The organism is Ruegeria halocynthiae (assembly GCF_900106805.1).
Taxonomy (GTDB): domain Bacteria; phylum Pseudomonadota; class Alphaproteobacteria; order Rhodobacterales; family Rhodobacteraceae; genus Ruegeria; species Ruegeria halocynthiae.
The window spans coordinates 1-111290 of sequence record NZ_FNNP01000010.1 but is presented as its reverse complement, the minus strand read 5'-3'; the positions used below and the strand labels follow the sequence as shown (position 1 = coordinate 111290).

At 54.5% G+C, this 111290-nt stretch carries 96 protein-coding genes and 2 pseudogenes; 49 read left to right on the top strand and 49 right to left on the bottom strand.

The window, feature by feature from the left end; all coding sequences use genetic code 11:
* Window positions 1-59: 59 nt before the first annotated feature.
* Both BLU89_RS18275 and BLU89_RS18270 read left to right on the top strand, forming a co-directional pair.
* Window positions 60-594, top strand: a pseudogene (locus BLU89_RS18275) (transposase); the annotation flags it as partial.
* Between the two features lie 91 nt (window positions 595-685).
* Window positions 686-1369 (top strand): annotated as a pseudogene (locus BLU89_RS18270) (IS6 family transposase).
* Between the two features lie 728 nt (window positions 1370-2097).
* On the opposite strand, the gene BLU89_RS18265 reads toward BLU89_RS18270, so the two are convergent.
* Both BLU89_RS18265 and BLU89_RS18260 read right to left on the bottom strand, forming a co-directional pair.
* Window positions 2098-3186: a ParB/RepB/Spo0J family partition protein gene (locus BLU89_RS18265; protein WP_342722327.1), complete on the bottom strand. Its 1089-nt coding sequence runs from the start codon at window positions 3184-3186 to the stop codon at window positions 2098-2100.
* A gap of 14 nt (window positions 3187-3200) precedes the next feature.
* On the bottom strand, window positions 3201-4508 hold the full coding sequence (locus BLU89_RS18260; protein ID WP_074738711.1) for an AAA family ATPase: 1308 nt from the start codon (window positions 4506-4508) through the stop codon (window positions 3201-3203).
* A gap of 469 nt (window positions 4509-4977) precedes the next feature.
* Here BLU89_RS18260 and BLU89_RS18250 point away from each other — a divergent pair, with 469 nt between their 5' ends.
* The 3 genes from BLU89_RS18250 to BLU89_RS18240 all read left to right on the top strand — a co-directional run bounded on the left by BLU89_RS18250 (window position 4978) and on the right by BLU89_RS18240 (window position 8476).
* The gene (locus BLU89_RS18250) at window positions 4978-5661 is read left to right on the top strand and encodes a DnaA N-terminal domain-containing protein (protein ID WP_074738707.1); all 684 of its coding nucleotides are present in this window, start codon (window positions 4978-4980) and stop codon (window positions 5659-5661) included.
* 114 nt (window positions 5662-5775) lie between these two features.
* Window positions 5776-7557, top strand: coding sequence for an ABC transporter ATP-binding protein (locus BLU89_RS18245; RefSeq protein ID WP_083347795.1), 1782 nt, complete (start codon window positions 5776-5778; stop codon window positions 7555-7557).
* Window positions 7520-8476, top strand: a complete 957-nt coding sequence (locus BLU89_RS18240) for a glycosyltransferase family 2 protein (RefSeq protein WP_245709788.1) — start codon at window positions 7520-7522, stop codon at window positions 8474-8476. Before BLU89_RS18245 ends, BLU89_RS18240 begins: the two co-directional genes overlap by 38 nt.
* 110 nt (window positions 8477-8586) lie before the next feature.
* On the opposite strand, the gene BLU89_RS18235 is transcribed toward BLU89_RS18240, so the two are convergent.
* From BLU89_RS18235 to BLU89_RS18225, 3 genes are read right to left on the bottom strand one after another with little or no spacing between them, the layout of a single operon-like run.
* Window positions 8587-9366, bottom strand: a complete 780-nt coding sequence (locus tag BLU89_RS18235) for a carnitinyl-CoA dehydratase (RefSeq protein ID WP_074738703.1) — start codon at window positions 9364-9366, stop codon at window positions 8587-8589.
* 3 nt (window positions 9367-9369) lie between these two features.
* Window positions 9370-11385 (bottom strand): acetate--CoA ligase family protein, encoded by a 2016-nt coding sequence (locus tag BLU89_RS18230; RefSeq protein WP_074738701.1) that lies wholly within the window; start codon window positions 11383-11385, stop codon window positions 9370-9372.
* Window positions 11386-11392: 7 nt separating this feature from the next.
* Complete coding sequence (locus BLU89_RS18225; RefSeq protein ID WP_074738699.1) at window positions 11393-12553, bottom strand: acyl-CoA dehydrogenase family protein; 1161 nt, start codon at window positions 12551-12553, stop codon at window positions 11393-11395.
* A gap of 97 nt (window positions 12554-12650) precedes the next feature.
* On the opposite strand from BLU89_RS18225, the gene BLU89_RS18220 reads away from it, so the two are divergent.
* A complete protein-coding gene (locus BLU89_RS18220; protein ID WP_074738697.1) occupies window positions 12651-13568 on the top strand; it encodes a GlxA family transcriptional regulator in 918 nt (305 codons plus the stop codon).
* Here BLU89_RS18220 and BLU89_RS18215 read toward each other — a convergent pair.
* Window positions 13565-16000: a GcvT family protein gene (locus BLU89_RS18215; protein WP_074738695.1), complete on the bottom strand. Its 2436-nt coding sequence runs from the start codon at window positions 15998-16000 to the stop codon at window positions 13565-13567. The genes BLU89_RS18220 and BLU89_RS18215 overlap by 4 nt on opposite strands.
* 187 nt (window positions 16001-16187) lie before the next feature.
* On the opposite strand from BLU89_RS18215, the gene BLU89_RS18210 reads away from it, so the two are divergent.
* Window positions 16188-17705, top strand: a complete 1518-nt coding sequence (locus tag BLU89_RS18210; protein WP_074738693.1) for a trimethylamine methyltransferase family protein — start codon at window positions 16188-16190, stop codon at window positions 17703-17705.
* A gap of 16 nt (window positions 17706-17721) precedes the next feature.
* On the opposite strand, the gene BLU89_RS18205 is transcribed toward BLU89_RS18210, so the two are convergent.
* Both BLU89_RS18205 and BLU89_RS18200 read right to left on the bottom strand, forming a co-directional pair.
* On the bottom strand, window positions 17722-18696 hold the full coding sequence (locus tag BLU89_RS18205; RefSeq protein ID WP_074738691.1) for a LysR family transcriptional regulator: 975 nt from the start codon (window positions 18694-18696) through the stop codon (window positions 17722-17724).
* A 101-nt stretch (window positions 18697-18797) separates the two neighbouring features.
* Complete coding sequence (locus BLU89_RS18200) at window positions 18798-19484, bottom strand: GntR family transcriptional regulator (protein ID WP_074738730.1); 687 nt, start codon at window positions 19482-19484, stop codon at window positions 18798-18800.
* A 102-nt stretch (window positions 19485-19586) separates the two neighbouring features.
* Between BLU89_RS18200 and BLU89_RS18195 the strand changes: the two genes are divergently transcribed.
* Genes BLU89_RS18195 through BLU89_RS18175 form a run of 5 tightly spaced genes read left to right on the top strand, consistent with a single transcriptional unit; the run spans window position 19587 to window position 24405 of the window.
* The gene (locus tag BLU89_RS18195; protein WP_074738728.1) at window positions 19587-20189 is read left to right on the top strand and encodes an amino acid synthesis family protein; all 603 of its coding nucleotides are present in this window, start codon (window positions 19587-19589) and stop codon (window positions 20187-20189) included.
* Window positions 20161-20973, top strand: a complete 813-nt coding sequence (locus BLU89_RS18190; RefSeq protein ID WP_074738689.1) for an alpha/beta fold hydrolase — start codon at window positions 20161-20163, stop codon at window positions 20971-20973. The genes BLU89_RS18195 and BLU89_RS18190 overlap by 29 nt, the downstream gene beginning before the upstream one ends.
* A complete protein-coding gene (locus BLU89_RS18185; RefSeq protein WP_074738687.1) occupies window positions 20970-21890 on the top strand; it encodes a flavin reductase in 921 nt (306 codons plus the stop codon). Before BLU89_RS18190 ends, BLU89_RS18185 begins: the two co-directional genes overlap by 4 nt.
* A 1-nt stretch (window position 21891) precedes the next feature.
* On the top strand, window positions 21892-22929 hold the full coding sequence (locus BLU89_RS18180) for an LLM class flavin-dependent oxidoreductase (protein ID WP_074738685.1): 1038 nt from the start codon (window positions 21892-21894) through the stop codon (window positions 22927-22929).
* Between the two features lie 9 nt (window positions 22930-22938).
* Entirely contained in the window at window positions 22939-24405 is a 1467-nt protein-coding gene (locus tag BLU89_RS18175; RefSeq protein WP_074738683.1) for an aldehyde dehydrogenase, read from the top strand.
* An 82-nt stretch (window positions 24406-24487) separates the two neighbouring features.
* Here BLU89_RS18175 and hisD read toward each other — a convergent pair whose 3' ends face one another.
* The 4 genes from hisD to BLU89_RS18155 form a co-directional block, all read right to left on the bottom strand.
* Complete coding sequence (gene hisD / locus BLU89_RS18170) at window positions 24488-25759, bottom strand: histidinol dehydrogenase (RefSeq protein WP_074738681.1); 1272 nt, start codon at window positions 25757-25759, stop codon at window positions 24488-24490.
* 8 nt (window positions 25760-25767) lie between these two features.
* Window positions 25768-26463, bottom strand: a complete 696-nt coding sequence (cuyB, locus tag BLU89_RS18165; RefSeq protein ID WP_074738726.1) for a cysteate racemase — start codon at window positions 26461-26463, stop codon at window positions 25768-25770.
* A 36-nt stretch (window positions 26464-26499) separates the two neighbouring features.
* Window positions 26500-27513, bottom strand: a complete 1014-nt coding sequence (cuyA, locus tag BLU89_RS18160) for a D-cysteate sulfo-lyase (RefSeq protein ID WP_074738679.1) — start codon at window positions 27511-27513, stop codon at window positions 26500-26502.
* A 228-nt stretch (window positions 27514-27741) separates the two neighbouring features.
* Window positions 27742-28716 (bottom strand): LysR family transcriptional regulator, encoded by a 975-nt coding sequence (locus BLU89_RS18155; RefSeq protein WP_074738724.1) that lies wholly within the window; start codon window positions 28714-28716, stop codon window positions 27742-27744.
* Window positions 28717-28899: 183 nt separating this feature from the next.
* Here BLU89_RS18155 and BLU89_RS18150 point away from each other — a divergent pair, with 183 nt between their 5' ends.
* The 3 genes from BLU89_RS18150 to BLU89_RS18140 all read left to right on the top strand — a co-directional run bounded on the left by BLU89_RS18150 (window position 28900) and on the right by BLU89_RS18140 (window position 32038).
* Complete coding sequence (locus BLU89_RS18150; protein ID WP_074738677.1) at window positions 28900-29895, top strand: taurine ABC transporter substrate-binding protein; 996 nt, start codon at window positions 28900-28902, stop codon at window positions 29893-29895.
* Between the two features lie 74 nt (window positions 29896-29969).
* Window positions 29970-30776: a taurine ABC transporter ATP-binding protein gene (locus tag BLU89_RS18145; protein ID WP_074738675.1), complete on the top strand. Its 807-nt coding sequence runs from the start codon at window positions 29970-29972 to the stop codon at window positions 30774-30776.
* The gene (locus BLU89_RS18140) at window positions 30773-32038 is read left to right on the top strand and encodes an ABC transporter permease (RefSeq protein ID WP_074738673.1); all 1266 of its coding nucleotides are present in this window, start codon (window positions 30773-30775) and stop codon (window positions 32036-32038) included. Before BLU89_RS18145 ends, BLU89_RS18140 begins: the two co-directional genes overlap by 4 nt.
* Before the next feature lie 186 nt (window positions 32039-32224).
* On the opposite strand, the gene BLU89_RS18135 is transcribed toward BLU89_RS18140, so the two are convergent.
* From BLU89_RS18135 to BLU89_RS18080, 12 genes are all read right to left on the bottom strand, one after another.
* Window positions 32225-33151: a carbohydrate kinase family protein gene (locus tag BLU89_RS18135; protein WP_074738672.1), complete on the bottom strand. Its 927-nt coding sequence runs from the start codon at window positions 33149-33151 to the stop codon at window positions 32225-32227.
* A gap of 40 nt (window positions 33152-33191) precedes the next feature.
* Window positions 33192-35057, bottom strand: coding sequence for a family 1 glycosylhydrolase (locus BLU89_RS18130; RefSeq protein ID WP_074738670.1), 1866 nt, complete (start codon window positions 35055-35057; stop codon window positions 33192-33194).
* Between the two features lie 73 nt (window positions 35058-35130).
* The gene (locus BLU89_RS18125) at window positions 35131-37038 is read right to left on the bottom strand and encodes a beta-galactosidase (protein WP_074738668.1); all 1908 of its coding nucleotides are present in this window, start codon (window positions 37036-37038) and stop codon (window positions 35131-35133) included.
* Window positions 37035-37895 carry an SMP-30/gluconolactonase/LRE family protein gene (locus BLU89_RS18120; protein ID WP_074738666.1) on the bottom strand — a complete coding sequence of 287 codons (861 nt, stop codon included), beginning with the start codon at window positions 37893-37895 and terminating at the stop codon, window positions 37035-37037. Before BLU89_RS18120 ends, BLU89_RS18125 begins: the two co-directional genes overlap by 4 nt.
* The gene (locus BLU89_RS18115) at window positions 37892-38497 is read right to left on the bottom strand and encodes a 2-dehydro-3-deoxy-6-phosphogalactonate aldolase (protein ID WP_074738665.1); all 606 of its coding nucleotides are present in this window, start codon (window positions 38495-38497) and stop codon (window positions 37892-37894) included. Before BLU89_RS18115 ends, BLU89_RS18120 begins: the two co-directional genes overlap by 4 nt.
* Complete coding sequence (locus BLU89_RS18110) at window positions 38494-39387, bottom strand: 2-dehydro-3-deoxygalactonokinase (RefSeq protein WP_074738663.1); 894 nt, start codon at window positions 39385-39387, stop codon at window positions 38494-38496. Before BLU89_RS18110 ends, BLU89_RS18115 begins: the two co-directional genes overlap by 4 nt.
* A gap of 4 nt (window positions 39388-39391) precedes the next feature.
* Window positions 39392-40159 (bottom strand): SDR family NAD(P)-dependent oxidoreductase, encoded by a 768-nt coding sequence (locus BLU89_RS18105; RefSeq protein WP_074738661.1) that lies wholly within the window; start codon window positions 40157-40159, stop codon window positions 39392-39394.
* Window positions 40159-41868: an IlvD/Edd family dehydratase gene (locus BLU89_RS18100; protein WP_074738659.1), complete on the bottom strand. Its 1710-nt coding sequence runs from the start codon at window positions 41866-41868 to the stop codon at window positions 40159-40161. Before BLU89_RS18100 ends, BLU89_RS18105 begins: the two co-directional genes overlap by 1 nt.
* Window positions 41869-41919: 51 nt before the next feature.
* On the bottom strand, window positions 41920-43260 hold the full coding sequence (melA, locus tag BLU89_RS18095; protein ID WP_074738657.1) for an alpha-glucosidase/alpha-galactosidase: 1341 nt from the start codon (window positions 43258-43260) through the stop codon (window positions 41920-41922).
* Window positions 43261-43282: 22 nt separating this feature from the next.
* Window positions 43283-44131: a carbohydrate ABC transporter permease gene (locus BLU89_RS18090; RefSeq protein WP_074738655.1), complete on the bottom strand. Its 849-nt coding sequence runs from the start codon at window positions 44129-44131 to the stop codon at window positions 43283-43285.
* A 1-nt stretch (window position 44132) separates the two neighbouring features.
* A complete protein-coding gene (locus tag BLU89_RS18085) occupies window positions 44133-45059 on the bottom strand; it encodes a carbohydrate ABC transporter permease (protein WP_074738653.1) in 927 nt (308 codons plus the stop codon).
* 94 nt (window positions 45060-45153) lie between these two features.
* Window positions 45154-46413, bottom strand: a complete 1260-nt coding sequence (locus BLU89_RS18080; RefSeq protein WP_074738651.1) for an ABC transporter substrate-binding protein — start codon at window positions 46411-46413, stop codon at window positions 45154-45156.
* Window positions 46414-46553: 140 nt separating this feature from the next.
* On the opposite strand from BLU89_RS18080, the gene BLU89_RS18075 reads away from it, so the two are divergent.
* From BLU89_RS18075 to BLU89_RS18065, 3 genes are all read left to right on the top strand, one after another.
* Window positions 46554-47348, top strand: a complete 795-nt coding sequence (locus BLU89_RS18075; protein WP_074738649.1) for an IclR family transcriptional regulator — start codon at window positions 46554-46556, stop codon at window positions 47346-47348.
* Window positions 47345-48403, top strand: a complete 1059-nt coding sequence (locus tag BLU89_RS18070; protein WP_074738647.1) for an ABC transporter ATP-binding protein — start codon at window positions 47345-47347, stop codon at window positions 48401-48403. Before BLU89_RS18075 ends, BLU89_RS18070 begins: the two co-directional genes overlap by 4 nt.
* Before the next feature lie 64 nt (window positions 48404-48467).
* The gene (locus tag BLU89_RS18065) at window positions 48468-49490 is read left to right on the top strand and encodes a trans-3-hydroxy-L-proline dehydratase (protein WP_074738645.1); all 1023 of its coding nucleotides are present in this window, start codon (window positions 48468-48470) and stop codon (window positions 49488-49490) included.
* A gap of 38 nt (window positions 49491-49528) precedes the next feature.
* On the opposite strand, the gene BLU89_RS18060 is transcribed toward BLU89_RS18065, so the two are convergent.
* Entirely contained in the window at window positions 49529-50110 is a 582-nt protein-coding gene (locus tag BLU89_RS18060; protein ID WP_074738643.1) for a YceI family protein, read from the bottom strand.
* A gap of 98 nt (window positions 50111-50208) precedes the next feature.
* On the opposite strand from BLU89_RS18060, the gene BLU89_RS18055 reads away from it, so the two are divergent.
* The 5 genes from BLU89_RS18055 to fcl all read left to right on the top strand — a co-directional run bounded on the left by BLU89_RS18055 (window position 50209) and on the right by fcl (window position 54824).
* Window positions 50209-50733: an RNA polymerase sigma factor gene (locus tag BLU89_RS18055; protein ID WP_083347798.1), complete on the top strand. Its 525-nt coding sequence runs from the start codon at window positions 50209-50211 to the stop codon at window positions 50731-50733.
* On the top strand, window positions 50730-51467 hold the full coding sequence (locus BLU89_RS18050) for a hypothetical protein (protein WP_074738639.1): 738 nt from the start codon (window positions 50730-50732) through the stop codon (window positions 51465-51467). Before BLU89_RS18055 ends, BLU89_RS18050 begins: the two co-directional genes overlap by 4 nt.
* A gap of 59 nt (window positions 51468-51526) precedes the next feature.
* Complete coding sequence (locus BLU89_RS18045) at window positions 51527-52606, top strand: helix-turn-helix domain-containing protein (protein ID WP_083347794.1); 1080 nt, start codon at window positions 51527-51529, stop codon at window positions 52604-52606.
* Between the two features lie 105 nt (window positions 52607-52711).
* On the top strand, window positions 52712-53836 hold the full coding sequence (gene gmd / locus BLU89_RS18040; RefSeq protein WP_074738637.1) for a GDP-mannose 4,6-dehydratase: 1125 nt from the start codon (window positions 52712-52714) through the stop codon (window positions 53834-53836).
* A gap of 1 nt (window position 53837) precedes the next feature.
* Window positions 53838-54824 carry a GDP-L-fucose synthase gene (gene fcl, locus BLU89_RS18035; RefSeq protein WP_074738635.1) on the top strand — a complete coding sequence of 329 codons (987 nt, stop codon included), beginning with the start codon at window positions 53838-53840 and terminating at the stop codon, window positions 54822-54824.
* A gap of 33 nt (window positions 54825-54857) precedes the next feature.
* Here fcl and BLU89_RS18030 read toward each other — a convergent pair whose 3' ends face one another.
* The 8 genes from BLU89_RS18030 to BLU89_RS17995 all read right to left on the bottom strand — a co-directional run bounded on the left by BLU89_RS18030 (window position 54858) and on the right by BLU89_RS17995 (window position 65734).
* Window positions 54858-55940, bottom strand: a complete 1083-nt coding sequence (locus tag BLU89_RS18030; RefSeq protein WP_245709787.1) for a DUF2793 domain-containing protein — start codon at window positions 55938-55940, stop codon at window positions 54858-54860.
* A 178-nt stretch (window positions 55941-56118) separates the two neighbouring features.
* Window positions 56119-57555 (bottom strand): mannose-1-phosphate guanylyltransferase/mannose-6-phosphate isomerase, encoded by a 1437-nt coding sequence (locus BLU89_RS18025; RefSeq protein WP_074738719.1) that lies wholly within the window; start codon window positions 57553-57555, stop codon window positions 56119-56121.
* Between the two features lie 71 nt (window positions 57556-57626).
* Window positions 57627-58520: a UTP--glucose-1-phosphate uridylyltransferase GalU gene (gene galU / locus BLU89_RS18020; RefSeq protein WP_074738633.1), complete on the bottom strand. Its 894-nt coding sequence runs from the start codon at window positions 58518-58520 to the stop codon at window positions 57627-57629.
* Between the two features lie 219 nt (window positions 58521-58739).
* Entirely contained in the window at window positions 58740-60545 is a 1806-nt protein-coding gene (locus tag BLU89_RS18015) for an ABC transporter ATP-binding protein (RefSeq protein WP_074738631.1), read from the bottom strand.
* 1 nt (window position 60546) lies between these two features.
* Complete coding sequence (locus tag BLU89_RS18010) at window positions 60547-61476, bottom strand: ABC transporter permease subunit (RefSeq protein ID WP_074738629.1); 930 nt, start codon at window positions 61474-61476, stop codon at window positions 60547-60549.
* 10 nt (window positions 61477-61486) lie between these two features.
* Entirely contained in the window at window positions 61487-62410 is a 924-nt protein-coding gene (oppB, locus tag BLU89_RS18005) for an oligopeptide ABC transporter permease OppB (protein WP_074738627.1), read from the bottom strand.
* Between the two features lie 66 nt (window positions 62411-62476).
* Complete coding sequence (locus tag BLU89_RS18000) at window positions 62477-64105, bottom strand: peptide ABC transporter substrate-binding protein (RefSeq protein WP_074738625.1); 1629 nt, start codon at window positions 64103-64105, stop codon at window positions 62477-62479.
* A gap of 393 nt (window positions 64106-64498) precedes the next feature.
* Complete coding sequence (locus tag BLU89_RS17995) at window positions 64499-65734, bottom strand: lytic murein transglycosylase (protein ID WP_074738623.1); 1236 nt, start codon at window positions 65732-65734, stop codon at window positions 64499-64501.
* Window positions 65735-65866: 132 nt separating this feature from the next.
* Between BLU89_RS17995 and BLU89_RS17990 the strand changes: the two genes are divergently transcribed.
* From BLU89_RS17990 to BLU89_RS17965, 6 genes are read left to right on the top strand one after another with little or no spacing between them, the layout of a single operon-like run.
* Window positions 65867-66829: a cytochrome ubiquinol oxidase subunit II family protein gene (locus tag BLU89_RS17990; RefSeq protein ID WP_074738621.1), complete on the top strand. Its 963-nt coding sequence runs from the start codon at window positions 65867-65869 to the stop codon at window positions 66827-66829.
* Complete coding sequence (locus BLU89_RS17985; protein ID WP_074738619.1) at window positions 66826-68916, top strand: cbb3-type cytochrome c oxidase subunit I; 2091 nt, start codon at window positions 66826-66828, stop codon at window positions 68914-68916. The genes BLU89_RS17990 and BLU89_RS17985 overlap by 4 nt, the downstream gene beginning before the upstream one ends.
* Entirely contained in the window at window positions 68913-69545 is a 633-nt protein-coding gene (locus BLU89_RS17980) for a cytochrome c oxidase subunit 3 (RefSeq protein WP_074738617.1), read from the top strand. The genes BLU89_RS17985 and BLU89_RS17980 overlap by 4 nt, the downstream gene beginning before the upstream one ends.
* A complete protein-coding gene (locus BLU89_RS17975) occupies window positions 69538-69864 on the top strand; it encodes a cytochrome o ubiquinol oxidase subunit IV (RefSeq protein ID WP_074738615.1) in 327 nt (108 codons plus the stop codon). Before BLU89_RS17980 ends, BLU89_RS17975 begins: the two co-directional genes overlap by 8 nt.
* 34 nt (window positions 69865-69898) lie before the next feature.
* The gene (locus BLU89_RS17970) at window positions 69899-70876 is read left to right on the top strand and encodes an HlyD family secretion protein (RefSeq protein ID WP_074738613.1); all 978 of its coding nucleotides are present in this window, start codon (window positions 69899-69901) and stop codon (window positions 70874-70876) included.
* Entirely contained in the window at window positions 70873-72390 is a 1518-nt protein-coding gene (locus BLU89_RS17965) for a DHA2 family efflux MFS transporter permease subunit (RefSeq protein ID WP_074738611.1), read from the top strand. The genes BLU89_RS17970 and BLU89_RS17965 overlap by 4 nt, the downstream gene beginning before the upstream one ends.
* Here the strand turns inward: BLU89_RS17965 and crcB are convergent.
* Together crcB and BLU89_RS17955 are read right to left on the bottom strand one after the other, a co-directional pair.
* On the bottom strand, window positions 72387-72749 hold the full coding sequence (crcB, locus tag BLU89_RS17960; protein WP_074738609.1) for a fluoride efflux transporter CrcB: 363 nt from the start codon (window positions 72747-72749) through the stop codon (window positions 72387-72389). The two genes, BLU89_RS17965 and crcB, sit on opposite strands and share 4 nt — an antisense overlap.
* Entirely contained in the window at window positions 72746-73189 is a 444-nt protein-coding gene (locus BLU89_RS17955) for a fluoride efflux transporter FluC (RefSeq protein ID WP_245709786.1), read from the bottom strand. Before BLU89_RS17955 ends, crcB begins: the two co-directional genes overlap by 4 nt.
* Window positions 73190-73366: 177 nt before the next feature.
* On the opposite strand from BLU89_RS17955, the gene BLU89_RS17950 reads away from it, so the two are divergent.
* Window positions 73367-74947 carry an FMN-binding glutamate synthase family protein gene (locus BLU89_RS17950; protein ID WP_074738605.1) on the top strand — a complete coding sequence of 527 codons (1581 nt, stop codon included), beginning with the start codon at window positions 73367-73369 and terminating at the stop codon, window positions 74945-74947.
* Between the two features lie 7 nt (window positions 74948-74954).
* Here BLU89_RS17950 and BLU89_RS17945 read toward each other — a convergent pair whose 3' ends face one another.
* Genes BLU89_RS17945 through BLU89_RS17930 form a run of 4 tightly spaced genes read right to left on the bottom strand, consistent with a single transcriptional unit; the run spans window position 74955 to window position 78871 of the window.
* Window positions 74955-75611: an ABC-type transport auxiliary lipoprotein family protein gene (locus BLU89_RS17945; protein WP_074738603.1), complete on the bottom strand. Its 657-nt coding sequence runs from the start codon at window positions 75609-75611 to the stop codon at window positions 74955-74957.
* On the bottom strand, window positions 75608-76924 hold the full coding sequence (locus BLU89_RS17940) for an MlaD family protein (protein ID WP_074738601.1): 1317 nt from the start codon (window positions 76922-76924) through the stop codon (window positions 75608-75610). The genes BLU89_RS17945 and BLU89_RS17940 overlap by 4 nt, the downstream gene beginning before the upstream one ends.
* A 14-nt stretch (window positions 76925-76938) precedes the next feature.
* Window positions 76939-77745 carry an ABC transporter ATP-binding protein gene (locus tag BLU89_RS17935; protein WP_074738599.1) on the bottom strand — a complete coding sequence of 269 codons (807 nt, stop codon included), beginning with the start codon at window positions 77743-77745 and terminating at the stop codon, window positions 76939-76941.
* Between the two features lies 1 nt (window position 77746).
* Window positions 77747-78871, bottom strand: coding sequence for an ABC transporter permease (locus BLU89_RS17930; protein ID WP_074738598.1), 1125 nt, complete (start codon window positions 78869-78871; stop codon window positions 77747-77749).
* Between the two features lie 411 nt (window positions 78872-79282).
* Here BLU89_RS17930 and aspT point away from each other — a divergent pair, with 411 nt between their 5' ends.
* From aspT to BLU89_RS17910, 4 genes are read left to right on the top strand one after another with little or no spacing between them, the layout of a single operon-like run.
* Window positions 79283-80968, top strand: coding sequence for an aspartate-alanine antiporter (aspT, locus tag BLU89_RS17925; RefSeq protein WP_074738596.1), 1686 nt, complete (start codon window positions 79283-79285; stop codon window positions 80966-80968).
* An 18-nt stretch (window positions 80969-80986) separates the two neighbouring features.
* Window positions 80987-82603 carry a bifunctional aspartate transaminase/aspartate 4-decarboxylase gene (locus BLU89_RS17920; protein WP_074738594.1) on the top strand — a complete coding sequence of 539 codons (1617 nt, stop codon included), beginning with the start codon at window positions 80987-80989 and terminating at the stop codon, window positions 82601-82603.
* 55 nt (window positions 82604-82658) lie between these two features.
* Window positions 82659-84560: a PAS-domain containing protein gene (locus BLU89_RS17915; protein WP_074738592.1), complete on the top strand. Its 1902-nt coding sequence runs from the start codon at window positions 82659-82661 to the stop codon at window positions 84558-84560.
* Complete coding sequence (locus BLU89_RS17910) at window positions 84561-85262, top strand: response regulator transcription factor (protein ID WP_074738590.1); 702 nt, start codon at window positions 84561-84563, stop codon at window positions 85260-85262.
* A 215-nt stretch (window positions 85263-85477) separates the two neighbouring features.
* Here BLU89_RS17910 and BLU89_RS17905 read toward each other — a convergent pair whose 3' ends face one another.
* Window positions 85478-86383, bottom strand: a complete 906-nt coding sequence (locus tag BLU89_RS17905) for a LysR family transcriptional regulator (protein WP_074738589.1) — start codon at window positions 86381-86383, stop codon at window positions 85478-85480.
* 115 nt (window positions 86384-86498) lie between these two features.
* Here BLU89_RS17905 and acdA point away from each other — a divergent pair, with 115 nt between their 5' ends.
* Window positions 86499-87719 carry a 3-sulfinopropanoyl-CoA desulfinase gene (gene acdA, locus BLU89_RS17900; RefSeq protein WP_074738587.1) on the top strand — a complete coding sequence of 407 codons (1221 nt, stop codon included), beginning with the start codon at window positions 86499-86501 and terminating at the stop codon, window positions 87717-87719.
* 58 nt (window positions 87720-87777) lie between these two features.
* Here acdA and BLU89_RS17895 read toward each other — a convergent pair whose 3' ends face one another.
* The 9 genes from BLU89_RS17895 to BLU89_RS17855 all read right to left on the bottom strand — a co-directional run bounded on the left by BLU89_RS17895 (window position 87778) and on the right by BLU89_RS17855 (window position 94097).
* The gene (locus BLU89_RS17895; protein ID WP_083347793.1) at window positions 87778-88788 is read right to left on the bottom strand and encodes a D-cysteine desulfhydrase family protein; all 1011 of its coding nucleotides are present in this window, start codon (window positions 88786-88788) and stop codon (window positions 87778-87780) included.
* Window positions 88789-88804: 16 nt separating this feature from the next.
* On the bottom strand, window positions 88805-89533 hold the full coding sequence (locus tag BLU89_RS17890) for a TSUP family transporter (RefSeq protein WP_074738585.1): 729 nt from the start codon (window positions 89531-89533) through the stop codon (window positions 88805-88807).
* Window positions 89534-89645: 112 nt separating this feature from the next.
* A complete protein-coding gene (locus tag BLU89_RS17885; RefSeq protein ID WP_074738583.1) occupies window positions 89646-89867 on the bottom strand; it encodes an aspartate/glutamate racemase family protein in 222 nt (73 codons plus the stop codon).
* Window positions 89868-89881: 14 nt separating this feature from the next.
* Window positions 89882-90496: an NAD(P)/FAD-dependent oxidoreductase gene (locus tag BLU89_RS17880; protein ID WP_074738581.1), complete on the bottom strand. Its 615-nt coding sequence runs from the start codon at window positions 90494-90496 to the stop codon at window positions 89882-89884.
* A 22-nt stretch (window positions 90497-90518) separates the two neighbouring features.
* Window positions 90519-91583: a ferredoxin--NADP reductase gene (locus tag BLU89_RS17875; protein ID WP_074738579.1), complete on the bottom strand. Its 1065-nt coding sequence runs from the start codon at window positions 91581-91583 to the stop codon at window positions 90519-90521.
* A gap of 11 nt (window positions 91584-91594) precedes the next feature.
* A complete protein-coding gene (locus tag BLU89_RS17870; protein ID WP_074738577.1) occupies window positions 91595-92068 on the bottom strand; it encodes a hypothetical protein in 474 nt (157 codons plus the stop codon).
* A complete protein-coding gene (locus tag BLU89_RS17865) occupies window positions 92068-93237 on the bottom strand; it encodes an aromatic ring-hydroxylating oxygenase subunit alpha (RefSeq protein ID WP_218129431.1) in 1170 nt (389 codons plus the stop codon). The genes BLU89_RS17870 and BLU89_RS17865 overlap by 1 nt, the downstream gene beginning before the upstream one ends.
* Before the next feature lie 9 nt (window positions 93238-93246).
* Entirely contained in the window at window positions 93247-93510 is a 264-nt protein-coding gene (locus BLU89_RS17860; RefSeq protein ID WP_074738575.1) for a hypothetical protein, read from the bottom strand.
* The gene (locus tag BLU89_RS17855) at window positions 93507-94097 is read right to left on the bottom strand and encodes a TetR/AcrR family transcriptional regulator (protein WP_074738573.1); all 591 of its coding nucleotides are present in this window, start codon (window positions 94095-94097) and stop codon (window positions 93507-93509) included. The genes BLU89_RS17860 and BLU89_RS17855 overlap by 4 nt, the downstream gene beginning before the upstream one ends.
* Window positions 94098-94425: 328 nt before the next feature.
* Here BLU89_RS17855 and BLU89_RS17850 point away from each other — a divergent pair, with 328 nt between their 5' ends.
* The 14 genes from BLU89_RS17850 (at window position 94426) to BLU89_RS17785 (ending at window position 110988) form a co-directional block, all read left to right on the top strand.
* Window positions 94426-95628: a glycosyltransferase family 4 protein gene (locus BLU89_RS17850; protein ID WP_074738571.1), complete on the top strand. Its 1203-nt coding sequence runs from the start codon at window positions 94426-94428 to the stop codon at window positions 95626-95628.
* 195 nt (window positions 95629-95823) lie between these two features.
* Window positions 95824-96846: a glycosyltransferase family 2 protein gene (locus BLU89_RS17845; RefSeq protein ID WP_074738569.1), complete on the top strand. Its 1023-nt coding sequence runs from the start codon at window positions 95824-95826 to the stop codon at window positions 96844-96846.
* Entirely contained in the window at window positions 96846-97205 is a 360-nt protein-coding gene (locus tag BLU89_RS17840; protein WP_074738567.1) for a DMT family transporter, read from the top strand. The genes BLU89_RS17845 and BLU89_RS17840 overlap by 1 nt, the downstream gene beginning before the upstream one ends.
* Before the next feature lie 3 nt (window positions 97206-97208).
* Window positions 97209-99185: a DUF6077 domain-containing protein gene (locus BLU89_RS17835; protein ID WP_143030608.1), complete on the top strand. Its 1977-nt coding sequence runs from the start codon at window positions 97209-97211 to the stop codon at window positions 99183-99185.
* Window positions 99186-99793: 608 nt separating this feature from the next.
* Window positions 99794-100438 carry a VPLPA-CTERM sorting domain-containing protein gene (locus BLU89_RS17830; RefSeq protein WP_074738563.1) on the top strand — a complete coding sequence of 215 codons (645 nt, stop codon included), beginning with the start codon at window positions 99794-99796 and terminating at the stop codon, window positions 100436-100438.
* 215 nt (window positions 100439-100653) lie between these two features.
* The gene (locus tag BLU89_RS17825; protein ID WP_074738562.1) at window positions 100654-101292 is read left to right on the top strand and encodes a VPLPA-CTERM sorting domain-containing protein; all 639 of its coding nucleotides are present in this window, start codon (window positions 100654-100656) and stop codon (window positions 101290-101292) included.
* Between the two features lie 329 nt (window positions 101293-101621).
* Window positions 101622-102851 carry an SGNH/GDSL hydrolase family protein gene (locus BLU89_RS17820; RefSeq protein WP_143030607.1) on the top strand — a complete coding sequence of 410 codons (1230 nt, stop codon included), beginning with the start codon at window positions 101622-101624 and terminating at the stop codon, window positions 102849-102851.
* Between the two features lie 97 nt (window positions 102852-102948).
* Window positions 102949-103989, top strand: a complete 1041-nt coding sequence (locus BLU89_RS17815; RefSeq protein WP_074738559.1) for a glycosyltransferase family 61 protein — start codon at window positions 102949-102951, stop codon at window positions 103987-103989.
* A gap of 141 nt (window positions 103990-104130) precedes the next feature.
* Window positions 104131-104685 (top strand): serine O-acetyltransferase, encoded by a 555-nt coding sequence (locus BLU89_RS17810; RefSeq protein ID WP_074738557.1) that lies wholly within the window; start codon window positions 104131-104133, stop codon window positions 104683-104685.
* Between the two features lie 2 nt (window positions 104686-104687).
* Entirely contained in the window at window positions 104688-106244 is a 1557-nt protein-coding gene (locus tag BLU89_RS17805) for an AMP-binding protein (protein ID WP_245709785.1), read from the top strand.
* A gap of 83 nt (window positions 106245-106327) precedes the next feature.
* Window positions 106328-106531 (top strand): acyl carrier protein, encoded by a 204-nt coding sequence (locus tag BLU89_RS17800; RefSeq protein ID WP_245709784.1) that lies wholly within the window; start codon window positions 106328-106330, stop codon window positions 106529-106531.
* Between the two features lies 1 nt (window position 106532).
* Window positions 106533-107762 carry a type III PLP-dependent enzyme domain-containing protein gene (locus tag BLU89_RS17795; protein WP_074738551.1) on the top strand — a complete coding sequence of 410 codons (1230 nt, stop codon included), beginning with the start codon at window positions 106533-106535 and terminating at the stop codon, window positions 107760-107762.
* A 161-nt stretch (window positions 107763-107923) separates the two neighbouring features.
* Complete coding sequence (locus tag BLU89_RS17790; protein ID WP_074738549.1) at window positions 107924-109066, top strand: hypothetical protein; 1143 nt, start codon at window positions 107924-107926, stop codon at window positions 109064-109066.
* A 140-nt stretch (window positions 109067-109206) separates the two neighbouring features.
* Window positions 109207-110988: an adenylate/guanylate cyclase domain-containing protein gene (locus BLU89_RS17785; RefSeq protein WP_083347789.1), complete on the top strand. Its 1782-nt coding sequence runs from the start codon at window positions 109207-109209 to the stop codon at window positions 110986-110988.
* Window positions 110989-111290: the final 302 nt, after the last annotated feature.

Below are 111290 nucleotides of genomic sequence, written 5' to 3'. Positions count from 1 at the left end.
CCTAGCAGTGATACACAACTGCAGTATGGCGCATTGCGACGCCGGTTGGAGCAGGAGCTATCCACCCCATCGGGTTCGACGGGCCGCAGTGCAGCGACTGTAGAGTGGTGCGAAAGGCAGGAAAGGGCCGTCCACACCTGAGCGAGGGGGGCAGTCAAAAAGATGCGGCGATCGCCGAGGCCGCGCTTCGGCCCAACCTACAGGCTGTTTCCGAGAAGAGCCAAGACCAACTCGATCTGCAAGCGCTGCACAGAGTTGAGATCACGTTTGGTGTCTCGCCGGACGGCGAAGATCAATTAGATCCGCGCCTTCCTGATTGAGCAGGGCATCACGGTTCGGAAAGAGCTGCGTGCTTTGAAGAACTCGTTCGAGACGATTTTTGAGGCGCGCAAAGACGAGATATCGCCGAGGATGCGTTCGATCCTGATCAGTCTCTATGGCGACTGGATGTGGTCGGACGATCGGATTGAGAAAGTGTCAGCAGAAATCGAAGAGATCAGCCGAACCAAAGAGAACTGCATTAACGTTATGACGGTGTCTGGCATTGGCCCGATGATCTCGACAGCGATGGACGCAGCCATCGGTGAAGGCGAGGCCGGATGTGTCGCAAACTTTTTGTCTGAATTGACGGGCACGTAGGTTCTGACGATTGTACTCAGCGAATAGTTCTCTAACAGGTTTTTGCATGATCTCTTTGAAAGGCTGCCATTTCCCCAAGGATGCGGTTCTGTACGCTGTGTACTTCTATTTACGGTACACAGCGTCGTATCGGGACTTGGAAGAGATCATGGCTGAACGCGGCGTGTGGGTGGACCACGCCACTCACAACAGGTGGGTTGTGAAATATTCACCGTTGATTGCAGTGAGAGCGCAATCGAAGAAACGCCCAACGCTGAACTCCCGGCGCATGGACGAGACATATGTACGTGTGCGCGGCAGATGGATGTATCTCTATCGGGCTGTCGACAAAGCTGGAGTTACCCTTGATTTCATGCTGTCCGAGCGCAGAAACCGTCCAGCTGCAGCCAAGTTCTTTGCCAAGGCGCTATCGTCAAATGGGTTCCCACGTAAGATTGTTATCAACAAGAGCGGTGCCAACGCGGCGGGCATCCGAGAAATTAACAAAATCCTTAATCGGTTTGGCTACCCAGCCATAATCTAAACAGTCAAGTTCAAATATTTGAACAACATGATCGAACAGGATCATCGGTTCATCAAGCGTCGCATCCGGCACATGTGCGGGATCAAGTCGTTCAGATCCGCTTCGGCTACTCTGGACGGCATTGAAGCCGCCAACATGATCCGGAAACAGCAATTCTCCAGCGGAGCCACTTCTGGCTTTCGGGTGTTTGCTGAGATCGTAGGATAAGTGTGCCCAGTAAGACACTGACTCTGGCCGTTCCAAAAGTTTGCGACACAATTCACGTGTAGTTCTGTATTACAATCTTTGAAGTTTCTTTATACGCAATATTTTACCTTTTTGACCACTACAACAACACCTTGTTAAGAGACCATTCACCTCCCTTCAGTTCGACTTTTATAAGCAGGAGTTTTTTGATAAATCCAAACCCAAACCGCCCCACTTTTTGTCGCACTCGACTTCGCATTAGCATCCACCCCCCTGCCCTCTTACCAATAGATCAAGCATCGCTAACCGCTTACTGCGCGCACAGATTGCCAGCCGAAATACTGCGGCTTACAATTACAAATCGCATTTTTGATCTGGTACTCACTTTGGCTTGGTGCACCGCTGGAGTCCTCGACACCCAGAGTGACGGCAAAGGTCCTATTCTTTGATCTTATTTATGAGTCAAGCGACACCCTGAATTAAGAATGTATGGGAGGTTGGCAAAGCATTGTGACATGCGCTTAAACATTGGAACGAAACGAACAATTCCGCGCCCTATCGCTGAGCACGCTGAAGGGCATGTTGAGCCTGGCCTACGCAGATCTGTCTTTGCACCTATGAACCGCATAGGCGCAAAAGTATCAGGACAACATCACAGAAGTACCCTGCGGCCATTCCTTTGGAAAGTATGAATACGCGGCGCTGTGATCTTTCAGCGCACGCATGGAAAATAGCTTTCCCAAACAGTCTTACCCGTGGGTAAGGTCTTCCTCTTCCCACAAATCTTCAATCAATGCAGCGACCGCTCGCTCGAGCCTGCCACGATCAACTCGCGTGAAATCAAGATCGTAGCGAAGTTCGATACGGCCGCTGGAAGCTGAACATTTTGCGATCCCTGCCCTGCCCGTCACTTGGAATGTTATTTTCGCGCGACGCGGCTTTCCTACGGTTTCGACCTTCGGTTTCGATACAGCCGTGTTTTCCGACACAAGGAACGCGCGAAGAATCGAAACTTCACGCGCGCTGTCACGGTCGGGTTCAACTAGTAAGGCTTTGTTGATCTGGCCAATCAAACCTGGATCAGCATCCAGCTTGCGCTTGAGCTCAACACCCACATTCCGTGGTATCTCATTCGGGTGTAAAAGTACTTTCTCCATCATCGCCAACAAACTTGCAAAGGCCCGAATATAGCTGCGCTTCGTATAGCTTGCAGATTTAAACAAGACCGACACCGCCTTATCGACATCGGGGCAATCGTTGGCCGCATCCTCTGCAAAGGCGCGGGCAAGCGCACCCATTTCTGCAAAGGAGATATCCTTTCGGATCAAATTCTCATCGACCATACGACGGTAGCTGTCATCCAGTGCCGCAGCATCGGAGATCCCGGCGGGAATAGTCGCGAAACGATCATCACCTGTCTCCAGATGTAATGCGCGAAATGCCGACAATCTGCGCATCCCTTGGATCAAATCATACTTACCATCGGCTCGCCGCTCGACCCGAATCGGATTCGATAACCCCACATCCCGAATTGAATCTTTCAGTTCATCCAACTCAGGATCGGGGCCAGGCTTACGGTCGCGCGTCAATCGTTCTGTAACAACATCGCTCAAAGCGATCTGTTCAGTCACAAAGCCTTCGGAACGCAAGCGCACAAGCTCATGAGCCAACCGATCATTTTCGATCCGGATCGCGTCCTCCGTAGACTGCTGATCGCGGAGCGCCTCAGCATTCTCAGAAATAGCAGCGGCCATTGGGCCCCGTCGTTTCTCCTGAGCTTTATCCGTGTCTTCGCCAACCGGGATATTTTCCATCGCTGGCAGGTCGATATCGAACATTCTGCGTTTGCGGCTCATGCGTCATCCTCCAGCTTGTCCCAGGCCGACAGCATGACGTCCCGGAATTCATCATATACATTGTCAAAGGTTGAACGCGCGCGACGCCAGGTTTCCCGTGTCATCTCACGATAATCCATCTCGTAGACCGAACTCAGGAACCTACCAGATTGCTCGACCGCGCGTGTCATTTCAACCGGATGCGTGGCAAGATGATCCCCAAATACTTTGCGAAACGCATCATACATCGCTGTGTGAAGCGCATTGCCGGGCTCGTATCGCGTAAGCAGAAACCGAATCTCACAGAATGTCTTGGGCAAACCGATCTTACCCGTGGGTAAGGTCTTGTCGAAGCCATATGCCAGATCTTCCAGCGCCTCTGCCAACTGGCCGATAAAAGACGTGGTCGAGTCATACTCCCAATAGCCCGGGCCGGAAGGGATATACAGCATATCTGCCGCGAATACGGCGTTCATTGATTGATAGCCGATCGCTGGTGGGCAATCGAATAAAATCAGATCGTAGGCATCATCTGGTATCTGATCCAGATAACGGGACACAGCTGCAAAAAATGACCATTCGGGATTAAGGTGCCGATACTGCGCCGAGGCGAATTCAACGAAGGCCGCATTTGCACACGAGGGTACTGCATCAATGGTCGACCAGGAGGTCTGTTTGATAAAGTCCGAAATGCGCAGATCGCCAAGCCCCATGTCAGTGATCGACGGCGGCAACTCTCGGCGGGGCAGGGCGGTACCAGATTCGGCTGCCGCAGGACGGCTGTTCATCCTCGTTGTCTCGCGGATCAGGTCACGCGCCATGATGCCCCAGACTGTGTAGTCTTCAGCAACGTCGGTCAGTCCCATCGAATGGCTAAGAGTAGCCTGTGGGTCGAAATCCACCACCAGTACGCGATATCCGTCCAGAGCTGCCGCGTGCGCAAGATGCAAGGCAACCGTTGATTTGCCTGCGCCCCCTTTGAAATTGGCAACCGCGGCACGAATCGCTCGCCTACCTGCCGGACGGGGCGGTGTAAGTGCTTTGCGATTGATCTTGAGCCGTCGCCGCAGTTCGTTGACCTCTTCAAGACTGAACCAGCGCTGGCGCCCATCCGGCTCGACTTCGCCGCCCGGCAACGAGGGATCGGCGGCCAGCTTCCCCCGGAACGTTGATTGATTCACCTTAAAGATCAGCTCGGACACTTCCCAACTTGAAAACCGCCGCAGGGTCTTTTCCATCTCGGGACTGAAGGTCTGTTGCCGAATCCATCCCTGCAACTTCAGGGACTGATTGCGCAGTGTATTTAGTTCTTCGTGGGTGTACATGCCTCAATTCTCATTTGTTGGACGTTATTCTTGTGCTGTTTGTTATTTACGCCTGATTTGCACTTTTGGCAAAAGAAATTATTCTAGGAATACGATCTTACCCACGGGTAAGAAAACAAGGCCCTACAGGGATCTGAGCGATTCGGAGCGCGGCGATGATACAAAGGTACAATTGCATTGGTTCGCACGCAGCATTTGGGGGGACAGACCAGCGAATTATACGGTATATAGGGGGGCAAAATCGATATATAAGGGGACACATAGAATGTCCCCCCTCACCATAACTTCACCGATTTCTTTATTAATTTGATATTGGAATGAGGCGCTCAATTGCTGCAATTTCGACGAGCTCTTGACAGAATCGAAGTATTGGACGCTAATCAGGTCACGATCAGGAAAAGCGTTGGCTAACGACGTATTCAAAGCGGGACCAACCCGCATGAGGCTGAAAAGAGCGGCGAGGACACGAATGCAGGTTGCGAAACCAGTCGGGCGAAATGCGCCTGCGCTAAAGTATGACATTCTGTCGGCATTGGCCGTCCACGCTCTGTCGGGTGACAAGCATCGGCAGCGCAGTGTTCTTCGCATCACGGCGCTCATCACTACCCGATATAACTGGCGCTCGAACGAGCTGTCGATCGGACGAGAAGAGATTGCGCGCCTGTGGTCGGTGAACGAGCGTACGGTAAAACGAGAGATGGCTAAGCTGCGTAGCGCGGGCTGGATCGCGGTTAAGCGGCCAGCAGCGCGTGGGCGGGTTGCAGTATATGAGATTGATCTCAAGCAGATCTTGCTGGACACAGTTGATGTCTGGCGGGTAATTGGAACCGATTTTCAGGAAAGAATGCAGCAGGAGCCGGCAGAAGATAACAATGTTGTTCCGTTCCAACCAAAGCCTGCGATTCCTCCGCCTCAGGGCGAGGATGTCTGGGCGCAGGTTCAGGAAATTCTCCATAACCGCGATCCCGAGCTTTGGTCCAGCTGGTTCCGGCATCTGAACGAAGCTGAAAGGGCAGGGGGACAGGTCACGCTGATTGCGCCCTCCCGATTCATGGCCGATTACATTGCTCAGAAGTGGCCCGCGAGGGTTCTGGCGGCCTATGCTCGTATCGACCCTTCGATTCGTGCGCTGCGCATCGAAGCTGCAGATTAAGACTGGAACCAAGGCGGGCTTGCTCAATAGGGACCGGGCGACTATCTAGCGGGAACGGTTTATGAGCATGTCAGGGCTGACATGTTTCAATCCTGATCACAGTGGACATGTGCATTGCAAAAGATCAAATCAAAAATTTCTGCAGTTTTGGATGATTCCATCCTGTGGCGGCTGCTGGCCGAGAATATGCGTGAACAGATGGTGCCTTATATCATTGCGATAATCGCAATGGTGTTTGTTGCAACAACCACTGCCAGTATCGCCTTTATCATGCGCGATGTGGTGGATTCTCTTTTCGACAGCGAAAATTCAGCCAAGATACTGGGCGTGTCAGTGGCTGTATTCTCGATTTTCTTTGTCAAAGGCGTGGCGACATATATCCAGATTGTGGCTTTGACACGTGCCGGGAATCGGATTGTCTCGAAACAGCAGATCAAGCTGTATGACAAGTTGCTGCGGCAGGGCGTCTCGTTCTTCAACCTGACAGAAAGTTCGGATTTGCTGTTGAAGGTCACGCAAACGGCTCAGGCCGCGCGCACGGTGATCGAGATCATGGTTACCACCGCGGTTCGTGACATGCTTACGCTGATCGGACTGCTGGCTGTGATGTTTTATCAACAGCCGATCCTGTCCTTGTTTACCCTGATTGTTGGTCCATTGGCCGTTTTGGGAGTTCGGCTACTGCTTCGTAAGGTTCGTGAGATCGCGGATATGGAATTGCAGTCGATGGGCGCGATCATGAAGGTCATCCAGGAGACCTCGGCCGGTATTCGCGTGGTCAAGGCCTTTGGGTTGGAAGAACGCATGGCCGGACAGATGAACTCAGCGGTGAAAAGTGTTGAGAAGCGCCGTAACAAACTTGCGCGTCTGCAGGCCGCAACCAGCCCTCTGACGGATATTCTGGCGGGGTTTGCGATTGCCTCGGTTATCGGGTTGAGCGCGGGCAAATTGTTTGGAGCCGCCGCTTCAACACCGGGTGAACTGATGTCGTTCGTTACTGCCGTGATGATGGCTTATGAGCCTGCCAAGCGCTTGACCAAAGTGCGGGTCAAGATGGAGCTTGGGCTGCGGCGGGTGCAAATGTTGTTCAACATGCTGGACGAGCCGGAAACCTTGCCAGAAGAGGCCAATCCAAAAACCCTGCCGGACGGACCGCGCGAGGTTGTGTTCAATGACGTCTCATTTGGCTATCGCCGCCGAGATCCGATCCTGAAAGGTCTTTCGCTGACCTTTGAAGCTGGTCAGACCACCGCTCTGGTCGGCCTGTCCGGTGGTGGTAAATCAACCATACTGAATCTGGCCTTGCGTTTGTACGACCCGCTCGGTGGTTCGGTTTCAATCGATGGGCAGGACATCAAGTTCGCATCTTTCAAATCGCTGCGAAAAAACATGTCTTTTGTAGGCCAGGAGACCTTCCTTTTCTCTGCCTCGATTGCCGATAACATCCGGTTTGGTCGAGAAGACGCGTCACAGGAAGAAGTGATCGAGGCTGCCAAAGCCGCCAACGCCTATGATTTCATCATGACGCTCGAGGACGGCTTTGACACCATGGTCGGCGAAAACGGCGCCTTCCTATCTGGGGGTCAAAAGCAACGCCTTGCGATTGCGCGCGCGCTATTGCGCGACAGCCCGATCCTGTTGCTTGACGAGCCTACCAGCGCGCTGGATTCAAAGTCCGAGCATCTGGTTCAGGAAGCGCTGAGTCGGCTGACCGAAGGGCGCACAACGATCATTGTGGCGCACAGGCTTTCGACGATCATGCACGCCGACAAGATCGTGGTAATCGAAAGTGGTGAGGTCTTGGAACAGGGCAATGCCGCGCAATTGCTGCAAAAACCGGGCCCGTTCAAGACGCTCTATGACCATCAGTATTCCAACGCCGTCCATGCAGAGTGACTCCGGCGCGATCCAGCAACCCAAATCTGCAACGGTGCCTACCTCCTTGCGGGCGTCGGTTATTGTTCCGACCTATCAAAGCTGGGACCAATTGCAGGTTTGTCTGGACGGGCTCGCATCGCAGACGCTGAATGCGGATCAATTCGAGATATTTGCCGTCAATAACGACCCGTCTGATCCCGTGCCTGAAGGGTTCCGCCTGCCAGTGAATGCGCGCATTCTGAGCGAGGCGAAGCCAGGTTCGTACGCGGCCCGGAATTGCGGCATCCAAGAGGCAAGTGCGGAGCTGCTGTTTTTCACCGATTCCGATTGCCAACCCGATCCGCATTATCTGGAAGCCGGATTGAAGATGGCACAAGTTCACCCTGAGGTTGGCCGGTTTGGCGGAAACGTTGTGCTGATACCGAATGGGCGGGACTGGACGGTGACCGAGCTCTATGACGTACACTTAGGGTTGGAGCAGAAGAAATGGGTTGAACGTGGGCGCGCAGTCACGGCCAACCTGATTGTTCGGCGTTGCATTATGGATCGCATCGGCCGGTTTAATGATAAGGTACTGTCCGGTGGTGACATGGAATGGAACGATCGCGCCAAAGCGGCTGGAGAGCCGATCCTTTTTGCTGCAGATGCCATTGTGCGGCATCCGGCACGTGGTAGCTTGGGCGATCACCTCAGCAAAGCCCGCCGCATCGAAGGCGCCAGGATCCGCCGCAATGAAAGCCGCGGGTTCGTGAATTACATTCCACCTGTGCAAAAACTGATCCCGTCTTTTAAGACGTTGAAAAACCTACTGAAGAATCCGGGTCTAACATCTGCGCAGGCGATTGGTGTTTGGGGCGTTCACTATGCGATCCGCGTGGTGAAAATAACCGAGACCATACGCCTTCTCTGGCTGAGGCGGCCAGATCAGCGGAAGTGAAGTGGAACGCGGCCTAGTTGCAATCGCCAAACCATGGCGGAGAAGGCGCGGCGAGTTCGCCACCATACAATTGGCGATGAAGAACCTGAGGCAATACCCATCCCAAGGGCTCACTTACCCTTCCAGACCGGGTCCCGCTTTTCCGCGAAGGCCCGCGCGCCCTCAAGCTGGTCCTCGCTGGAGTAGAGTACATCGACAGTGCGCAGCTGGCGCTTGGTGATGAGGTTCATCGCGTCCTGAAACTTGCGATCTTCGGCTTCGCGCACAACTTCTTTGATCGCGGCATAAACCAGCGGTGGACCGGATGCGAGCAGGCGGGCGAGTTCCCAGGCGCGGTCCAATAGCTGATTGGCAGGGAGGATCTCGTTGATCAGACCCCAGCGGTGGCCTTCTTCGGCGTCGAACCATCGCCCGGTCAACAGCAACTCCATCGCGATGTGATAGGGAATGCGTTTGGGCAGTTTGACGCTGGCCGCATCTGCAACGGTGCCAGAGCGAATTTCGGGCAGCGCAAAGGTCGCGTGTTCGGCGGCCAGGATCATGTCGGCCGAGATCGCCAGCTCCAGCCCGCCGCCACAGGCGATGCCATTGACGGCGGCGATGACTGGCTTGTTCAGGTCGCGCAGTTCTTGCAGGCCACCAAACCCACCCACGCCATAATCCCCGTCCACAGCGTCGCCTTCTGCGGCGGCTTTCAGGTCCCAGCCGGGGCAAAAAAACTTCTCACCAGATCCGGTCAAAATCGCCACACGCAGTTCAGGATCATCGCGAAACTCGGCAAACACCTGACCCATGATGCGGCTGGTGGCCAGGTCAATTGCGTTGGCCTTGGGCCGGTCCAGAGTCACCTCAAGGATTGCGCCGTCGCGGCGAGTCTTGATCGGGTCCATATCTCAGGCCTTTCTGATTAGGGCATCCACTGCAATTGCGCGGGTTGGCGTGCAGAGAAGCGGGTTGATTTCGACCTCGCCGAGTGTATCGGCATGTTGTGTCACATAGCTTTGAACGGCCAGAACAGCAGCGATGATTTCATCCATATCAGCCGCGGGTTGACCGCGATAGCCAGCCAGAAGTGGAGCGATTTTCAACGTGCTGAGTGCCTCGCGAATGTCGTCGGGTGTCGTTGGGATCAGCAGAGAAGTTGTGTCACGCAGTATCTCGGTCAAGACGCCGCCCGCACCAAGTGTTAATACAAACCCATGGGCGGGGTCTCGCACGACGCCGACCAGCAATTCGGCCACGGTTCCCGAGATCATCTCTTCGATCAGGATCTCATCGGTGCCAATCTCTGTGGCAACCTTCACCAGGTCAGTGGCCTGAATTTCCAGTCGCACGGCGGCGTGTTCGGACTTATGCGCAAGACCAACGCCTTTGACAGCGAAAGGCGCCGTCATTTCCTGTGTAGCGCAGCTGATTTCCGCAGCTCCCCGTACCGTTCTGTTTTGTGGAACATGCAAGCCATGTTCAGCCAACGCACACTTGGCGGCTGCTTCAGTTAAAGTTCGTGTGGCTTCCTGATTGCCCGGCAGGCAGATTGGGTCGCGTGAAGGCGCGTTGATCTGACCTGCAGCCCTTGCAGCGGAGAGGGTTTCGCTCAGGCCCATCAAGGGAACCACACCACCCTCCATCAAGGTTTGTGCTACATCTTCTGGCAGCAATTCGGGCAAGGTGGCGGCCACTGCAAAGCGCGCATTGGTATCCTTTCGCACTTTAAGTGCCGCGCGCGTTGCGCAAGCCCAGTCATCCCGGTCGGTGGTGGGGTAGTCGACGATCGAAATGGTCAGATCAATATCGTCTCCAGTCATCCCGGCCCAGGCTTTCGCCATCGCGTTTTCATCGCGCCAGATATAGGTGTGATAGTCGAGCGGATTGTTCAGCGCGACTATCGGACCGAGCGCATCGCGCAATTGCGTTTCCTTGTCCTCACGCAACTTGGGAAAGTTGAGACCCGTGCCCATTGCCATATCTGCGATCAGGCTTGCCTCGCCTCCGGAACAACTGATCGATGCAATGTTGGTTCCTGGCAATGGCCCATAACAGTGTAGCAATTTCAGCGTTTCCAGAAATGCGGGCAGGGAGGCCAGACGCGGGATGCCCAGTCGGTTCAACAATGCTTGCGCGCCTGCATCGTTGCCTGCCAGTGACGCGGTATGTGATACCGTTGCTGCCTGCGCCTGTTCCGACGCACCGACCTTTAGCGCGATCAGGGGAACACCTTTCTCATATGCCTTGGTGGCAAGAGCTTCCCATTCGCGGATATCCTTGAAACCCTCGATATGCAGACCGACCGCTGTGACCCGTGGGTCATCAATCAGCGATGCGGCAATCTCGGCCTGACTGGTCTGTGCCATGTTTCCGCAGGTTACCATATAAGCAATTGGCAGGGCGCGCGCCTGCATGGTCAGGTTGATTGAGATGTTGGAGCTTTGGGTCAGAATGGCGACGCCCTGATCTACCGGCACTGCGCCGTGCTGGTCGGGCCACAACAACGCTCCGTCCAGCGCATTGATAAAGCCGTAACAGTTCGGTCCAAGTATGGGCATGGTATCTGCGGCCTTGATTAACTCAGACTGCAGGTCTCCACCCGTGTCATCCTCGGCCACAGCTTCCGAGAATCCGGATGCAAAGCAAACCGCACCTCCGCTGCCCATTTCGGACAAAACCTGTACCGCCTCAATCGTGGCGTGTCGGTTGATGCCAACAAAAGCCGCGTCTGGGGCGGTGGGCAGGTCTTCAAGTCGCGCATAAGCTCTGTGACCCGCGATTTCAGCCGCCTTAGGGTGAACTGGCCAGATATCTCCGGTATAACCCATACGTTCGGATTGCAGGATAACCTGTTGGCACCACGCGCCACCACCGATCACGGCGATTGAATTCGGATGCAGAAGGCGAGAGATATCCTTGTTCATCTACGCCTCAGGCACCTAGGGGCCGAAGCAAATCGCGGCTGATGATGTGACGTTGGATTTCACTGGTGCCATCCCAGATGCGCTCGACCCGCGCGTCGCGCCAGAACCGTTCGATTGGGAAATCGTCCATCAGGCCCATGCCGCCATAGATTTGCAGCGTGGTATCCGTCACCCGCGCCAGCATTTCTGAGGCGTACACCTTGGCAGATGCAATCTCGCGGTTTGACGGCAGGTTTTCATCCAAACGCCAGGCAGCTGAAAGGGTCAGCCAGTCAGCAGCGTCGATCTCGGTGATCATGTCGGCGATTTGAAAGCTGACGCCCTGAAATTTACCGATCGGTTGACCAAATTGCTTGCGTTCAGCAGCGTAGTTCAGCGCGTAGTCAAAACAGCGTCGCGCCCGTCCGACCGAGAAGGCGGCGACTGTCAGGCGAGTCGCGTAAAGCCATTCGTTCATCACAGCAAAACCGCCATCGACCTCGCCCAGCACCTGTGCGTCGGGCAGGCGGCAATTGTCGAAATACAGGATGTAATTCTTGTACCCTTTGTGGCTGACCGAGTTATACCCCTCGCGCACCTCAAAACCCGGCGTGCCACGATCCACAAGAAAGGTGGTGATGCGTTTTTTGGGACCTTTCGGTGTTTCATCCACTCCTGTTGCGATGAAGACGATGAAGAAATCTGCGTGCTCGGCCCCCGAGATGAAATGTTTAGAGCCATTGACGACCCAGTCGCCTCCATCGCGCGCGGCCTGACATTTCATGCCACGGACGTCGGAGCCTGCATCCGGTTCAGTCATCGCGAGCGCGTCCATCTTCTCGCCGCGCACGGCAGGCAACAGATAGCGTTCACGCTGTTCTTCATTGCATGCCATCAGGATGTTTTGCGGGCGGCCAAAGAAATGGGTCAGGGCCATTGATCCCCGTCCCAACTCGCGCTCGACCAAAGTGAAATCAAGGTGTGACAAACCTGCGCCGCCGACCTCTTCGGGGAAGTTGCAGGCATAAAAGCCCAGATCGATACATTTCTGCTTGATCTGTTCGCCCAACTCTATTGGCACCTGACCGGTCCGTTCGACCTCGGCCTCATACGGATAAATCTCGTTCTCGACAAAGCTGCGCACAGTCGAGACGATCATGTCCTGTTCTTCGGATAAGCCAAATTGCATAACGCGGGTTCCCTTAATGCCTGATTGGGAATGAAACGGCATTGTTTAGGTCTATGACATGCGATAATCGTAAGATATCGTGCAGGATTAGAATAATTTGACTCAGACCTACAACTTCTTGCTGTTCGACGGATTCTCGAACCTGTGCCTTGCCAACATGGTCGAGCCGCTGCGCGCAGCGAATACCTTGGCGGGGCAGCACCTGTATGCCTGGCAGTTCTATTCGCCTGACGGCGCGCCTGTAAAAAGTTCCAGCGGGCTGCAGGTGGCACCTCATGGCGCGATGGGGGCTGCAACGGGCGATGCTCTGATCGTCATGCCGTCTTACGGATTTCTGGAGCATTCCGTTTCCGAAACGCTGCGGGCTTTGCGCCGGGCCGCGAGCCGCCATTCCCGTCTTGCAGGTCTGGATACAGGAAGCTGGTTGCTTGCAGGCGCGGGATTGCTCGAGGGGCACTGCGCCACCATTCACTGGGATGAGATATCGCGGTTCGAAGAAGCCTTTCCGGATGTCGAAGTGGTACAAGAGCGCTTTGTGATCGATCGCAACCGGATCACCTGTTCCGGTGCGATGGCGGCTTATGATCTGGCCACGGCGCTGATCCTCGCGGATCATGGGCCTTTGCTGTCGATGGAAGTGGCTCATCTCTTGATGAACCGGGGCGAACCGAGTGCTGCCTCACCGCGGATGAAGTCCGAAGACAGGTTGGTGAACCGAGTGCTCGCCGTGATGCAGAACACTTTGGACGCTCCGCTATTCATCAAAGAAATCGCGCGTCAGCTTGGATGCTCTCAAAAAACCATTGAAACCCGCGTGCTGGCCGAGTTGGGCATAACTCCGCAGGCGCTCTATCGTCGATTGCGTCTGATTCTGGCGCGTAAACTGGCAATCGAGACCCAACAGTCCGTCGCCGAAATTGCCAGCCGCTGTGGCTACGAAAACCCCAGCGCCATGACGCGGGCGTTTCGGGCTCAGTTTGGGCAAACGCCGACGGCGTATCGCAGTAAAAACTAGCCGCGCACGTGTGACAGGTCCGGGTCATAAGGGGAAGGTGCGATCACTTCGGCTTCGACTATTTCGCCACACAGATCGAGCTGCATCTTGCTGCCGGGGATGGAAAGTTCAGGGTCCACAAAACCATAGGCGAGGTTCATCCCTGTCCGGTGGCCCCATTCCCCTGACGTGATCGTGCCAACGACTTTGCCCCCCAACATCAACGAAGCACCACCATGGGCAGGCGCTTTGATCGTATCTATTTTTAAGCTCACCAACTTTTTCTGCGGACCGCTTTCATGGCGTTTTATCAAAGCGTTCCGGCCAACGAAATCACCCTTGTCCAGTTTTACAAACCGGTTCAAACTTGTTTCGAATGGGTCAAACTCTGTGATCAGGTCGGCTTTCCAGTGCAAGAACCCTTTCTCCATCCGCATGGACTCGACGGCGCGGGCACCAAACATGGTCATATCATGATTTTCACCCGCCTTTCGCAGCGCCAGATAAGCAGCATACAGTGAGGCATTTGGGACATGAATCTCGTAAGCCAGTTCCCCTGAGAAGCTGATATTCAAAACAGTTGCTGGCGCAAAGCCGACAAAGCATTCACGAACCGAGAGCCATGGAAACGCTTCTCGCGACCAGTCACCACGGGCGCTGGCTGACAGTATGTCGCGCGATTTGGGTCCGGCCAGAACCAGTATGGTTTGATCATTGGTGAGTGAGCGGATGTGCACGTCCTCGTCGTCGCGCAGATGTGCCTGCAGCCAGTCCATATCGTGATATTCGCTGGCAGCGGCGGATCCATACCAGGCCCGTGCCGGGCCGCGATCACTGGCAGGCAGGTTGGCAATGGTGGCCTCAGCTTTGACCATGCCGTGATGGTTCAGCAGATAGCCAAGGCCGACACGCCCGTCACGTTTTGTCACCGTGCCGCACATCATCCGATCCAGAAAACTATGTCGATCGGGTCCCGTGATTTCCAGTCGGTTGAATCCGCTGACTTCGGCCAATCCGACGTTGTGTTGCAGGTTTTTGACCTCTGCCGCAACGACGTCAAAGGTTTCATCAAGACTGAATCTCAAAGAGGGGTGAAAGTCTGGTGTGGGTTTGATGTAATCGACCCTCTCCCAGCCGTTGACAACCATGAATTCGGCCCCTTCAGCAGCGAGAATTGGGGTCAGCGGTGTTGTTTTGGCCGGGCGACCTGCGGGTCGGTGTTCGTGTGGAAAGTGAAAGCGAAATTCATTCTGGTAGTCTTCTATGGATTTCAGCGCGGTCAGTTCTACATTGGCGTGGCCGGTAAATCGGCGCGGATCAAGGCACCAGGTATCGTAGCAGGCCTCGCCATGAACGATCTGTTGCGCCAGCAGCCAACCGTGGCCACCACCTTCGCCTAGTCCTGCGCGCAGACCAATGATGCAAAAGGCGTTGCGCCTGCCTGGGATCGGTCCGACCAATGGTGCGCCGTCAATTGTGTATGTAATCGGGCCATTTACAATGGTGTGGATCCCGACCTCCATCAGCGCAGGCATACGTGCAAAAGCACCCTCCAACACATTGGTCACACGGTCCAGATCGTCAGGACAGAGCGCGTTGACAAAGTTCGGATCAATCCCGTCCATTCCCCAGGTTTTACAATCCTGCTCATAGAACCCAACCAGCAAGCCGTTCTTTTCCTGCCGACAATAATAGTCGCTGATCGGGCAACGGAGCAGGGGCATCCTGTGGCTTGCTTCGCGGATTGCTGCGATTTCTTCGGTCAGAAAGTACTGATGCTCCATCGAGGCAACGGGGTGATGTACACCCATCATCCCGCCCACTTCGTTGACTCGATAGCCGCAAGCGTTGACCACGATATCGCAGTCAATGTCGCCATGTTCCGTGTGAACCGTCCAAGTGTCATCTTTGTGCTGAGTTAGCCCGGTTACCGGAGTATTCCGATAAACCTCCGCCCCGGCTTTGCGTGCGCGTCGGGCCAATGCCTGGCACAGCTGAGCCGGATCAATGTCGCCATCCAACGGATCCCAAAGCCCACCCAACAGATTATCGGTTGAAATCAATGGGTGTCGGCGGGCGCATTCTTCGGCATCGATGATCTCAAAATGTACGTCCATTCCACGCGCCATTGATGCGAAATGGTGATACCCCTGCATCTGCTCCGGCGTATTGGCAAGCCTGATACCGCCGTCACCGTGATGGTAGTTGATCGGATAGTCAGGATCTTCTGCCAGTTCCTTGTACAGGTTGATCGAATGGGTCTTCAGCCCGACCATAGTCTGGTTCATGCCGAAATTGGTCACCTGCGCCGCCGAATGCCAGGTTGTGCCGCTGGTCAGTTCATTCCGCTCGACCAGCACAACATCGGTCCAACCCTCACGCGTCAGATGATACAGTGTCGAACAACCGGCAATACCGCCGCCAATGACGACTACCTTGGTGCGTGATTTCATGTCGGAACCCCTCTGGCTCGTTTTGCGGGATTAGTCCGTTCTGTCAGGCGGTTCACAAGGGGCGGAGTGATGTTGCAGAGAAAATCGAAAATAAAAACTCAATAAATCTCAAAAAGCCGAATGCGATTGAAACGGGCAACTGGCGTTCTGTTGAATTGATGAACATGATGCTGTTGGAGGATCACGCATGGCTGCGCCAAAGGCGAAACGGTCCGGCCGAAAGGGACGAGTTGCGCAGCGGGCTGAGAAGCCCGCGCTAGATCCTTGTCCGCCGGGTCAGCCAGGAGGCGCTTATAAGCCCCTGACCAGGGTCGAGCTTGAACGGATTTATTACACGGCACTTGACCTTCTTGAAAAGCTTGGGATCGGTGAAGTTCCGGATCGTTTGCAGACCGATCTGTTGGCGGTTGGGGCAAAAGAAAACGGGAAGGGTCGGATACTTTTTCCGCCTCAGTTGGTTGAACAGGCGATTGATCAGGCTGCCAAGACCTTTGTTCTGCACGGGCGTGATCAGACCCGATCCATCGAAGTTGGCGGCAACCGCGTCTACTTTGGCACTGGCGGGGCAGCGGTTCAGACGCTTGATCTGCACAGCGGCCACTATCGGCCTTCGACCTTGCAGGACCTGCATGATTTTACGCGCCTTCAGGACGTTCTTCCAAACGTCAGCTGGTTTACCCGCTGTTGTGTCGCAACCGATGTGGTGGAAACCTTCGATTTGGATGTGAACACGGTTTATGCGCTGCTGAAGAACACCACGAAGCCCACCGCGACCTCATTCACATTGGCCGAACATGTTGCGCCGATTGTCGAGATGCTGGATATCGCAGCCGGCGGTCCCGGGGAATTTGCAAAACGCCCGTTCATGAAGGCGCATATCAGCCCCATGATCTCGCCGATGCGATACGGTGAGGATGCGGTGGACGTGGTCTATGCTTGCATTGAGCATAATATCCCGATTTCGTGCATCACCGCGGCGCAGGCCGGGGCGACCGCGCCAGCAACCTTGGCCGGTTTTCTGGCGCAATCATTGGCAGAAACACTGGCCAGTTTGGTGATGGTTCATTCGATCCAGCCCGGCTTCCCGATGGTTTTTTCGAATTGGCCTCTGGTCATTGACCTTCGGACCGGCGCTTTCTCAGGCGGCAGCGGAGAGACGGCAGTACTGAATGCAGCCTCGGCCCAGTTGTCCAATTGGCTTGGGCTGCCCTCGGGCGTGGCTTGTTCCATGACTGATGCCAAGGCGATTGACGCTCAATATGGGATGGAAAAGGGCCTGACCTCAATTGCAGCGGCGTTGGCAGGGGGCAATCTGATCTACGAAAGCTCGGGCATGACAGCCTCGTTGCTGGGTGTGAGCTTTGAGGCGTTTGTATTGGATGATGAGATGCACTCGCACACCTACCGCGCCTTAAGGGGCATTGAGGTAACAGATGAGAATCTGGGCTTTGAGGCCATTTGCGAAGCGGTGCTGGGCGAGGGACATTTTCTGGGCGGACAACATACGTTTGCCGCCATGGAACGAGACTATTTTTACCCTTCGCTTGCGGACCGGGACGAGCCCCGGACATGGGCAGATAACGGTGCGCAAGATGCGTGGGCCCGGGCGCGTCATCGCGCGCAAGAGATATTGCGGACCCACTCCCCAAGTTACTTGTCACCCGAGCAGGATGGGCAAATCCGGGACCGATTCAATATCCTTTGAAGGCTTTGGGCGATTTTCACTCGACCAGTTTGAAACTGTTTGCCAGCCAAGGAATGTCTGCGTGCAGCGGGGCGATGATACGGTCTCTGATCAGAGACCGTGTTTTGGCATCAACCAGTTCAATGACGGATCTTGAACAATCCGGCGTCGCAACCAGTGCCAAAGTGCGAGCAAAGCTTTTGCCCGGAAATGGGTGCATACGCAGCTTGGGTTGAAACCGTTTTGCCCGAGAATACAACAGCGGGGTCGTGATGGTCCAACCCGCCCCGGCTGATACCATCGACATCAGCGTCTGATTGTTGCTGCATTCGAATCTGTGCGACGCTGAAATTCCCATCCGCCGCAGTTGGGATTCGATCTGGCGCGCAATGATCAGGTTGCTGGAATAACGCAGAAACGGCAGTTTGGTGCGGCCTTCCACAATATCTCCCAGAGTGTCGTCATTCACCTTAGGCAGAACGATGACAAATGGATCGCGCAGAAGGGGGCGATCTTGAAGGTCACTCATGCGTTCGCTGGGGGTAGTGGAAATCCCCAGATCCAACTGCCGGTCGCGCAGCATGTCGATAATCGCGTGGCTGGAATCTGTGTGATACATGAAATCGCAGGCGGGCATGTTTGCGAACAGGTAAACGGCAAGCTCCGGAATGATGTCGCTGTCGAAATCTTCGATTGTGCCAAAGCGCAGATAGCTGGCCTCGGTAATGCTACCGGCAGACGCTTCGGCCTTTGCCTTTCGGATCAGCTGTAGCGCATCGTCGATATTGCGCAGGAAAGTTCGGCCTTTCGGGGTCAATACCATCGGTCTGCGGGTGTGATTGAACAGTTCAACGCCCAGATGGTCTTCGAGATTGCGCAGGTGATGGGACACAGTGCTGATCGTTAGACCGGTTTCCTTTGCGGCCACCTGCAGTGAACCTTTCTGCGCACAGATTTGAAACAGTTCCAGCCATTTGAGGCTGAAGTCCTTCGGAGCAGGCTGACGCGGCATTCCGGTTCTTTCGTAAGATCAGGGCGTTTACTGCCAATTTATGCAGATGCTGAAAGTTTTGATATCAGAATCTCGAAATCGCAGGCGCCACTATCAACCATTCAGATTTCAGAATTCTCCAGAAAGCCGCGCGCGGTTTGTGCGGCATCTGCGATATGGTTTTTCACCGCTTGCCGGGCTTTGACAGGATCACCGCTGAGGATGGCGTCATGGATCGCGGTCATATGACTCATCCCGGACCGCTCTCGATCACGAGCCGCAAGGGTCAGCGCCCGAAGGCGGCTGATCCGACCATTCAATCGTTGTACGATATCCCAGGCGATGCTGTGCCCGGCCTGCAAAAACATCAATTCATAGAAGCGGGTCGTGGCCTGCAGCAGGTTCGACCATTCGGTATCGTTCTGCGCCGCGCCAACCGCTTTCAGGGCCCGACCCAGATCTTTCTCGAACCCTTTCCTGTGCGCTTGTGCGCAGGCCGCAGCTGAAGCGCCTTCAAGTTGCACACGGATGTCATAGATCTGCCGTGCCTGATCCCAACTGAGGGTCGAGACGATTGGCCCACGGTTGGGGATAATCTCAACCAAACCTTCGGCTTCCAGAAATCGGATCGTCTCGCGGATGACGGTACGGCTGACACCCAACTGATCACAGAGCGGGCGTTCAACAAGGCGCTCACCGGGGGCGAAACGCCCGTCGATGATCGCTTCGCGCAGGCGGGCCTGCACGATATCCCGCAAGGTTTGCGGGGCTTTTTCTATCTTCTGAAGGGTGGGGTCAGTGTTCGTCATCAACGCTTTCATATCTGCGGCAGGGGTCAGGAACAAGTATGATTGACATATGGTATGATGGTATACCATATTCTCATCCAAAGGTCTGCCAAAGGAATCGCCATGCCCGCCGAAATTCGAAAAACGCTTTTGTATGTCGAAGACACGTTGATCGAGGGTGGCAAAGTGGCAGAAACTCCGCTGAAGCTGATTGCTGCCATGGCCGTCATTCGTAATCCGTGGGCCGATGAGGGTTTTGTCGAGGATCTCGGCCCTGCAATCCGCGATTGCGCCCCGGGTCTGGGGGAGCTGCTGACCAGAATGATTTTAGACGCAGCAGGTGGCGGCGATCGGGTTGAGGCCTATGGCAAGTCTGCGATTGTGGGCTTGAACGGAGAGATCGAGCATGGGTCAGCCCTGATCCACACGCTGCATTTTGGGAATCACTACCGCAAAGCGGTCGGGGCTAAATCCTACCTTTCCTTCTGCAATACGCGCGGCCCGGCCAATGCGCCGCTGCTGATCCCGTTGATGGACAAGCACGATGGCGGCCGTCGGTCTCACTATCTTACGATTCAGACCTCGGTAGCGGATGCACCTGCGGCGGATGAGATTTTGATTGCCTTGGGGGCTTCGATCGGCGGGCGCCCGCATCACCGGATCGGGGATCGCTATCAGGACATCAAGGAACTTGGCCATGACGTTGACAACCCTGCAGCTGTCTAACTCCGGCCAGTCTGTCGCGTTCAGGGAGGCGGGGAAGGGGCAACCCGTCCTTCTGATTCATGGCGTTGGTATGCAATCTGCGGCCTGGGGGCCTCAGTTCGACGCGCTGAGCACGCATTGCCGAGTGATCGCCGTTGATCTGCCTGGGCATGGAGGCAGTGACCGTCTGCCATCAAGCAGTCAATTGTCTGATTTTGTTGTTTGGTTGCACGATGTTGTCAGCGCGTTGAACTTGGGTTCAGTTGCAATCATTGGGCATTCAATGGGGGCGCTGATTGCCGCTGGTTTTGCGGTGGAATACCCCAATGAAACCAGTCGAGTTGCCCTGTTGAACGGCGTCTATTGTCGCGATGCGTCATCCCGTGCTGCAGTCATCAAACGGGCCGTTGATATCAGCGCAGGCAGAGTTGATTTGGAAACGCCGCTGTCACGCTGGTTTGGTGACGGTCCAGGTGATCAAACTGCCCGCGCACAGGTTGCAGTGTGGCTTGGGTCTGTTGATCAGGAAGGTTATGCCGTTGCCTACTCTGCATTTGCGCAGGGCGATGCCGCCTATGCCGATAAGATGAGCCGAATTTCGTGCCCGTTTCTTGCGCTCACCGGTGACGGAGATCCGAATTCCACCCCGGCGATGTCAGAAGCAATGGTCGCTGCAGTTCAGAACGGGCGGGCCGTTGTGATCCAGGGCCACCGACATATGGTGAACCTCACCGCACCTGATACCGTTACAGAGCATCTGGTCGAATGGCTTGGCCAGTCTGCCGAAGAAAGGATTGCGCAATGACCTCGCTTGATCCCCGCGCGTTGCGCAACGCGTTCGGAACCTTCATGACTGGCGTCACCGTGGTGACGTCGAATGATGCCAATGGTCACCCGCTCGGGTTTACCGCGAACTCGTTCACATCTGTATCGCTAGATCCTCCGCTTGTGCTGGTTTGCCTCGCCAACAGTTCAACAAACTATGAATCGTTGATTGCAGCTGACGGCTTTGCCGTGAGCATCCTTTCGGAAACGCAGACCGAGGTATCCAACACATTCGCCCGTCCCGTCGATGACCGGTTTGCCCATGTGGAATGGCGTCTCGGGCCCGTCGGATCGCCGCTGATCGAAGGTGCTTCGGCTTGGTTTGATTGCGCTATGCACAAGATCGTCGACGCAGGGGATCACGTGATCCTGATCGGAGAGGTCAAAGCCTTCGACAATACTCCGGCACCAGGTCTAGGGTATGTCCGGGGTGCCTATGTAACACCATCAACCACCGCCGGAGCTTTGACACAGGACACCGGCATTATCGTCTCGGCCCTGATCGAGCGCGCAGGCCAGGTGCTACTGGTCGATGCCGGTGACGGCGCGCTTGCACCGCCAGAGGCAGTTGTTGGATCAGAGGGTGTGTCGGCCGCGTTGGACAAGCTTATCGAAGCCACCGGACTGACCGCAAAGCCGGGCTTTGTCTATTCGGTTTACGAGGATGCAGATCGCAAACGGCAGCACATAGCATTTCTGTGTCAGGCGGCCGATGAAGGGCCGCAGAAGGGCACATTCGTCCCATTGGATGACGCATCCTTCGGTACGGTAACCGACGCGGCGACCCGAACAATGCTGGAACGATTGTCCGAAGAATCCCGATTAGGAGATTTCGGCATCTATTACGGCGATCAGATCAGCGGCGAGGTTCGCCCCATCACACGAGAAGGTCTCTGACATGCGCTTTTCGCTTTTCGTTCATATGGAACGCACCTCACCGGATCAGGACCAGCAGGAGCTTTATGAGAACTTTATCGCGCTTGCCAAAATCGCGGACGAGGGCGGTATGTATGCGGTCTGGACGGGCGAGCATCACGGGATGGATTTCACCATTTCACCAAACCCATTTCTGAATTTGATCGATCTGGCACGCCAGACCCGTAATGTGCGTTTGGGAACCGGTACGGTCATCGCGCCGTTCTGGCACCCGATCCGACTGGCCGGAGAGGCGGCCATGACCGACATGATCACGAATGGCCGACTGGATCTGGGCATTGCGCGCGGGGCTTATAGCTATGAATATGAGCGGATGGTGCCAGGGCTGGATGCTTGGGAGGCGGGCCAGCGTATGCGCGAAATCGTACCAGCCTTGCGCGGTCTGTGGGAAGGTGACTATGCGCTTGACGGAGAGTTCCATTCCTTTCCGGCTACCACGTCCTCGCCTAAACCTCTGCAACAAAACGGCCCACCGATCTGGGTCGCCGCGCGCGATCCCAACAGTCATGAGTTTGCAGTATCAAATGGCTGCCACGTTCAGGTCACGCCTCTGTGGCAGGGAGATGAAGAGATCACCAGACTGATGGATACGTTCAACGCCGCCTGCGCAAAGTTCCCTGATGTCCCACGCCCCGAAATCATGCTGTTGAATCATACCTATATTGCCTCGGACGAGGCGGATGCCCGCCGTGCGGCGGAAGAGATCAACCGCTTTTATTGCTACTTTGGTGCATGGTTCAAAAACGAACGCCCTGTTTCGCAGGGCTTGATCCAAACGCTGAGTGACGACGACATCGCCAACCATCCATTCTATTCGCCCGAGGCGATGATCCGGGATAACGTGATAGGTACACCCGACAGGGCGATTGAACGGATCAAGGGCTATCGCGATCTTGGATATGACGAGTATTCATTGTGGATCGACAGCGGGATGAGCTTTGAGCGCAAGAAAGCTTCGCTTGAGCGTTTCATCGCGGATGTCATGCCAGCCTTCGCCTGAGGAGAGACAATGCGGCAGTTTCAACATTATATCGGTGGTACGTTTTCAGATGGCGCCACGCAGTTCGACAGCCGTGATCCTGCGACAGGCGCCGTATGGGCGAAGATGCCCGAAGCCAGAGCAATCGATGTGAACGCCGCGGTTAAGGCAGCGCGCACCGCGCTGCTGGCACCCGATTGGGCAAACATGACGGCGACCATGCGCGGCAAACTGTTGTACCGGTTGGCTGATCTGGTTGCAGAAAATGCTCACTCCCTGGCCGAGCTTGAAACGCGCGATACCGGCAAGATCATCCGCGAAACATCGGCTCAGATTGCCTATGTCGCGGACTATTACCGATACTATGCCGGATTGGCGGACAAGATCGAAGGGGCACACCTGCCGATCGACAAGCCGGATATGGAAGTGTGGTTGCGCCGCGAGCCGGTTGGTGTGGTGGCTGCTGTGGTGCCTTGGAATTCGCAACTGTTTCTGTCGGCGGTCAAGATTGGCCCCGCGCTCGCCGCGGGCTGCACGGTTGTCCTGAAGGCATCCGAGGATGGTCCGGCCCCGATGCTGGAATTTGCAAGTATCTTCGACCAGGCGGGCTTTCCGCCCGGAGTTCTGAACATCGTCACCGGGTTCGGGCCGGAATGTGGCGCGGTTCTGACCAGCCACCCGGAAGTCGATCATGTCGCCTTCACGGGCGGCCCTGACACAGCGCGCCATATTGTGCGAAACTCGGCCGAGAACCTTGCATCAACCTCGCTGGAATTGGGCGGGAAATCCCCGTTCATCGTATTCGATGATGCCGACATCGAAAGCGCCGTGAATGCTCAGGTCTCGGGCATCTTTGCCGCGACCGGGCAAAGCTGCGTGGCGGGATCTCGGCTGGTGATCGCTGACAAGATCAAGGATGAATTCCTGACCCGTCTCATAGAAAAAGCGAATGAAATCGTTATTGGGGCACCTGACGATCCACAAACCGAGGTTGGCCCCCTTTGCACGCAGGCCCAGCTTGCGGCGGCCACCGAACTGGTTTCTGACTCTATTGTTGCCGGGGCGACCGTGCTTGCAGGTGGACAACCTCTGGATCGTGACGGAAACTATTTCCCACCTACGATTATCGATTGTTCCAAGGCACCGAACGCCCCGTGTCTGACGCGCGAAGCCTTTGGCCCGATCCTCTCGGTCGTCAGCTTCGAGACTGAGGCGCAGGCGGTTCAAATCGCGAATGACACGGCGTTTGGTTTGGCGTCGGGTGTATTCACCAAAGACCTGACCCGCGCACATCGGATGATCCGGAACCTGAAGGCGGGCATTGTCTGGGTAAACACCTATCGGGCCGTCAGTCCGATCGCCCCTTTCGGCGGCCATGGATTGTCAGGCCACGGGCGCGAAGGGGGCCTGCAGGCGGCGCTTGATTACACGCGGGTCAAGTCGGTTTGGTTGCGCACCAGTGACGACCCGATCCCCGACCCGTTTGTGATGCGTTAAAGAATTTCGCAACATCGGCGGCAAATTCTTCCTTTGGCCCTAATGCTGTAGGGCAACATTGAAGCCTTAGGGCCTAGTCCTGTCACACTGAGATCAACCGCATCTCTGCCGCCCTCGCGTGACCTTCCATACCTTCCATACGGCTGATCCTTGCTGTGCGTTGGGCCAGTTCATGCGAGGTCTGGGGCGTGCAGCGCTGCCAAGTCACTGTTTTGGTGAACTTGTGTACAGATAGCCCGCCGGTGTATCGCGCGGCACCGCTGGTGGGCAGAACGTGGTTGGGCCCGGATGTCTTGTCGCCGAAGGGCACCGTCGTCTCGGCGCCCAGAAACAGTGATCCATAGGCAGTCAGCCGGTTCAGCCACCAATCCAGATCCTCGGCGATCACCTGCAGATGCTCGGGTGCGTATTCGTCGGCCACCTTTGCAGCTTCTTCGCGGGTGTCACACAGAATGACTTCAGCCCGGTCGCGCCAAGCCGTGCGGGCTGCGGCGGCATTCGGCTCGGGGAGGGTATCGATTAGCGTGTCAGCCCGCGCAATGACACCTTGGGCAAGTGCTTTATCAGTGCAAACCAGCCAAACCGGGCTGTCGACTCCATGCTCCGCCTGGCTGACCAGATCCCAGGCGACGGTTTCGACCGAAGCGGTGTGATCTGCGATGACAAGAGAATCCGTGGGTCCGGCAAACATATCGATGCCAACTTTCCCGAACAACATGCGCTTGGCCTCAGCGACATAGGAGTTTCCGGGGCCAACGAGAATGTCGGCGGGCCGCGCGCCAAACAAACCATGCGCCATCGCTGCAATCCCCTGAACACCACCCAGATTCAGGATCAGGTCTGCACCGCTGAGATCCATCGCAAAGATGATGGCGTCGGGGATGCCCAGGCCCGGACGTGGCGGCGAGACAGCGGTTATATGAGGAACACCGGCCACTTTAGCCGTAGTAATAGTCATCAATGCACTTGCGATGTGGCTGTATCGTCCACCGGGAACGTAACACCCCGCACTAGAGATTGGGATCTGCCTCTGACCGGCAATCAGGCCCGGCATCACTTCGATTTCGCATTCGCTGATCGTCGACATCTGCGCTTCGGCAAAGCGACGAATATTGGCATGTGCAAAGCGGATATCGTCTTTGATCTGTTCAGGCACACGATCACAGGCGGCTTTACGTTCGTCATCGGATAGAACAAAATTTCCGGTCCAGCCATCGAGCTTTTCCGCATAGCGTCGAACGGCGTCCTCGCCCTCACGCGCGATGTTGGAAAGCATGATTGCCACGATATCGTGGATATCCGAGTTTTCTGCATCGGGGCGGGGCAGGGCGGTTTTAAGATAGGTGACGGCCATGGGGAACCTCAACGCGTCAGACTGTGGGAGTGAATGGCGTCAGCCAGAACCTCAACCGTGTCGATGATCGGAACGGTTTGGGGTAAATCGTGGGTGAGCAGAGAGAACTCGGAACAGGCCACAAACAAAAGCGCCGCGCCCTGATCCGAAAGATCCCTGGCAGCAGCAGACAAGGTTTCAAACGCGTCGTCGGTTGGTCCATCTGCCTTGATCCGACGGATGGTGCCGAGCATCTGATCTTCATCTTCGGGCCAAAGCGCCGTAAATTCAGCGCGCTTCAGCGGTACATCAAAAACGCCTACCTTTCGCAGGGCTGGTGAGGCGAGGATTCCGACCCGGCTGCCCGAAGGCAGGTGCTTGGCGGCGGCCTCCACCGACAAGTCGACCATGTTCAGAAACGGGATCGAGACGGCCTGTTCAATCTGCGCGGCATAGTGATGTGCCGTGTTGCAGGGCATCGCCAGAGCGGTTGCCCCCGATCGTTCCAATCCGCGCGCCATGTCGGCCAAAACCGGCCCCGGATCAGCGCCACAGCCTTCAATCAAATGCGCGATGCGAGACGGCACCTGCGGGTTCATATCAATCAGCAATGGCAGGTGATCGGCGTCATCCGTGGCCTGCACCGTGGCCAGTACACGCTGCTGCAACAGGATTGTCGCCTCGGGGCCCATTCCGCCCAATATGCCGGTAACGCGCGGTTTCATGTAAGAACCCTGTGTGCTGGCGCCCATCGCCGAGTCTTATAGATTGACCCAGCGATCGGCGTGATCGAAGGCGAAATCATAGCCGAACAGGCCAACCGAACCCCCGGTATGGAGAAACACAACGCGTTCATCTTTAAACGTGCCTTTGCGCGCCAGATCTATCAGACCAGCGGCACCTTTTGCGGAATAAACGGGATCGAGCAGAATACCTTCGAGCTCGGCAAACATGCGGATCGCCTCGATGCCACTTTCGGTAGGCAGACCATAACCCTCGCCTACGTAATCGGTATTGGCCATCACGTCTTCTCGCTGAACCACGCCCGGACAGCCAAGTTTCTCGGCGGTTTTACAGGCCAGATCATAGACCATCTGCTCTTGCTTGGGTTGTGGCGCACGGGTGCCAATACCGAGCACGGGAATACCTGTGTTCATGGCGCATAATCCAGTGACCAGCCCAGCTTGAGTACCTGAAGAACCGGTGGCATGAACCACGCGGTCGATTTTCAGGTTTGCGTTATTGGCCTGGCAGACAAGCTCTAATGCGCAGTTAACGTAACCAAGCGCCCCGGTTGGGTTCGAGCCTCCACCGGGGATGACATAGACGGTGTGCCCGTCGTCCCGCTTCTTCTGAGCGGCACGCTCCATTTCGGCTGGCATGTCGTGGCCGCCGGGAAACTTCTCGGTCGTCGCGCCGTGCAAGTGGTCCAGCAAAACGTTGCCGTTATTGTTGTAATTGGCGTTGTTGTAGCTGGTTCGGTCTTCCAACAGGACGTGACACTTCAGACCCAGCCGGGCGGCGAAAGCAGCTGTTTGGCGCGCATGGTTTGATTGGGTTGCGCCTTGTGTCATCACCATGTCGGCACCCTGATCCAAAGCTTCACCAAACAGAAACTCGAGTTTGCGAGTCTTGTTGCCGCCCGTTGACATACCGGTGCAGTCGTCGCGTTTGATCCACAGATCGATACCCAGTGCCTCGGACAGGCGATCCATCCGTTCAAGCGGAGTCGGCAGATGGGCGAGGAAAACACGGGGGAATCGAGAAAGATGCATCAAGCTGTCCTGATCAAGACCCGGCAAACGGTTCAGAACCGGTGTGCCTTGCCGATCAGGGCAAGACGCGGGTTGCTGGGTGGGTTTCGGTTTTCGATGTGCCGCCAGCTCTTAGGCCGTACGGGTTAGCCTAAACACAGCGTTCGGGCCCTTCCGGTCAAGCACTCTGCCACCGGTTTCGAAAAAGCCGGAAGATAACTTCGAATTTGCACCCAGGCGGATCAGCCCTCATTCAGGTGGGGTCGGAATGGTTCGGAAGTCGTCATTCAACCACGTAAAGCGCGATATCATCGGCTCGGTCACGTGCTGTTGGATCAGATTTTGCAATGTGTTGTGGATCAGACGCGTGGTGGTCGACGGATATACGTTGGTCGTGAACAGCGATACCGTGCGTGCAAAGCTTTTGCCGGGAAAGGGCAGGGCGCGGGTGTTTTCATGGAAGCGTCGGGCGCGATAATAACTGGCGGCAGTCGTGATCGTCCAGCCGCTGCCACCGGCGACGAGCCCGATAATGGATTGATTGCACTCAAGTTCGAACCGGTTGGGCAGGTTGATCTTGCTGCGTGTCAACTGAATTTCAATGAGCTTGCCAATGGTGTGATCACGAGAGTAGCGCAAAAGCGGAAGGGTATTTTCCGATTTGGTCAAATCCTCGACCTGTCCGTCATACGAGGGCGGCAGGATGATGATGAACGGATCGCGCAGCAGCGGGAACTCCATCAATCCTTCAAAATGGTCTGGGGGTCGGGTCGCAACGCCTGCATCCAGCTTTTGGGATTGAAGCTTGTCGAGGATTTCGTGGCTTGGGCGGGTGAAATGGCGAAAGTTGCAACGCGGAAGACTTGCCGAGAGATGCCGGAACAACTCGGGTGCGACCCGGCTGTCAAAATCGTCAATCAGGCCCAATCGCAAGTCGGTCGCATGTTGCCAACTGCCCGAACGCAATTCGGCCTCGCCTCTTTTCAAGGCCATCAGGCCCTCGTGGACATGTCGGGAAAACACCGTTCCCGCCGGAGTCAGGCCCATTGGCCTACGGCTATGATCAACCAGGTCCACATCCAGCGCTTTTTCTAAGCTGCGTAGATGATTGGATACGGTACTGATTGACAAACCAGTTTCGGCGGACACCTTTTGAATGGAGCCCAACTTGGAGATCAGCTGAAAAACTTCCAGCCACCTGAGGCTGAGTGATTTTTTTGTCATGGTGACGCTCCCAAACCGTTGCAGATCATGAGCCAAAAGCGAAACAAAGTTTCGCTTTTTTCGCAACAAGTATTTTGATTTACCAATTCAACACATAGGGACTATGATTTTTTCCACTGATCCGAGGTTCGGATAGAACAAAAAAATCCGACAAACGGAACCAGCAGGGAGAAAATAGTCAAAATGATCAAAAAATATCTGCTCACGACGGCCTATGCCGGGATTGCAGCCATCACCGCCACTCAAGCCGCAGCGCTTGATGAGATAACGGTTGCATACTTCCTGGAGTGGCCAATGCCGTTCCAATATGCCAAGGCAAATGGAACATATGAAGAAGAGCTTGGCGTCAAGATCAATTGGGTGTCCTTCGACACCGGTACTGCGATGTCGGCAGCGATGGCTTCGGGCGACGTTCAGATCGCGGTCAGCCAGGGTGTGCCACCTTTCGTGGTGACCACCTCGGCCGGTCAGGACATCCAGATCGTCGATGTGGCTGTCAGCTATTCGGATAATGACAACTGTGTTGTTGCCGAGGCTCTTGAAATCGACAAAACCAATGCAGGCGAGCTAAGCGGCAAGAAAGTTGGTGTTCCTATCGGGACGGCTGCGCATTACGGTTTCTTGTCGCAGATGGGCCATTTTGGCGTCGACATCGGCTCAATGGAGATTGTGGATATGGCGCCGGCAGACGGTGCTGCGGCATTTGCCCAGGGCAATCTGGACATGGTATGCGGTTGGGGCGGTGCACTGCGTCGGATGACTGAGCACGGTAACATCCTGCTGACCGGTGCCGAAAAAGAAGAGATCGGTATTCTGGTGTTCGACGTCACCAGCGCTCCGGCAGGCTTTATCGAAGAAGAGCCCGAGCTTCTGTCAAAGTTCCTGAAAGTAACTGCGGATGCCAACGCGAAATGGAACGCGGGTGACAGCAAGGACGAGATGTTGCCGGTGATCGCGAAGGATGCAGGTATGGACCCGGCAGATGCCGAAGCCACAATCGCCACCTTCACCTTCCCATCGGTTGACGATCAGCTGTCCGAGAAATGGCTGGCTGGTGGCGCACAAGACTTCATGCAAGGTGTTGCTAACGTGTTCGTGACGGCAGGCAGTATCGAATCTGCACTGGATTCATATGATGGCGCCGTCAATGCCGGGCCGCTTACCGCTGCGCAGAACTAATACACGCAGGACATTTCATGCGACCGGTCCCGGATTGGGCCGGTCGTTAGCTATGAAAGCAGGAAGGAGGCAGGATGCCTGAACTGGACATTGTAGATTTGTCCATGCGCTTTGACTTACCCAACGGCTCCTCAGTACAGGCTCTTCAGGATGTATCGCTCAGCTTGAAAGAAGGTGAGCTTATGTCTGTCCTTGGCCCGTCGGGCTGTGGTAAGACGACGTTGCTGAACATCGTTGCAGGATTTCTGGCGCCGACATCTGGAACAATTGAACTGAACGGTCATCTGGTCAAAGGCCCAGACGCTGAACGCGGGATGGTGTTTCAGAAGGGCGCCTTGTTCGAATGGATGAATGTGCGGGAAAATGTCGAGTTCGGCCCGCGTATGAAGGGCATGCCAAAGGCTGAACGAGATCAGATTTCTAACCATCTGCTCGACGTTGTGGGACTGCAGGATTTCAAGGACAAAGCGGTCTATGAATTGTCGGGCGGGATGCAGCAGCGTGTTGCGTTGGCGCGGTGTCTGGCCAACGAGCCGGACGTGATCCTGATGGATGAACCTCTGGGTGCTCTGGATGCGCTGACCCGCGAGAAGATGCAGGGCCTCGTCCTGAAGCTTTGGAAGGAAACGGGAAAAACCATTATCCTGATCACTCACTCGGTTGAAGAGGCCCTGTTGCTGGGTGAACGTCTGATTGTAATGGCCCCCAGACCGGGACGGATTCACCGCGAATATAATCTACCCTTCGCCGAACGTGGCGTGAATGCCGATTTGCGCGATGTCAAAAAATCTGAAGGGTTTGCGGAAAAGCGCGATGAGATACTGTCGATGATCTGGGAGATGGAAGAAGAAATTATGGGCCGGACGGAGGAGACAGCATGATTGTTCTTCTCTTTTATGTGGGTCTCTTTGTTGGCGCGTTTTTCCTTGTGTATGCAATGCGTCGGGGCCTGCAATCGCGTCAGGACTTTACCAGCTTGAAGACAGTGACTTTTGGTGACGAAAGTGCCGTTCGCGCTGACCGGGCTGCGTCGATCATCTCGGTCCTCGTGATCTTTGTTATCTGGGCGGCATTCACCGGTTCCAAACTGTTCCCTATTCACGTTCCTGGCCCATTCGTTGGCGACACGCAGTTCACCTATACGATGGAAAACGCCGATGGCAGTACGGATGAGGCAACAGTATATGTTCGTGTCCCGGCCTTCGGCGAAGAGGTCGAGAAGTTCGAGGTGGAACCCGGCAGCGGGTTTGCCAAGGATGATGCCGTTGCTGCGGCGGCTGGACGGTCATCGACGATCCTGTTTGACAAGAATGATGAGGCTAAGCGCAAGGATGGGGCAAAAATCGTCGCGATCAACGGTACGCCCATTGGCGAAGGGGATAAGGTTGATACAGGTGATGGTAAAGTAACGCTGACCGGAAAAGGGGCCATCAGCTTTACCCCTAAACAAGGTCTGCAGATGAACCCCATCTGGCTTCCTGCACCGGAAACCGTTGTTGCCCGGTTCTTTGAGATCGCCAACGAAGGCTATCAGAACTTCTCACTCTGGGAGCATCTTGGCTGGTCGCTGGCGCGCGTAATTGCCGGTTTTATTGCGGGTGCGCTTGTGGGTATTCCGTTGGGGTATGCAATGGGCTTGTCTGGATGGTTTAGGGGCTGGTTCGATCCGATTGTCGAGTTCATGCGCCCGGTACCGCCACTGGCGCTGATCCCGCTGGTGATCATCTGGTTCGGCATCTGGGAGACCGGTAAGATCGTTCTGTTGTTCCTTGCGGCGCTCTGGATCATGACAATCGCAGCACGGGCCGGGGTGTCCGGGGTGAATATCTCGAAAATCCACGCGGCTTACTCGTTGGGGGCGTCGAAATGGCAGATCATGCGTCATGTGATCGTGCCCAACTCGTTGCCCGAGATTTTTACCGGAGCGCGGGTGGCCATGGGTGTTTGTTGGGGTACCGTCGTCGCGGCCGAACTTGTCGCGGCACAAAAAGGGGCTGGGATGATGATTATCGCCGCTTCGAAGTTCCAACTGACCGATATCGTCATTATGGGGATCGTCCTGATCGGAGTAATCGGCTACGGCATCGATATCCTGATGCGCAGGGCCGAGAACTGGCTGGTGCCATGGAAAGGCCGGAGCTGAACCTTTAACATCGCCCTCGCGGCCACATCTTTCAAGCTGCCCCCGATCAACTTTGGGGGCAGTTTTTTTCCATCGCTACGCCATTAGGCAGTTTTGCTGTAGGTTGGTATTAATTCTACTGCCATTCGTTCTGAAAGACCGTTTGCGATCAGTGAAACTCAAGTTTCCCAAAAAACGCTATGGAAATCAGAGCTCCTGCTTCCAAGGCGGGTTTGCGCCTGCGCGTGATACGGTAACGGCAGCGACTTTCACCCCAAGCTCCAGCGCGGCGCGCAGATTGCCTGCGGACAAGGTGCGTAAGGCGGATTTGTTTAGATGACCGCCCTGGTCCAGAGCGGCCAGTACGCCGGCATTGAATGTGTCTCCGGCGCCAACCGTGTCGACAACATCAACCTTCTGGACGGGCACGGAAACCTCGGTGCCATCGGTAAGATAACCCGTCGCGCCGTCACTGCCTCTGGTCACGATTACAACTGCTGGTCCGGCCCGAAGCAACAGTGGGATTTTCTCTGCATGGCATTCGGGGCCGGGGATAATCCAGTCCAGATCTTCGTCGGATACTTTGATGATTTCTGCCTGTGCAATCATGCGGTTCAGGCGGGTGCGGTATCGGGTCTGATCCTTGATGAAACCTGGGCGGATATTGGGATCAATTATCACTGCGCGATCTGAGCCATGACGATCAAGCAAAGCGGCGTAGGCGTCAGCACAGGGTTCGCAAGCAAGACTGATCCCCCCGAGATACAGCGCCGAAACCCCGGGCAACTGATCCGGCATATCATCAGGTCGTAGCATTCGACCTGCCGAGTTCTCATCCACAAAACTGTAGGTGGCGTGCCCGTGATTCAGTTGCACGAAGGCAAGAGTTGTCGGGCGATCTGTACGGATAACATGAGTGGTTGCGACATGGCTGATCTGCAAAGCGGCGATCAGTTGTTCCCCAAACATATCCGTGGACAAACCTGACAGCAGGCCCACCTGAATCCCCAGGCGGCCAAGTGCGACCGCCGTATTGAAGATCGCGCCCCCGGAATGCGGGACGAATCCTTTCTCACCGGAAACCGTGGGTTCGGCGATCATGTCGATCAGAGCTTCTCCGCAACATAGGATCATCGTGCTATCCCCGTTAGGTCAAAAAAAACGCGTGGCGAGTTTACCTCAAGAGCGCATTCTTACAAAAATTGTTAGCGCCAACAATACCAAATTCGCCCTGTTCCGAGACATACAGGTTCATCGTTTTACGCAAATCACTAAAACGACCGCCAGCGTTGAAAGCGCGCAGGAAATCCTGACCAAATAGCCAACGGTTCTTTTCGGCAACGCCGCCAACTAGAAACACCCCTCCGGTCGGCATCAGGGCGACGGCGAGATCTCCCATGACGGCACCAAGATGCTCGGTAAAAATTCGCGCTGCTTTTACGGCGCAAGCGTCGGAGCCGTCTTGCGCATCCTGCAAAATGTCTTTTGCCGAACGCATGGTGACATTGATCTGCCCTTCGGTGATCCCAATCGCCTGATAAAGGACCGGCAGCCCTGTGCCGCTGAGGAACATTTCGGCCTCAATGGTGAGCGTGTCATCAAAGAAACACTCGGGTACGATTTGACGCGCAGCGCTGAAGACCTCGACCTCATCGAGATGGCGCGGCGACAATCCTACATGGCCACCCTCCCCGGAAACGGTATGAAAGTGACCTTCAGAATAGAGTAAGGCACCAACTCCTAGCCCGGTACCTGGCCCGACAACCAGCCGCGTGCCGAGGGGCGGGGTTGCCTCGCCCTGTAAGATTTCAATATCATTCCCGGTGATTTCAGCTACGGACCACGCAGCGGCCGTGAAATCATTGATGACATAGGTGTGGTGCGCGCCAGTGGCTTTGGCCAGAGCGTCCTCGGACAGCTCAAGATTGGCATTGGTCAGGCGAATGGTGCCGTTCTGAACCGGGCCCGCACCGGCGGCAACAACCGCACGCGGCCGGGTGCCGATCTCGTCGCACAAATAGTGTAATGCCTCCTGCAGATCGTCTAGGGTGCGCGTGGGATGTTTGCGAAGGTCGGTCAGTTTACCCTCAGTCACGACGCCAAGTCTTGTATTGGTACCCCCGATATCGGCGACTAGGTTCCAATGCGCGTGGAGCCCTCCCTTGGGACGAATCCACGGCGCGGGTCGGTTACAATCACCAGTAAGCAGCTTTAGTGTCTTGAGCGTATTGGTATCATCGGATTGAACGATAATCCCCTTAATTGGCGTTCCGCGATCAAGAGCTGCATGTACAGCGGCCAGTTCGTTGGACTGGTCTGAGTTCGTCCCAAGAGCCAAGGTAACGAATAATGGCAGAGACCCTGTATATTCGCGTGCCGTGCGCATCAGCGGATCAATGTCGCTGTTTACCTTTGCGGATACTCCACACCAATCAATCGGCTCGGCGATTACTGTAAAGTCATCCAGCCAGTTGTCGGGTAGATGGTCCCCCAATCGGTCCAACAGCGATTGAGGGTACATCTTGTTGAAAATAGCATCAAGCACCACCGGGTCAGGCAGTAAAACGTCAGTGCCCAGATTGACCATACCATAGCTTCGCATCGCCTGACGGGCAGCGCCTTGGGCAAGCAGTTGATGGTGTAGGCTGCGTGCTTCGGTACGCGGATCACCGGGCCTTTCGACGGATAGATTGGAGGTTGAGATGTTGAATATGCGATCACCCATTCGGGCGACAATTGCTTCGGCAAAACGCGCGAAACAATCAGCTATGTCCCGATTGCGCCAGCCTCCGATGTCATTCAGTGTTGTGGGAATTTCGACGTGATCCAGCATCACGCATGGTCTTAGGTTGTGCGCCAGAATCTGATCTATCCACCGCTCACAGCCATCCAATGCAGTTGTATCGGGCGTGCGCCCGTCAGGCAGGATATCAAGCCAACGAACCGAAAATCGATACATGTCTAGCCCGGCTGCCATTTCGGCAGGGGCATCCGCCCCAAAAAGGAAACCATCGGGAAAGTCTGAACGGGTGTATTTCATTGTCGCAACCTGTTGGAGCCATGACCTGCGTCATGCCCTCTATCAGGTTATGTTAGCGGTATCTATATTTACGTTAATGTGAGTCATGCTTCCTGAACAGGACATCACAACCTTCAATCTGAAGACCGTTCCAGGAGATCGGATGTGCATTGTAGTTGATCAGCACTTCGTGTGACTGCATCTCGCGCCGCCGCAGCCCTGCGGGCATCATGTGAAGCGTAAGATCGGTCTCTTTAGCAGCCATGGTGATGACGCGATCCCAAAGCGTTTCATCCGGGAAGCCTGCAAGATACCATAGGCCTGCGTCGCCCTGCAGCATCGGGGTGCCATCGGCGAAAGACAATTTGGTCTTGGCTTCGCCCGACAAATGTTCAACCCAATGCTCCGCATTGCCGCCCCCGTCAACGGTGCGTACCACCTGGGGTGGAAGGGTTTCGATCAGATCGACATGGCTGCTGAGATGATCAAGGCCGGGACGCCCTGCGTGTGGGATTTGATAGTCTTCGGTGATTGCACCAGTGCGCGGGCCCATAATGGCCAGATCACATCCCTGTAACAACTGCTGTTCAAGACTGCCCAGCACAGCCACACCCGGCGCGAGGATCAGGTAGTAGTGCTTTTCACCGACCTTGGCCGGAGGAACGAAATCCACCGACAATCCGGCGCGTCGCAGCGCGCGATAGGCCGAGAACACAAGCCTGAAATAGTCGAACCCTGCACCCTGAGGCTGCGTGGTCCACGCCCAGTTCGACGCATAATCGAACACTATCGCTACGGGTGCGCGTGCCGGTTGCACCTCGCCCAATGCGGCCAGATCGTCGGCAGCCTGACGCGCCTCGGCCAAACCGGGTGCGCCGTGACCGTTAGGGGTCAGCAGACCGGTATGCATCTGTTCCTGACCGAACGGTGCTTGTCGCCAACGAAAGTAACTAACAACTTCGGCGCCATGTGCCACGGCTTCAAGCGACCACAGCCGCACCATTCCGGGCAAAGGGGCTGGGTTATAGGGAGCCCAATTCACCGGACCGGGTTGTTGCTCCATCACCCACCAGCGGCCACGACCGACAGCGCGGTAGAGGTCGTGGTGAAAGGCCTGCATGTCAGGATCGCCCTGCTGCAGAAACGCAACCCTGTGCGCCTCGTCCGCCTCCAGACGATCCGACAGAAAACCAATCGGATAGCTGTCCCACGTTGCGATATCCAGATCGTCCCCGACATCGAAATGATCAAAATCAAGAACTCGGCCCATGTAGTTGTGCAGCAACGGTGCGTCCGTCAACGGGCGCAATGCGTCGACCTGAGCCTTGTTGAACGCCACGACCTGATCCGAACTGAAGCGGTGAAAGGCCAGGACATGCGCCGGGTTCGGCTCGGTTACGGTCTGGTTTGGCAGCTCGATCTGGTCAAAGCTGTTATACTCCATCGACCAGAATACATTGCCCCAAGCAGTGTTCAGCGCCTCAATAGGCCCGTAGCGATCCGCGAGCCACCGGCGAAACGCGTTTAGCGCTGCATCACTGTAACTGAGTGTTGTATCATGACAGCCATATTCATTGTCGATCTGCCATGTGGCTATATGTGGATTGCGACCATAGCGTTGACCTAGAATCTGCGCGATCCGCTTACATTCGTCGATATAACCCACGTGGCTGAAGCAATAGTGTCGGCGCGAGCCAAACTTGCGCAGATGACCTTCGGCATCAACGGCCCGCATGTCAGGAAACTTGTCCATCATCCAACGCGGTGGCGTTGCCGTAGGGGTGCCCAGCACAATCTTCAGGCCGGCGGAGCCTAAGGTTTCGATCGCGCGATCCAACCAGTCGAATTGCAGATTGCCGGGTGTGGGCTCCAATCGGCTCCATGCGAATTCTCCGATGCGCACCCATGTTAGACCGGTTTCGATCATGCGCGCTGCATCTTTGGCCCAATTCGCTTCGGGCCAGTGTTCGGGATAATAACAGACGCCAAGCTCTGGCTTCATAGGATCACCCTGTGTTCAGCCTGGCCTCGCCCGACATCTGGTGCTGCGAAGGTCATACCATTTGTTGGGGTTTGCATAAGTGTGTCGGCTTCCAGCCCCTGTCGGGCCGTGGTGCAGAACAATGTGGTTAGATCGTCACCGCCGAAGCTTGGGCAGGAGGTGTGTTCTGCGTCGAAGTCGACGGCTTTCAGGAATTGTCCACCCGGGGTATAAGCGGCAACCCGGCTCGCACCCCATTGGGCGATCCAGATATTACCGCCGTGATCAACAACCGCTCCGTCGGGGTTCAGACTTTCACTCTGTAGATCGAGGAATACAGCGGCATTGCCAATGGGCCAGCCGGTTTCGGCATCCACTTCCCAGCGCATGACCTGTTTGGTGACAGTATCGCTGTAGAATGAGCAGGATCGATCCGGAGCAAAGCAAATCGCGTTCGAGATGGTCACGCCCCGGACCAATGGCCGTAGCTCACCTTTCCAGTACCTGTAAATCGACCCGGCCCCGGATTCGGCATTCTTGCCCATGGTGCCAATCCAGAACCCACCCCACGGATCGGTCCGGCCGTCATTGGATCGGGTCACCGGATTGTCAGCCTCAAGCGGGACAATCAGTTCCTTGGCGTGGCTCTCCAGTCCAAACCGCCAAAGGCCGGTCTCAGATGCGATCATCAGGGTGTCGCTATCGATCCAACCGGCGGCGGAGACATTTTCGTCGAACTCCCAGACCCGAGCTTGGTCGCCTTCTTTAGACATCATGCGATTGCTGAGGATGTCGAACCAATAAAGCTGTTTTCGTTCCGGGTGCCACAATGGCCCCTCACCTAATTCGCAAGGGCGATCATCATAAACCTGGCTCACTTCACAGCCTCGTCATAGGCAGCGACAATTTGCTGGGCGCGATTGGATACTTCATCAACCGACATACCAGGCTTGTAAAGCGCTGATCCAATTCCGAAGCCATCGGCACTGGCATTGACCCACTGATCAAAGTTTTCGGGGCCTGCGCCACCGACGGCATAGACCTGAGTGCCCGGCGGTAGAATGGCCCGCATCGCGGCCAAGCCTGAGGGGCCAGCCATCGATCCGGGGAACAATTTCAACCCCGTTGCCCCGGCTTGTAGCGCGGTGAAGGCCTCGCTCGGGGTGAAGACGCCCGGCCAGCTTTGCAATCCAAACGCAACCGTGCATTGAATCACTGATACATCGCAATTCGGCGAAACGATCAGTTTACCACCCACCTCTGCGACGGCCTCGACCTGATCAGGGGTTAGTACGGTGCCTGCTCCGATAAGCGCCTGATCGCCGATATCCGAGGCGATGATGCGGATGCTTTCCAGCGGATCGGGGGAATTTAACGGTACTTCGATCCGGTCTATGCCTGCTCGCACCAGGGTTTGTCCGACAGGCCCTGCCTCATCAGGTGTCAGCCCGCGCAGGATGGCGATGATGGGACGGCTCATGCGGTTTGCCTCGTGAGTGTGCGGGCCTGTGCCAGCCCAGCAAGGGTTGTGGCGGTAGCATCTGCGGTTTCGACTAATGCGCCTTGCTGCTGTAGGGCGGTCGCGTAGGCTTTGGTCAGACTTTCAGCACCGATGATTGCCAATTGCTGACCCAGCCAATAGGGCCGCGATGCTGCAAGTTCCGCACCAATCAGGAGCCCGGAAAGACGCGCAGTTGCAATGCTCTTGCTCTGACCGTGCAGCAAATCCGCAGCGCGCAGGCCGAATAACCGTGCAGCGAGCTGTTCAGGTTTCGACAAGGCATCGGCGACAGCTTCGGCAAATCCTTCATCATCCCATCCTTCGTCGACCGAATGGCGCAGGACCGATTGCCCCCACAGCAGATCGAATATCTCGCCGGTCATGAAGGTTCGAAAGCTGACAACCTCACCAGCACTGATCTGCGCCCATTTGGTATGCGTGCCAGGTAGGCAGATGACACCATCCCAATTCTGATGCGCGCTGAGGAATCCCGCGATCTGCGTTTCTTCTCCGCGCATCACATCGGGGGGGCTGTTCTGTTTAAGCCCCGGCACCACAAAGGCCCGAATGCGCGGATCAGTATTTGGAACGCGAAACGGGACGACCGGAATAGGTTCCGACGGTACGGCGGAATAGGGGGCCTCGACCCACCCCTGCCGCGCGCCGACCATTCCGCAGGCGATCACGTCTACGGGTTTCCCGGGCAGCCAGCCCTCAATCAGAGCCAGCAAGGCAGCCTGGAAGTCCCCGTCAGCCGTGCGAGACATGCCATCCAGTGATGTTGCATGAGCCAGCACGCTTTCCCCCTGCATGGCCCAGGCACGCAGATGAGATGTTCCCCAATCGACAGCGATCCACTCGAGATTCATAGCATCACCCCGTTACCACAACGCCGCCGTCAACAACCATGCACTGGCCCGTCATCGCGCGGCTTGCGCTTGAAGCCAGAAACAGGGTCGGTGCGATGATGTCTTCGGGGGTTAGATGCTCTTTCAGGCATTGGCGGTCCAAATGCGCTGCCAGATCTTCCGGCGTGGCCCACAAATCCAGCTGTTTCTGCGTCAGAACCCAGCCGGGTGCCAACGCGTTCACGCGGATTTTTTGCGGCCCTAGCTCGCGCGCCAAAGAACGTGTCATTCCAGTGATCGCTGCATTCGAGCTGGTGTAGATCGGATAGCCAGCATTCCCCATCATGTAGCTGATCGAGCTGAAATTGATGATCGAGCCACCATTGTCCTTCATCTGGCGCGCAGCTTCCTGACAGGCGAAATAGTAGGCCTTAAGGTTCACCTCGATCATCCAATCCCAGAAGTCGGGAGTGGTGTCTTCAAGTGCGTGGCGCTTGTCATTGGCCGCGTTGTTGACCAATACATTCAGCGGGCCGTGGGCTTCGGCCGCTTTGGCCATGGTTGCATGCAACAATTCGGTGTCTGTCATGTCGCCCTTCAAAAACACGGGCGCGCGGCCGTGCTTGTCACGCATTTCTTCGACGAAGGCACTCGCGTCCGACCGACCGATAAAGGTGACATTTGCACCTTGGCCCATGAAGCCGTCGGTTAGCGCGGCGCCAACGCCCGATCCTCCGCCAGTAATGTAGACGGATGCGCCGCGCAGGTCTTGAAATGTAGCAGGTTGATCCATCAATGGCTCTCTCTTGTCACAAGGCGCGTGTCTTTACCGACAAGGAAATCAAGGTCCGCGCCGCGATCGGCTTGTAGCACGTGGTCGATATAGAGTTTCGCATACCCGCGCGTATAATGCGGATCGTCCGGTTGCCACAGGGCGCGGCGGGCGTCCAGTTCCTTTTCATCGACAAGCAGGTCCAGTTCGCCCTTGCTGGCGGACACACGTATTCGGTCGCCGGTTTTGACCAAGGCCAGCGTACCACCGGCCTGAGCTTCGGGGCTAACGTGCAGGATAACTGTACCGAATGCGGTGCCAGACATGCGCGCATCCGAGATGCGGATCATGTCACGCACGCCTTCTTTGACCAGCTTGGCCGGGATCGGCATGTTCCCAACTTCAGGCATCCCCGGATATCCCTTAGGGCCACAGCCTTTGAGGACCAGAATAGTCTCGGGGGTTACCGGCAGATCATCCCGGTCGATATTGGCCTTCAGATCTTCGATATTTTCAAAAACGAAAGCTTCGGCCTCAGTTTCCAATAAAGCATCTGTCGCAGCCGAAGGTTTCACGATGGCCCCGTTGGGCGCAAGATTTCCGCGCAAAACACGCAGGCCAGCGGCGGGCTTCACCGGATCGTCGAAGGGACGAATGACGTCTTTGTTGAAACACTCAGCCCCACCAAAATGCGCCGAGATATCCTTGTTCAGAACGGTTTTAGCCGGACGCAGGAAGGGTTTCAGTTCATTCAGAACCACAGGTACGCCGCCTGCATAGCAGAAGTCCTCCATAAGGTATTTGCCTGAGGGCATACAGTTGACCAACAGCGGGATTTCCGACCCGATTTCAAAGTCTTTCAGTGTCAAATCGACGCCAACACGACCTGCCAGCGCCAGCAGATGGACCACCGCGTTGGTTGATCCCCCGACGGCGGCATTGGCGAGGATAGCGTTTTCAAACGCCTCCTTGGTCAGAATGTCCGAGGGCTTGAGATCCTCGTCGACCATCTCAACAATTCGTTTTCCGGTCAGATGCGCCAGTGCCATGCGGCGGGCGTCAACGGCAGGTAGGGCGGCGTTGGTGGGCAGGCTCATACCCATCGCCTCGACCAGTGAGGCCATGGTGCTGGCAGTACCCATGGTCATACAAACACCCGCGCTGCGTGACATGCCGGATTCAGCGTTCATGAAATCCTGAAGTGTCATTTCTCCGGCGCGCACGGCTTCGGAAAACTTCCAGACGTCAGTACCCGAGCCGATATCCTGCCCGCGATACTTGCCGTTCAGCATCGGTCCGGAACTGACCACGATCGAGGGCAAATCGACCGAGGCTGCACCCATCAACTGCCCTGGTGTGGTCTTATCGCACCCACCCAGCAGGACAACGCCGTCGATACCGTAGGCACGGATCGATTCCTCGACATCCATGGCCAGCAGGTTGCGGAACAACATTGCGGTGGGCTTCATCTGGGTTTCGCCCAGCGACATCACCGGGAATTCCACTGGGAAGCCGCCCGCCTCCCACACGCCGCGTTTGACCCCTTCGGCCAGATCACGCAGGCCCGAGTTGCATGGGGTCAGTTCGGACCATGTGTTACAGATGCCTATTATGGGGCGTCCGTCGAATGCGTGATCCGGAAAGCCCTGGTTCTTCATCCACGACCGGTGAATGAACCCATCCTTGTCGAGTTTTCCGTACCAATGCTGTGAGCGGCGTTTCTTGGTCATTTTTGGCTCTGTGCTTCTGGCTGATGTTAGAATTGGGCGGTTTCCGGTGGTTCAAGCGGCGCGGGCCGGGCGGCACCAGTCTGGCAGCCAGTCGGCATGGGCGGTCAGCAGATCGGTGACAAGGCTGCGGATCTGCCTCAGGTCTAACTCGGCAGCAGTATGCGGATCCATCATGGCAGCGTGGTAGATATGTTCGAGGTTTTGTTCTGTAAGCGCCCGCACCGTTAGCTCTTGCACGTTGATCTGGGTCCGCATCAGCGCAATCAGTTGCGGCGGGATATCTGTGACAACTGAGGGTTGGACGCCGTTGCTGTCCACAAGGCAAGGTGTTTCCACCGCGGCGCCCAAAGGCAGCTGCGTGACTTGACCGGTATTGGGCAGGTTGCCATAGGCGACATAGGGCGTATCGGTGATGATGGCATTCATCAGGTCGGCGGCGAATTCGTGGCTGCGATTGACGTGGACGTCACGACCATCGGTCAGGGTTTTGGCCTGTTCTTTCCAGTTGGCGACTTGTTCCAAGCAACGGGTTGGATATTCGTCCAGCGGGATTGAGAACTGTTCGATCAGATCCTGCCGGCCGTCCTTGATGAACCATGGAACATACTCTGCCAGATGTTCAGAGCTTTCGGTGCAGAAATAACCTAGATGATCCATCACTTCGTACCGCACCTTGTTGGGGCAGCGCGGCATCAGCAGTGGGGATTTGGGCAGTGCAGCTTGCGCATATCCCCGGCGCAGCGCCGGGTAGAGGTCGCGGCCCTGATGATCCAGACGCAGGAAAAAGGCGACGTGGTTGACGCCTGCGACCTTGTAGCGAATTTCGTCTTTGGGCAGGTCCAGATCATGGGCCAGTTCCTCGATCGTGTTCTGGACTGAATGGCAGAGGCCGACCTGTTTCAACGCTGGAAACTGCTCGGCCAGTGCCCATGTGTTGATCGCCATGGGATTCACGTATTGCAAGAGCGTCGCGTTGGGGCACAGCTGCATCATGTCCTGCGCGACACCCCACAGGACTGGCACAGTGCGCAAGCCGCGCATGATGCCACCTACGCCCAGCGTATCGGCAATCGTCTGGCGCAGGCCGTATCTTTTGGGAATGTCGAAATCCGTTACGGTGCACGGCTCATACCCGCCAACCTGAAAGGCGGTGATCACAAAATCTGCTCCGTCCAGCGCAGCGCGACGGTCGGTGTGGGTCAAGATAGTTGCACCAGTACCCACCGAGCGGATCATGGCTTTGGCCACGGCCTCGCTCTCGGCCAAGCGTATCGGATCGATATCCATCAGAGCAAAATGGCTGTCCGCGAGGGCGGGGGTCAGCAGGGCGTCACCCATGATATTTTGCATGAATATCGTGGAACCCGCACCAATGAAGGTGATCTTGGTCATGAGGAAACCCTCTAATTTGACGTTATTTTACGGCACCTAGGGTGAGACCCGCGATGAAATGTTTCTGCATCAGGAAGAACATGGCTACCGGTGGCAATGCAGCAACGATCGAACCCGCACTCATGAGTTGGTAGGCGGCCCTGAACTGCGCATTGAAACTGGTGATCCCTGCTGTAACAGGCTGGCTTTCTGCGCCCTGGGTCAGGACAACAGCCCAGAAATAGTCGTTCCAGATGAAGGTGAAGATTAACACGCTGAGTGCGGCAATGGCGGGTTTCATCAGTGGTAGAACAACGTACCAGAAAATCCGCCATTCGCTGATGCCCTCGACCCGTGCGGCTTCGATCAGTTCAAAGGGCAGGGCCCGGATAAAGTTGCGCATGAAAAGCGTACAGAATCCGGTCTGGAAAGCGATGTGGAACAGCACGAGCCCGGTTTTGGTGTTATAGAGGCCCAATTCAAGCGTCAGATCACGCACAGGGACCATCAGGATTTGGAAGGGCACGAAGTTGCCCGCGACGAACATGAAGAAAATCCAGATGTTCGATCTGAACTTGTAGATCCCCAGCGCAAAACCCGTCATGCAGCTGAGCGCTACGGCTCCGATCACGGTCGGGACGGTGATCAGGAACGAATTCAACAGATAGCGCGGCATATCCGAGTTGAAGAAAACTTGCCCATAGTTGAACGCGCCTTCAAAGCTGGACGGCATTCCCCAGTAATTCGCGTTGGTGAAATCGGCAGCAGGTTTGACCGAGAACAGTGCTACCGCTAGCAAGGGACCAAGCCATAAAAGCAAGGCCAGTGGCAGCATCGCCTGATAGGTGATCTGCGCCGCGCGGGGTTGTTTTTCGATGGGTTTGGGAAACATCTTAGTGCCCCTTCTCTTCGCGGTACATCGACCACAGGAAATAGGCGATGAAGCAGAGCATGATGAGGAACAGGATCACCGCGATGGCTGCTCCGTATCCCATGCGGAAACCGTATTCAGACAAGGCAACCTCGAACATGTAATAGGCCAGCACGCGGGATGATCCAAACGGTCCACCTTGTGTCATGATCGAAATGAGGTCGAAGCTGCGCAGCGCGCCAATGATGGTCACGACGAAGGCGATGAACGTTGCAGGGCGTAGTTGCGGCAGGATGATGTGCCACAGCATCCGCCAGCTTTTAGCCCCGTCCAGACGTCCGGCTTCTATCTGTTCGGGGTCCACAGCGTTCAAGCCAGTCAGATACAGGATCATGCAATAAGCGGTTTGTGGCCAGAGACCTGCGAAGATGATGCCATAGGTTACGAATCGTTCGTCGCCCAGCACGTTCAGCGGGCCGAGGCCAAAGAACCCGAGAAATTCGTTCAGTAGGCCGAAAGTTGGATCGTAGAACCACGTAAAGACAAGGCCAACGACAACCTGAGAGATGACGAATGGAAAGAAGAACAAAGACTTATACAGGCGGATGCCCCAAACCGTCTGGTTCAGGAATAGCGCGATGAACAGTCCCGCAGGAATAGCTGCCAGATAGAGGATCAGCCAAATGAGGTTGTTTTTGAGGGAAATATAGAACGCATCCCGGTCGTACAATTCCCAATAGAGGTTCTCGTAGTTGCGAAAGCCAACATATTCCGCAGCACCTAAGCCGTCCCATTCATAGAGGGATAGGTTGAAGGACTGAAATACGGGGATGATTACATAGACCATGAAAAAGAGCAGACCCGGGGCCAGGAACAACCACGGCGCGATGCGCTGTTGATTTCTATGGAACCAGCTTTCTTGTTCTGGGGCGTCAACTGCTGCGGTCATGGAACATCTCGGGTCTGGTGGGGTGAAGGCGGGTTGATGCCCGCCCTACAATTGAGGGTGACGTAGGCCGGGCTTCAGCCCGGCCCAGGCCAAATCAGTTGTCGTAGATGCGCTGGCGCGCACGTTCCAGCTTGGCCAGAATGCGGTCAGCGTTGTCCGGCTTGACCATGAATTCCTGGAAGCCTTCCATTGAAGCCTTGGCCATTTCTGCCGGCGCGTCACGGTCCCAGAACTGGGCAACACCGCCGGGGCTGTTGGACGACAGCATCTCAAATCCCTGCTGCAGGAACTTGTCCTCATCCACCGCAGATTGTGCGTTCACAGGCAATTGGCCGAGGTTTGCGCCGTTGTTTATTTCGGTCTGTTCATCAGCGGACACAGCGAAACGCAGGAACTCACGAGCGGCTTCCTTGTTCGAGGCATTGGCCGGGATGTGGAACGTGTCTGTCGGCGCGTCTTCTGCCAATTCGACATCAGGGTTGATGGCAACGAACTGGTAGAAGTCGATCTGGTCATCGCTTAGACCGGCTTCGCGCAGAGGTGCCACGGCGAAGTTACCCATCAGATAAGCCGCCGCTTCACCGTTGACCATGAAGGGCAGCGCTTCTTGCCAGCTATAGGTCTGGTGGTTGTCGATGAACGCCCCCATGTCGATCAGCTGTTTCCAGTTGGCGAAAGTCTGCTTGACCCGGTCGTCCTCCCAGCTGATTTCACCATTGGCGAGCTGGTTGTGGAAATCGAACCCGTTTGTGCGCATGTTCAGGTAGTCAAACCAGCCACCTGCAGTCCACAGGAACTTGGTGCCAATGGTATAGCAGGCACGACCGGAATCGACGATCTTCTGGCAATTGGCCAGCTCTTCTTCCCAGGTGGTTGGTTCGGTCAAGCCAAGTTCATCAAAGATGTCTTTGCGATAATAAACACCCCACTGATAGTAAGTGTAGGGCACGCCCCATTGCTTGCCGTCTATGGTCATCGCACCTTTGGTGGATGCCAAGTTATCCGCAATTTCTGGTTCCGCCCACAGGTCCGATACGTCTTCGAACAGGCCTGCTTCGACATAAGGTTTCATCCGGTTCGCGGCGTACCATGTGGCAACGTCCGGCGTGTCCGCCGTCAGGAAGTTGCGGATCTGGGTTTTATACGCTTCGCGGTCGATCACGGTGGTTTCAATTTCCAACCCGGGGTGTTCGGCCGCGAACCGCTCGATCATCGCTTCCATCGTCGCACGCGGCGCCGGGTTGGATGTATCGAGGAAGATTCGCAGTTCGCCGGTCAGCTCGGCTGCAACCGGCGCAGCAAGTGCCACACTGGCGGCCAACGCGGCCGCGGTGCGCTTGAACATGGAATGCATGGTTTCCTCCCTTAAGCTTCCATATTGGTTCCAATTAATGAAACCTAGTTTTATATATTGAAAACTACACATCGACTCGGCTAGTCTTGTCAAGACCCTCGTAATCAAGGACGGGGGAAAGTGGAGGAGATTAGGCACCCGTGGCAGGTGACGGAACAATAGGAAAAGCATGTGACGTGCTTGAACAGGTCGCAGCGTTCGAGCGACCGGTGCGGTTCGGGGAGTTGCTGGAAAGCAGCGCGTTCCCCAAGGCGACGCTGTACCGGTTTCTGCAATCGCTGACCAATCAAGGCATGCTGCATTATGAACCGGAACGGCAAACGTATTCGCCGGGGATGCGATTGGTGCGGTTGGCACATTCGGCATGGACGCAAAGTTCATTAGCGCCGATTGCGCGCCCGTATCTGGACGCGCTCAGCCAAGAGACCGGGGAAACCGTTCATCTGGCGCAGCTTGATTCCGGACAGGTGCTTTATGTGGATAAACGTAATGCGCAGCGACCGATCGAGATGTATTCAGAGGCGGGCAAAGTTGGTCCGGCTTACTGCACCGGTGTCGGCAAGGCGATGATGGCGCATCTTGACGAAGCGCAACTGAAAAAGACGATCTCACAGCAAAGCTTTCATCGGTTTACCGACAAGACACTGGCCTCGGAAGAGGCTTTGCGGGCAGACCTCGAACTTATTCGCAGCCGGGGTTACGCGGTTGATGATGAAGAGCATGAGCCCGGCATCATCTGCATTTCCTGCCCGATCCTGACCACCGGCGGCCGCATGTTGGGCGCGCTCTCGGTGACGGGATCGACCGGGAGGATGGATTTCGAGCAGTTGGAATCCTGGGTGCCCCGTGTTCGGCGCGTCGCGGAACAGATCGGCACAGAAGCACAGGCATGGCGGTTCCCTGAGGGCCAACAAAATAGGATGCAAGCAACATGACAGGTGTAACCCTGATAGGCGCGATCAAACGGTATGGCCAAACTCAGGTCATTCATGGGATCGATCTGCAGATTGAAGATGGTGAGTTTTGCGTGTTCGTTGGTCCATCGGGCTGCGGCAAGTCCACGCTGTTGCGGATGATCGCCGGGCTGGAAGAAACTTCGGATGGGGAAATTCACATCGGTGCTCGTGAAGTCACGCATGTTGACCCTGCCAAGCGTGGTGTGGCGATGGTGTTCCAGACCTACGCGCTTTACCCGCACATGACAGTGGCCGAGAATATGGGCTTTGGTCTGCGGATGAACGGTGTCGCCAAGGCCGAGATTGAGCAAAAGGTTCAAGAAGCGTCGAATATCCTAAAGCTGGACCCGTACCTAAAGCGCAAACCAAAGGCATTGTCCGGTGGTCAGCGTCAGCGGGTGGCGATCGGGCGTGCCATTGTGCGTGGCCCCGAAGTGTTCCTGTTCGACGAACCCCTTTCGAACCTTGATGCGGAACTGCGCGTAGAAATGCGGGTCGAGATTGCGCGGCTCCATCAGGAAATCGGCGCAACGATGATCTATGTCACGCATGATCAGGTTGAGGCGATGACCATGGCCGATAAGATCGTGGTTTTGCGTGACGGCCGGATTGAACAGGTGGGTGCCCCCATGGACCTGTATCGTAACCCAGACAACAAATTTGTGGCGGGTTTCATCGGCTCTCCTGCCATGAACTTTCTGGATTGCGAGGTCGTGGACGGTGTGGTGCGCCATCCTGCGCTGGTCGATTCCATACCAGTAACCGAAAGCGTTCCCACTGGAGCAACGAAAGTGACGCTGGGAATTCGACCAGAGCATATTCATGTGGATCGAAACGGTGACACCTGTACGGTCGATTTGACCGAAGCACTTGGCGGTGTGTCCTATTCTTATCTGCTGACACCGAACGGCGATAAGCTGATTGTGGAAGAGAGGGACGACCAGCGCAGTACGACGGGTGACCGCATCGGGCTTTCGGTGCGGGCTGAACGGGCGATGCTGTTCGATTCTGAGACTGGCCAGCGACTGCGTTAAGACTTGCCAGAGGCGGCCAATTTTGGATGACTGCGCATAGACCAACTGTTTCCAAGAGGGCCCAATGCGCAGTTCCAAAACCATCCATGTCATCTCGGCCCATGCCGAGGGAGAGGTAGGCGACGTCATTGTCGGAGGAGTGGCCCCGCCCCCCGGCGAGACTGTGTGGGATCAGAGGTCCTTCATCGCCGATGACCAGACACTGCGGAATTTCATGCTGAATGAACCCCGCGGCGGTGTTTTTCGCCATGTGAATCTGCTTGTTCCGCCCAAGAATGCCGAGGCGGATGCAGCCTTCATCATCATGGAACCGGAAGACACGCCGCCTATGTCAGGCTCAAACTCGATTTGCGTCTCAACGGTGCTGCTGGACAGCGGTATCCTCTCTATACAAGAGCCTGTAACACATCTGACGCTTGAAGCCCCCGGAGGGCTGGTTCGCGTGCGTGCCGAATGCCGCAATGGCAAGGCCGAACGTATCTTTGTGCAGAACGTGCCAAGCTTCGTCGACAAATTGGATGCCCATATCGAGGTTGAGGGGATCGGAACGCTGCGGGTGGATACCGCGTTTGGTGGCGACAGTTTTGCAATCGCCGATGCCGCCGATCTGGGTTTTGACCTGACGCCTGATGAAGGGGCTGATCTTGCCAGGACCGGCGCACGCATCACCGATGCCGCCAATGAACAGCTTGGGTTTGATCACCCCACAACGGATTGGCGCCATATTTCCTTCTGCCAGATTGCAGGCCCGCTTGATCGGCAGGGCGACATTCTCACCGGACGTAATACTGTCGCCATCAAACCGGGTAAGCTGGATCGTTCACCTTGTGGCACCGGTGCTTCGGCCCGGATGGCCGTATTGCTGGCCAAGGGGCAAATGACGATGAATGACCGCTACCATGCCCGTTCGGTCATCGACAGCGAGTTTCAGTGTCGTATCGTGGATCAGCTCGATCTGAATGGGCGCGTGGCAATCACACCGGAAATCTCGGGGCGAGGCTGGATCACTGGTACGCATCAGCACATGCTGGATCCTGAGGATCCTTGGCCGGGTGGCTATCGCCTGAGCGATACTTGGGGGGCTTAATCCGGGGTCGAATACGACCCCGTGCTGTGACACTGGTTTCAGCTGTCGAGACTGAACATCAATCGCGCGGTCACCGGTACGGTACGGGTGATGCTGGGAAGCTGCGCAAGCTCCATTAGCTTGTCGACTCCAGCCGAAACGCCCGCATCTTCGGTGCTGATGAATACCATGTCGTTGGTTGAAACCATAACCGCATCGTCGGCCAGTCGCAGAATGAACATACCAGTGTGGAACTCAACCTCGGTTCCCGCCAGCGCCAGTTTCGCATCCACCTCAAATGTGTTGCTCGCACCCACGTCCAGCTTGGTTACTTCGTCCATATCGATCTCTGCGGTCAGGGTTGCCCTTGAGGCCTTGCGGAACACATATTCAATCATTCGCTCATTGCGGATGTCGATGTTCGTTTCGACCGAGGACAGATCAATATCGATCGTAACCTTGCCGTCATCGCTGACATGACCAGAGAGATTGGTGAAGGAATTGACCTCGCCCACATCGTCGATCTTAACCGTGCCGTAGGCCAGATGTGAGGTGTCGGGGTTCAGTGTCCAATCAGCAGCCAACACCGGACCTGCAACAAAGGCCGACGCAATCGTGATTGTCTTGAACAGAAGTTTCATTTCATTCCTCCAGAGTCTATGACAGTTCAGACCAAGCGGACCCGGTCCCATATCCAAGCAAACACACACAGGTCGCGATTTATTCGATGAGTGTTGAAATGAGCACCGAACAAGCCGTACGCGGCGCGATCCAGACCCATTCGAAACGGGTCTGGCGGTTTGGGCTGGCGCTGTCGGGCGCCTCGGATGTTGCGGACGATTTGCTGCAAGCAACGGCCTTGCGTGCGTTGGAAAAGCACCATCAGGTTACGTCATATGAGCGATTGGATAGTTGGTTGATGACAATCTGCCGCTCGATCTGGCTGAACGAGATACGGTCGCGGTCTGTGCGCAAGGCGCAGGCATTGTCGGTCACACCCGAAGCGGAATTGGTTGCACACGGACCCGATTCAGAAACGAATATTTTCGCCGCTCAGGTGTTTACCCAAGTGATGCAACTGCCAGAGGCGCAACGCGAAACGGTGATGCTTGTGTTTGTTGAAGGCTACAGCTACCGCGAAGCTGCGGCTATGTTGGACGTACCCATCGGTACAATCATGAGCCGGCTGTCCAATGCCCGGCAGAAACTGAAAACCGTAATGCAGCATGGCGGTACTGACACCGTGCGACGGAGTGGCAAATGAAGTTTTCCGACGAAACACTTCTGGCCTATCTGGAAGGCAGCCTTGATGAGGCCCAAGCCCGCGTCATCGAAGACGCGGTTGCTGAAGATCCTACGCTCGAGTCCCATCTGATGGCGCTGGATCCGTATGCCCCTGTCGTAAAGCAGGTATTTGAGGCCGTGCCTGCCGAGACTCCATCGATTGATCTGCCCGTGACCGCCGCGCCGCAATCCAATGCCGGGCCTCTCCGTTTACTGGCGGTTGCGGCTTCGGTTGCCGTAATCGCAGTGTCTGCAACCTTCTGGGTGACGCGACCGAAGGCTTTGGGCTGGGCCGAGCAGGCTGCGATCTATCAGTCACTCTATTCATCCGAAACGATTGCTTCCCTGGACAATTCTCCGCAAGAACTGGACGCGCAGTTTGCTCAGGCCGAGGCTTTGTTGGGGCGGTCTCTGAGCCGCGATCTTTTGGAGAACCTGCCGGGCCTCGATCTAAAACGCGCTCAGGTGCTCTCGTTCAAAGGCAAGCCGTTGGTGCAGGTCGTATTTGCAGATGCCCGAGGGAATCCGTTTGCGTTTTGTGTAATCCGGCAGGGCCCAAATGCCCCGGCGAAGGATTTGAATCTTGCGGTTCTGAGCGGGTTGGCGACTGCGACATGGGCTCGCGACGGCTATGGCTATATGCTGCTGGGCGGTGACGGCCAGACGGATCTGAGCGGTGAACTAAGTGTTCTGACCGAGGCCTTTTCGGGCTGAACTGTGGGAAATCGGAAAACCTCTTGTGAACTGCGACAAATGTCCGAAGAATATCCGACATGAAGCCGCCCCCCCTAATACCAAACCCGGATGAAGAGGCCGACGAAGAGGGCCCTCGCAGCATTTACGACACCGATCCGCCGGACGAAGAGGATCTGTGGTTCCTCCCTCCTGCTGACGATGAAGACCCCGAGGTTTTTCTACCGTCCATGCCGCGGCCCGATCAGCCAATGTTGTTCGACCCAAGAGACTGGCGGATGGCCCAATCAGAGCTTGCGGCAGAACTTGCTGATCTGGCCGTGACATTCGGTGCCCTGGATGAGCGCCTGCGCGCGGGTCCCCGTGGCTGGGGGCACCGTCTGGCTTTGATGGAAGTGTCGGATCTGGGCTGGTGGACAGGCGACCGGATCAGTGTCGACCGCCTCGCGCTGTGGACCGGGTTGCGGATTGGAGCAACCAGCGACGACGTTCAGGCTCTGTACAGGGCAGGATGGGCTGTGCGGCGTTTATCTTCGGGTGCCGAACCATCTGAGGGCGGGTGGGAAGCCGGTCTGACTGCGTTTCTCGACCGTCAGGCACAGGGGTTCGAAGATGCGACCGAGGCGGTGATTGATCTGGCTGAGGTAATGGGCAATTTAGCCGGTTTGCACCCGGTGACCCAGGCCGCGGTCGGGTTTCACGCATGGCGCGCGCTGTCCCCGGGCATCGGTCAGGATACCGAAGCCGCCATTATCGCTGCGCGTCATGCTGCCGGCATGGGGCGGAAAGGGGCATTATTTATGCCACTGTCATTGTCAGGTCCGGGCGCGCTGCGCGGCGCAGGGACAGTGGCTGAAAAGCTGGCGGCGTGGATACGGGGTGCCGGTCAGGCCTCACTCGCGGCATTGCTGCATCTGGAGCGGATCAATGCATGGGAAAAGCGCGCCCGCGAAGCGACATCAGGGCTGAGCGGGCGAACCCCGCCAGTGCTGATCGATGTGTTAGCCGCATGGCCGATGGTTTCTGCCCCTCTGGCTGAAGAGCTAACCCAAGCTTCCCGGGCAGCGGTGCAACGAAATCTGGACCGGTTCAGCCGACGAGGTTTGATCCGTGAAGTTACGGGGCAGGGCCGATATCGCGTTTGGACGGCTGCCTTGTAATCGGCTTTGCTCTGAACCATCGCAAGCTGCGTTGACTTGCATTCGATCGGGTCTTGCTGTTTCTGGAAGAATAAGCAGGCGAATTTGAACCATCGGGACATCATCATGAGCAAATCGGCACTGATAACCGGCATAACGGGTCAGGACGGCTCGTATCTGGCCGAGCTGTTGCTTGCCAAAGGCTATGAGGTTCATGGCATCAAGCGTCGTGCGTCTTCCTTCAATACGCAGCGGATCGACCACATCTATCAGGACCCGCACGAGCCGGATCCCAAGTTACATCTGCATTACGGAGATCTGAGTGATACCTCGAATCTGACCCGGATCATTCAGGAAGTGCAGCCCGATGAGGTCTATAACCTCGGGGCGCAATCCCATGTCGCAGTCAGTTTTGAAGCGCCTGAATATACAGCGGATGTGGACGGGCTGGGTACGCTGCGGCTGTTGGAGGCGATCCGGTTTCTGGGGCTTGAGGATAAGACACGGTTTTATCAGGCCTCGACTTCAGAGCTTTATGGTCTGGTACAGGAAACCCCGCAACGTGAGACGACCCCGTTTCACCCGCGCTCACCTTATGGGGTGGCCAAACTGTATTCCTATTGGATTACAGTGAATTATCGAGAAGCGTACGGGATGTATGCCTGCAACGGTATCCTGTTCAACCACGAAAGCCCGCGGCGCGGTGAGACCTTCGTGACGCGCAAGATAACCCGGGGCCTTGCCAATATAGCTCAAGGGTTGGATGACTGTTTGCACATGGGCAATATCGACAGCCTGCGCGACTGGGGACACGCGCGTGATTATGTGAAGATGCAGTGGCTGATGTTGCAGCAGGAATCGCCCGAAGATTTCGTAATCGCCACCGGCAAGCAAAATTCGGTGCGTCAGTTCATCGAATGGTCCGCTTCGGAACTGGGCATCGTACTCGAATTTTCGGGCGAGGGTATCGACGAAGTGGCCATTGTCCGAGAGGTTAATGGGGACAAGGCACCGGCGTTGACTGCTGGTGACATCGTGATGCGGATCAACCCTCGATACTTCCGTCCGGCAGAGGTGGATTCGCTGCTGGGGGATCCTTCGAAGGCCAAGCAAAAGCTGGGATGGGAGCCCGAGACAACCGTTCAGGAGTTATGTGCCGAGATGATTGCCGAAGATCTGGAGATAGCCCGGCGCAACACTCTGCTTAAGGAACATGGGCTCGCCGCTCCGGTCACTCGGGAAAGTGGCTGAGATGGCCAGCGCACGCAGAATATATGTAGCAGGCCATGGCGGTATGGTTGGGGGTGCAATTCTGCGAAAACTGCAGCGGCGCCAACAATCTGGCGAAGCTATTGAACTGATCACGCACACACGTGCCGAGATGGACCTGACCGATCAGGCCCAGGTGCAGAGCTTCATGCGTGCACAACGTCCTGACATCGTGATCCTGGCTGCGGCCCGCGTGGGCGGTATTTATGCAAATAACACCTATCCGGCGGATTTTATCTACGAGAACCTGATGATCGAATGCAACGTGATCCATCAGGCCTTTGCTGCTGGGGTCACGCGGTTGTTGCAACTCGGAAGCTCTTGCATATATCCGCGCGAGACCGCCCAGCCCATGCGCGAAACCGCGTTGCTGACCGGACCTCTGGAGCCAACGAATGAGCCCTACGCCATTGCCAAGATTGCCGGTATCAAGCTTTGCGAGAGCTACAACAGGCAACACGGTGTCGATTATCGATCCGTCATGCCGACCAACCTGTATGGCCCGGGCGACAACTTCCATCCGGAAAACAGCCACGTGCTTCCGGCCTTGATCCGCCGTTTTCACGAGGCGCAACGTGACGGGCTTGATGAGATTATGATCTGGGGCACGGGAAAGCCCCGACGCGAGTTCCTCTATGTCGATGATATGGCAGACGCGTCTTTGTTCGTGTTGGACCTTCCGCGAGACGTCTATGAAGTGAATACACATCCGATGATGAGTCACGTCAACGTGGGCATCGGCAGGGATATCTCGATCGCGGAACTCGCAGCGACCGTTGCGCGTGTCATCGGGTTCACCGGGCGGATCACCTATGACCGGAGTAAACCGGATGGCACGATGAAAAAGCTGATGGATGTGTCGCGACTGACTGAAATGGGCTGGCAAGCTCGGATTGGTCTCGAAGACGGAATTCAGCAGACCTATGCGTGGTTTCTGCGCCAGTCTGATACTGAGTTGCGCGAGAGGTGACCGTCCGGACGGTGGTCCGAACGGTCTGGATTGTCAGAACCAGCGACCGATCGCGATGACCGTCGGGGCAATGGTTGAAGCATCAGAGGATGCTGCCATGACCTGATAGATCGCCTGACTGTCCGAAGGAACATCAAAGCCTATGAAACGACCGATCCCACCGCCATTTCCGCTGAGCGCTGGAACACTTCCTGAAGCAAAGCTGATGGGGAAATCCCACGTGGCTGAGCCGCTGGCAAACAGTGCTCCGATTGCAGACGTGCATCCCACTCCACCCAATGTCGCAGTACAGATCTGTGTACCGTCAGCAAACCGGACATAATCACCATTTGCAGAGCTGCCCCGTTCAATCACCGCTCCGGTGGGGGCGCCGTTGGTTTCGGACACAGTGCCCAGCACATTACCCGGACCATAGCCGTAATCGGCGCGCATCAGGCGGCCGGATGTGATGTCATCAGCACTGCTTTGGACTGCCGACCCACCAACGCCGCCGGTTGCGGCGTCAAATCGCAAGGCCTCGACCCAACTCCCCCCATCCGGAGAGACCTTGATGGAAAAGTCAGTGCTGCCAGACAGGCCCATCTCGGCATAGCCGGTCCAGTTCGATTGAAACAACAATGAGGCGGTGTCGCCTGCACTGGCTTTGTTGATCTTTAGCTGGTGGCCACTGCCTTCGTGGGTCAGCAAGGTGGCTGGGCTGCGCACCGCCAGACGGTTGGTGCTATCCGATCCGGTTGCGATACCAACCCCGTTCAGATTCTGGGTGCTGACCGGCGGCTCAACCCAGGCCGATCCGTCCCAGACCATAAGCTTGTCAGCGCCCTGATCCCAAGCCCGCCATCCCACGTCAGGGGTCAAGAAATGCCAGGCATTGTCTAGCCATGCCGCCAATTTACCGGCATGTCCGGCCCAATCTCCGGTTGGGGCGGCGCCGATCGCATGTGTTTCGCCTTGTTGGGGGGTTGCAGGCGGGACAGTTGCGTTCAGTGAGGCAACGCTCAGTTGCACCACCAGATCCAGCGCTCGCAGCGCCTCATTATGGGTGACATGCTTCTGGGCTTGCGCAGGTTGCAGGTAAGGCAGGTTCAAACGGGGAGAGTTCTGTGTCACGGGCATCCTCCTGTGGTTCCGGTCCGACGATGATTGCGCGCCACACTGCCGTGATGCGTATGAATCCTGCCTGACCGAGCCGAGCGCCCGGGTTTCGATTTGTTAGGATTTCAGCCTGAAAACAGAGTGGCTCCTGCGGTGCAGCCACCCGTACTGTTGATCTGTGGTTGCCTGTGCGCCGACCTCAGTCACGCGCATAGACATCCTCGTAGCGAATTATGTCATCTTCACCCAAATAGGTTCCGGTCTGCACTTCGATCAGAACCATCGGCACCTTGCCGGGGTTTACCATACGGTGCACCGCCCCCAAAGGAACGTAGACCGACTGGTTTTCAGACACGAGCTGAACCTTGTCGTCAATCGTCACTTCTGCGGTGCCTTCCACAACTATCCAGTGTTCGGACCGGTGATGGTGTGATTGCAGGCTCAACGATGCGCCGGGATGGACGTGGATACGCTTGACCTGGAATCGATCCCCGATGACGAGGCTTTCGAACCACCCCCAGGGGCGGTGATCAACAGGCAGGGATTCTGCCTGCTTCGCACCCTTTGCCTTCAGGGCTGAAACCGCCTGCTTGACGTCCTGAGCCCGATCCACGCTGGCGACCAGCACCGCATCCGGCATCGCGACCGCAATCACGTTTTCCAGCCCCATTGCCACAACTTCTTGCGCAGGTGATTCCGACCGGACCAGCACATTACGGCAATCAATTGCAGTCACCTCACCAGAGGTTGCAACGCCATCTGCATCAGGGTTGCTCAGCGCTTGTACGGCGGACCAGCTGCCCACGTCTGACCACCCGGCAGCATAGGGGACCACGCTCAGATTGTCGGCCTTTTCCATCACCGCATAATCAATCGAAATATCCTGAACTGAACTCCAGGCTTTCGGATCAAGCCTCAGAAAGCCCAGATCTGACTGCGCCTGCTCAATCGCTTTTTTAACGGGCGCCACGAGTTCCCGGGCATATTGGTCAAATGCAGCGAGGATATCGCGGACTGCAAACAGGAAGATGCCGGAATTCCAAAGGTAGCTACCTTCGCTCACCATCGCTTTGGCGCTGTCCAAGTCTGGTTTTTCGATGAACCGGTCGAGCTGCACAGGGGTACCTGATGCGTCAGGAACTTGGCGAAGTTTCAAGTAACCATAGCCTGTCTCGGGCCGATCGGGTGTGATTCCGAACGTAACCAGATCTCCACGCTCGGCAATGGTGCGCGCACCTTCGGCCACGGCCGTGTGAAAGGCAGAGGTGTCAGGAATGACGTGATCCGATGCGGCCACTAGCATCATCGCGTCGGGATCGTCTGAGAAAAGGCGCAGGGCGGCGGCCAGAACAGCCGGAGCGGTATTGCGCCCTTCGGGTTCGATCAGGATCGGACCGGGGTCTACCCCGATGGCCATCAGTTGTTCGGGAACCACGAAGCGAAAGGCTTCGTTGGTCAGGATCAGGGGTTTCGCGTAAGGCGTATCGGCCGGGCCTCGCAGCCGTTCAGCGCATTGCTGTAACAGGCTGGTCTCACCGATCAGCGGTACAAACTGCTTGGGATAGCTTTTGCGCGACAAAGGCCAAAGCCGCGTACCGGACCCGCCACATAGGATTACAGGATAGATCGTACTCATGATGCCTGCCTCTTCTGAGCCTTTGAATTCGAACCATCGCAATGAATGCTGATCAGGTGAAGCATCTTTGACTATTGCGCGGCTCGGTCCGAGGCAACGATATCATGCAGGTATTGATTCAGGTCGTCGCGCAGGTCGTCGCGGGCCAATGCGAAAGAGACCGTGGCCTGCAGGAATCCGGCTTTCGACCCGCAATCGAACCGTTGTCCGTCGAACTTGTAGCCAAAAACAGGCACGCCATTACCGATATCTTCAGCAATCGCGTCGGTCAGCTGGATCTCGCCACCGCTGCCTTTCCTTTTCTGGTTCAGATTGTATAGGACCGAAGGACCCAGAATGTATCGGCCAATCACGGCGAGGTTTGATGGCGCATTCTCGGGTTTAGGTTTTTCCACCATGCCCTTGGCCCTGACAACGGTGCCGACATTCTGGCCCGTATCCAGAATTCCATAAGAGCTTGTCTTTTCATTGGGAACTTCCATGGCAGCCACCATATTGCCGCCGGTTTCCTCATAGGCTTCGACCATCTGCTGCAGGCAGGGTTTGTCCGATGCAATCACATCATCAGGCAACATCACCGCAAAAGGTTCGTCCCCGATCAGCCGACGGGCGCACCAGACAGCGTGACCCAATCCCAACGCTTTGTGCTGGCGGATATAGGCGATCGCACCGCTTTCCATATTGGTGGCGTTCAATATCTCAAGCAGCTCGTCTTTACCTTTAGACTTGAGGTCCTGTTCCAGCACGAGGTTGTGATCGAAGTAATCCTCAAGCGCTGACTTGCCACGCGAAGTCACAAAGATGAATTCCGTGATCCCTGCCGCGCGTGCTTCGTCGATGGCGTATTGAACCAGCGGACGGTCGACCAGAGTCATGATTTCTTTCGGCACCGATTTTGTCGCCGGAAGAAACCGCGTACCCATCCCCGCAACCGGAAAAATCGCCTTGGTGACCTTGCGTACCATGTTACCTCGCAAATTCTATGTATTGCCGGCGTTTCTTGGTGATGCCGGAGCCCTCACATAAGACTTAAATTCGTATCAATCAATCTCACCCAACTGGTCTGTCACGGGCTCGTGGGAATCTGCCATTAACTTGAGTGCAGAGTCAAAACGAAACATCTCCGCTTCCTGCTATGTAGGAAACGCGCGCCAAAGGCCGGTTGGGTCTGGGCGCGCGTTGGTTCAGGTATTGGCCATAATCACTTCGAGTGGGTCGTGTTCCGCAACGAAATGATCAGGTGCAACCTCGCTGAGCAAGGGCACATAATTGGTTTGCCCTGCTGACAATCGGCTGGGCAAGAAGCGCAAGGCCGCTTTCGGGTCCATGGGTGAGGGTAATTCTCCAGGCAATTTAAGTCTTTGGCGGCTGCGTTCGACGTCGGGATCTGGAATTGGAACCGCCGAGATTAGGGATTTGGTGTAGGGGTGTATCGGTTCGGAACAGATCACCTCACCATCGCCCAGTTCGACAATGCGGCCGAGGTACAGCACCATGATCCTGTTGGAAACTGCGCGCACTACGGATAAATCGTGGCTGATAAAGATCATCGACAGGCCAAATTCTTGTTGCAATTCTCGCAACAATCCGACGATCTGAGCTTGAATGGACACGTCCAGTGCAGACACAGCTTCGTCGCATATGATCAGCTTTGGCTTGTTGATCATTGCACGCGCGATACCAACACGCTGGTTCTGCCCACCGGACAACTCGTGCGGATATCGATTGATCATGTTGGCGTTCAGGCCAACACGCTCCATCATCTCGGCGACCATTGCCTTGCGCTCCCGCTCCGTAAGATCAGGGCGATAGGTTCTCAACGGCTCGGCAATTGAGGCCGAGATGGTCATCCGTGGATCAAGGCTGGCCAGAGGGTCCTGAAACACGATCTGCAGATCTTTGCGGTACTTGTTCAATTCAGCCCGTTTCAACCCGACAATCGGGTGTCCCAACCAGCTGACATTTCCTCCGCTGGGCTCGATCAATTGCAGGATCGCCCGCGCTAACGTGGATTTACCACAACCAGATTCACCTACTACGCCCAGAGTTTCACCTTTTCGAATGTCGAAACTGACGCCATCAACTGCCTTCAACGGCACTTTGTGCCCGAACAGCCCGCCAGAAACATGGATCGGGAAGTGAACCTTGACGTCATCGACCTTGAGCAAAGGCTCTTCCGTCTGCGGCAGCGCATTGGGCGCATCGCCTGCATCGATGCGCGGCATCGCATCCAACAGCGTGCGGGTGTAGTCATGCTGTGGTGACCGGAAGATTTCGCGGGCTTCACCAGCCTCAACAAACTCACCCATGCGCATGACCTGAATACGGTCGCACATACGTGCAACGACCCCCATGTCGTGGGTGATCAGCGCAATGGCGGTGCCTTCGTCCTTTTGCAGTCGCTCCATCAGGTCCAGAATATCTGCCTGTACGGTGACATCGAGCGCAGTGGTAGGCTCGTCCGCGATCAGCAGCTTGGGATTGCACAGCATAGACATAGCGATCATTACGCGCTGGCGCATTCCGCCAGACAACTCATGCGGATACTGATCCAGACGTCGGGCCGCTTCGGGAATGCGCACACGATTGAGCCACTCAAGGCATCGCTGGCGTGCTGTCGATCCCTGAAGGCCCTCGTGGACTTGCAGAACCTCACGCATTTGCTGACCAACCCGCAGATGCGGCGTCAACGCCGTCAGCGGGTCTTGAAAGATCATGCCGACGTCAGAGCCGCGTATCTTGTTGAGCTTACTCACGGGCAGGTTCAGGATGTCCTTGCCGTTCAGCTGTGCAGAACCCGAGGCGTGGCCAGCGGATGGCAGCAGGCCCATCGCCGCCATGAACGTCTGGCTTTTGCCGGACCCGCTTTCACCCACGATGCCTAGACACTCGCCGGGTTTGATGTCGAAACTGATGCCTTTGACGGCCTCAACAACGCCATCAGGAGTATCAAACCGGACGCTCAGGTCCTTTACGGAAAACAGACTCATTTCAGCGATCCTTCGGGTCCAAAGCGTCACGCAGACCATCACCGATAAAGAACATGGTGATGATGATGGCGACGTAGAATGTAAGAGGGAACAACAGTTGCCATAGTGTGCCATACGCCATGGTTCCGGCCCCTTCGGCAATCAGACGACCCAAAGACGTGTAGGGTTCCGAAATTCCGAGCCCCAGGAATGAAATGAAACTTTCGGTCAGGATCATCTCGGGCACCAGAAGCGAGGCGTATACGATCACAACACCCAGCAGGTTGGGCAGGATGTGGCGATACATGATGGTGAACTCGCTGACACCGGCGGCGCGGGCAGCTTCGATGAACTCGCGGTTCTTCAGGGTCAGGGTTTGCCCTCGTACAATCCGCGCCATCGTCAGCCATCCGACTGCACCCAGAGCGATGAACAGCATGAAGAAGGATCGCCCCGCAACCACGAGCAGCAGGATGATGATCAGAGTTGCCGGGATTGCCAGCAGGATATCCACAAAGCGCATCATGGCACTGTCGGTCCGCCCGCCGATATAGCCGGCTGCGATGCCATAGCATGTGCCGACAATCAGCGCGGTTGCGGCCCCGATCAGGCCTACCAGCAAAGACGTAGTGGTCGCCTGAATGACGCGGCTGTATAAGTCACGTCCAAGATCATCGACACCGAAAAAATGTCCGGACTCGACCGATGGCATCCCCATACCACGTACGTCTCCCATAACATTCCAGTCGATCTCTTCATTGTTCCAGACTGCAAAAAATGGTCCAATGATAGTGAAGAGTACGATCAGCCCCAGTATGAATATACTCGCCATCGCAGCCTTGTTCCGGACAAAACGCATTCGCGCGTCCTGCCAGAGCGAGCGCCCCTGAATGACCGTGTAATCAGTGATTTCTTCGGCCAGGTGGGCGGCTTTTTGTGATTTTCCAAGCATTGCCTGCCCCTCAGTAGCGGATTTTCGGATCAAACCAGGCATAAGCCAGGTCGGTCAGTAGGTTCACAACTACGGTCAATGCGCCGTAGAGGATGGTGACACCCAGCAGCACGGCATAGTCGCGTGATAAGGCAGAACCGACATAAGCCTGCCCCAGACCACCGGTCGAAAAATAGATGTCAACAAAGACTGACCCTGTAAGGACATAGACAAACACCGGTCCGAGGTATGAGACAACTGGCAGCAAGGTCGGCTTCAACGCATGGCGCCAGATCACGGTTCGGGTCGGCAGACCTTTGGCTCGTGCCGTGCGAATGAAGTTTGAATTCAAAACCTCCAGCATCGATGAGCGTGTAATCCTTGCGATCGAGCCCATGTAGGACGTTGCCAGCGCGATCACCGGCATGATCAGATATTGCCATTGGCCCCCGTTCCAACCACCACCGGGCAGCCAACCCAACCAGAGAGTGAAGGTCAGGATCAGGATCGGGCCCATGATGAAGTTCGGCAACGCCTGCGCCGCGATGCCTAGACCGACGGCGATATAGTCGATCCAGCTATTGTGTTTGATCGCAGCCGCGATGCCGAGGCTGACACCCACGGCGGTCGCAAGCAGAAACGACAGTGAACCATAGGTCAGCGAGATCGGGAAGCCCTGTGCGATGATGTCATTGACGTCCCGGTCCTTGAACTTGAAGGATGGGCCGAAATCGAAATGCACCACGATGTTGTAAAGATAGTCCCAGAGCTGTTTCCACAGCGGCTGGTCCAATCCATAGCGCGCCTCGATATTGGCCAGAACCTGCGGCGGTAATGCGCGTTCCGAAGTGAACGGCCCGCCGGGCGCGACATGCATCAGGAAGAAACAGGCGACGATTAGCAGCAAGATCGTCGGAATGGCGACCAGCAGTCGCCGAAGACTGTAGGCAAGCATTTCATGCCCCCATATTTATTGGCCCTGCCCCGGAAACCTCCGGGACAGGGCGCGGTTCAATGACAATTACTCGGCGAGCTTGTAGAGGTTCTTCGAGTACCAGTTCTGCTCGACGTTGTTGACGGGCCAGTTCCCCACATCGCTGTCCATCATGTAGACACCGGCATAGTGGTAGATCGGTATCACAGGGGTTTCCTGTGCGATGATCCGCTCAACTTCGGTGTAAAGCGGCGCCGGATCGTTTGAGGTTTTTGCCTCGGCCAAAAGCTCATCAACGCGCGTATTGTTGTACTTGCCGTCGTTGTAACCGGAATCTGATTGCAGCAGGTCCAGGAAAGTCGAAGCTTCGTTATAGTCGCCACACCAAGCGCCACGCGCCAGGTCGAAGTTCTGGTTGCCACGCTCCTCCAGGAAGACTTTCCACTCCATGTTGGCCAGTTCGACCTGAACGCCCAGCTTCTGCTTCCACATCTGGCTCACGGCGACCGCGATTTTTTTGTGGGCTTCATCGGTGTTGTAAACCATCTCGAAGCTAAGCGGGTTGTCCGGGCCATAACCGGCTTCAGCCAGCAGCTCTTTGGCCAGCTCATCACGCTCTGCCTGGCTCATGGATGCCATTTCAACGGCCGGAACTGCAAAACCGGCAGTGGCTTCGGGAACAAAGGTGAAGGCCTGAGGTTCACCGCCCGCCTTAACTTTTTCGGTGATGATCGCGCGATCTACCGCCAGAGACAGGGCCTGACGTACATTCGGGTCCTTGAACGCCTCAGGGCCGCTATCGGACACGTTGAACGTGTAGTAATAGTTGCACAGGCGCGGAAAGCTGAGGGCTTCTTCCGGATGCTCTTGATTCAGACGTGGATACTGACCGGCAGGAATTTCAGTGCGGTCCAGTTCTCCGGCCATATAACGGGTCAGAGCGACGTTCTCGTCATTGATAACCAGGGCCACGACTTTGTCGATGATGGTGTTATCGTTGTCCCAGTACATTTCGTTGCGTTCGCGCACCGAGCGTTCCTGCGGCAGGTGCTCGGTCAGAACATACGCGCCGTTCGAGACGATGTTCTCCGGCTTGGTCCATGAATCGCCGAACTCTTCAATCACTTTTTGTGGAGCGGGGAAGGTGGTCGAGTGTGTGGTCATCTGCGGGAAGTAGGGCAGAGGGGCACTCAGGCGGACTTCCAGCGTTTTGTCGTCAATTGCTTTGACGCCCAGCTCATCCACAGGCTTTTCGCCGGCGATGATGCTGGCGGCGTTTTCAATGGACATCAGCTCCATAAACCAGGCGTAAGGCGACGACAGTTCGGGATTAACGGCGCGTTTCCAAGCGTAAACGAAATCACCCGCTGTGACCGGGTCACCATTCGACCACTTCGCCTCATCGCGCAGGGTAAAGGTGTAGACGTCTTTGCTGTCGTTGACTGTAAAGCCGGTGGCGGCGCCGGGAACAAGATTGCCATCTTCGTCCTGGTTCATAAGGCCCTCGAACAGGTCGCGCACGATCTCGGCACCTGTTACGTCCTCGACCACCTGTGGGTCGACCGAGCTGTGTTCATCAAGGATGCGATAGGTAAAGGTCTGATCATCCGCCAGCGCTTCGCCGGTTTCGGGATGAGTTCCGGCAGCGATCGCTGCGCCGGTAATGATGGTCGAGGACAGCAGTCCCGCCAGTGAGGTTCGGATTATTTTGTTCATGTGTTTACTCCCATTTTAGTACGGCTTCGGGCGTCCGAGCCGCGGGTGCGGCGGGCGCTCGTCTGCCATTGTGTCTCCGGCATTTGCTATGACTTCACTTTGATCTAGATCGAGTCGGAGTCGAAATTTTTAGTCCTCATGCGTCAGGCAATTTCGGAGAATTAAATGCGAAACTCGTCTTTCACTGCCGAAGAACCTGTCAGTTTTCCGGCAAAGGTAAAGTGTTTTGAGGTCCATTGCGCGTACAAAGGTCGAAAGAAACTGTAACAGGCGGAGGCTTGGAAACATTATTCTGAAACACTTCGCAGCCGTGACATTTTTGTGAAGCCCCACGTATTAGAAAGGGTGAATGCGTTTCCACACACACCCGTAATCGGCGAATCAGCTTGCGATCTAAGGCTTCAGCGCGCCCTTCAGTTTGGCGTCGGGGAAGCACGTTGACTTGCCGCCTGATGCTTCCTGCCAGCGTCCGATCGAACGCCGGGTTTTATAGCCGGGCAGGCCATCGACTCCGCCGACGTCATGACCTTGCTGAACAAGCGCCTGCTGCATTGTGGCAATGTCTGAACGGTAAAGATTGCCGATATCGCCCCAACGGCCACGAAAATCGCCGACACCATATTGAATGCGGTCCCCGACATGGCCCACGAACAACGCATACAGGTCGCTGTTATTGTAATCTTTGAGGACATAGAAATTGGGTGTCACGATAAAGGCTGGACCGTTGCGCCCGGCAGGCATCATCAGATAACCCTCAGCAGCAAGTTCGTGTGGCGGGAACGGCCTTTCCGATACACGGTAGATCCCCATTGTAACCCAATCACGGATCGGGCGCCCTTGATCGGGACCTTCCAGCGCGCAAGAGACCGTATCAGGCACCGCAACTTCGTAGCCCCAATCGCGGCCGGTGATCCAACCGTGTTCTTCAAGATATGCGCCAATAGATGCGATCGTATCTGCGGATGATCCCCAGATGTCGGTGCGCCCGTCACCATCGCCATCGCGCGCGTAGGTCAGGAAATTCGTGGGCATGAACTGCGGCTGTCCCAATGCTCCGGCCCAACTGCTCTTTAGCGCGTGTCCCTGTGCATGGCCGGCTTCGGCGATCTGCAATGCGGCGATCAGTTCGGTGGTGAAATAGTCGGCCCGCGTGCTCATGAACCCTTTGGTGCCCAGAACCCGAAACGCATCATGGCGGATCGGAACCTGCCCATATCCGCTCTCGCGCCCCCAGATCGCCAGAATGATGCGCGCGGGCACTCCGGTTTTAGTCTCGATGTGGGCGAGCGTTTCAGCGTGACGCTTTGCCATTCTGCGCCCGACCGAAGTCGCACCCTGAATCGATCCTGCATTGAAATACCGACCGGGTGCGCCGAATTCGGCCTGGCGCTGGGTTTTTGGCGTCGTCTTGCGGCTGCCGGGCGGCACCAGATCAGGCAGGTCCCAGTTCAGATTTACGCCATCGAAGGCTTGCTGAAACGTGTGCCGCGAAACACCTTTGGCCCTTGCTTGTGGCCAGATGGTCTGTTGCAGCCAGCTCTGGAACTGACGTTCAATTGCTGTGCGATCCTGCGCAACCGCGGAGACTGTGGATAGAATCAAACAGAGGACAGCAAGAACCAGTCGCATTTAACCGGTCTCGCGCGCTCAAGTGCAGGTGTCAACAGGCGTGTGCTGGCACAAATCTGCAAAAGGTCTTGAGAATATCTCTGACTCTGCCGATAGTTGCCGGGAACTCCAGCCGAAAGAGGATCATCAGGCGTGACCTTTCCCCGGATGACGTCAGTCATAGTCCCCGCCCAGGTGACGCTTGTCTTATTGTTGGTGTCGGCTCAGGCGGCGGGGGCCAGCGACAGTTTCATGGACCCACAGGGCCCAATTGCAGCAGTGCAAAAGACGCATCTTCTGCGTGCAACTGTTCTGATCCTGATCGCCGTGATCCCGGTTCTGGTTTTGGTGCCGCTGATTGCGCTGCGCTATCGCCGCCGCAAGGGTGGAAACGCTGCCTATAAACCGCATTGGGACTTCTCAGCGAAGCTTGAGTTCCTGATGTGGGGCGTGCCGGTGGTGATCGTGGCGATCCTGTCCTTCTATTTGTGGAAGGCCACCCACCGACTTGATCCCTACGCCGCTCCGTACGGAGAAGAGCCCGCCCTGCGGGTGCAAGTAGTCGGCCTGGATTGGAAATGGTTGTTCATCTACCCTGATCTCGGCATCGCCAGTGTCGGAGAGCTGGGCATCCCGATCAAGCAACAGATCGCCATGACGCTGACGACCGATACGGTGATGCAGTCTTTCATGATCCCGGCGCTTGCCGGTCAGATCTACGCCATGCCCGGCATGACTACACAGCTGCATTTGGTGGCAGATACGCCCGAGACCATGCAGGGCGAGAACACGCAGTATAATGGTCGCGGGTTCACCAAGCAGAAATTTCTGACGCAAGCAATGAAGCCCGAGGATTTCAACGCATGGGTGGCCAGTGTTCGCACGCATGGTATTCCGTTGACCGAGGATACCTATCGAACTCTAGCGATGCGCACGGATCGGGATGAGGTTCAGGCCGCTTTGGGCACCGAACTTATGCCGCTGAATGCACTCTATTTCACACTGGAGGAGGGCGATCTGTTCCATTCGATCCTGCATCGCTATCACAGCCAAGAGCCTCTGCCACTGGATAAGCAACCCGGAACGGCAGAGTTCGGGCAGGAGGCAAGCCAATGACATCTGCCGAGACCGGTTTCTTTGGCCGTCTGAACTGGGACGCATTTCCCATCGCCGGGCTTATTCAAAATCCTGGCGCGAACGAGATCATTGCAAATGCCGCCGCCGCCATAGTGATCGTTGGTGTCGTGGCCGTTGTTGGCATCCTGACATGGTTCCGCCTTTGGGGGCCATTGTGGCGGGATTGGCTGACCAGCGCCGACCACAAAAAGATCGGTATCATGTATATCGTCTTTGCCATCGTCATGCTTGCACGAGGCGTACTGGAAGGCGTGGTGATGCGCGCCCAGCAAGCTGCAGGGCCGGGGGATGGGTTCCTCAAGCCCGAGCATTTTGCAGAGTTGTTCAGTACGCATGGCACCATCATGGTCTTCTTTGTCGCTGTGCCTTTTGTCTTTGGCGTTGCGAATTATCTGATTCCGCTGATGATCGGAGCCCGAGACGTTGCATTTCCGGTGATGAACCAGATCGGCCTTGGCCTGACTGTTTCGGCGGGGTTGATGCTGATGGTGTCATTGGTAGTAGGTGAATTCTCAACCGGAGGCTGGACCGCCTATCCGCCCTATACCGGGGCCGCGTTCAACCCGGGTGTCGGGCCGGATTATTGGATATGGGCCATTGTTGTCTCGGGTGTGGGTACGACGCTGACTGGCATCAATTTTGCTGTCACCATCTACAAGCTGCGCGCGCCGGGGATGAAGTTCATGCGGCTGCCGATGTATTGTTGGACGATCATCTGCAGCTCGATCCTGATCATCTTTGCCATGCCACCCCTTGGCGTCGCCGCGCTGCTTCTGGCCGCCGACCGATATCTGGATTTCCATTTTTTCACCAATGACCTTGGCGGCAACATGATGAACTACGCCAACCTGTTCTGGCTGTTCGGTCACCCCGAGGTCTATCTGCTGGTCCTGCCCGCTTATGGTATCTACTCCGAGGTCTTTGCCACCTTCTCGGCCAAGCGCCTCTACGGATATAACTCGCTCGTCATCGCTACCATGTCTATTGCAGTCATGTCGTTCACGGTGTGGCTGCATCATTTCTTCACCATGGGCCAAAGTGCGCTGATCAACGCGGTGTTCGGCATCGCCACGATGCTGATCGCCATCCCGACCGGCGTCAAAGTCTACGACTGGATGGCGACGCTGTATCGCGGGCGCATCCGGTTTTCTGTCCCGATGCTCTATAGCCTCTCTTTCCTGATGCTGTTCGTCATTGGTGGCCTCAGCGGGGTGATCCTTGCTAACCCAACGGTCGACTATCAGGTACACAACACGTTGTTCCTTGTGGCGCATTTCCACAACGCGTTGCTTCCCGGAGTGCTGTTTGGTCTGCTCGCGGCCTATAATTATTGGTTTCCCAAAGCCTTCGGGTTCCGATTGAATGAGTTTTGGGGTCGCGTCTCAGTCTTCTGCTGGACCATTGGCTTCCTTTTGACATTTATGCCGCTGTATTTCGTTGGCCTGATGGGAATGCCACGCCGGTCGTTCAGTTGGGAAGACCCCAGCTTCCATCCCTATATGATCACAGCCGTCATCGGCGCACTGGTGATCACTTGCGGTTTGTTCTCGGTCCTGATCCAGCTGTGGGTCAGCATACGTGATCGTGACCAGACCCGCGCTCCGGTCGGCGATCCGTGGGATGGGCGTACATTGGAATGGTCGATCCCATCTCCACCGCCGACCTATAACTTCGCGATTATCCCTCAGGTGACCGATCGCGATAACTTTGCTGCCGCCAAGGAGCGCGGTCAGGCCTATCCTACGCCGGACGCCTATGAGGACATCGAGATGCCGCGCAACACTGGTATCGGATTTGTCCTGTGCGTGCTCAGCGGTATCTGGATGTTCGCCCTTGTCTGGTGGATCTGGTGGCTGGCGGCCCTGATGACGATCCTGATCATTCTTGCCATCATCGTCTGGAGTTTCGATACCAGCACCGAGATCATCATCCCGGCCGAAGAGATTCGCAAAGACCACGAGGCCTGGCTGGCACTGGTCCACAGCACCGCAGCAGTGGATCGCGACTATGAAAGCGCGCCCGAAAACCGCGGTCTAGCCCGCCCGGATATGGAGGCCATCACATGAACCGCGCGCCATCCCATAGTTATCCTGGTATCAATCTCGGCGAGGATCATGCCAGCGCCCACAAAGCAACCGAGGTTGTGACCTTTGGCTTTTGGGTCTTCCTGATGAGTGATCTGGTCTATTTCGGTCTGATGTTCGCGATTTACATCACCATGATAGATGCGCAAGCTGGCGGTCCTGGACCACATGAGCTGTTCGATCTAAAAAGCATCTTTGCGCAGACCCTGATCTTACTTACCAGCAGCCTTACGGTAGGGTTGGCGATGCTGGCGCTGAAATACAACTTGCCTCGGGCGCGGATCGTGCTTTGGTTCGGGATGACTCTGGTATTGGGTCTCAGCTTTCTTGTGCTGGAGATCCGGGACTTCATGAACATGTCGGCACAGGGCGGAATTCCTCAACGAAGTGGTTTTCTATCGGCCTTCTACGGTCTGGTGCCTTTGCACGGACTGCATGTGGCGACGGGGTGCCTATGGCTGATCATCCTGGGCATTCAGTTGCGCGTGTTTGGCCTGACAGATCTGCTGATGTCGCGCATGGTGCGGCTGGCACTGTTCTGGCACTTCCTCGATCTGATCTGGATCGGCATCGTTACGATCGTGTATTTCGGAGGGCTGACCTATGGATAAACGCTCTGAGATGCACCGGCGTGAACGGCGGCGTTATGTGATTGGCTATGGCGGATCGCTGTTGCTGACACTGGTGGTATTTGCCGTCGCTCATCAGTTCGGGATCGAAACCAAAGGGGTCTACCTGACAATCGGCCTGCTTGGTTTGGCACAACTGCTCGTGCAGTTGGTCTATTTTCTGCACATCGACCGGCGACGCAGCAGCCGAGAGGATCTGGATCTGATCCTCTTCTCGACACTCGTTCTGCTGATCATCATCGGCGGGACAGTCTGGATTCTGGGAAATCTCGCCCTGCGGATGCATATGCACGTGATGTAAAGTCGCTCTCATAAGCGCCGAAAGGAAGCTGCTCATGACATCGTTCAAGGCATTTGCTGTCGTCGGAATACTCGCTGCCATAACACTGGGATTGTTCTTTTTCTGGCGACATGAAGAGCGTTACCCGTCGACCAAAGACGCCTATGTCGGCGCCAATATCATCTATGTCGCGGCGCAGGTGACAGGGCAGGTGGCGCAGGTTTCGGTTGTGGAAAATCAAGTAATCAACGCTGGCGATTTGCTTTTTACAATCGATGCTACCCAGTTCAGTGCGTCAGTGGCTCAGGCCAAGGCCGATCTGGACAGCTCTATTCAGCAGGCGCAATCTTACTCCACTCAGATCACGGCGGCGCAGGCTTCGGTCGAGAGTGCCCAATCGGCTTATGAAACGGCCCAGAAAAACTTTGAACGGGCGAAGGCGCTGGCCTCGACCGGTGATCTTGCGCAGGCATCACTGGATCAGACGACTTCGGAATTCGCGCAGGCCTCGGCGCGATTGACGACCAGCCAATCCAGCCTTCTGGCGCTACAAAGCGGCGTGGCAGCTAAACAAGATGATATTCTTTCATCGCAGGCGGCGCTCGAGATTGCACAGGCTGATTTGGCCTGGACCAAGGTCTACGCCGCCGCTGATGGTTGGATTGCAAACCTGACTCTGCGACCGGGTTCGTCTGTATCCGCCAACGCGCCGCAATTCTCTATTGTCGAGTCATCTGACTGGTGGGTGGATGCGAATTTCAAGGAAACCTCCCTGCCGCGTATCCGCCCAGGACAGCCAGTCACTGTGCAAGTGGATATGCTTCCGGGGGCTGTTCTGACCGGCAAGGTTTCTTCGATCGGCCGGGGGTCTGGCGATACGTTCTCACTGTTGCCGTCCGAGAATTCCAGTGGCAACTGGGTCAAAGTCACACGACGGTTCCCGGTGCGTATCGAGCTTGATCCCACTGACGCCCCGCTACGCGTGGGAGGCAGCAGCAAAGTCACAGTGGATACGACTGGAAATGGTAAATGATCCAGCCCGGCCACATCAATCGTGTGATTGTCGTGGCTGTCGTGCTCAGCGCCATTCTTGAGGTGCTGGACAGTACTATCGTTAACGTTGCGTTGCCTCATATTCAGGCGGCCTTCGGAGCAACAACCGATCAGGCGACGTGGATTTTGACCAGTTATATCGTCTCGGCTGTAGTGGTTATGCCGCTGACCGGTTTCGTTGCGCGTCGCATCGGGCGACGCCGGCTGATCCTGACCGCGGTCACCGGATTTGCCGCCATGTCGATCATGTGCGGCCTGTCATGGAGCCTTGAAACCATTGTCGCATTCCGCTTGGCGCAGGGGATGTTTGGCGCATTCCTGATCCCGCTGTCTCAGTCCATCCTGTTCGATGCTTTCCCGCGCGAGAAACGGGGGCAGGCAATGGCAGTCTTCGGTCTTGGCGTGGTCGTTGCGCCGGTTCTGGGTCCGACGGTTGGCGCGATCCTGACGGAGTACTTTTCGTGGAGGATGGTATTCTTTGTCAATCTTCCCGTCGCGGCGATGGCTCTGCTGTTGCTCGCCGGAGAGTTGCCGGATGACAAAACCGAAGAGGTTCGCATTGACTGGAAAGGGTTGGCGCTGCTCGCCATTGGCATTGGCTGCCTGCAATTCATTCTTGATCAGGGCGAGACCAAGGACTGGCTGTCGTCGAGAGTCATCCAAGTGGCACTGATCGCATCGGTTCTGGGTGCACTCGGCTTCATTTTTCATACACTGACCTCGCGGCATCCGGTCGTCGATCTGCGGTTGTTTGCGGATCGCAACTTTGCCCTGTGCAACATGATTATCGCAGGTTTTGCGATCTCTTTGTTTGGCGGGATAGCCATCCTTCCGACCTTTGTGCAGAACCTGCTCGACTATCCAGTGATCGAGTCGGGTCATCTGTTCATCCCGCGCGGGATTGCGGCGGGCGTATCAATGGTCTTGACGGGATCGGTGCTGGTCACTCGGTTTGATCCGCGGCTCTTGACCGGATTGGGAATGCTGCTGACCGCAGCCGGGAATTTCATGCTGGGCTCGCTCAACCTGAATGCTGGTTTCTGGCAGCTGGCATGGCCGGGCTTTGTTAGCGGTTTGGGGATGGGTCTGGTGTTTGTACCCATGTCTATTCTGGCCTTCGAAAGTATCAGCAAGACACGGCAGGATGAGGCCTCGGGCCTGTTCAACGTCACTAGGCAATTGGGTTCATCAGTTGGAATTTCGTTGGTTGGCACTTGGGTTGTGCGAGGTTTGCAGACCAATACAGCGGTGCTGAGTCAAAATGTGACGCCATATAATCCAGCTGCGCGGGCGTATCTCGCCCCTTTGGGCCTGACACCTGACAGCACACAGGGAGCCGCTGTTTTGGGGCAGGAGATTGCGCGGCAAGCCGAAATGATCTCATATCTCACGGTATTCAACAATCTTGGCTTGCTGGCATTGGCCACTATACCGCTGCTGTTTTTCTGTCGCGCACCCAGGGCAGATCAACGGGCCGCAGCGCCGGTTCACTAGCGCATCAACATGAGACCCAACCAAAGCGCGAACCAGCACAGGACAAGACTAATTAGGATGTTTCCAGCGGCAAAATAGATAGTCCGCTCGCGATGCAGCTGAAGTGACTGATAGGCAAAGCTAGAGAATGTGGTGAAACCGCCACAAAATCCGAAGACCAGACGCTTTTCTTCTTCACCCATTTCAGCGGAGCCGCCGAGATAGCCGATCCACAGACCAAGCAAGAGACTGCCAAATACATTCACGATCAGCGTAGAGTAAGGCAGATCATGCGTCACCCGAAGCGCCAGCCAGTGCCTCAAAACTGCGCCCAGCCCTCCGCCCAGTGCAAACATGGCGTGCAGATACAGGTCGGTCATTCCAGGGTCTCTTTGGATTGATGCCGCCCCAAAGCCTCGCCAAGAACTGCCGCGGCAAGGCCAGCCGCAATCTCGGCACTTACCGCGATGATCACGACCCAATTTCCGGTTTCGGCAAGCCGCTCCAGCTCGGCCACGAATGACGAGAATGTTGACAACCCGCCGCAAAAACCGACCGCACCTATGTGCAAGACGTGGGCGTGAACTCGATTTCGAATGGCATAGAGCCAGCCAAGGACAAAACACGCCACTACATTGATGCCGAAAGTTGCAGTCAGGAACGGAGCGCCCGGGATTTCCAATGAGAACAGCTCGCGCAGCAAAGATCCTGCAGCGCCACCAACAAAGACGGCTGAATACATTAAGGCGCGATGCCCGTATGCAGGCGCTGTTTTTGACACTGCGGTTGATCCTGCTCTGACCAGCGTTTCATCCGGCATACAGACTGATCCGGTGCGGATCAACTGACCTGGTTAACTCATCCGTTACCGCCGATTGGGTTGCAAGGGCTTGCACATACAGGTCAATCTGTTCCACGGTCAAAGTCAGTTTCAGGGGTCAGCCCCCTTCATCCGATCAAGGTCACGCTGTTTCAGCGCTACTCAGGGAGATAAGAAATGATTGTTCGCAGGCTCTATTATCTCCTCAGTTACGTATGCCTGCCACTGGCTTTGATTTGGGGATATTTCTGGTCGCCGGCCTATTGGTTGCTTGTCATCCTGATCCCTTATGCGATCGTCGGTTTATTCGATATGTTGACGACCCGGCATAACGTGTTGAACAACTATCCTGTTCTGGGCCACTTCCGCTATATGCTGGAGTTTGTCAGTCCAGAGATCCGGCAGTACTTCGTCGAGACTAACGAAAGCGGACGCCCATATAACCGGATCATTCGCAGCCTGGTCTATTCTCGCGCCAAGGGGCAGGTCGATACCCAGGCGTTCGGCACTCAATACGACATTATGACGGTGGGTTATCACCGCGCGGATCACTCGCTTTCACCCAAACATGTCGACGAAAGTGAAGAGAGGGTGATGCTGGGTGGTCCCCAATGCGACAAGCCCTATAGTGCCTCGCGCCTGAACGTTTCAGCAATGAGTTTCGGCGCGCTCAGCGCCAATGCGATCCGAGCTTTGAACGGTGGCGCCAAAGATGGTGGCTTTGCGCACAATACCGGAGAAGGTGGCCTGTCCCCCCATCACCTGGCTGAAGGTGGAGACATCATCTGGCAGATCGGCACCGGATATTTTGGGTGCCGTACGCCCGAAGGTGGGTTTGACAAGGATCTGTTTGCCGAAAAGGCCCAGAAAGATGTTGTCAAAGCGATTGAAATCAAGCTGTCACAGGGGGCGAAGCCGTCTCATGGCGGGGTTCTGCCGGCTGCGAAGGTGGATGAAGAGATTGCGAAAATCCGAGGGGTGCCTTTGCACCAGGATGTTATTTCTCCGCCCACACATTCTGCTTTTGATGGCCCAACTGGCTTGATGCATTTTGTCCAACACCTGCGGGAAATGTCGGGGGGCAAGCCCGTCGGTTTCAAGCTGTGTATCGGCCGCCGTTCCGAATTCATGGCGATTTGCAAGGCAATGCTGGAAACGGACATTCTGCCCGATTTCATCACCGTAGATGGTGCGGAGGGCGGGACAGGAGCGGCTCCGGTCGAGTTCACCAACCGTCTGGGTGTACCGCTGAACGAGGCTCTGATCTTTGTGGACAACTGCCTGCGCGGGATCGGTGTACGGGACAAGATTCGGGTAATCTGTTCCGGCAAGGTCGCAACCGGATTTGATATGGTCGAAAAATTTGCTCTGGGGGCGGACATGTGCAACGCGGCACGGGCGATGATGTTTGCGGTTGGATGCATTCAGGCGCTGCATTGTAATACCAACCGTTGTCCTTCGGGCGTTGCAACGCAAGACCCGATACGCGGGCGCGCGGTGAACGTGCCGGAAAAACGGAAGCGCGTGCATCGGTTTCACGACGCATCGCTGGAAAGCTTCCGTGAGATTTTGGGAGCGATGGGAAAAGCTAAAGTGTCCGACCTGCGACCCGCCGATATCCGTCGCCGGAATGCGGATGAGAAAGAACGTTCCTATGCCGAGCTTTTCAGCTTTCTCGAGGAAGGAGCACTGTTGAGCAAGAATATCCCCGATGAGTTCGCCAATGACTGGCAAGCCGCTTCGGCCAGCCAATTCTAGCAGCCCTTTAGCTTGGGTTTGAACGCGGATTGTTCTGGGTGTGGGTATGGATCTTGCGGATGCTCCATTCGACCGCATCCCGCATGGTCTTGCCCAAAGCAACATCAAAGGCTTCAACCAGATCGGGCGTTTGATCACTGGTCGCCAAAACGGCTTCGTGGAATGAACTGGAGGCGATGATCTTGTCTTCATACTCGTCGATGATCTTGATGTTTATGCGCACTTCCACACGAACGGTTTTCGAGTTTTCGGTTTCGCTGATGACTATGCCCTGAAACTCACGCAGATCAGGCGCAATAACATAGTCTGCACGCAATCCGACTGTCGAGCGCCCGACGGCAGCAACTTTGCCCGAGTTTTCATAGCTTTCAACCATCAATGCCTGAACAATCAGCGGCGCGCGATCAACCCAGCGTGCCCGTGGCAGGTACTGAACCTGCAGCAAGGTGGGTTGCACCGCGATTTGATCGGTATTTACTGCGGCTGTCGCCGTAGGTTCCTGAACTACAATCTGTTTTTGAACCCGCGGCAGTGATGATGAGAATGTGCTTTTAGGTGTCAACAGATACAAGTCGTTGGGTTTCGAAGCTTGACTTAATGTACCCAAGCCAGCGCATCCTGTTAACGCGCCCAGAACCAGAGCCAGAAATATGGGGCGGATCATTGACGAAACTCCGATGCTTGGGTGCCTAACAAAAAGCGGGCCGGGTCGCGTTCGACCTTATCAACCAATCGGTCCAGGCTGATGACCAGACGTTGTGATTCCTCGATAAACCGAATGAATTGCGGCAAACCGATGCGCAAGAAATCCGAAACTTGACGGCGGTTGTCCTGAACAATGCCGTCGATGGTGCCCAGCAAATCAGAGGCCGATTGTGAAGCATTGAGAACATCGTCGGAAATCTTGTCAATCTTTTCGGTGATGTTCGACACAGTTTCAGCAACCTGATTGGCCGCCTTGCTTACATCAGCTGCAACTGGTGAGATATCCTCGTCCATTACCCGGTTCGCTGAGTCAAATGCACGCTCTGCCGATGCAAGCGCCCCTTTGGCGGTGTCCATAGTCGAAGTGACGGATTCAAGAGTGGTATTTGCGTTCACAACGGTCTCGCTGATGACACCAAGTGTTACGCTGCCTTCATCTGTCAATCTGGTCAGCCTTTCGGCCAGAACCGAACCTCGTTCGATAAAGGGCTGGATATCCTGTTGAATGATACGATCAGCATTCGCAATGGCGGTATTTGCGGTCTCAAGCGTGGTCTTGGCAGTTTCCGAAGCACCTTTGACGCTTTTCAGAGTATCCGTTCCGGTGCTCAATGTTGTTTCAGCCGTGTCTGCCAGTGAATCCAGTCGTTTGGTGAACGCGCCAATATCTTTGGCCGCTCCGCCCAGATCGGACGAGAGCGATTGGAAATCCGTCAACGTCTTGTCCAGTTTACCCGAAGCATCTGCGAGATTGTTCAGAATATCTGACACGGCTTTGCGGTTTTTACTATCGACGACGGAGTTGAGGTTCTCCAGCAGCGTGACGGCCTTTTCCAGAACTTCCGGTGCGCCCTCCAACAAGGATTGGATCGAACTGCGCTTGCTTGGGATCACGCTGTTCTGGGCCAGTTTCTCAGCAGTTGGTGACCCACCCGACAACTCCACATAGGCCACTCCGGTCACACCCAGAGACTGCAATTGCGCGATTGTTTCCTTGGTTACGGGGATGTCGGCATCAACCTCAAGCCGGACCCGAACCTTGGAAGGGTCAGCTTTGTCCAGATTCAGCGATATGACCTGACCGACGGGCAAACCATTGTAGTTTACGCCACCGGCTGCCGACAGGCCGGAAACATTGTCGAACAGCACATCGTAATAGGCGTATTGTCGGGTCACTTCGAACTTGGCGAGCCAAAGGAAGAAACCAAATGCGCCCAGGATGCCCGCCAGGGTGAACGCACCGATCAGGATATAATTCGCTCGGGTCTCCATAGCCTCTACCTGTCCTACCCTTTTTGTTGCGCCGCACGGGCACGGGGGCCTGTGAAATATTCCTGAACCCAAGGATGATCGACCTTGGTCATGTCTTCGATAGGACCTTCAACCAGCACACGTTTTTCCGCAAGTACTGCGATGCGATCACAAATGGCATAAAGACTGTCCAGATCATGTGTCACCATGAACACTGTCAGCCCCAGCGCATGCTGAAGCTCTCCGATCAGGTCATCATAGGCGGCCGCCCCGATCGGGTCCAATCCGGCAGTTGGTTCGTCCAGAAAGACAATCTCGGGATCCAATGACAAGGCGCGGGCCAGAGCTGCGCGTTTGCGCATCCCCCCTGACAATTCCGAAGGAAATTTACTGCAACTCAGATGTGGTAACCCGACCAGGCTGATCTTGAGCCCCCCAAGTGCAGCCATCAGGCTTTCACTGATGCCGGTATGTTCTCGCAATGGCGCCATCACGTTCTGCAGCACGGTCAGCGAAGAAAACAAGGCCCCATCCTGAAACGCCACGCCCCAGCTTCTTTCGATACGCTGTCGATCTTCTTCTGGCCCGTTCAGGACATCTACGCCCAGAACCTCAATGCTGCCAGCCTTTGGCTTGTTCAGTCCCACGATCGTGCGCAGCAGCACCGACTTACCTGTGCCTGATCCTCCGACGACGCCCAGTACCTCGCCACGCCAGACGTCAAGATTGAGATTTTCATGCACCACCTGTTCACCGAACTGGTTGGTCAGGTTGCGGACGCGAATGACGGCTTCGCGCTGTGTATCGCTTTTGGGTCTGTCCTTCAGGGCGGTACCGTCCATGTCAGACCCCCAGTTCCGAGAAGAAGATCGAGAACAGAGCGTCGATGGCAATCACCATGAATATCGACTGTACGACCGAGGCGGTCGTGCGCTGGCCAACACTTTCGGATGAGCCTTTAACCTGCATTGCCTGCCAGCAGGCAATGACCCCGATCACCAGCGCAAAGAACGGCGCTTTGATCATCCCGACAGCCAGCTGTGCGACACCGGTGTTTTCCTTAAGCCGGGTCAAGAACATACCAGGGCTGACCCCGAGGTCGATCCAACTCATCAACGCTCCACCGATCAGGCCAGCCATATCGGCGACAAAGCCAAGAATGGGCAACATGATCAACAGCGCCAGAACGCGGGGAATGACCAGAACTTCAATCGGATCCAACCCCAGAGTGCGCATCGCATCAATTTCTTCCTGCACCTTCATCGAACCAATCGAGGCCGTAAAGGCCGACCCGGAGCGGCCTGCGACAATGATCGCGGTCAGCAGAATACCCAGTTCACGCAAGATCGAGATCGAGATCAGCTCGACGACGAAAATTTCGGCCCCGAACTGTTTCAGCTGTGTCGCACCCTGAAAGGCCAGAACGACGCCGATCAGAAAACCCATCAAAGAAACGATGGGCAACGCCTTGAAGCCGACCTGTTCCATCTGTGACACCAATGCAGCACGACGCAGCCGCCATGGCATGATCAATGTCCGAACCAGCCGATGCAAAGTAAGGCCTAGAAAGCCGACGATCGAAAGAGTGTCCTGCCACGCACCGAAAGTCTTTTCACCAATCCGGGCAACCCAGTTGACGAAGCCCCGAGGAGGGAGCTCGTCTCCCGTCATTTCGGATATGTTGTGTGAGACCGTCTCGATCAACGAAGAGTGCGCGGGGTCCAACCCTTCAAGCCGTACCTGAGCGCCTGATGATCCCAATCGTTGCACGAGATTGGCAACAAGCCACGCACCTCCGGTGTCCAACGATTGCACCTGTGCCATGTCCACGACGACATCTTGGCCGTTCGGTCGCAGCGCCGCGAAATCCTCCTCGACATGATCCAGCGACTGCGTACGCAGATCCCCCGCGATCCGTATGCAAACGCCGGTTGCGTCGCTCTCGGAAGTTATCGTCGGTCGTGTCATAGCAGTATGTGATGTCAAACGCCGGGTGACTGCAATGGAATTGTTAAGACAAGCCAATATTTTGAGCCGAATCATTGCGATGGCATGACAGTGAAAACCGCATAAGCCGGGTCGAAGTGAAGAAAGGTGGAAACATGAGAACCGTAGCTTGATTTCATGTGTCCCGCACCCGCGGCAAGATGTGGTCCTACGACTTGCATGGGGACCAGATACGGAGAACCGTTAATATTCAGATAATTATGACATATGTCTTTGTTGCAGTATCGTGAGGCCAGAGTTTTCCTGTTGTGGTTGGATTTATCGAACAGGCGGCTTGGTCGGCAAGCAAAGGTATCATTGTTAAGATGCCTTGTCGCCACATCGTCGACCTTTGCCTCGGATGCCTGTCTGGCGTGGATTGTGAGGTGGATTATGGTCGATTGGCTGGTGAATATTCTTCAGGCTTATCCCGAATTGGCAGTGTTTCTGTCTATCGGAATTGGGTTTCTCGTTGGCCCATGGAAGGTGATGGGTTTCAGTTTGGGCACCGTCACAGCAACGCTGTTGGCTGCGGTGGTGATCGGACAAGCACATATCGAAGTCGATTCGGCGGTCAAATCGACATTTTTCATCATGTTCATTTTTGCCGTGGGATACGGTGTCGGGCCACAATTCATGCGTGGTCTCAAAGTGGATGGCGCGCGCGAGGTGTTCTTTGCGCTCAGCGTATTGGCCTTGTGTCTGGTGATCCCGGTCGTCGCCGCCAAGGTGGCGGGGCTGGAACTGGGTTATGCCGCAGGTCTCTACGCCGGTTCGCAAACGATTTCAGCTGCGATTGGTGTGGCAACCGACCAGATCGGCCAACTGGGGTTGTCGGCAGAACAGGCCAAAACCTATGCCAACCAGATCCCAGTGGCCTACGCGGTGACTTATATCTATGGCACGATTGGCTCGGCAATCATTCTGGCCAAGATCGGGCCACGTCTGATTGGTGTCGATCTGGTCGCAGCCTGCAAGGAATATGAGGCCAAGTTGGGTGGCAGCACAGCAGTAGAAACCGGTGACGGCATCGTCTCAGCCTATCGCGCGATCGAGACGCGGGCCTTTGAGATACCTGAAAACAGCGATCTGCTGGGGCAGCCCGTCAAAAGCCTGTTGCCCGGTGTACGTATCTACGCCGAACGTCTCAGACGCGACGGGAAGGTCATCGAAGTAGAAGACAACACAATATTGCAGGCAGGGGATGTTGTGATGTTCTCGGGCCGTCGCGCTGATTTGGTAGGCTTACTTGAGACCAGCTTGACCGAAGCGGACGCACCTGAGCTGTTGAGCATTCCCTCTGAAAAGCTGGATGTACTGATCGCCAGCAAGGAAGTTCATAACAAAACCCTTGAAGAGTTGAGCAAGTTGTCGATGGCGCGGGGCATCTATGTCTCGAAGTTGATGCGAAATATGCAGGATCTACCGCTGCTGCCGGGGACGGTCGTGCATCGCGGTGATATCATCACGATTCAGGGTAGCAAACGGCACGTCGAGGCGGCAATCGCCAAGATCGGCTATGCGGATCGCCCGGTCGACACTACAGATCTGGCTTTTGTCGGCTGGGGAATTTTTATCGGTGGTCTCATCGGAACGCTGTCGGTTATGATGGGGGGCTTTCCGATCAGCCTTTCGACGACTGGCGGCGCGCTGCTGGCCGGGCTGATACTAGGTTGGCTACGGACAGTGCATCCGACCTTTGGTCGAATTCCGGGTCCTGCACTTTGGCTGATGAACACGCTGGGCCTGAACGTCTTTATCGCGGTGATCGGGATAACGGCAGGGCCGGGATTTGTCGCCGGGCTGCAACAGGCTGGTATCGCGTTGTTGCTATGGGGGATCGTTGCAACTTCGCTGCCGATGATCTTTGCGATCTATGTCGGGCACTACGTGTTCAAATTCCACCCCGCAATCTTGTTTGGTGCCTGTGCCGGTGCTCGGACCACCACGGCCGCGTTGGGTATGATCCAAGAAGCCGCGCAAAGCCGCATTCCGGCGCTTGGCTATGGAATGCCCTACGCGATCGGTAACACATTGCTGACCATCTTCGGCATGGTCGTTGTTTTGATCCTAAGCTGATTTGGAGAGGTTTGCATTATGGATAGAGTAACGCTGCACGACTACGAAGCCCTCAGCCCGTTTCAGATCAAGGATGAGCTGATCAAATTGGCCTCGGCTGAGGCACTCAAAGCTAATTCTGCCTTCCTGAATGCGGGTCGGGGCAATCCCAACTGGGTTGCCACTCGCCCGCGTGAGGCATTCTTTGCCCTCGGCCAATTTGCCATAACTGAATCCAAACGAGTGATGAACCACCCTGCTGGATTGGGCGGAATGCCTGCACAGAAGGACTGTCATGATCGGCTGCAGAGTTGGGCGTCTGATCACGTAGAGACGCCGGGCGTTGACACGCTTCTTGAGGTGGTCGCTCATGCTATCGCGGCATTTGAGTTTGATGCCGATGAGTTTGTGCATGAACTAACAGATTCAATCATCGGTGATAATTATCCAGTCCCTGACCGTATCCTGAAACACAATGCCGCTATAGCCCATGAATACCTGATGTGGTCCATGTGTAGGGGTCACCGGCCTGACGCTCAGTTTGATCTGTTCGCGGTCGAAGGTGGCACGGCGGCGATGTGCTATATTTTCAAGACACTCAAAGCCAATCGGTTGCTGAACCCCGGTGATACGATTGCGTTGTGCACTCCGATCTTCACCCCCTATCTGGAAATGCCCGAGTTGGAGGATTACAGCCTTGAATCCGTCCATGTAGAGACCGATGAGAAAGACGGTTTCCAGCTCACCGACGCCGCCATTGAAAAGCTGAAGGACCCCAAGATAAAGGCATTTTTCCTGGTAAACCCCGGTAATCCGTCCTCTGTTGCGCTCAGCACCGTGTCACTGCGCAAACTGGCGGATCTGGTGGAAAATCACCGCCCTGACCTGATCGTGCTGACGGATGATGTTTACGGTACATTTGTGCATGATTTTACCTCGGTCATGGGGCATCTGCCGCGCAATACAATTGGGGTGTATTCCTATTCGAAGTACTTTGGCTGCACTGGCTGGCGGCTTGGCGTGATCGCGGTCGCGCAAGACAATATCTTCGATCTCAAGCTGGCGGATCACCCGGACGAGATCAAACAGACTCTGGATAAACGCTACGGAACGCTCAGCCTGACGCCGCGCGATATCCGGTTTATCGACCGGCTTGTGGCCGATAGCCGAGATGTCGCCCTGAATCACACGGCTGGTTTGTCGCTGCCACAGCAGGTCATGATGACGCTGTTCTCGCTTTGTGAATTGGTTGATAGCAAGAAAATCTATCAGGCCGCCTGCATGGAATTGGTCCAGCGTCGTTTCAGGCTACTGACCGAAGCGATGGGGATCGAGGTGCAAGCGGGTGAACACTACGACGCCTACTATGGCATCATCGATTTCGAATACTGGCTGCGAAAATATGTTGGTGAAGACGTGGTGACCTGGATCAAGCAGAACGTTCATCCGTTGGATATCGCGTTTAAACTGGCCGAGGACTATGGCATCGTCTTGTTGAATGGCAGCGGGTTTGATGCACCTGGATGGTCGGCACGCGTGTCCTTTGCCAACCTACCGGATGAGGCATATTCGCAGATCGGAACGGCGGTTCGATCGGTTGCGCGTGGCTATGTGCAAGCTTATCGCGCAGCGAACAATTTGCCGCTGCATGGCTAGATCAAATTCCCTACACCTGCGCCCGAACTGGTGTTACCCATAGGCGCAGGGGAGGATGAATTTGGAAATATCCGAACAGCGTATCAAGGCGATGACAACGGCGGGCCTGAACCTGATTGGGCAGGCTCTTTCGATCTATGATAGCCAGTTGCGCCTTGTGGTCAGCAATCTGCGGTTTCAGGAAATGTTCGATTTGCCCGGCGCGCTTGTCGAGCCAGGTGCGTTGTTTCGCGATACCATTCATCTTCTCGCCAGCCGGGGGGAATACGGTGCCGAAGGTGACGTTGACGAAATGGTTGATACCCGCGTTGCGCAGGCTTTGGCATTTGAGCCGCATTATATGGAGCGGATACGGCCTAATGGTCAGGTGATCTCGGTCGAGGGTGCTCCGTTACCCAATGGCGGTTGGGTGGCAGTCTATACAGACATCACCCGTACCAAACAGGCCGAAGATTTGCTGCGCGCCCGCTCAGAAGAACTGTCGGATCAGCTTCTAAGCCACGCAGAGGAGTTGTCCGCAACCAACCGTAAATTGGCCGCGACCATCACAACACTGGAAGAAGCGAAACGTCAGCTGACCGAGATCGAGGCGCGGACGCGAATGACGACCGAGATGATGCCCGCACATATTGCCCATCTGGATGCCGACGGGAGGTACGATTACTCTAATCGTCGCCTCAGTTCTGTATTGCCTGGTCGCCCTTCCGATATTCTGGGCCTTCATGTTTCGCAGGCTCTGGGACCCTCGGCCTATGACAGAGTGAAGCCGCATCTGGAGCAGGCATATAGCGGGCAGCCTTCGGTGTTTGAATTTACCGAGGATCAAGACTCGCGCCGCATCCGGGTCTCCTTCACTCCTGATCAAGTGGGTGGCGTTTATGTCATGTCGGTGGATATCACCGAAGAAACCCAAGCCCGGGTAGCGCTCCAGCAAACGCGACGAAGGGCTATGGCCGCGCAGATGACCAGTGGGCTGGCGCATGATTTCTCAAACCTGTTGACCATCATATTGGGTATGCAGGCCCGGCTAGAAAGGATGGATCTGTCTGACGAGGCGAACCAGCTTGTCTCTGCCACGCAACAGACTGCACGTAGGGGCGGACAGTTGCTGAACCGCATCGCTGACATGACCGGCAATCGGACACCTCAGCCGCAGGCGACGGAAATGCGCGGGTTACTTGAGGATTTGCGCGTACTTGCAACGCCGTCCTTGCCACGCGGCATGGGATTGTCGGTGGTGAATACACTGCCTGACAAAGCATTGATGCTGGATCCAGGCATGGTGCAGGATGCGATGCTAAATCTCGTGCTGAATGCGCGTGATGCTTGTGGTACATCTGGCCAGATCACGATCAGTGCGCACGCTATCGGAAAAATATGGGTTGAGATCACAGTATCCGACACTGGTCCCGGATTTTCTCCGGAGGCTCTGAAGAAGGCGTTGAATCCTTTCTTTACGACTAAAGGCAGCGATGGATCGGGGTTGGGGCTGCCGATGGTCTATGACACAGTCAAACTGGCGGGGGGGGATCTGAATTTGCGCAATACGCCCTCTGGCGCATCCGTTGTGATACGCCTGCCTTACCGGCCTGCGCCACCTGCGCAAGCGGGTCTGGTATTGTTGGTCGAAGACAACGACGAACTGCGCAGCCAGTTCCGAGATATGCTAGTCGGCTTGGGGTGTTCTGTGATCGAGGCAAGCTCTGTCGAGGAAGCACTGGCTTTGGCCTCGGACGTCAGTGACATAGCGTTGGTTCTGTCCGACATAAGGTTGGAAGGAGACGGCACCGGCATCGATATCGTCGACCGCTTGAACGGAGCTCTGCCATGTATCTTGATGACGTCGCTGCCCTTAACTGATCCGCTGCATCATAAAGCACTGACCCGTGCACCTGTTTTGAGCAAACCATTCACGTCGTCGCAATTGTCGGCACTGATCCGAACCGAGGCCGCCTAGATGACCCTACCATTGGTGACCATTCTTGATGATGAGCCCGAAATTCGCCGAATATTGACGGACGCATTGGAAGAGGCGGGTTTTCGAACTCAGAGTTTTGCCCGTGCGCGTGAATTCGAAGCGTCGCTGAAACGAGTCACTCCGGACCTTTGTCTGGTGGATCTGTCGCTGCCAGATACCGACGGGCTGGCGCTTGTTCATCGGCTGGCATTGGAACAGGGCGCCGCCGTCATCATCATTTCGGGCCGCGTCCAAGTACAGGACCGGATAACCGGGCTGGAGCTTGGGGCGGATGATTACATCACCAAACCCTTCGATCCTGCTGAGGTCATAGCACGTATTCGCGCCCGCCTGCGGTCATCCGGTCCGGTGACACAGAACTCGGACGTCGCCGAGTTCAATGGCTGGACAGCTCATTTCGACAGATATGTCCTAATCGACGCTGATGGCACCGAAACACCGTTCAGCCATGCCGAAGGTGAGGTCTTGCGCCTGTTTCTCGAAAGCCCAAAACGCCTGATCAGCCGCGCCCGAATGCAGGAGATGCTGGGTGGCGGCGCCGGTGACAGCTTTGACCGGGCGATGGATGTACGAATTTCACGCTTGCGGACAAAGCTGGGGGAAGATCCCAAAAAACCGCGTCTGATCAAAACAATATACGGGGCGGGGTATATCTTTCTGGGTGATGTTGCGTGGTCGTAAACGGTTGGTGCTGACCCGAAAAGCGTCTTGATTATCTCGATTGCTTCGCAAAATTGCATCTGACATTCAGACTACTCACTTGATATGCTCTTATGCTTTGCCCTGAATTCCGTTCTGGCATGGACCGCTACATCTTGTGGAAGGTGCCTTGAGAGCCCGAGCGTCAATGAGTGATCAAGGTAAGGGCATTCATTCGTTATCATCAGGTGCATCAGTTATCGAAGGTCGCACAAGTCCCCGCTCGGGATACTTGGGCCGCAATAGGTTTCAAGCAAAGCTGAAAGCTCTTCTTGGTGACGGGTCAGAGCGCTTTCTCGTAGCGTGACCAGAACCAACTTCCGTTGAAGAGAGTCATGGGCGTCTATGAGCTTCAGTTCTGGTATTCGATACCGTTCAACGTCGGGAACTGGCAGAAGCGTGAAACCAAGACCAACAGTAACACACTCCATTATGGCTTCTAGATTGTCGAGAACGATCGTTTTGGATCGCGCTGGGCGTTCATATTGCAGCATTGCTTGCGCGATTAATTTGCCTATTCCAGTTTCCGGCATGAAGTGAAAGAAATCACTTTCGTGGAGGAGAGATTGAAAGCCATTATTGAGAAGGTTTTTGTGGGCTGCGAAAACGAACCTCTCTTGCTTTAGTACACGGGCAGACAATTGGCTTGGAAGACCATCTGTATCCGTGATTACGGCCGCGTCCAGCTGACCCATCAAAACCTTGCTCTGAAGATTTGCGGACAACCCGGTTTCAAATTCAAACGTTGCATACGCAAGTTGTTGTGTTGCCGCCTCCAGAAACTTTGGCAGCAAACGCACTGCCGCAGTCGTGATGAAACCCAGACGAAACTGACCTGCGAGTTCATCGCCTGGACGACAGATTTCAAAGATTTTTCCCTCGTGCTTTAGCAGAGGTATCGCCTCTTTTACGATGGCGCGGCCAGTTGGCGTAAGGCGAGGTGGCCGGACCGACCGGTCAAACAACGTGACGCCCAAAGCCTGCTCCAGAGATTTCATCTGCATGGAGAGTGCGGAAAGGGTCAATCCAAGTTGGTCCGCCGCTTTGGAAAACGATTGAACCTGAGACACTTTGACGATGCTTCTGAGGGGCTGGGTGTGCATAACTTCAGCAATCTTTGATTTATAGTTGATACTAATTTGATAGTTGTGAAATACAAGCCGTGTTATCTTTGGGTAATCACGTTTCCGTGAGCGCGCTACACCAAGGTAAATTACAATGACTCATCCTCTTGTTGTCACCGCCCAAGAGTTGGCTTCGGAATTTGAAAAGCGTGCCGCGCATTGGGATGAATCCCGTAGCTATTGCTGGAGCAACGTTTCAGCCTTGGCAGATGCTGGCATCATGGGCATGACAATCCCCAAGGCGCTGGGCGGGCAGGGGGCCAGCTTCCTGGATGTTGTTGAAGTCGTGGAAGAAATCGCAAAGGCGTGCGCGTTAACCGCGCGCATCGTTGTCGAGGCAAATATGGGCGGCATCAGTGCCGTGATGGCGTATGGCACCGAAGAGCAGAAAGCGTTTTGTGCCCAGCATGTACTGGCCGGAGACAAGCCCGCGATTTGCATCACCGAACCCGATGCTGGCAGTGCCGCGACAGATATGAAGACAACGGCCCAAAGGCAGGGGGACATCTACGTTCTGAACGGGCACAAGCATTGGATTACGGGTGGAGGAGTTTCCAAGCTTCACCTTGTTTTTGCCCACGTGATTGATGAGGCAGGAGAAGAACTTGGCATTGGTGGGTTCATTGTATTCGTCGACCCGACCAGCGGGGATCTGCCCTGCGGATTTGAAGTCATCGGCCGTGAGAAAACGCTTGGTATTTGTGGTATGCCCGAAGCGGAACTGCGATTTAGCAATCTGGAAGTTCACGAACGTTGGTTATTGAAGCCGCCCTCCGGTTTCAAACGTGGGTTTGCGGATCTCATGGAAGCTTACAATTCTCAGCGGGTTGGGGCGGGTACAATCGCGATGGGTGTTGCGGTGGCTGCCCTCGACCACGCCAAACGGTATTTGCTGGAACGTGAGCAGTTCGGTCGTCCTCTGGCCGAGTTTCAAGGCCTGCAATGGATGGTGGCGGACATGGACACAAACCTACGTGCAGCGCGTCTGCTGCTTCAGGAAGCAGCGTGTTCGAAAAGCCCGAACGGAAGGCCGTTTCCTGACATGACGATGGCTGCGCGGGCGAAGCTTTTTGCGTCTGAAACCGCAATCAAAGTCGTGAATGATGCACTTCAGATGTTTGGCGCGCGTGGATACAGCGACAGAGAGCCGCTAGAGCGCATGCTCCGGGATGTTCGCATGTTTACAATCGGTGGCGGCACAGCGCAGGTGTTGCGCAATCAGATAGCCGGTTCAGTGCTTGGCATCAAATGTCCGCAAACCCGAGATGGATATATGAGATTGGCCACTGCCGATCAGAGCATGGCTGCGGAATAAAGTCGAGGCCAACCAAGTGCCCGGTTGGCCAGCAGGCGCACACGAGCCCAAACATGTGTCAGGTTCTGGTCAACTCTGTCTGATATCCAAACAGCGCAGGCAATCCTCCGGTATGTATCATCACGACCTTTTGGCCGGGTTGGATGCGGTCTTTCTGTATCAGATCCAGTAGGCCAGCAAAGGTTTTGGCGGTATAAACTGGGTCAAGGAAAACACCTTCGACACGCGCCATCAATTCAAGCGCCGACTGTGTTTTTTGTCCAACTCTGCCATAACCCGGGGCCAGCGCCCCGTCCCAGGTCTTGATGTCTGCGGTTACCAAAGCCGGGTCGATGCGTAAAAGATCAGACAACATTTGGAGGATGGTTTTCATGCGTTCAAGCTGCAGTTCGCTGCTTCTCCGTACGCAAATCCCGAAAACCTGGGCGCAACTGCTCGAGGCTCTGATCCCGGTCAACAGCCCACCATGGGTCGCGCCGCTGCCAGATGGTACGACAACGGCATCAAAGTTCTGCATCTGCTGGCACAATTCCTGACCGGCGGCGACGTAGCCGAGTGCGCCAAGCGGAGGGTGATGTAGCCCGAGATGAATGACATAGGGTTTGTGCCCCTGAGCCCGCAGTTCATCCGCGCGCGTATGCAGGGCCGCATCTGCGCCTGCCTCATCTTCGCCGACAGGATAACTCATGTGCTCGGCCCCCAGAATTCTGGCCAGCAGTACGTTGCCGGACTGATAATAAACCGGCCCCATATCGGGGACGCGTTCCTCTAGCTGAAGGACGGATTTCATGCCCAGTCGTGCTGCCACCGCGGCCGCCGAACGTACAAAGTTAGACTGAACTGCCCCCGTGATTAGAATGGTGTCGGCGCCCTGTGCTTGCGCGTCTCCGAAATAGAATTCCAGCTGTCGGATCTTGTTTCCTCCGAACCCAAGTCCGGTCAGATCATCGCGTTTGATCCAGAGGTCGATTCCCAGTTTCTCTGACATCCGGTCAAGCCGCTCCAACGGCGTTGCACCGGACATGAGGCGCGTTCTTTGAAAGCCGGTCAACAAATCATTTTGTGTCATCTGATACCTACTAATTTTAGGCCACCGCGTAGGCGCGTTGCAAGAGAACATAACAGGCCACGAGCGAAATTGCGCGGATGGCAGATTTGGCTATCGCCTGCGGCAGATAAGACCGGAGAGTGCGACCCAGAACGCCCCCGACCGCTGCAATCGTGGCTAGATACCACAGCTGCGCCCCAAGCGGGATCGAAGACCAGTTTGACAGGCTGTGCAATAGAAACGCAGTGCCATACGCAACCAATGCAATCGGCTGGACAAGAATGGCAACCTCTCTTGCGGTGTAGCCCTTTGCGATCAGACCGAAGACCATCAAAGGACCGGGTGTGGCAGCCCAAACGGTCGCCAATCCTGACAGCCCCGAGACAGTAATAAACCCCATGGGTCCTAGTTTTGTGTGAACCGGAAAAAGGGTCGAAACTACGCCGATCAACAACAGGATTCCGGTCAACGCCAGTACGAAAGCTTCGCTGAGCCAGGGGTAGATGGAAAGTCCTAGCATGACGCCAACCAGACACCCGATAACCCCTTTCGTGATCGTTTGCCGTTCAACGGTCAATATCCGCCAATCCGTGGCGACCACCGAAACGATCGTGTTCAACAGCAAGAGTGCCGGGATCGCCGTCGCTGTCCCCAGCAGGATCATCATGGGAGGGCCGGCCAGAATGCTAAACCCGATGCCGACACCAACCTGGAGCACCGCGCCCAGGCAAACGGCTAATATCAGAACGGACAAATCCAATGACACGTCATACTCCCACCAGCACGTTCAGCGCAAACCACGCGTGAATTGTCGAACGAACCCTGTCAGCATGTATCCGGTTTGGCCGGGGTCTGAAACCATGCATCTGCATATCCCGTCAGTCCCAAGACATAATACCCGAATATGTGCCGCGCGCGGATACTGAATGTGCCATCTGGGCCAAAATCGTGAGGTCGAAAACTGGCAGTTTAAGGTCTGACTGTATCCGCGCGGTATAGGGAGACAAGTCTGTACATTCCAACACCAACGCGCGAATGTCTGAATGCTCAGCTATCAGGTCACGCGCTGCCTGCAGAGCTTCGATCAGGTCAGTGTCCATTCTTGTGTGCGCGTTTAGAATCTGGCCAAAGAAAACTGACGAAAATCGACATTTAGGGAACGCTCGGATACGAGGTCGACCACCAACTCTCCGGTTTTTGGGGCCATCACCAACCCATAGTGAGAGTGCCCAAACGCCGTGTAGAGCCCTGGCTTGCCGTCCACCTCACCGATGGCAGGCAGGCTGTCCGGAAAAGACGGGCGCCGAACCATCCAGAACCGCGCATCTGCCGTATCGAGATCGGGTATCATGGCCTTGGCCTGAGCAATCAGGATTGATTTCTTCTGCGGATCTTGTGGTGCGTCTATGTCCGCAATCTCGGCAGTTCCCGAGACCCGCAGCCCACCGATCATGGAACTTGCGACTACCTTTGCGTCCACATCCATGACCGAATTGTTCAGACTGCACGACGGGATTGGGAATTTGACATGATACCCGCGCTCGGCGACCAAAGGTATGGTCAGCCCCAGCGGTTTCAACAATTTTGCCGACCAGACCCCGGCCGCAAGCACGATACGTTGCGCCTGCAGTGGTTCATCCGACGTTGTGATGTGCCAATCCGCATTCGACCGAGTTGGCTGATGGAGCAGACGCGCTAGATTAGAACGGGTTGGTGGAATACTTGGCACCAACTAACGCAAGAAAGGTCTGTTAAGATTTGTTTTCAAATCGCACTGAGATTTTGTCTTGCGTCGCGATACTTTGACAACTCAGGATAAGGCCTTTTGAGATGTCGTCGTCTTCAAGTGCCATGCGGTTTCGCATATGAACAGTGCCCTGCTGGAGGAGCGCCACGCAAGCGCCACAAACTCCAGACTGACAACTGAACGGTGGGTTCAGACCGGCTGACCGGGCAGCATCGAGTATGGTTTCACCGGCTCTGACAGGAACATCAAACGTTGCACCATTCAGTTCTATTCGGGCTTCTGCTTCTACGCCCGATACGCTCATATCGCTTTCGGTATCCCCGCCAAAGCTTTCCATGTGAATACGTTGATCTGGAACGTCCAGATCAAGCAGTGCAGAGCGGACATCAGAGTTCATCTTGCCTGGACCACAAATCCAGTATTGGGTGTCCTGCGCCACTGGAGGTGTTTCAGAAATCGACACCTGAATGGCTTCTGCATTCAACCGCCCGGTCCGCCAAGGCAAAAACCAACTAAGAAGGGCGGGCCGAGACAAGACATGCCTTACCGAGAACCGCTGTGGGTATTGCGCCTGCATCTGTTCAATTTCATCGCGGAGCATGATGCTATTCGCATCTGTATTGCCAAAGACCAGATGCGCCGAAGAATGTGGTTCTTCGGTCAACACCGATCTGATCATCGCATAAAGAGGCGTGATACCGCTGCCTGCCCCGTAGAAATAGTGGGTGCGGCGGTTCAGCTTTCCGGGGATCAGGGTGAATTGGCCAAAGGGAGGCATGATGTCGACTGTATCGCCAGCAGACAGCGTGTCTCCTATATGGTTTGAGACGATCCCACCTTTCACGCGCTTGAGTGTGATGCGCAGTGCTGAACCCGGCGGGTTCGAGATGGTATAGCTGCGCCGGTGCTCTTCGCCGTTGATCCGGAGCCGGATCGTCAGATGTTGCCCGGACGTCCATTCAAACAGATCTTTCAACGCAGGCGGAACATCAAACATGATATTGGTTGCCGCGCCATCGATATCTTTGCGTATCTCTGACACGGTCAGAGCGTGAAAGTTTCGTTGCATCGTGTATTCCGTCATCGGTAATCGTAGGTTGTGGTCAATGAGCGGATCACCGTCCTGCCCAGATAGGGCGCAAAGACAAACTCATCCGTTTGGCGCATTTTCCCAGTGTGTCCGTGCCAGTCGTAATCGACGTAGGACACGGCAGTGACAAGCGGCACGCCATCTTCAGTACGCAATGATACTTCGGGCGCAGACCGACTGGTTTCCCGGTACCCCTCCATTGCCGTCGCGATCTCAGAAGCATCCCATTCGGTGTTCTCCGAAACACGATACATAAAGACGTCCTCTTGTTGGCCCGCCCCATACTTGATGACGATCCTATGCTCTGCATCGTGGTGCCAATCGCGCCAGGTCTCTAGCAAGCCTTGTTCGCCCTGTGCTTGCAGGATTCGCGCAGCAATGTTTTCAGGAGCGTCTGCCTGAACCGTCAGGACCAGAGCGGACGCAAGCGCAACGCCGATCAGGATGGCTTGAAACGGCCGCATCATTGCTCTCCGAGGCTTGAGTTGTCTTGCATGAAATGCAGCACCACTTTCTGGTGCTCAGTAATCGGACTTTCGCCAATCCCGGCCGGCCCGATCTCAAGGTAAGGGCTTTTCAGAGATTTCTGCTGTTGTTCACAGGCATAGATATCCTCGGATGTGAAATCACCCGACGCCATCGGATCATCTTCAGCAGTAACATCAATCCCGTGATACTTTGGGCCGCCGAAATCTTTCCAGAATCCCCAGCTTTTCCACTGTTGTTTTTGGAATGCCCAGTCCGATGCGTTGGCCAGTTTGGTGCGGTTCTCGATCCGCGTCAGATCAGGCGCCAGAGGAGTGATGATGAATAGGTTCCAGCTTTCTTCACTGGCTCCGATACCAATGCCGGGAAACAGCATTGGAACCCACGCGCCGACATGAGGCTCAGCGATTGTACGTGGCATCGGAAGGTTGGCTTCATGGCCCTTGGCATAGGCTGCAGAGGGAGGCTCCCAGAAGTGATAATGTGGTCCCTTCCACCCATACTCGGCCTTGGCATGGTCATACATATGCAGTGTATTCGAATGCAGATGGCTCAGGTGGTAGACGTCGATGTAGTTTTCCACGACGATCTTCCAGTTGGCCTTGATCTCGTAGCTGCTCCTCCCTTCGGTGTATTCGATCAGGTCCTCGGGCTTATGTGGCCCAAGGTATGGGTCAACTTCCCCGAACCATTCAGCAAGAGTAAGAGCATTCGGGTTGGGGTGAACAAATAACATGCCCCGCCAGACGTCTACGCTTGCAGGCTTGAGGCCGAGACAGGATTTATCGACGCCGCCGGGGAATTCGGATGACTCATCCGGAACCGAGATCAGATTACCTTCCAGATCGTAAGTCCAGTCATGATAGGGGCATGTCAGTGCTTTTTGGGTCTTGCCGACTGCACGGATCAGCTGTGTGCCCCGGTGACGGCAGATGTTGTGAAAGGCGCGCAGCCGGTGGTCCCGACCCATGACAATGAACAGATTGTTCAACCCGGCCTGCACCGACAGGAAGTGCCCCGGCGCAGGAATATCCTCTACCAGCCCGGCAAATCGCCATGTGCGCGAGAAGATATGCTGCTGCTCACGATTGAACCAGTCCTGAGATGTGTAGGCTTCGGCAGGCAAGTGGTGGTACATTTTGGACATCAAGATACCTTAGGAAAGCAGGTTTGCGTATCGAGGGAAAATACTGGCCGCGATCATCATCAGGCCAAGAACGGCCCATAGGGCAACAATGGACCAATAAAGGGCCGGGTCGTCGCCTCGATTGACTTCAAAAACTAGAAAGGCCTGTCGATTCATGATCGTTGGGATGACCCACCAGACAAAGAGCAGGCCCCAGACCCAATAAAGACCTATCACAGTGGCCACTAACAAAATGGGCAGGGCGACATAGTTCACGGTTCTGGTCGGACTCATGACTTTGCCTCCAGTACGGAGGCCAGCAGAGAAGCCGCCAGTTTCAATTCCGCGCGCCATGCTTCGGGTGGGTTCAAAGGTGACAGTGCGTCCATGCTGACAAAGATCGCTGAAATGCCCTGAGTCACCGCGCGAATGCGTACGTCAAGTGCTGAAGGGGCCGCGCGTCGCAAGATTGACTCGACCACGTCATAGAATTCCTCAAGGCTGTCCATCAGATCTTGCCGCAACTCGGGGCGATCTGTGACCGTAGTCACCAAAGCTTGATAAGCCAGCATTAACCTAGTGTCGGTGCCGCCATTCTCTGCAAACAGCGCATCTACAAGATCAGATGGTGTCGCCTTGGACGGCAGCGCCTGGTGCAGTTCGTCAAGTGAGGCAGAGAAACCATTCAAGGTATGTTCAGCCAGTGCGGCTATCATCTCGTCCTTGTTTCCGAGGTAATGGCGCAGGAGCGGACGCTTGACGCCAGCCTCTTCCGCAATCCGCTCTTGTGTCGCACCTTCAAGCCCGAAGCGGGCTACACATGTGAGGTAGGCATCGAGAATCTCGTGGGATCTTTGATCTTTCAGAGAGGGTCTTGGCATTAGTTCCTCATAAATTGTCATGATTGACAAATAACATTCGATTTATAATTGTCAACAATGACAAACTATGTGAAAATACAGAACAACAGGCCCGATCAATGTTGGCAGGGCCCAAGCCGACAGTGTTCCCGCGCTTCTGTAAAATTTCACAAGTTTGAAGTGACTACATGTCAATAAAGATTAGCCACACCTTTGTGCCGAACTGCTTTGCCGGCCAGTTCATCAACGCCATGATCAATTTAAGCAGCGGAAGTCCAAAATAACTTGCTTGACGATTGACCAGTTGATCAACTCTTAAACAGACACGTGTAATTGGTTCGGAGTTCAAATGAGAATTGGTCTCGTAACGCCCGCATGGCCCGGAGGGAGTCATGCTAATGGAATTACTACATCCGTATTTTACCTATCCCAAGGGCTTCAGGCTCAGGGGCATGAAGTCACGATTATTTCTTTAAACGATGAAGGGTTGAAGAATGACCGTGATCGCAGTGTTTTTATTCTACCAAAAGCGCGGAAAATGACCGTTCTTGAACGAGCAAAAAAGCATCTGAATCTGGATGAGCCATTTCATGAGATCATCGGCGAGCAAATTGCTGCAGCAGTTTCAGAGGCAGCGCGATCTAAGAGTATCGACGTATTGATTATGGAGGAAACTCATGGATGGGCGAAAACGGTGCAAGAGCTTTTGCCAATTCCTGTGATCGTCGTATTGCACGGCCCTTGGTTCATTCAGTCTGGACTGCAAAGGGAAAAAACGTCGATCGATGATCGTCGTCGTGAACACCGTGAAAGCCTGGCAATCAAAGGGTGTGCCGGAGTTGTCGGTCCGTCCCGTAGTGTCTTAGAAATGACGCTGTCTGAGGTGCCTGGGATCAACTCAGAGCAGGCAGTAATCCATAATCCAATCCTACAGAAGCTACCGGTTTGTTATGACAAGTTGGATGAGAAGCAACGCAAGAGTATTTTGTTTGTTGGGCGCCACGACCATAGGAAGGGAGCAGATACGCTTTTTAGCGGATTTGCCAGGTTGGTTGAGCAAGGCGCGGATGTATTTCTGACTTTCATAGGGCCTGATCCAGGCTTGAAGCAGGCGGATGGCAGTATTGTTTTCATACCAGAAGCATTGGCGGCCCTGGGTCATGAAGTTTCCAGCCGCATCACCTACCTCGGAGCTTGTAGTGGGCAGGAAATCGATCTTCACCGTCAAAAGCACTTATTGACCGTTGTAACGTCACGATACGAAACATTTGGATACACAGTTTTAGAGGCTTTGGCTGCGGGTTCCGCGACCATATCCACAGCCGCAGGCGGACCGGAAGAGATTATTCGAGACGGTGAAACCGGACTACTTATACCTCCCGATGACCCAGCAGAGTTAGCAAACGCTTGCATGAAGCTCCTCAATAACCCGGATTTAGCAGCGTCGTTGGGTAAAGCCGCCCGTGTAGACGTTAGCAAGCGGTTCAACCCTGACGTAGTTGCGGCTGCTTTGGTTGATTTTTCAAAGAAAGTGGTCGCCGGATCAACTTGACATGTTGCTGGACCATAGTTGGATCAATGTGTCGTCGGAGGGCCCGATAGCTCGTATTCGGCGCGCATACATTCTGTAGTCTGGCCAGGGGCAGCTATTGTCTACTGTTTATGAGGCCTGAACTTGTAATAAACCGTTAGGCATATTGGCTAATTAGCGTTATTTATATCATGTTGTTGAGTTTAAGGGGTTTTGATGCGAGTCGCAGTCGTAATACCTTGTTATAAAGTTAAAAATTTTGTCTTAGATGTGATCAATGCAATTGGGCCCGAGGTCGATTGTATTTTTGCAGTCGATGATTGTTGTCCTGATGGCAGTGCGGATTATATTGAGAAAAACTGTGTTGATGATCGGGTGCAGATTGTCCGTAACAGTATTAACCTGGGCGTCGGCGGAGCCGTAATGGCCGGATATCGGGCGGCGTTGGATGCGGGCATGGATATCGTCGTAAAGGTTGACGGCGATGGTCAAATGGATCCATCGCTTATCCCCCTATTCATCAGTCCGATTGCGGCTGGTGAAGCAGATTATGCAAAGGGCAACAGATTTTTTTCTGCGAGCGCTGTCAGAAGTATGCCGAGGCAAAGGTTGTTTGGAAACGCTGCCCTTAGTTTTATGACAAAACTATCTAGTGGCTATTGGAGTGTATTCGATCCTACCAACGGCTATACAGCAATTCACAATCGGGCTTTGGCATCAATTGATTTACGTACATTATCAGAGCGTTATTTCTTCGAAACGGATATGTTGATACGGTTGGGTGATCTTCGCGCGGTGGTAATCGACGTACCCATGCGAGCGGTATACGGTGACGAAGTCAGTGGCCTGCGTGTCCGAGAAATATTCAAGGAATTCCTGACCAAGCATGTAAAGGCCACGATACGGCGAATTACTTACCTCTATCTCTTGCGCGACTTTAATATAGCTTCCCTTAATCTCGTGATGGGTGCACTTTTTATGATCTTTGGTCTGATCTTTGGGAGCATAGAGTGGATTAATTCAGTCCGCACAGGTGTTACGGCATCGACGGGCACAGTGATGCTTGCGGTTTTGCCAATAATTGCAGGGCTGCAGATGCTTTTGTTCTTTCTTGGATACGACATCAGTGCTGAGCCTAAGCGCCCGGTCCAGCATCAATCTGTGTTGTCCGCACTCGATCAGGAGACGGTCAAAACGGCCGACATAGATGAAAAGACAAGAGAGATAAGTTCCGTATAATGAGTATTTTGCCTTATGTATTTACTATTACTGCTGTTCTTGGAATTGCCGCTGGGCAGATACTATTTAAGACCGTTGCGTTGCGGATAGCGGGGCGGCCTCCATCAGTATTAATTCAAGATCCTGCTTTCATGGGCCCATTGATTGCGTCACTGGCAATTTACGGTGTCGCCACCGTGATGTGGATTCTCGCATTGCAGAGCTTGGCGCTGTCGCGGGCTTATATGTTTATGTCTTTGTCATTTGTGATAGTGCCCGTCTTATCGGCGACTTACTTTGGTGAACCTTTGACCTGGGGGTTTCTGGCAGGATTGTCGCTGATTGTCGTTGGAGTAACTCTGACTCAATTGTTCGGATAGATAATGACAAAAGCTGATGCGCGATTAATAGCCCTTAAATTTATTCTTGTTTGGCTCGGTTTTTTTTCGGGTTGGAGTCTCGGCTCGATTCCATTGACGCTGTACGGAATGCCTTTCTCGACCTTGTGGATCGCTGCGTTGACAGGGGTTTTGGGCGCTATTGCAGCGCTTCGATCTGAAGTTGTATGGGCGCCGGTACTGATGGGCGTGATACACGAAAGCGACGAGTTTCATTGGCCTAAGAAATCGGTGATCGGAAGTGTAGCAATGGGTGCGGTGTTAGTGCTCGTAACTATTGTTTATTTTTTGCCGACAAATGATGCGCGACCATTTTGGTTGATTGTCCTCGTTCTTTCTGTGTTTTCGATATGGGTTAGTCAAACGCATGAAATGCAGAAAATACAGTCTGAGAAACATCTTCAGACACTTAGCCTTGTGCCATTCTGTATGTTGGTCTTGCTTATTTGGCTGCTGTACATCGTTGTCCTGCGCGCTGACGCAGATGATGCGTTCTACCTAAATCTGCCGATTGGCATGATATTTTCACAGAATGGAATGCTTGTCTCAGACACTATGTACGGGATCGACAATTGGCCCGTGCTGGGAACCAACTATAAGCTGGAATCGCTGCCTACTTTAACCGCAGCAATTTCCTGGCTGACCGGTATTTCGGTGGTTCTGGTCGCACATTTTGTGTTGCCGATGATCTGGTGTGTGGTTTGGGCTGCCACCTTGTTGGTGATCGGCCAGGGGCTGTTTGGGCGCAACTGGTGGCTTTTCGCGCTGTTTTCTGTTTTGGCTTCAATGGTTTTTGCTGGGACTTTGCAAAGCTGGGGTGTGCATGGAATATCGCGTTTATTCCATGGCAAGGCGCCGCTTATTCTCGTTGTTGTACCGCTCATTGTTTTCGTGGTGTACCGAGCCGACATTCACAACGTCAAATTGCGTCATGTTGTCCCTGCCTTGTCCGCGCTGACACTTGCAGGCCTCGGGTTAACCGCGAACGGGGTCTATATTGCTCCTCTGGCGCTTGGTTTGGCGGTTGGTGCAGGCTGGGTTTCCCGCGGAGGCCAGGGTTCTCAACGATTGCTGACTATGCTGGCAGCTGTGCCCGTCCTGATTGCGGGTGTATGGTTATTGGTCTTTGACAAACCCGTCGGAGTTCAGGTGACAAGCAATCCTCCGCCACACAAAGGGCTCGCAATATGGGATATGGTTGCCGATAAGCCCAATCTTCTACTGCTGGCCGTGCTTTTTTGGGGCGTGGCTACGGCGGCTTGTTTTCTTCGCAGTGGTCGCTGGTTGTCTGCGTACATGTTCGTGACACTGCTGTTGGTTATTAATCCCTTTGTCTGGCCACTCTATGATCGTTTCGCAACGGGCGGATTAAATTTTCGGTTGTGGTGGGCCGTCCCGGTGCCAATGGGTTTATCCCTTTTGCTCACCTGGGGCGTCATTCGTTCTGGATGGTTGCGACTGGGCGCCGGGATTGTTGGCGCAGTTTTGATGGTAACGACAGTGTTGCCCTGGGGTCTTCTTGGGACGCGTGGCACGTTTATCAAGCCGTCCATGGTTAAGTTACCCTTGGAGGAACACGAAGTTGCCTTGCAATTGCGAGAGCTTGTTCAGCCAGATCGTACCGTGCTGGCGAGCGAGTCACTCTCAGCGGTGTTGCCGGGGTTCGAGGAAAGCCCACGTCTTGTTTACAGCAGACGGTCATATCTGGATCAGGTCGAACCGATTGTTGATTCTGGCCGTCTTTACTCAAAACGCATTCTGTCTAATTGGGTAAACGGAGAAGGTGAGAGTCGGTCAGCTGATGTTTTGGAGGCCTTAGAATCGGATTGCATTGGATTGATTGCACTACGCAGCGACCAACTAACGGATGATATCAATACCGTCCTTGCAGGAATTTCCGCTGAAGCGATTGCAAAAATAGAAAACTATGAAGTCTACAATGTAGATGCGAGTTGTGAGTAAAGACAGGTCTTCCAGAGATGATCCGGGTGCAAAGATATGTGCCTTAAGATTGATTGCAGGAAGGGATGCTTGACCGTCACATGGTAAGTTTGGATTCCCGTGGCGCCGATTTCCTGGTTTTCCCAATCGCCTTTCGTACAAGCGGGAACAGGACGAGGCATGTCATACCTGCCACTGAGTAGACTATCAGCGCAACCCAGATGCCGTATCCTATCAACAGGCAAGCAAGCGCAGCGAGCAAACCTGACAGCAAGCTTAGCAAAAGTGCCCCAATCACCGTGTTGTCCTTTGGTTCTTCACTCTACGTGGATCGCCCCAGCACGATACCACAAAACAACAAAGAGTTGTAAAACTAGTGAGGGCATACACTGCCTGCGAGACGGCAGGGTATCGCCGGGCATTAGCGGAATGTTGCCGAATCGGTACTGATGCGGCACTGGAAACAATGCTGGATAGTTGCAATATTGTTTCAGAATCATGGTGCTGTTGTTACCTGCAAACAGTTTTTCGTGAATTGTGTCAAAATAGTGATGACCTGAGTGCTGAAGCCTGTTAAGCACTACAAAGCTCCCGGTTAAATTGTACATGGTTGTGTGAAAGGGTTGAGCATGAAGAAGTTTCTGGCAATTTTGTCGGTGGCTGTGGTTGCATCTACAGGTGCGCAGGCAGTGACAGTAAATATGGCTGAGCATTCTGGCTCAGTTGATGTAGCGGTCGACGGAAAAACTGCGACTTTTGACAAGGGCGGGATTTCTGGAACGATTGAAGCGTTTTCCACTAATCCATATCCCGACGCAAATCCAACTATTACATCCAATTATTATGGGTTGGGTGTTCGGAATGGACCAGATGATGTGGCATACTATCCGGGTGACGGTACGTATGATGCAGGTGATTATGGCTCGTTAGGTGGTGAGATCGACGGCCGCAATCAAGATGACTGGCTTACATTCACCTTTAAGACGGCTGTACGCTTGATCTCGCTGACGTTGGGGAATTTTGATGGGACCGACCCCTGGAACGATAACGCATATATTAGCGTTGACGGTGGTCCGGAAACACGCATCAGCACATGGTTCCATTCGTTTGGTGATGTAGCGGCAACATCCTTTACGGTTCGGGCTCGAGATTATGATGATGAATTTCTGGCCTATAGTTTCACTGTTGCTCCCATTCCGCTTCCGGCTTCGGCATTGCTGCTGCTCGGTGGTTTGGCGGGCTTTGGTCTAATGCGGCGCAAACAAACGCGCTGATCTACCGAAGTAAACAGTAAGCGCTGCTAGAAATGGCTGCTGCTGTTAGTGCTTACTGTTTACTTCAAATCAAGTGTTTGTTTCCATATGGCGAACGACTGACACGCTTTCTGACACATTTCCGCCTTATTCAGTGGTTGATGTTTTGTGTTATTGCCTTTCGTCTGCTATCATGAAGCCAACGTTAATTAGTATCACTTTGTTTGGAGTAAGGTATGCTTAGTAGAATTCTCGCAGTTGCTTCGACTGTTGTCTTGATCGCAACCGGAGCACAAGCGGTTACCTTTAATTTGACCGGCGCCGGTGGAGGTGATCTGAGCGGCACAGGATCGCGGACAGCCACATTTGATGAGGACGGGGTATCCGGGCGTGTAAGGGCCAACTCGACTTATCGTGGCGGCAGAGATTCCGTGATCACAAGTGACCGTCACGGAATTGGGGTGGACAATGGTCGATCTCATGACAGCCCTGATATTGACGGTGCCAACGGCAGCGACTGGTTAACATTTACGTTCGACACCGCTGTACGCTTGGTGTCTATCTCTTTCGGACATTTTGATGCTTATGATCTGGGTTTCGATTGGCGTCGTGGCCTGTATCTGGTCGATGATGATGACGCCTGGGTCAATGTGCGCGGCGATGGCGCAGGCTTTACGGGCACAGATCGATCAACGTATTACTTCGGCGATGTGATCGCGCGCGGCTTTTCTATCCGTGCCTTCCAGCGTAATGACGACTTTGTTGTTTCAAGTTTCACAGTCGCGCCTATCCCGCTGCCTGCTTCTGCACTGTTGCTCATTGGTGGTTTGGCTGGATTTGGAGTGATGCGCCGGCGTAAGCAGCGCATGGCTTAACGTTTGCAATGTGTTGCCGCTATTTGGTTCTGGGTTTGAGCGACTTATACTAGATTGTCGGGACGTAAGCTTTCGGCTTTCCGCTTTGTCATAATGCGACGAACGAAAATGAGATGGTCCAGGTCATCGGAGCGAAACCTCAGCAACAAGTAACGAACTTAGCTGAAGCAGTGTGAAGACTCGGTTCTTAGAGCCTCCACACTGCTTCAGCTAAAGTTCTTTCTCTTCCAACGTTTACAGCTAATTCGTTGCGGGTAAGTAATACCTCAAATGAGATGCCTTTCGCCAAACCCGAGAAAGCAGAGATATCTGCGAAGTCGGAGAAAATTGTGGCTTCTTCAATTAAACTGATCATCACACTGTCCATAGTCGCCATAATTGGGCTGATTGGATGGTATAAGTTTGATGATGGCGCGAATTTCGATACACAAATAAGCAGCGAGTACGAATGGCATGTGTTGCAGCCAAGTCCCGAATTCGAAAAGCAGTTCGAAGCGGCTCTTGTCGATCCTCACATAGTGTTTGGAGATAAGAATTTGTCGCAGCTGGATGCCATGGTCATCGGCCGCGTTACACCAATCTGGGCAATGGAGCATACGCACGGAATTGGGGTTAGGCACCAATGGCCTGCCGTCTATGCCATCGCGCGTTTCTCGGGTGAAAAAATCAGTCTTGTTTTTGACGATTCAGTGAATCGGTACAGAATTACGATTGACGAGGATGTAGGTTCGGCTTTGGTGGTTGATAGACCAGGTGGAAAAGCCGTGGAAATCACAGGGCTTGGTCCAGGAGTGCACTCAATCAGGTTGGATAAGATAAGTGAATCCTTCGATAAAACGGGGGATTTCTTGGGTTTCTTTGTTACTTTAGGTAACGATATGCCGCCTACCCGACAGAAGGAACGACAAATCGAATTTATCGGGGACTCAGATACTGTCGGCTATGGTAATGTCTCTTCTCGTCGTGAATGCTCCGGAAGAGACGTGCACTTGTTAACTGACACTCAGCTCGCTTTTGGCCCTCTTGTGGCGCGTCACTTTCAGGCCGATTATCAGATTATGGCAGTTTCCGGTTCGGGGGTAGTTCGCAATGCCGGCGGCGTCGATCCGGGTAATACAATGGTCGATCGCTATAATCGCCTGCTAGAGGAAGACGAGACTACTGAACTGGCAGAGAGTTGGAGCCCACAGGTGGTCGCATTTGCACTTGGTTCTAATGACTTTTCAACGCCGCTTGGAGCCGAAGAAGCTTGGCCAGATCAGGAGGCGCTGAGCATCGATTTTGTGGCTAGGTATGTCCAGTTCGCAAATAGGGTAAGGCTTAGGTATCCAGGCGCGCTAATTATATTCTTCGTTTTTGAAGGCTATGGATCAGAGTATTTGGACGCGCATCAACAAGTGCTAAATGTTCTTCGCGCAAACGGTGATGAGAAAGTCGCTATGGTCAACTTGCCGAAGATTGAGAAACTGGGTTGCCATTGGCATCCTTCACAAAAGGATCACCATCTTATGGCTGACAAAATTATCCAGTTTATGCAAATGCAGCCCGCAGTTTGGTAAGATGTTGGTTGGATGTCGTTTAATGCCAGAGATTGTCGATAAACCGTCCGTTGCGGCGGCAGAGGGTGCTTGATGCAAGCGAAGCTCGGAATTTGAAATGATTTCATTCAATCCACTATTTGATAAATTAAGTACGATTGTACACCGCCCTGTACATAGTATTCTGACCCAATCTGATGACAGATGGGAAGTCGCTCAAGCCGATGATAACCATGTACCACCCGCCGTGTTCCTGCCGGGTCAGCTCGAACGGATTGAAGACACCGAATTTGCGCCGGTAGACGCGGTAATCCGATCATTCCGTGGTGATTTTGTTGTGCATGAGTCGCCGACCTATGCACATCGTTTCCGGGATGTGGATCTCGTCGATGGGGTGATTTATTCAAAGCAGGGCCGGCATCACTTGCGTGCACGTCAATCTCGATCGATCTCATACAATAAGCCCACTGAAGCGATGAGTGGGGTGATGTACGAAAGTTGGATTGGAAACCGCTGGTTTGGAAGTTGGCTGCGTGAAGATTGCCTTACTTATCTACTGACGGAGCCTTTTGGCCAACCGGTCACAACTGCATCTGAACCCAGCGGTCATGTTCCCAGATATGAAAGTCTTCTGGGCATGGCGCCCAAGCGTATAACAAATGTCCACTTCGATGAGCTAATTCTGTTCGAGGACCTACCAAACAATTCAGGAAAGGCCGATCGGGCAAGAGACGCCCGGAAACGTTTGCTTGCCGGGAAAACTATAGAACCTTTGCCCGGAGTGTTTATTCTACGAGGTCAGTCCGGTGATGCGAGAGTCCTGGAAAATGAAAGGCAAATTGCCGAAAAGCTCTCTGATACCTATGGGTTTCATATCCTGGATCCGGCGAGTGCGAGCGTAGATCAGATCGCACTTATATGTGGTCAAGCAAACATAATTGCGGGCGTAGAAGGAAGCCATTTGGCACATGGATTGGTGATGATGCCGCCTCATGCCACGCTTTTTGTAATTCAGCCCCCGAGCCGTACAGTTGCCGTGTTGAAAGTCGTGACAGACAGGCAGGATCAGAGATATGCATTTGTAGTAGGAGAAGGGACACAACACAAATTTCGTGTGGATTGGGAGGATATCAGGCGAACTCTGGACCTTTTGGGATGACGCTTAAATACTGCGGGTGGCCTGCAATCGGTCAGTCATTCGCTCTTGTCCTTCCGTTATGATCCAACAGAAGGTGGAGATTGAAACGCTTGTGTCAGGGCACAGACATCAGAACCGGTTTTTTTGAAGTGAGTTAAATAAATGTTCTCAGTTATAAGAGGCGATTATGATCGCCATGGGCGATCTGTACTGGATGCGGCTTTTATTTCATTGCAAGTCTATCGCTTCGGGCGTTGGGCAATTCACCGAAAGACGCCGGTGGCGCGGTGGTTTGCAAATAAAATCTACGGGTTTCTCAAGGTTTTCATTCTGAATGTGACAAAAATTTGGATACCACCGAAGACAGTTTTGGGCGAAGACTTCCATATCATTCACGCGGAAGGCAGCCTTTCCATTCATTCTGACGCAGTAATTGGCGACCGTTGTGGAGTTATGCATAATGTCACAATCGGAACCAATATGGGGCAAGGGGCCCCAATTATAGGTAATGATGTGTTTATTGGTGTGAATTCCACAGTTCTTGGAAACATACGTATTGGGGATCGAGTACATATAGGTGCCAACACAGCAGTCGCGACCAATGTACCTTCTGACTCGACTGTTGTGGGGTCCCCGGCTCGGATATTCCCGAGGCTTGGTAGAATGACAGCTGGCGCAAAGCAGCCAGCTTCGGCCGAAAAGAAAAAGGTGCTCTGATCGTGAAGGGTTCAAACCTTTATCGCCTGCTTGCCGATAATCTAAACGAGAACGCGGACAAAGTGGCGTTGTATGATGCCCGCCGTTCAATCTCATATTCTGAATTGATTTCTGAGGCTGATGTTGTCGCTCGTTACCTGACCAGCATTGGTGTTGGTCCCGGTGACAGGGTGGTCGTTCATCTACGCAAATCGATTGAAGAAGTCGTTGCGATGTTTGGTGCCGCCAAGATTGGTGCAGTAGTAGCCAATGTGCATTTCCAATGGACAACTGAACAACTTCTGTACGTGGCGAAAGATTCTGGGTCGAGTGCGATTATTGTTGGAAAGAGTGCACAGAAAGGTCTGGCGAACCGGACCCTGCCTGAAGATGTACGCGGTGTCTTGGTGTTCGACAACAAGTTTTACTTAGCAGGATCTCAGGAAGACGGATCAAATCAGGACAAACCAGAAAAAGCTGAGGAGTTTAACGCCGCGGCTGAGGATCTGGCGATGATCATCTATACTTCGGGTTCGACCGGGATGCCGAAAGGAGTCATGTTGAGTCACCGAAACATTCTCATTGGTGCTGAGACGGTAATCGAATACCTGAATTTGAATAGAAATGATCGCCTTTTGTCGGTATTACCGTACAGCTTTGATGCTGGTTTGAACCAGTTGACTACTATGCTGATGGTTGGTGGCAGTGTTGTGCATCAGCCCGTTATTATGCCCGCGGAAATAGTAAAAAGTATTCAAGCACACGAAGTAACCGGATTTGCAGGTGTTCCACCATTGTGGAACCAGATTGTCCGGCTGCTCAGAAAGTCGCCTGAAGCATTGAATTCGCTGCGTCTGATCACAAACACAGGTGGCAAGATCCCGATTGATATACTTGAGAGCATGTCAGAGACTTTTCCAAAGGTTAAGATCTACTTGATGTACGGCCTTACAGAAGCCTTTCGGTCGACCTACCTTCTACCTGAGAAGTTCCAGAAGAAATTGGGTGCAATTGGTCAACCAGTGCCAAATTCTCAAGTCTTTGTTATTAAACACGGAGAAGGGCTGGCGGGACCAGGCGAGCAAGGCGAGTTGGTCCACGCTGGTCCGCTTGTCAGCCTTGGGTATTGGCGGCAACCGGCGCTGACCCAGAAGAAGATACGACCCTGCCCGGAGCTGATTGATGTGATTGGAGACACGCCTGTCGTGTATAGTGGTGATATTGTCCGCGTAGACGACGACGGTGATTTGTGGTTCGTCAGCCGTGCTGACGACCTCATTAAAACCAGTGGGTTTCGGCTAAGCCCAACTGAGGTGGAGGATCTTGTCTCCCTCAGTGGGTTGGTCTGTGATGTGGTTGCATTTGGCGTTGAAGACGATGACTTGGGTCAGATTGTTCATTTGGCAGTGACAGAGGCCGACGGGTTTTCTTCGGCGGCATTATTAACCCATTGTAAGAAAGTAATGCCGGGATACATGGTTCCGCGTCATGTTTGCGTCTGGCCTGGTCAGATGCCGCGAACAGCTAGTGGAAAGCTGGATCGGACGACAATTATTGCCAACGCCCAGATCAATAGTTAGGGCTAGTCTATAAAGTAAAATTGAACTGAATATTCGAGGTGCATTCAGCAATGGTTCTATCGGCACAAGACATGATCGACTTTATGAGCGAATCCCTTAATATCGAAGAGCAGATTGATCCTGATACGGAACTGTTTTCTACGGGTATTCTGGACTCGGTTGCGATGATGAACATGATAACTTTCGTAGAAGAGAAAGCGCGTATAGATATTCATCCCGCAGATGTGACACTGGAGAACTTCGACACTATCAACAGGATCGTTGCACTGATAAAAAGTCAGTCTTGATATGAAGGAATTTGACGCACGCCTAAAGGAAGTTGTCGATCGGTTCGGAACACCAAGCTACGTATATTTTACCGAAGCAATAGATAGCCGAATTGCTGACATACAGGCTGCTTTTGGGAAACGGTTCGCATTAAGCTATGCAGTAAAATGTAATCCAAATCCCGGCCTTCTTAAATGGCTGTCGCAGCGCATCGAGTTCGTCGACGTATCCTCTATTGGTGAATTTCGTCTTGCGAAACATGCAGGTTGGGGGCCAGCTCAGGCAAGTTTTACAGGACCCGGAAAGCGTGAGGTCGAAATCGCAGAAGCGATCGAAAATGATATCGGTGAATTGATCATCGAGAATGTACGAGAAGCAAAAATCGCAAATAAAGTAGCTGGAGAGTTCGGGCGCCGGCAAAACGTACTTATTCGGTTAGCGCCATCATTCGTACCAAAGGGATTTGGCGATCACATGGCGGGACGCCCAAGCCCATTTGGCATCGACGTTGAAGAGGCGAGGGAGCAAGTGCCGGAAATAGTGGCTTTGCCCAATTTGTCAGTTATTGGATTTCATATCTATTCAGGAACACAGTGCTTGAATCCAGAGGCGGTTTGCGAAAACTACCGAGTTTTCCTATCGGTCTTTCGCGAAGTGTGCCAGTTAAACAATATCGTTCCTCAAAAATTGATTTTTGGTTCGGGCTTAGGGATTCCCTATCATCACGGTGACACCCCGCTGAATTTGGAAGACATTGCAGACGGTATTTGCACTGAGATTGAAGAGTTTTGTGCTGAAGCCAGATTCTCTGATACCAGATTGATTTTGGAATTGGGGCGTTATTTGGTCGGAGAAGCAGGTTTTTTTCTGACAAGCGTAGTCAACATCAAAGAGTCCAGGGGTCAGCGAATTGCTATATGTGACGGAGGCATGAATAATCATTTGCCGGCTTCCGGTCATTTCGGGATGGTAATTCATCGTAACTACAAAATGCACGTATTGGGTGAGAGCGGTGACGCAGAAAAGGTGAACCTTGTTGGCCCGTTGTGCACCTCGATAGACAGGTTGGGCAACGCCGTTTCTCTGCCGCGCTTGAATGAGGGGGATGTCGTTGCGCTTCACTGTAGTGGGGCCTATGGTTTGACGGCTAGTCCAATCAACTTCATAAGCCATCCTCACCCCAATGAAGTTCTATTTGAAAAGTCGAATATAGTAGATGTTACTCGAGATGGGTTTACCGATCGGTATTAGTTACTTGCTTATGGCTGGTGTCTTTGACGGTGAGTTTTCTTGTTATAAAAATGGGTGATTATTTTATTCTCCTTGAGGTGTTGATTGCCGAGAAACAGTGACTTTTGACAGCTTCGATTTGAAAATGTAGAACATTTAGGTGGGTTTGTTTGGAGGTTAAAATGTTAAATGGATTGAGCGGTATATTGCGCCCAGCCATGAACTTTGTGGCATTTTTTGTCGTATTGATATTCTCAGGTGCTGTATTCCAACAAACCTATGAGCATCCGAAATACAATCCGGATTTGATAAGCTACCTATCGGTAATTTTGGATAATGAACTGGAAGACGGTGATCGATTAAATTTACGTGTTCGCGAAGAGATTTTGCAAAATACTTCGGAGCATATTGTGCAGAAGTTGGAGGCAGATGACTTTACGGGCACTTTGCTTACAGACGAAGAGGCGCTGCGACAGCATATGCCGTTCTTCGAAAGCAGGTATGGTTATCTGGCTATCATCAAGGCTGGGAATAACATAACTGGATCGCTGGTAAGCTCTACGATATTGATTGGCGCGGTATCTGCTGCAAGTATTACATTTCTCGTGGGTTTGTACATGTTGCGATTTGGTTTTATGTGCGTACTGCTTACAATGCTCGCTATTCCTTACTTGGGCGTAATCGACGTCGGCAGAGAGCAATCTCCTGACGCCCTAGCGGTTCTTTTGCTACTAGCGTTTATTTATTCTATTGGTCGGCATGCTTTTCTAACTCTGTTGCTTGCAATACTCATTGTCTCAATACGTCCTGATTATATCGTGTTCACTTCTATTACGGTTCTGGTTTTGTTTTTATATGAACGAGTCAGTCTTAAGGTGTTAATTTCAGTTCTCCTCGTAACCCTTATTCCATTTATATTTACGAAATTCTACTTTGACGGATATAGTCATCAGAAATTATTCCATTACACTTTGATTAGCCAGAATTTCTACCCGCAGGACATGGTAATATCTGCGGATCTTGGAGACTATCTCAAAGCTTACTTCAGGGGCGTGTATAGTATTGTTTTCGGCAAATATGTTGTCATTTATCTGCTCGTCGTAGGCCTGTTGATTTCCTATCTAGAACACGATGACCGGGATTTAGGTTTTTGTTTGTGCTTAGCATCAATTTCAATGATTTTCGTACATTTTTGCCTCTTTCCGGCGGCGTTCGATAGATTCTACATTGCTCCGAATATCATAATATTTATCTCTCTTTTGAAAGGAATGATAAGGCATAGATCTGAAACCAGTAGAGTTGGCTCGAATCCTATGTTTTATTGATCTGATGATGGGATACGTTTGGAGCTGCTCCGAGTTGTCATTTCGACGGCCTCAATCACTCCCTTTCTGCGCCTTATGTCATGTTTAACATCAAGAGTCTCCTGAGTTCGGACTGATGCTTCTACCGAAAAGTGTTGTCGATGCCTAGAACAGACACGAAGTCCAATGCCAGAATTGGAATTTCCGCTCTTTTGGCTCTGATTATTGGCGGGATGGCCGCCCTTTCAGCAGGAACGGTGCTTTTCGTATCGACCTACGCAAACATTCAAAACACCACAGAGTTGCTAAACACATCTGCTGAGATGATCATCGATACGATTGAAGAGAATGTCATAGATTTGACGGCACCGATTGAGAAATTGGCAAAAGCCTTGAAGAAAGGTGCAGAAACGGGCGACATCGACCTTGCGAATATAGAATTTCTGAATGCCTATTTCGCCGGAGTTTCGGCGACTGTTCCCTATCTTACTGATCTGGGTGTCGTTTACCCAGATGGCAGCTACTTGTTTATTACGCAAACATTTAGTCCTGATGGACCTGTTTTTACACCCACTGTTGAACCGCCTACTGCAGGTGCCGTTCATTATATACAAGAAGTCAAAAATAAAGAGAGCTTCTTTTGGAACGAGCCGTTTTTCAACGATGGAAGAACTCATATCTCAGTGGCCGTTTCGATACAGAAAGGTGGGGATTATCTTGGGACTGTGATCGTGTCTTCCACTGTCCACCATTTTTCCGAGGTCGTAGGTGAATTGAACGCTAAATACGGCGTCACGGGATTCATCCTGTATGGTGACGATCACGTTTTGGCTCATCCAAAGATACTCGAATTAGCGCCAACCGATCTGAGTTCGGCCAGCCCTCTGCATTCTGTGAGCACACTTGGTGATCCAGTGATTGCGCAGATGTTGAATGTATCCCCCGAGTTTCACGGCCGTGATGACACATTTGATGGGTTCGTGGTCGAGACGGAACAAGGTGAACAGCTGATTTTGACGAGTACGATGGAGAGTTTTGGCTCCGTGCCTTGGGTTGTGGGTCAGTACTCTCCGCTTAGCGACTGGAGCGGTCAGTGGTCACGGTTGAGCGATTCTGTGTTGGTCGGTTTGGGTTTGGTGGCGGTCTCCGTTTTGGCAGCGTTGTTGCTGGCCAAGCGCGTCGCCGCTCCGATCCGCAGATCCACGGAAGGGGCCATGGAGATCAGTCAATTGAATTTGGACCAGATCGGCAACCTGCCGCCATCTCGTGTCTCTGAGTTGAACCAGCAGGCTATTGCCTTCAACAGAATGTTGGTCGGCTTGCGATGGTTCGAAACCTATCTGCCCAGAGCTTTGGTGAGGCAGCTTGTCAAAACCGGGAATACGGCGATCGTTCAACCACGAGAAGTCGAGTTGACCGTCATGTTTGCTGATATTCAGGGGTTTACCGCATCGTCGGAAACCATGTCTCCGAAAGACACCGCTGAGATGTTGAATCGGCATTTTGAGATACTGAACCGATGTATTGAACAAGAAGGAGGGACTCTCGACAAATACATTGGGGACGCTGTGTTGGCATTTTGGGGCGCGCCGGAAGAACAAGCGGATCATGCCGAACGCGCGTGCCGCGCCGCTTTGGCTATTCGCCGGTCTCTGAGCAACGCTGGAATTGATTACGGTGTCAAGATAGCCCTTCATACAGGGCCACTTATCGTCGGCAACATCGGGGCTGTGGACCGGATAAACTATACGGTTATCGGCGATACAGTGAACACTTGCGCCCGGATCGAAGCATTGGCCGGAAGCCTGCCGTCAGACGAGTTAACCAGGATAATGGTCAGCGAAGCGACAGCGGGTTTGCTTGGCCGGTCTTTCGATTTGACTCATGTCGGTGACTTCCAGGTCAAAGGACGTTCAGGTCCGGTAACCGTTTATCAGCTTTAGCGGTCTAATTTGACTTGGGCCAATCGGGGCACTGAGGATATTGTCCCCGCCGGAGATTTGGAGACTGTTCCTTTGTCAGAGCGTCTTTGCCTGCAGAAATCTCGCCGTGCGTGAACGAATTCAGCTGCATGCAGAGAATAGCTGAAACAGTTCGAGTGTAGATTTCACGCCAATACTTTACTGACGCGCCTCTCCAAAAATGGGGATGCCGGTTCGGAATGTTCTTGGTGTATATTTTGTTGTTTGAGTGTTTTGTTCAAGTTTTGTCCAAAGGGTTTTTTATTGTTTTGATTGTCATGTTT

What these genes read in the sequence shown, in the direction of transcription:
- BLU89_RS18265 (WP_342722327.1), bottom strand. Translation starts at nt 3,186, where the DNA reads ATGTTCGATATCGACCTGCCAGCGATGGAAAATATCCCGGTTGGCGAA.
- BLU89_RS18260 (WP_074738711.1), bottom strand. Translation starts at nt 4,508, where the DNA reads ATGTACACCCACGAAGAACTAAATACACTGCGCAATCAGTCCCTGAAG.
- BLU89_RS18250 (WP_074738707.1), top strand. Translation starts at nt 4,978, where the DNA reads ATGCAGGTTGCGAAACCAGTCGGGCGAAATGCGCCTGCGCTAAAGTAT.
- BLU89_RS18240 (WP_245709788.1), top strand. Translation starts at nt 7,520, where the DNA reads ATGACCATCAGTATTCCAACGCCGTCCATGCAGAGTGACTCCGGCGCG.
- BLU89_RS18235 (WP_074738703.1), bottom strand. Translation starts at nt 9,366, where the DNA reads ATGGACCCGATCAAGACTCGCCGCGACGGCGCAATCCTTGAGGTGACT.
- BLU89_RS18230 (WP_074738701.1), bottom strand. Translation starts at nt 11,385, where the DNA reads ATGAACAAGGATATCTCTCGCCTTCTGCATCCGAATTCAATCGCCGTG.
- BLU89_RS18225 (WP_074738699.1), bottom strand. Translation starts at nt 12,553, where the DNA reads ATGCAATTTGGCTTATCCGAAGAACAGGACATGATCGTCTCGACTGTG.
- BLU89_RS18215 (WP_074738695.1), bottom strand. Translation starts at nt 16,000, where the DNA reads ATGAAATCACGCACCAAGGTAGTCGTCATTGGCGGCGGTATTGCCGGT.
- BLU89_RS18210 (WP_074738693.1), top strand. Translation starts at nt 16,188, where the DNA reads ATGGCTGCGCCAAAGGCGAAACGGTCCGGCCGAAAGGGACGAGTTGCG.
- BLU89_RS18205 (WP_074738691.1), bottom strand. Translation starts at nt 18,696, where the DNA reads ATGCCGCGTCAGCCTGCTCCGAAGGACTTCAGCCTCAAATGGCTGGAA.
- BLU89_RS18200 (WP_074738730.1), bottom strand. Translation starts at nt 19,484, where the DNA reads ATGACGAACACTGACCCCACCCTTCAGAAGATAGAAAAAGCCCCGCAA.
- BLU89_RS18195 (WP_074738728.1), top strand. Translation starts at nt 19,587, where the DNA reads ATGCCCGCCGAAATTCGAAAAACGCTTTTGTATGTCGAAGACACGTTG.
- BLU89_RS18190 (WP_074738689.1), top strand. Translation starts at nt 20,161, where the DNA reads ATGACGTTGACAACCCTGCAGCTGTCTAACTCCGGCCAGTCTGTCGCG.
- BLU89_RS18185 (WP_074738687.1), top strand. Translation starts at nt 20,970, where the DNA reads ATGACCTCGCTTGATCCCCGCGCGTTGCGCAACGCGTTCGGAACCTTC.
- BLU89_RS18180 (WP_074738685.1), top strand. Translation starts at nt 21,892, where the DNA reads ATGCGCTTTTCGCTTTTCGTTCATATGGAACGCACCTCACCGGATCAG.
- BLU89_RS18175 (WP_074738683.1), top strand. Translation starts at nt 22,939, where the DNA reads ATGCGGCAGTTTCAACATTATATCGGTGGTACGTTTTCAGATGGCGCC.
- hisD (WP_074738681.1), bottom strand. Translation starts at nt 25,759, where the DNA reads ATGGCCGTCACCTATCTTAAAACCGCCCTGCCCCGCCCCGATGCAGAA.
- cuyB (WP_074738726.1), bottom strand. Translation starts at nt 26,463, where the DNA reads ATGAAACCGCGCGTTACCGGCATATTGGGCGGAATGGGCCCCGAGGCG.
- cuyA (WP_074738679.1), bottom strand. Translation starts at nt 27,513, where the DNA reads ATGCATCTTTCTCGATTCCCCCGTGTTTTCCTCGCCCATCTGCCGACT.
- BLU89_RS18155 (WP_074738724.1), bottom strand. Translation starts at nt 28,716, where the DNA reads ATGACAAAAAAATCACTCAGCCTCAGGTGGCTGGAAGTTTTTCAGCTG.
- BLU89_RS18150 (WP_074738677.1), top strand. Translation starts at nt 28,900, where the DNA reads ATGATCAAAAAATATCTGCTCACGACGGCCTATGCCGGGATTGCAGCC.
- BLU89_RS18145 (WP_074738675.1), top strand. Translation starts at nt 29,970, where the DNA reads ATGCCTGAACTGGACATTGTAGATTTGTCCATGCGCTTTGACTTACCC.
- BLU89_RS18140 (WP_074738673.1), top strand. Translation starts at nt 30,773, where the DNA reads ATGATTGTTCTTCTCTTTTATGTGGGTCTCTTTGTTGGCGCGTTTTTC.
- BLU89_RS18135 (WP_074738672.1), bottom strand. Translation starts at nt 33,151, where the DNA reads ATGATCCTATGTTGCGGAGAAGCTCTGATCGACATGATCGCCGAACCC.
- BLU89_RS18130 (WP_074738670.1), bottom strand. Translation starts at nt 35,057, where the DNA reads ATGAAATACACCCGTTCAGACTTTCCCGATGGTTTCCTTTTTGGGGCG.
- BLU89_RS18125 (WP_074738668.1), bottom strand. Translation starts at nt 37,038, where the DNA reads ATGAAGCCAGAGCTTGGCGTCTGTTATTATCCCGAACACTGGCCCGAA.
- BLU89_RS18115 (WP_074738665.1), bottom strand. Translation starts at nt 38,497, where the DNA reads ATGAGCCGTCCCATCATCGCCATCCTGCGCGGGCTGACACCTGATGAG.
- BLU89_RS18110 (WP_074738663.1), bottom strand. Translation starts at nt 39,387, where the DNA reads ATGAATCTCGAGTGGATCGCTGTCGATTGGGGAACATCTCATCTGCGT.
- BLU89_RS18105 (WP_074738661.1), bottom strand. Translation starts at nt 40,159, where the DNA reads ATGGATCAACCTGCTACATTTCAAGACCTGCGCGGCGCATCCGTCTAC.
- BLU89_RS18100 (WP_074738659.1), bottom strand. Translation starts at nt 41,868, where the DNA reads ATGACCAAGAAACGCCGCTCACAGCATTGGTACGGAAAACTCGACAAG.
- melA (WP_074738657.1), bottom strand. Translation starts at nt 43,260, where the DNA reads ATGACCAAGATCACCTTCATTGGTGCGGGTTCCACGATATTCATGCAA.
- BLU89_RS18090 (WP_074738655.1), bottom strand. Translation starts at nt 44,131, where the DNA reads ATGTTTCCCAAACCCATCGAAAAACAACCCCGCGCGGCGCAGATCACC.
- BLU89_RS18085 (WP_074738653.1), bottom strand. Translation starts at nt 45,059, where the DNA reads ATGACCGCAGCAGTTGACGCCCCAGAACAAGAAAGCTGGTTCCATAGA.
- BLU89_RS18080 (WP_074738651.1), bottom strand. Translation starts at nt 46,413, where the DNA reads ATGCATTCCATGTTCAAGCGCACCGCGGCCGCGTTGGCCGCCAGTGTG.
- BLU89_RS18070 (WP_074738647.1), top strand. Translation starts at nt 47,345, where the DNA reads ATGACAGGTGTAACCCTGATAGGCGCGATCAAACGGTATGGCCAAACT.
- BLU89_RS18065 (WP_074738645.1), top strand. Translation starts at nt 48,468, where the DNA reads ATGCGCAGTTCCAAAACCATCCATGTCATCTCGGCCCATGCCGAGGGA.
- BLU89_RS18060 (WP_074738643.1), bottom strand. Translation starts at nt 50,110, where the DNA reads ATGAAACTTCTGTTCAAGACAATCACGATTGCGTCGGCCTTTGTTGCA.
- BLU89_RS18055 (WP_083347798.1), top strand. Translation starts at nt 50,209, where the DNA reads ATGAGCACCGAACAAGCCGTACGCGGCGCGATCCAGACCCATTCGAAA.
- BLU89_RS18050 (WP_074738639.1), top strand. Translation starts at nt 50,730, where the DNA reads ATGAAGTTTTCCGACGAAACACTTCTGGCCTATCTGGAAGGCAGCCTT.
- BLU89_RS18045 (WP_083347794.1), top strand. Translation starts at nt 51,527, where the DNA reads ATGAAGCCGCCCCCCCTAATACCAAACCCGGATGAAGAGGCCGACGAA.
- gmd (WP_074738637.1), top strand. Translation starts at nt 52,712, where the DNA reads ATGAGCAAATCGGCACTGATAACCGGCATAACGGGTCAGGACGGCTCG.
- fcl (WP_074738635.1), top strand. Translation starts at nt 53,838, where the DNA reads ATGGCCAGCGCACGCAGAATATATGTAGCAGGCCATGGCGGTATGGTT.
- BLU89_RS18030 (WP_245709787.1), bottom strand. Translation starts at nt 55,940, where the DNA reads ATGCCCGTGACACAGAACTCTCCCCGTTTGAACCTGCCTTACCTGCAA.
- BLU89_RS18025 (WP_074738719.1), bottom strand. Translation starts at nt 57,555, where the DNA reads ATGAGTACGATCTATCCTGTAATCCTATGTGGCGGGTCCGGTACGCGG.
- galU (WP_074738633.1), bottom strand. Translation starts at nt 58,520, where the DNA reads ATGGTACGCAAGGTCACCAAGGCGATTTTTCCGGTTGCGGGGATGGGT.
- BLU89_RS18015 (WP_074738631.1), bottom strand. Translation starts at nt 60,545, where the DNA reads ATGAGTCTGTTTTCCGTAAAGGACCTGAGCGTCCGGTTTGATACTCCT.
- BLU89_RS18010 (WP_074738629.1), bottom strand. Translation starts at nt 61,476, where the DNA reads ATGCTTGGAAAATCACAAAAAGCCGCCCACCTGGCCGAAGAAATCACT.
- oppB (WP_074738627.1), bottom strand. Translation starts at nt 62,410, where the DNA reads ATGCTTGCCTACAGTCTTCGGCGACTGCTGGTCGCCATTCCGACGATC.
- BLU89_RS18000 (WP_074738625.1), bottom strand. Translation starts at nt 64,105, where the DNA reads ATGAACAAAATAATCCGAACCTCACTGGCGGGACTGCTGTCCTCGACC.
- BLU89_RS17995 (WP_074738623.1), bottom strand. Translation starts at nt 65,734, where the DNA reads ATGCGACTGGTTCTTGCTGTCCTCTGTTTGATTCTATCCACAGTCTCC.
- BLU89_RS17985 (WP_074738619.1), top strand. Translation starts at nt 66,826, where the DNA reads ATGACATCTGCCGAGACCGGTTTCTTTGGCCGTCTGAACTGGGACGCA.
- BLU89_RS17980 (WP_074738617.1), top strand. Translation starts at nt 68,913, where the DNA reads ATGAACCGCGCGCCATCCCATAGTTATCCTGGTATCAATCTCGGCGAG.
- BLU89_RS17975 (WP_074738615.1), top strand. Translation starts at nt 69,538, where the DNA reads ATGGATAAACGCTCTGAGATGCACCGGCGTGAACGGCGGCGTTATGTG.
- BLU89_RS17970 (WP_074738613.1), top strand. Translation starts at nt 69,899, where the DNA reads ATGACATCGTTCAAGGCATTTGCTGTCGTCGGAATACTCGCTGCCATA.
- BLU89_RS17965 (WP_074738611.1), top strand. Translation starts at nt 70,873, where the DNA reads ATGATCCAGCCCGGCCACATCAATCGTGTGATTGTCGTGGCTGTCGTG.
- crcB (WP_074738609.1), bottom strand. Translation starts at nt 72,749, where the DNA reads ATGACCGACCTGTATCTGCACGCCATGTTTGCACTGGGCGGAGGGCTG.
- BLU89_RS17955 (WP_245709786.1), bottom strand. Translation starts at nt 73,189, where the DNA reads ATGCCGGATGAAACGCTGGTCAGAGCAGGATCAACCGCAGTGTCAAAA.
- BLU89_RS17950 (WP_074738605.1), top strand. Translation starts at nt 73,367, where the DNA reads ATGATTGTTCGCAGGCTCTATTATCTCCTCAGTTACGTATGCCTGCCA.
- BLU89_RS17945 (WP_074738603.1), bottom strand. Translation starts at nt 75,611, where the DNA reads ATGATCCGCCCCATATTTCTGGCTCTGGTTCTGGGCGCGTTAACAGGA.
- BLU89_RS17940 (WP_074738601.1), bottom strand. Translation starts at nt 76,924, where the DNA reads ATGGAGACCCGAGCGAATTATATCCTGATCGGTGCGTTCACCCTGGCG.
- BLU89_RS17935 (WP_074738599.1), bottom strand. Translation starts at nt 77,745, where the DNA reads ATGGACGGTACCGCCCTGAAGGACAGACCCAAAAGCGATACACAGCGC.
- BLU89_RS17930 (WP_074738598.1), bottom strand. Translation starts at nt 78,871, where the DNA reads ATGACACGACCGACGATAACTTCCGAGAGCGACGCAACCGGCGTTTGC.
- aspT (WP_074738596.1), top strand. Translation starts at nt 79,283, where the DNA reads ATGGTCGATTGGCTGGTGAATATTCTTCAGGCTTATCCCGAATTGGCA.
- BLU89_RS17920 (WP_074738594.1), top strand. Translation starts at nt 80,987, where the DNA reads ATGGATAGAGTAACGCTGCACGACTACGAAGCCCTCAGCCCGTTTCAG.
- BLU89_RS17915 (WP_074738592.1), top strand. Translation starts at nt 82,659, where the DNA reads ATGAATTTGGAAATATCCGAACAGCGTATCAAGGCGATGACAACGGCG.
- BLU89_RS17910 (WP_074738590.1), top strand. Translation starts at nt 84,561, where the DNA reads ATGACCCTACCATTGGTGACCATTCTTGATGATGAGCCCGAAATTCGC.
- BLU89_RS17905 (WP_074738589.1), bottom strand. Translation starts at nt 86,383, where the DNA reads ATGCACACCCAGCCCCTCAGAAGCATCGTCAAAGTGTCTCAGGTTCAA.
- acdA (WP_074738587.1), top strand. Translation starts at nt 86,499, where the DNA reads ATGACTCATCCTCTTGTTGTCACCGCCCAAGAGTTGGCTTCGGAATTT.
- BLU89_RS17895 (WP_083347793.1), bottom strand. Translation starts at nt 88,788, where the DNA reads ATGACACAAAATGATTTGTTGACCGGCTTTCAAAGAACGCGCCTCATG.
- BLU89_RS17885 (WP_074738583.1), bottom strand. Translation starts at nt 89,867, where the DNA reads ATGGACACTGACCTGATCGAAGCTCTGCAGGCAGCGCGTGACCTGATA.
- BLU89_RS17875 (WP_074738579.1), bottom strand. Translation starts at nt 91,583, where the DNA reads ATGCAACGAAACTTTCACGCTCTGACCGTGTCAGAGATACGCAAAGAT.
- BLU89_RS17870 (WP_074738577.1), bottom strand. Translation starts at nt 92,068, where the DNA reads ATGCGGCCGTTTCAAGCCATCCTGATCGGCGTTGCGCTTGCGTCCGCT.
- BLU89_RS17865 (WP_218129431.1), bottom strand. Translation starts at nt 93,237, where the DNA reads ATGTCCAAAATGTACCACCACTTGCCTGCCGAAGCCTACACATCTCAG.
- BLU89_RS17860 (WP_074738575.1), bottom strand. Translation starts at nt 93,510, where the DNA reads ATGAGTCCGACCAGAACCGTGAACTATGTCGCCCTGCCCATTTTGTTA.
- BLU89_RS17855 (WP_074738573.1), bottom strand. Translation starts at nt 94,097, where the DNA reads ATGCCAAGACCCTCTCTGAAAGATCAAAGATCCCACGAGATTCTCGAT.
- BLU89_RS17850 (WP_074738571.1), top strand. Translation starts at nt 94,426, where the DNA reads ATGAGAATTGGTCTCGTAACGCCCGCATGGCCCGGAGGGAGTCATGCT.
- BLU89_RS17845 (WP_074738569.1), top strand. Translation starts at nt 95,824, where the DNA reads ATGCGAGTCGCAGTCGTAATACCTTGTTATAAAGTTAAAAATTTTGTC.
- BLU89_RS17840 (WP_074738567.1), top strand. Translation starts at nt 96,846, where the DNA reads ATGAGTATTTTGCCTTATGTATTTACTATTACTGCTGTTCTTGGAATT.
- BLU89_RS17835 (WP_143030608.1), top strand. Translation starts at nt 97,209, where the DNA reads ATGACAAAAGCTGATGCGCGATTAATAGCCCTTAAATTTATTCTTGTT.
- BLU89_RS17830 (WP_074738563.1), top strand. Translation starts at nt 99,794, where the DNA reads ATGAAGAAGTTTCTGGCAATTTTGTCGGTGGCTGTGGTTGCATCTACA.
- BLU89_RS17825 (WP_074738562.1), top strand. Translation starts at nt 100,654, where the DNA reads ATGCTTAGTAGAATTCTCGCAGTTGCTTCGACTGTTGTCTTGATCGCA.
- BLU89_RS17815 (WP_074738559.1), top strand. Translation starts at nt 102,949, where the DNA reads ATGATTTCATTCAATCCACTATTTGATAAATTAAGTACGATTGTACAC.
- BLU89_RS17810 (WP_074738557.1), top strand. Translation starts at nt 104,131, where the DNA reads ATGTTCTCAGTTATAAGAGGCGATTATGATCGCCATGGGCGATCTGTA.
- BLU89_RS17800 (WP_245709784.1), top strand. Translation starts at nt 106,328, where the DNA reads ATGAGCGAATCCCTTAATATCGAAGAGCAGATTGATCCTGATACGGAA.
- BLU89_RS17795 (WP_074738551.1), top strand. Translation starts at nt 106,533, where the DNA reads ATGAAGGAATTTGACGCACGCCTAAAGGAAGTTGTCGATCGGTTCGGA.
- BLU89_RS17790 (WP_074738549.1), top strand. Translation starts at nt 107,924, where the DNA reads ATGTTAAATGGATTGAGCGGTATATTGCGCCCAGCCATGAACTTTGTG.
- BLU89_RS17785 (WP_083347789.1), top strand. Translation starts at nt 109,207, where the DNA reads ATGCCTAGAACAGACACGAAGTCCAATGCCAGAATTGGAATTTCCGCT.